The 112,910-nt window shown below is 66.4% G+C and carries 98 protein-coding genes, 4 tRNA genes, 2 rRNA genes and 1 riboswitch (2 of these 105 cut by a window edge); of the genes, 41 read left to right on the top strand and 63 right to left on the bottom strand.

Annotated elements, in window-relative coordinates; all coding sequences use genetic code 11:
• From CEW88_RS00905 to CEW88_RS00945, 9 genes are all read left to right on the top strand, one after another.
• Positions 1-37 (top strand) — tRNA-Ile (locus CEW88_RS00905) (it extends 40 nt beyond the left edge of the window).
• Between the two features lie 28 nt (positions 38-65).
• A tRNA-Ala gene (locus tag CEW88_RS00910) sits at positions 66-141 on the top strand.
• Between the two features lie 408 nt (positions 142-549).
• Positions 550-3,443, top strand: a 23S ribosomal RNA gene (locus tag CEW88_RS00915).
• 112 nt (positions 3,444-3,555) lie between these two features.
• Positions 3,556-3,670, top strand: a 5S ribosomal RNA gene (gene rrf, locus CEW88_RS00920).
• A gap of 46 nt (positions 3,671-3,716) precedes the next feature.
• Positions 3,717-3,793 (top strand) — tRNA-Met (locus CEW88_RS00925).
• A gap of 771 nt (positions 3,794-4,564) precedes the next feature.
• Positions 4,565-6,199, top strand: a complete 1,635-nt coding sequence (locus CEW88_RS00930) for a peptide ABC transporter substrate-binding protein (protein ID WP_108964274.1) — start codon at positions 4,565-4,567, stop codon at positions 6,197-6,199.
• A 68-nt stretch (positions 6,200-6,267) separates the two neighbouring features.
• A complete protein-coding gene (oppB, locus tag CEW88_RS00935) occupies positions 6,268-7,191 on the top strand; it encodes an oligopeptide ABC transporter permease OppB (RefSeq protein ID WP_108964275.1) in 924 nt (307 codons plus the stop codon).
• Positions 7,192-7,204: 13 nt separating this feature from the next.
• Positions 7,205-8,134: an ABC transporter permease subunit gene (locus CEW88_RS00940; RefSeq protein ID WP_108964276.1), complete on the top strand. Its 930-nt coding sequence runs from the start codon at positions 7,205-7,207 to the stop codon at positions 8,132-8,134.
• A 1-nt stretch (position 8,135) separates the two neighbouring features.
• Positions 8,136-9,941, top strand: a complete 1,806-nt coding sequence (locus CEW88_RS00945; protein WP_108964277.1) for an ABC transporter ATP-binding protein — start codon at positions 8,136-8,138, stop codon at positions 9,939-9,941.
• Positions 9,942-10,136: 195 nt separating this feature from the next.
• On the opposite strand, the gene CEW88_RS00950 is transcribed toward CEW88_RS00945, so the two are convergent.
• The 5 genes from CEW88_RS00950 to CEW88_RS00970 form a co-directional block, all read right to left on the bottom strand.
• Positions 10,137-10,213, bottom strand: a tRNA-Pro gene (locus CEW88_RS00950).
• 20 nt (positions 10,214-10,233) lie between these two features.
• On the bottom strand, positions 10,234-11,223 hold the full coding sequence (locus CEW88_RS00955) for a DMT family transporter (RefSeq protein ID WP_108964278.1): 990 nt from the start codon (positions 11,221-11,223) through the stop codon (positions 10,234-10,236).
• Between the two features lie 134 nt (positions 11,224-11,357).
• Complete coding sequence (gene leuB, locus CEW88_RS00960) at positions 11,358-12,464, bottom strand: 3-isopropylmalate dehydrogenase (RefSeq protein ID WP_108964279.1); 1,107 nt, start codon at positions 12,462-12,464, stop codon at positions 11,358-11,360.
• Positions 12,465-12,546: 82 nt separating this feature from the next.
• Positions 12,547-13,530 carry an endonuclease/exonuclease/phosphatase family protein gene (locus tag CEW88_RS00965; protein WP_193989069.1) on the bottom strand — a complete coding sequence of 328 codons (984 nt, stop codon included), beginning with the start codon at positions 13,528-13,530 and terminating at the stop codon, positions 12,547-12,549.
• 11 nt (positions 13,531-13,541) lie between these two features.
• Positions 13,542-14,378 carry a hypothetical protein gene (locus CEW88_RS00970; protein WP_108964280.1) on the bottom strand — a complete coding sequence of 279 codons (837 nt, stop codon included), beginning with the start codon at positions 14,376-14,378 and terminating at the stop codon, positions 13,542-13,544.
• A gap of 523 nt (positions 14,379-14,901) precedes the next feature.
• Here CEW88_RS00970 and CEW88_RS00975 point away from each other — a divergent pair.
• Together CEW88_RS00975 and CEW88_RS00980 are read left to right on the top strand one after the other, a co-directional pair.
• On the top strand, positions 14,902-15,555 hold the full coding sequence (locus tag CEW88_RS00975; RefSeq protein ID WP_108964281.1) for a CoA transferase subunit A: 654 nt from the start codon (positions 14,902-14,904) through the stop codon (positions 15,553-15,555).
• Between the two features lie 11 nt (positions 15,556-15,566).
• Positions 15,567-16,232 carry a 3-oxoacid CoA-transferase subunit B gene (locus tag CEW88_RS00980; protein WP_108967460.1) on the top strand — a complete coding sequence of 222 codons (666 nt, stop codon included), beginning with the start codon at positions 15,567-15,569 and terminating at the stop codon, positions 16,230-16,232.
• A 100-nt stretch (positions 16,233-16,332) separates the two neighbouring features.
• Here CEW88_RS00980 and leuD read toward each other — a convergent pair whose 3' ends face one another.
• Positions 16,333-16,938, bottom strand: coding sequence for a 3-isopropylmalate dehydratase small subunit (gene leuD / locus CEW88_RS00985; protein WP_108964282.1), 606 nt, complete (start codon positions 16,936-16,938; stop codon positions 16,333-16,335).
• A 138-nt stretch (positions 16,939-17,076) separates the two neighbouring features.
• Positions 17,077-18,498, bottom strand: coding sequence for a 3-isopropylmalate dehydratase large subunit (gene leuC, locus CEW88_RS00990; RefSeq protein ID WP_108964283.1), 1,422 nt, complete (start codon positions 18,496-18,498; stop codon positions 17,077-17,079).
• A 514-nt stretch (positions 18,499-19,012) separates the two neighbouring features.
• On the opposite strand from leuC, the gene CEW88_RS00995 reads away from it, so the two are divergent.
• Both CEW88_RS00995 and CEW88_RS01000 read left to right on the top strand, forming a co-directional pair.
• Positions 19,013-20,395, top strand: coding sequence for a mechanosensitive ion channel family protein (locus CEW88_RS00995; protein WP_108964284.1), 1,383 nt, complete (start codon positions 19,013-19,015; stop codon positions 20,393-20,395).
• Positions 20,396-20,459: 64 nt separating this feature from the next.
• Positions 20,460-21,650 carry an acetyl-CoA C-acyltransferase family protein gene (locus CEW88_RS01000; protein WP_108964285.1) on the top strand — a complete coding sequence of 397 codons (1,191 nt, stop codon included), beginning with the start codon at positions 20,460-20,462 and terminating at the stop codon, positions 21,648-21,650.
• Positions 21,651-21,753: 103 nt separating this feature from the next.
• Here CEW88_RS01000 and CEW88_RS01005 read toward each other — a convergent pair whose 3' ends face one another.
• Complete coding sequence (locus CEW88_RS01005; protein ID WP_108964286.1) at positions 21,754-22,308, bottom strand: putative glycolipid-binding domain-containing protein; 555 nt, start codon at positions 22,306-22,308, stop codon at positions 21,754-21,756.
• Positions 22,309-22,544: 236 nt separating this feature from the next.
• Here CEW88_RS01005 and CEW88_RS01010 point away from each other — a divergent pair, with 236 nt between their 5' ends.
• A complete protein-coding gene (locus CEW88_RS01010; protein WP_108964287.1) occupies positions 22,545-24,722 on the top strand; it encodes a hybrid sensor histidine kinase/response regulator in 2,178 nt (725 codons plus the stop codon).
• On the opposite strand, the gene yaaA is transcribed toward CEW88_RS01010, so the two are convergent.
• The 8 genes from yaaA to CEW88_RS01050 form a co-directional block, all read right to left on the bottom strand.
• Positions 24,704-25,480, bottom strand: coding sequence for a peroxide stress protein YaaA (gene yaaA / locus CEW88_RS01015; protein ID WP_108964288.1), 777 nt, complete (start codon positions 25,478-25,480; stop codon positions 24,704-24,706). The genes CEW88_RS01010 and yaaA overlap by 19 nt on opposite strands.
• 42 nt (positions 25,481-25,522) lie before the next feature.
• A complete protein-coding gene (gene recQ / locus CEW88_RS01020) occupies positions 25,523-27,580 on the bottom strand; it encodes a DNA helicase RecQ (protein WP_108964289.1) in 2,058 nt (685 codons plus the stop codon).
• 189 nt (positions 27,581-27,769) lie between these two features.
• Complete coding sequence (gene arfB, locus CEW88_RS01025; RefSeq protein WP_108964290.1) at positions 27,770-28,189, bottom strand: alternative ribosome rescue aminoacyl-tRNA hydrolase ArfB; 420 nt, start codon at positions 28,187-28,189, stop codon at positions 27,770-27,772.
• Between the two features lie 353 nt (positions 28,190-28,542).
• Entirely contained in the window at positions 28,543-29,184 is a 642-nt protein-coding gene (locus CEW88_RS01030; RefSeq protein WP_108964291.1) for a queuosine precursor transporter, read from the bottom strand.
• Between the two features lie 65 nt (positions 29,185-29,249).
• Positions 29,250-30,200 carry an esterase-like activity of phytase family protein gene (locus CEW88_RS01035; protein WP_108964292.1) on the bottom strand — a complete coding sequence of 317 codons (951 nt, stop codon included), beginning with the start codon at positions 30,198-30,200 and terminating at the stop codon, positions 29,250-29,252.
• Entirely contained in the window at positions 30,173-31,111 is a 939-nt protein-coding gene (gene mepA, locus CEW88_RS01040; protein WP_108964293.1) for a penicillin-insensitive murein endopeptidase, read from the bottom strand. Before mepA ends, CEW88_RS01035 begins: the two co-directional genes overlap by 28 nt.
• On the bottom strand, positions 31,108-32,457 hold the full coding sequence (locus CEW88_RS01045; RefSeq protein ID WP_108964294.1) for an MFS transporter: 1,350 nt from the start codon (positions 32,455-32,457) through the stop codon (positions 31,108-31,110). Before CEW88_RS01045 ends, mepA begins: the two co-directional genes overlap by 4 nt.
• A gap of 93 nt (positions 32,458-32,550) precedes the next feature.
• Positions 32,551-33,135: an acyl-CoA thioesterase gene (locus tag CEW88_RS01050; RefSeq protein ID WP_108964295.1), complete on the bottom strand. Its 585-nt coding sequence runs from the start codon at positions 33,133-33,135 to the stop codon at positions 32,551-32,553.
• 130 nt (positions 33,136-33,265) lie between these two features.
• Here CEW88_RS01050 and CEW88_RS01055 point away from each other — a divergent pair, with 130 nt between their 5' ends.
• Positions 33,266-33,559, top strand: coding sequence for a YggT family protein (locus CEW88_RS01055; RefSeq protein WP_095883109.1), 294 nt, complete (start codon positions 33,266-33,268; stop codon positions 33,557-33,559).
• A gap of 145 nt (positions 33,560-33,704) precedes the next feature.
• Here CEW88_RS01055 and CEW88_RS01060 read toward each other — a convergent pair whose 3' ends face one another.
• The 3 genes from CEW88_RS01060 to CEW88_RS01070 all read right to left on the bottom strand — a co-directional run bounded on the left by CEW88_RS01060 (position 33,705) and on the right by CEW88_RS01070 (position 36,903).
• Positions 33,705-34,634 (bottom strand): N-carbamoyl-D-amino-acid hydrolase, encoded by a 930-nt coding sequence (locus CEW88_RS01060; RefSeq protein ID WP_108964296.1) that lies wholly within the window; start codon positions 34,632-34,634, stop codon positions 33,705-33,707.
• Positions 34,631-35,878 carry a diaminopropionate ammonia-lyase gene (locus tag CEW88_RS01065; protein ID WP_108964297.1) on the bottom strand — a complete coding sequence of 416 codons (1,248 nt, stop codon included), beginning with the start codon at positions 35,876-35,878 and terminating at the stop codon, positions 34,631-34,633. The genes CEW88_RS01060 and CEW88_RS01065 overlap by 4 nt, the downstream gene beginning before the upstream one ends.
• A gap of 134 nt (positions 35,879-36,012) precedes the next feature.
• Positions 36,013-36,903, bottom strand: a complete 891-nt coding sequence (locus CEW88_RS01070) for a LysR substrate-binding domain-containing protein (RefSeq protein ID WP_108964298.1) — start codon at positions 36,901-36,903, stop codon at positions 36,013-36,015.
• Positions 36,904-37,031: 128 nt separating this feature from the next.
• Here CEW88_RS01070 and CEW88_RS01075 point away from each other — a divergent pair, with 128 nt between their 5' ends.
• Both CEW88_RS01075 and CEW88_RS01080 read left to right on the top strand, forming a co-directional pair.
• On the top strand, positions 37,032-38,252 hold the full coding sequence (locus tag CEW88_RS01075) for an acyl-CoA dehydrogenase (RefSeq protein WP_108964299.1): 1,221 nt from the start codon (positions 37,032-37,034) through the stop codon (positions 38,250-38,252).
• Complete coding sequence (locus tag CEW88_RS01080) at positions 38,252-39,370, top strand: CaiB/BaiF CoA transferase family protein (protein WP_108964300.1); 1,119 nt, start codon at positions 38,252-38,254, stop codon at positions 39,368-39,370. Before CEW88_RS01075 ends, CEW88_RS01080 begins: the two co-directional genes overlap by 1 nt.
• A 22-nt stretch (positions 39,371-39,392) precedes the next feature.
• On the opposite strand, the gene CEW88_RS01085 is transcribed toward CEW88_RS01080, so the two are convergent.
• The 6 genes from CEW88_RS01085 to argH all read right to left on the bottom strand — a co-directional run bounded on the left by CEW88_RS01085 (position 39,393) and on the right by argH (position 45,531).
• Positions 39,393-41,981: a TIGR02302 family protein gene (locus tag CEW88_RS01085; RefSeq protein ID WP_108964301.1), complete on the bottom strand. Its 2,589-nt coding sequence runs from the start codon at positions 41,979-41,981 to the stop codon at positions 39,393-39,395.
• 63 nt (positions 41,982-42,044) lie between these two features.
• Positions 42,045-43,310, bottom strand: coding sequence for a diaminopimelate decarboxylase (gene lysA, locus CEW88_RS01090; RefSeq protein ID WP_108964302.1), 1,266 nt, complete (start codon positions 43,308-43,310; stop codon positions 42,045-42,047).
• A gap of 88 nt (positions 43,311-43,398) precedes the next feature.
• Positions 43,399-43,710 (bottom strand): DUF2834 domain-containing protein, encoded by a 312-nt coding sequence (locus CEW88_RS01095; protein WP_108964303.1) that lies wholly within the window; start codon positions 43,708-43,710, stop codon positions 43,399-43,401.
• The gene (locus CEW88_RS01100) at positions 43,707-43,862 is read right to left on the bottom strand and encodes an argininosuccinate lyase (RefSeq protein ID WP_193989045.1); all 156 of its coding nucleotides are present in this window, start codon (positions 43,860-43,862) and stop codon (positions 43,707-43,709) included. Before CEW88_RS01100 ends, CEW88_RS01095 begins: the two co-directional genes overlap by 4 nt.
• 104 nt (positions 43,863-43,966) lie before the next feature.
• The gene (locus CEW88_RS24405) at positions 43,967-44,143 is read right to left on the bottom strand and encodes a hypothetical protein (RefSeq protein WP_159099527.1); all 177 of its coding nucleotides are present in this window, start codon (positions 44,141-44,143) and stop codon (positions 43,967-43,969) included.
• Positions 44,140-45,531 carry an argininosuccinate lyase gene (argH, locus tag CEW88_RS01105; protein WP_108964304.1) on the bottom strand — a complete coding sequence of 464 codons (1,392 nt, stop codon included), beginning with the start codon at positions 45,529-45,531 and terminating at the stop codon, positions 44,140-44,142. Before argH ends, CEW88_RS24405 begins: the two co-directional genes overlap by 4 nt.
• 22 nt (positions 45,532-45,553) lie before the next feature.
• Here argH and CEW88_RS01110 point away from each other — a divergent pair, with 22 nt between their 5' ends.
• Entirely contained in the window at positions 45,554-46,117 is a 564-nt protein-coding gene (locus CEW88_RS01110) for a TlpA family protein disulfide reductase (protein ID WP_108964305.1), read from the top strand.
• Between the two features lie 187 nt (positions 46,118-46,304).
• Here the strand turns inward: CEW88_RS01110 and CEW88_RS01115 are convergent, their stop codons facing one another.
• From CEW88_RS01115 to pncA, 6 genes are all read right to left on the bottom strand, one after another.
• The gene (locus tag CEW88_RS01115) at positions 46,305-46,847 is read right to left on the bottom strand and encodes a hypothetical protein (RefSeq protein WP_108964306.1); all 543 of its coding nucleotides are present in this window, start codon (positions 46,845-46,847) and stop codon (positions 46,305-46,307) included.
• Positions 46,848-47,075: 228 nt separating this feature from the next.
• Positions 47,076-47,984 carry an extensin-like domain-containing protein gene (locus tag CEW88_RS01120; RefSeq protein ID WP_108964307.1) on the bottom strand — a complete coding sequence of 303 codons (909 nt, stop codon included), beginning with the start codon at positions 47,982-47,984 and terminating at the stop codon, positions 47,076-47,078.
• Positions 47,981-48,904, bottom strand: a complete 924-nt coding sequence (locus CEW88_RS01125; RefSeq protein WP_108964308.1) for a prephenate/arogenate dehydrogenase family protein — start codon at positions 48,902-48,904, stop codon at positions 47,981-47,983. The genes CEW88_RS01120 and CEW88_RS01125 overlap by 4 nt, the downstream gene beginning before the upstream one ends.
• Positions 48,901-49,986: a histidinol-phosphate transaminase gene (gene hisC, locus CEW88_RS01130; protein ID WP_108964309.1), complete on the bottom strand. Its 1,086-nt coding sequence runs from the start codon at positions 49,984-49,986 to the stop codon at positions 48,901-48,903. The genes CEW88_RS01125 and hisC overlap by 4 nt, the downstream gene beginning before the upstream one ends.
• An 86-nt stretch (positions 49,987-50,072) precedes the next feature.
• Complete coding sequence (pncB, locus tag CEW88_RS01135; RefSeq protein WP_108964310.1) at positions 50,073-51,362, bottom strand: nicotinate phosphoribosyltransferase; 1,290 nt, start codon at positions 51,360-51,362, stop codon at positions 50,073-50,075.
• A gap of 117 nt (positions 51,363-51,479) precedes the next feature.
• Complete coding sequence (gene pncA / locus CEW88_RS01140; protein WP_108964311.1) at positions 51,480-52,082, bottom strand: bifunctional nicotinamidase/pyrazinamidase; 603 nt, start codon at positions 52,080-52,082, stop codon at positions 51,480-51,482.
• Between the two features lie 114 nt (positions 52,083-52,196).
• Here pncA and trhO point away from each other — a divergent pair, with 114 nt between their 5' ends.
• Entirely contained in the window at positions 52,197-53,120 is a 924-nt protein-coding gene (trhO, locus tag CEW88_RS01145; protein ID WP_108964312.1) for an oxygen-dependent tRNA uridine(34) hydroxylase TrhO, read from the top strand.
• Between the two features lie 150 nt (positions 53,121-53,270).
• Here the strand turns inward: trhO and fliP are convergent, their stop codons facing one another.
• From fliP to fliF, 4 genes are read right to left on the bottom strand one after another with little or no spacing between them, the layout of a single operon-like run.
• The gene (gene fliP / locus CEW88_RS01150) at positions 53,271-54,044 is read right to left on the bottom strand and encodes a flagellar type III secretion system pore protein FliP (RefSeq protein WP_108964313.1); all 774 of its coding nucleotides are present in this window, start codon (positions 54,042-54,044) and stop codon (positions 53,271-53,273) included.
• Between the two features lie 2 nt (positions 54,045-54,046).
• Positions 54,047-54,346 (bottom strand): FliM/FliN family flagellar motor switch protein, encoded by a 300-nt coding sequence (locus tag CEW88_RS01155; RefSeq protein WP_108964314.1) that lies wholly within the window; start codon positions 54,344-54,346, stop codon positions 54,047-54,049.
• Positions 54,339-54,944 (bottom strand): ABC transporter ATP-binding protein, encoded by a 606-nt coding sequence (locus tag CEW88_RS01160; protein ID WP_108964315.1) that lies wholly within the window; start codon positions 54,942-54,944, stop codon positions 54,339-54,341. Before CEW88_RS01160 ends, CEW88_RS01155 begins: the two co-directional genes overlap by 8 nt.
• On the bottom strand, positions 54,941-56,539 hold the full coding sequence (gene fliF, locus CEW88_RS01165) for a flagellar basal-body MS-ring/collar protein FliF (protein WP_108964316.1): 1,599 nt from the start codon (positions 56,537-56,539) through the stop codon (positions 54,941-54,943). Before fliF ends, CEW88_RS01160 begins: the two co-directional genes overlap by 4 nt.
• A gap of 164 nt (positions 56,540-56,703) precedes the next feature.
• On the opposite strand from fliF, the gene CEW88_RS01170 reads away from it, so the two are divergent.
• Genes CEW88_RS01170 through CEW88_RS01180 form a run of 3 tightly spaced genes read left to right on the top strand, consistent with a single transcriptional unit; the run spans position 56,704 to position 58,316 of the window.
• Positions 56,704-57,255 (top strand): flagellar basal body-associated FliL family protein, encoded by a 552-nt coding sequence (locus CEW88_RS01170; RefSeq protein WP_108964317.1) that lies wholly within the window; start codon positions 56,704-56,706, stop codon positions 57,253-57,255.
• A 9-nt stretch (positions 57,256-57,264) separates the two neighbouring features.
• Positions 57,265-57,678 carry a hypothetical protein gene (locus tag CEW88_RS01175; RefSeq protein WP_108964318.1) on the top strand — a complete coding sequence of 138 codons (414 nt, stop codon included), beginning with the start codon at positions 57,265-57,267 and terminating at the stop codon, positions 57,676-57,678.
• A 2-nt stretch (positions 57,679-57,680) separates the two neighbouring features.
• The gene (locus tag CEW88_RS01180; RefSeq protein ID WP_108964319.1) at positions 57,681-58,316 is read left to right on the top strand and encodes a MotE family protein; all 636 of its coding nucleotides are present in this window, start codon (positions 57,681-57,683) and stop codon (positions 58,314-58,316) included.
• Positions 58,317-58,340: 24 nt separating this feature from the next.
• Here the strand turns inward: CEW88_RS01180 and trxC are convergent, their stop codons facing one another.
• Complete coding sequence (gene trxC / locus CEW88_RS01185; protein WP_108964320.1) at positions 58,341-58,775, bottom strand: thioredoxin TrxC; 435 nt, start codon at positions 58,773-58,775, stop codon at positions 58,341-58,343.
• 139 nt (positions 58,776-58,914) lie between these two features.
• Here trxC and CEW88_RS01190 point away from each other — a divergent pair, with 139 nt between their 5' ends.
• Positions 58,915-59,475 (top strand): L,D-transpeptidase, encoded by a 561-nt coding sequence (locus tag CEW88_RS01190; RefSeq protein ID WP_108967464.1) that lies wholly within the window; start codon positions 58,915-58,917, stop codon positions 59,473-59,475.
• Between the two features lie 561 nt (positions 59,476-60,036).
• Here the strand turns inward: CEW88_RS01190 and CEW88_RS01200 are convergent.
• Positions 60,037-60,708 (bottom strand): arylesterase, encoded by a 672-nt coding sequence (locus CEW88_RS01200; protein WP_108964322.1) that lies wholly within the window; start codon positions 60,706-60,708, stop codon positions 60,037-60,039.
• Positions 60,709-60,728: 20 nt separating this feature from the next.
• Between CEW88_RS01200 and CEW88_RS01205 the strand changes: the two genes are divergently transcribed.
• The 3 genes from CEW88_RS01205 to CEW88_RS01215 all read left to right on the top strand — a co-directional run bounded on the left by CEW88_RS01205 (position 60,729) and on the right by CEW88_RS01215 (position 64,916).
• Complete coding sequence (locus CEW88_RS01205; RefSeq protein WP_108964323.1) at positions 60,729-61,427, top strand: ABC transporter ATP-binding protein; 699 nt, start codon at positions 60,729-60,731, stop codon at positions 61,425-61,427.
• 10 nt (positions 61,428-61,437) lie between these two features.
• Entirely contained in the window at positions 61,438-63,963 is a 2,526-nt protein-coding gene (locus CEW88_RS01210; protein WP_108967466.1) for an ABC transporter permease, read from the top strand.
• A gap of 71 nt (positions 63,964-64,034) precedes the next feature.
• Complete coding sequence (locus CEW88_RS01215) at positions 64,035-64,916, top strand: inositol monophosphatase family protein (protein ID WP_108964324.1); 882 nt, start codon at positions 64,035-64,037, stop codon at positions 64,914-64,916.
• Positions 64,917-65,079: 163 nt separating this feature from the next.
• Here the strand turns inward: CEW88_RS01215 and gcvP are convergent, their stop codons facing one another.
• The 4 genes from gcvP to CEW88_RS01235 all read right to left on the bottom strand — a co-directional run bounded on the left by gcvP (position 65,080) and on the right by CEW88_RS01235 (position 70,307).
• Positions 65,080-67,929 (bottom strand): aminomethyl-transferring glycine dehydrogenase, encoded by a 2,850-nt coding sequence (gene gcvP, locus CEW88_RS01220; protein WP_108964325.1) that lies wholly within the window; start codon positions 67,927-67,929, stop codon positions 65,080-65,082.
• 134 nt (positions 67,930-68,063) lie between these two features.
• Positions 68,064-68,423, bottom strand: coding sequence for a glycine cleavage system protein GcvH (gcvH, locus tag CEW88_RS01225; protein ID WP_108964326.1), 360 nt, complete (start codon positions 68,421-68,423; stop codon positions 68,064-68,066).
• A 19-nt stretch (positions 68,424-68,442) separates the two neighbouring features.
• On the bottom strand, positions 68,443-69,570 hold the full coding sequence (gene gcvT / locus CEW88_RS01230; protein WP_108964327.1) for a glycine cleavage system aminomethyltransferase GcvT: 1,128 nt from the start codon (positions 69,568-69,570) through the stop codon (positions 68,443-68,445).
• A gap of 153 nt (positions 69,571-69,723) precedes the next feature.
• Positions 69,724-69,808, bottom strand: a riboswitch (glycine riboswitch).
• Between the two features lie 10 nt (positions 69,809-69,818).
• Positions 69,819-70,307: an RrF2 family transcriptional regulator gene (locus CEW88_RS01235; RefSeq protein ID WP_193989046.1), complete on the bottom strand. Its 489-nt coding sequence runs from the start codon at positions 70,305-70,307 to the stop codon at positions 69,819-69,821.
• A gap of 98 nt (positions 70,308-70,405) precedes the next feature.
• Between CEW88_RS01235 and CEW88_RS01240 the strand changes: the two genes are divergently transcribed.
• Positions 70,406-70,972 (top strand): gamma-glutamylcyclotransferase family protein, encoded by a 567-nt coding sequence (locus CEW88_RS01240; protein ID WP_108964328.1) that lies wholly within the window; start codon positions 70,406-70,408, stop codon positions 70,970-70,972.
• Complete coding sequence (locus tag CEW88_RS01245; protein ID WP_108964329.1) at positions 70,969-72,198, top strand: DUF2254 domain-containing protein; 1,230 nt, start codon at positions 70,969-70,971, stop codon at positions 72,196-72,198. Before CEW88_RS01240 ends, CEW88_RS01245 begins: the two co-directional genes overlap by 4 nt.
• A 106-nt stretch (positions 72,199-72,304) precedes the next feature.
• Here CEW88_RS01245 and gltX read toward each other — a convergent pair whose 3' ends face one another.
• Positions 72,305-73,639 (bottom strand): glutamate--tRNA ligase, encoded by a 1,335-nt coding sequence (gene gltX / locus CEW88_RS01250; RefSeq protein ID WP_108964330.1) that lies wholly within the window; start codon positions 73,637-73,639, stop codon positions 72,305-72,307.
• A 99-nt stretch (positions 73,640-73,738) separates the two neighbouring features.
• Here gltX and CEW88_RS01255 point away from each other — a divergent pair, with 99 nt between their 5' ends.
• Positions 73,739-74,692 (top strand): 1-phosphofructokinase family hexose kinase, encoded by a 954-nt coding sequence (locus CEW88_RS01255; protein ID WP_108964331.1) that lies wholly within the window; start codon positions 73,739-73,741, stop codon positions 74,690-74,692.
• 168 nt (positions 74,693-74,860) lie between these two features.
• Positions 74,861-75,790 carry an MBL fold metallo-hydrolase gene (locus tag CEW88_RS01260; protein WP_108964332.1) on the top strand — a complete coding sequence of 310 codons (930 nt, stop codon included), beginning with the start codon at positions 74,861-74,863 and terminating at the stop codon, positions 75,788-75,790.
• Positions 75,791-75,835: 45 nt separating this feature from the next.
• On the opposite strand, the gene CEW88_RS01265 is transcribed toward CEW88_RS01260, so the two are convergent.
• Positions 75,836-76,387, bottom strand: coding sequence for a 2OG-Fe(II) oxygenase (locus CEW88_RS01265; RefSeq protein WP_108964333.1), 552 nt, complete (start codon positions 76,385-76,387; stop codon positions 75,836-75,838).
• A 182-nt stretch (positions 76,388-76,569) separates the two neighbouring features.
• Here CEW88_RS01265 and CEW88_RS01270 point away from each other — a divergent pair, with 182 nt between their 5' ends.
• Positions 76,570-76,959 (top strand): metallopeptidase family protein, encoded by a 390-nt coding sequence (locus tag CEW88_RS01270; protein WP_108967469.1) that lies wholly within the window; start codon positions 76,570-76,572, stop codon positions 76,957-76,959.
• Positions 76,960-76,971: 12 nt separating this feature from the next.
• On the opposite strand, the gene CEW88_RS01275 is transcribed toward CEW88_RS01270, so the two are convergent.
• Complete coding sequence (locus CEW88_RS01275) at positions 76,972-78,027, bottom strand: glycosyltransferase family 4 protein (protein WP_108964334.1); 1,056 nt, start codon at positions 78,025-78,027, stop codon at positions 76,972-76,974.
• A gap of 5 nt (positions 78,028-78,032) precedes the next feature.
• Complete coding sequence (locus CEW88_RS01280; RefSeq protein WP_108964335.1) at positions 78,033-79,691, bottom strand: NAD+ synthase; 1,659 nt, start codon at positions 79,689-79,691, stop codon at positions 78,033-78,035.
• 190 nt (positions 79,692-79,881) lie between these two features.
• On the opposite strand from CEW88_RS01280, the gene CEW88_RS01285 reads away from it, so the two are divergent.
• Positions 79,882-81,390 (top strand): MORN repeat-containing protein, encoded by a 1,509-nt coding sequence (locus CEW88_RS01285; RefSeq protein WP_108964336.1) that lies wholly within the window; start codon positions 79,882-79,884, stop codon positions 81,388-81,390.
• Positions 81,391-81,448: 58 nt separating this feature from the next.
• Complete coding sequence (locus CEW88_RS01290; protein WP_217626434.1) at positions 81,449-81,664, top strand: DUF2945 domain-containing protein; 216 nt, start codon at positions 81,449-81,451, stop codon at positions 81,662-81,664.
• Positions 81,665-81,680: 16 nt separating this feature from the next.
• On the opposite strand, the gene CEW88_RS01295 is transcribed toward CEW88_RS01290, so the two are convergent.
• Entirely contained in the window at positions 81,681-82,493 is an 813-nt protein-coding gene (locus CEW88_RS01295; RefSeq protein ID WP_254694420.1) for a GNAT family N-acetyltransferase, read from the bottom strand.
• Between the two features lie 11 nt (positions 82,494-82,504).
• Complete coding sequence (locus CEW88_RS01300) at positions 82,505-83,140, bottom strand: GntR family transcriptional regulator (RefSeq protein WP_254694457.1); 636 nt, start codon at positions 83,138-83,140, stop codon at positions 82,505-82,507.
• Positions 83,141-83,478: 338 nt separating this feature from the next.
• Here CEW88_RS01300 and CEW88_RS01305 point away from each other — a divergent pair, with 338 nt between their 5' ends.
• The 5 genes from CEW88_RS01305 (at position 83,479) to CEW88_RS01325 (ending at position 88,280) form a co-directional block, all read left to right on the top strand.
• Positions 83,479-84,462 (top strand): ABC transporter ATP-binding protein, encoded by a 984-nt coding sequence (locus tag CEW88_RS01305; RefSeq protein WP_108964339.1) that lies wholly within the window; start codon positions 83,479-83,481, stop codon positions 84,460-84,462.
• A 92-nt stretch (positions 84,463-84,554) separates the two neighbouring features.
• Positions 84,555-85,820, top strand: a complete 1,266-nt coding sequence (locus tag CEW88_RS01310) for an ABC transporter substrate-binding protein (protein WP_108964340.1) — start codon at positions 84,555-84,557, stop codon at positions 85,818-85,820.
• A gap of 115 nt (positions 85,821-85,935) precedes the next feature.
• A complete protein-coding gene (locus CEW88_RS01315) occupies positions 85,936-86,799 on the top strand; it encodes an ABC transporter permease (protein ID WP_108964341.1) in 864 nt (287 codons plus the stop codon).
• 3 nt (positions 86,800-86,802) lie between these two features.
• Positions 86,803-87,642 (top strand): ABC transporter permease, encoded by an 840-nt coding sequence (locus tag CEW88_RS01320; RefSeq protein WP_108964342.1) that lies wholly within the window; start codon positions 86,803-86,805, stop codon positions 87,640-87,642.
• Positions 87,642-88,280: an aspartate/glutamate racemase family protein gene (locus tag CEW88_RS01325; RefSeq protein ID WP_108964343.1), complete on the top strand. Its 639-nt coding sequence runs from the start codon at positions 87,642-87,644 to the stop codon at positions 88,278-88,280. Before CEW88_RS01320 ends, CEW88_RS01325 begins: the two co-directional genes overlap by 1 nt.
• Positions 88,281-88,308: 28 nt before the next feature.
• Here the strand turns inward: CEW88_RS01325 and cobA are convergent, their stop codons facing one another.
• The 14 genes from cobA to CEW88_RS01395 all read right to left on the bottom strand — a co-directional run bounded on the left by cobA (position 88,309) and on the right by CEW88_RS01395 (position 106,393).
• Positions 88,309-89,112 carry a uroporphyrinogen-III C-methyltransferase gene (gene cobA, locus CEW88_RS01330; RefSeq protein ID WP_108964344.1) on the bottom strand — a complete coding sequence of 268 codons (804 nt, stop codon included), beginning with the start codon at positions 89,110-89,112 and terminating at the stop codon, positions 88,309-88,311.
• Positions 89,113-89,122: 10 nt separating this feature from the next.
• Entirely contained in the window at positions 89,123-91,762 is a 2,640-nt protein-coding gene (locus tag CEW88_RS01335) for a nitrate reductase (RefSeq protein WP_108964345.1), read from the bottom strand.
• Positions 91,762-92,094: a nitrite reductase small subunit NirD gene (gene nirD, locus CEW88_RS01340; RefSeq protein WP_108964346.1), complete on the bottom strand. Its 333-nt coding sequence runs from the start codon at positions 92,092-92,094 to the stop codon at positions 91,762-91,764. The genes CEW88_RS01335 and nirD overlap by 1 nt, the downstream gene beginning before the upstream one ends.
• Positions 92,091-94,526, bottom strand: coding sequence for a nitrite reductase large subunit NirB (gene nirB / locus CEW88_RS01345; RefSeq protein WP_108964347.1), 2,436 nt, complete (start codon positions 94,524-94,526; stop codon positions 92,091-92,093). Before nirB ends, nirD begins: the two co-directional genes overlap by 4 nt.
• A gap of 5 nt (positions 94,527-94,531) precedes the next feature.
• On the bottom strand, positions 94,532-96,214 hold the full coding sequence (locus tag CEW88_RS01350) for an ABC transporter ATP-binding protein (protein ID WP_108964348.1): 1,683 nt from the start codon (positions 96,212-96,214) through the stop codon (positions 94,532-94,534).
• 5 nt (positions 96,215-96,219) lie between these two features.
• Positions 96,220-97,302: an ABC transporter permease gene (locus CEW88_RS01355; protein WP_108964349.1), complete on the bottom strand. Its 1,083-nt coding sequence runs from the start codon at positions 97,300-97,302 to the stop codon at positions 96,220-96,222.
• 112 nt (positions 97,303-97,414) lie between these two features.
• Positions 97,415-98,776: a CmpA/NrtA family ABC transporter substrate-binding protein gene (locus CEW88_RS01360; protein ID WP_108964350.1), complete on the bottom strand. Its 1,362-nt coding sequence runs from the start codon at positions 98,774-98,776 to the stop codon at positions 97,415-97,417.
• A 272-nt stretch (positions 98,777-99,048) separates the two neighbouring features.
• Positions 99,049-100,224, bottom strand: coding sequence for a CmpA/NrtA family ABC transporter substrate-binding protein (locus CEW88_RS01365; RefSeq protein ID WP_108964351.1), 1,176 nt, complete (start codon positions 100,222-100,224; stop codon positions 99,049-99,051).
• Positions 100,221-100,808 carry an ANTAR domain-containing response regulator gene (locus CEW88_RS01370; protein WP_108964352.1) on the bottom strand — a complete coding sequence of 196 codons (588 nt, stop codon included), beginning with the start codon at positions 100,806-100,808 and terminating at the stop codon, positions 100,221-100,223. Before CEW88_RS01370 ends, CEW88_RS01365 begins: the two co-directional genes overlap by 4 nt.
• A 194-nt stretch (positions 100,809-101,002) precedes the next feature.
• Positions 101,003-102,325: an NAD(P)/FAD-dependent oxidoreductase gene (locus tag CEW88_RS01375; protein WP_108964353.1), complete on the bottom strand. Its 1,323-nt coding sequence runs from the start codon at positions 102,323-102,325 to the stop codon at positions 101,003-101,005.
• 13 nt (positions 102,326-102,338) lie between these two features.
• On the bottom strand, positions 102,339-103,157 hold the full coding sequence (locus CEW88_RS01380; protein ID WP_108964354.1) for an ABC transporter permease: 819 nt from the start codon (positions 103,155-103,157) through the stop codon (positions 102,339-102,341).
• A 70-nt stretch (positions 103,158-103,227) separates the two neighbouring features.
• Positions 103,228-104,118, bottom strand: coding sequence for an ABC transporter permease subunit (locus CEW88_RS01385; protein ID WP_108964355.1), 891 nt, complete (start codon positions 104,116-104,118; stop codon positions 103,228-103,230).
• 3 nt (positions 104,119-104,121) lie between these two features.
• Positions 104,122-105,243, bottom strand: coding sequence for an ABC transporter ATP-binding protein (locus tag CEW88_RS01390; RefSeq protein WP_108964356.1), 1,122 nt, complete (start codon positions 105,241-105,243; stop codon positions 104,122-104,124).
• Between the two features lie 64 nt (positions 105,244-105,307).
• Positions 105,308-106,393, bottom strand: a complete 1,086-nt coding sequence (locus CEW88_RS01395) for a polyamine ABC transporter substrate-binding protein (protein ID WP_108967473.1) — start codon at positions 106,391-106,393, stop codon at positions 105,308-105,310.
• A gap of 153 nt (positions 106,394-106,546) precedes the next feature.
• On the opposite strand from CEW88_RS01395, the gene CEW88_RS01400 reads away from it, so the two are divergent.
• Both CEW88_RS01400 and CEW88_RS01405 read left to right on the top strand, forming a co-directional pair.
• Complete coding sequence (locus tag CEW88_RS01400; protein ID WP_108964357.1) at positions 106,547-107,200, top strand: GntR family transcriptional regulator; 654 nt, start codon at positions 106,547-106,549, stop codon at positions 107,198-107,200.
• A 105-nt stretch (positions 107,201-107,305) separates the two neighbouring features.
• Entirely contained in the window at positions 107,306-108,706 is a 1,401-nt protein-coding gene (locus CEW88_RS01405) for an aspartate aminotransferase family protein (protein WP_108964358.1), read from the top strand.
• A 270-nt stretch (positions 108,707-108,976) separates the two neighbouring features.
• Here CEW88_RS01405 and amt read toward each other — a convergent pair whose 3' ends face one another.
• Together amt and CEW88_RS01415 are read right to left on the bottom strand one after the other, a co-directional pair.
• Positions 108,977-110,314: an ammonium transporter gene (amt, locus tag CEW88_RS01410; RefSeq protein ID WP_108964359.1), complete on the bottom strand. Its 1,338-nt coding sequence runs from the start codon at positions 110,312-110,314 to the stop codon at positions 108,977-108,979.
• Between the two features lie 34 nt (positions 110,315-110,348).
• Positions 110,349-110,687: a P-II family nitrogen regulator gene (locus tag CEW88_RS01415; RefSeq protein WP_066103691.1), complete on the bottom strand. Its 339-nt coding sequence runs from the start codon at positions 110,685-110,687 to the stop codon at positions 110,349-110,351.
• A 274-nt stretch (positions 110,688-110,961) separates the two neighbouring features.
• On the opposite strand from CEW88_RS01415, the gene CEW88_RS01420 reads away from it, so the two are divergent.
• A protein-coding gene (locus CEW88_RS01420; RefSeq protein WP_108964360.1) for a transglycosylase domain-containing protein crosses the window boundary here: on the top strand, positions 110,962-112,910 show its 5' portion. 301 nt of this gene lie beyond the right edge of the window; 1,949 of the gene's 2,250 nt are visible here — the first part of the coding sequence; the start codon lies at positions 110,962-110,964; its stop codon lies off the right edge, out of view.

A 112,910-nucleotide genomic window follows, 5' to 3' on the forward strand; every position in this document is an offset into this window, starting at 1 on the left:
CGTGAGGTCGGAGGTTCAAGTCCTCCTCGACCCACCAATCCTTCGGGACCATCCCGGGGGTATCCGGGGCCTTAGCTCAGCTGGGAGAGCGCCTGATTTGCATTCAGGAGGTCAGGAGTTCGATCCTCCTAGGCTCCACCACTTCCCCGCGGGAAGAGCCCGACAGCTTCAAAGACAGCCTTTCGATTAGATCGATAAGCACCTTCGGGTGTTTATCCGTCCAATCGGACGCATTGACATCGTTTAGAGAGATACAAAATCAACACTGTTTGATTGCCGCGAGTGTGCGGTGATCTCTGGTTGGTTCCCCGCAAGGGGAAGGTTTTGCCGGCGGTTGTTTCCTCGACCAAGCGCAAGATATCCCGATCAGAAAAAGAACAGAGTTGTCCAAGTCAAGTACACTAACCCCTCATTCACTTTGCATAGGGTGAATGAGAATGTCCTCGCTGCACGCGAGGGCGGGAAAGTATGCTTCTGATCCGGAAAGAACGGCATCACACGAACCAGCGTGGTGTCTCGCAAAGCGTCAGCCTTGCTCTTTCTGGATCGGATCAAGCGCGAGAAGGGCGTTTGGTGGATGCCTTGGCAGTAAGAGGCGATGAAGGACGTGATACTCTGCGATAAGTCCTGGGGAGCTGAGAATAAGCTTTGATCCAGGAATTTCCGAATGGGGCAACCCACCTGAAAGTTCGTTATAATTGCCTTCGGGCAGCCTATAACGAGCTTAAACAGGTACTTTTAACCTGAACACATAGGGTTTTAAGAGCAAACCCGGGGAACTGAAACATCTAAGTACCCGGAGGAAAGGACATCAATAGAGACTCCCCTAGTAGCGGCGAGCGAACGGGGACCAGCCGAGTCCTGAGAGTGAACAGAATGGTCTGGAATGGCCAACCACAGCGGGTGACAGTCCCGTATGTGAAGCTCGATGGAACGTATTAAGTAGGGCGGGACACGTGAAATCCTGTTCGAAGATCGGAGGACCACCTCCGAAGGCTAAGTACTCCTTACTGACCGATAGCGAACCAGTACCGTGAGGGAAAGGTGAAAAGCACCCCGACGAGGGGAGTGAAACAGTACCTGAAACCGAACGCCTACAATCAGTCGGAGGCTCCTCGAGAGCTGACGGCGTACCTTTTGTATAATGGGTCATCGACTTGGTCTATCTAGCAAGCTTAAGCCGTTAGGTGTAGGCGCAGCGAAAGCGAGTCTTAATAGGGCGTCGAGTTAGATGGATCAGACCCGAAACCGAGTGATCTAGGCATGACCAGGATGAAGGTTAGGTAACACTAACTGGAGGTCCGAACCCACACCTGTTGAAAAAGGTCGGGATGAGTTGTGCCTAGGGGTGAAAGGCCAATCAAACTCGGAGATAGCTGGTTCTCCGCGAAATCTATTTAGGTAGAGCGTCATCCGAATACCCCTGGGGGTAGAGCACTGGATGGGTAATGGGGCCCCACAGGCTTACTGATCCTAACCAAACTCCGAATACCAGGGAGTACTAGATGGCAGACACACTGCGGGTGCTAACGCCCGTAGTGGAGAGGGAAACAACCCTGACCTCCGGCTAAGGCCCCCAATTCATGGCTAAGTGGGAAAGCAGGTGGGACGACCAAAACAACCAGGAGGTTGGCTTAGAAGCAGCCATCCTTTAAAGATAGCGTAACAGCTCACTGGTCTAATCAAGTTGTCCTGCGGCGAAGATGTAACGGGGCTCAAGCCATGAGCCGAAGCCGAGGATGCGCATAGCGCATGGTAGCGGAGCGTAGTGTGACATTAGACTACGTCTTATTCTGATCTTTTGTAATGCCTCCCAAGGCTTTCGAGTGTTCGCACTCAAGTAGCCGACAGGCGGTAGTGCAAAAAAGAGGTCAGAATAGACGAAGTCTATTCTGTGAAGCCGGGCTGTAAGGCATCCGGTGGAGAGATCACTAGCGAGAATGATGACATGAGTAGCGACAAAGAGTGTGAGAGACACTCTCGCCGAAAGTCCAAGGGTTCCTGCTTAAAGCTAATCTGAGCAGGGTAAGCCGGCCCCTAAGGCGAGGCCGAAAGGCGTAGTCGATGGGAACCAGGTCAATATTCCTGGGCCATGTGGTGGTGACGGATCGCAAAGGTCGTTCTTCCTTATCGGATTGGAAGGGCTGCTGAGCGGTTCCTGGAAATAGCCCCACTTTGAGACCGTACCCTAAACCGACACAGGTGGACTGGTAGAGAATACCAAGGCGCTTGAGAGAACGATGTTGAAGGAACTCGGCAAAATACCTCCGTAAGTTCGCGAGAAGGAGGCCCAGTTTCAACGCAAGTTTTGGCTGGGGGCACAAACCAGGGGGTGGCGACTGTTTACTAAAAACACAGGGCTCTGCGAAGTCGCAAGACGACGTATAGGGTCTGACGCCTGCCCGGTGCCTGAAGGTTAAAAGGAGGGGTGAGAGCTCTGAATTGAAGCCCAGGTAAACGGCGGCCGTAACTATAACGGTCCTAAGGTAGCGAAATTCCTTGTCGGGTAAGTTCCGACCTGCACGAATGGCGTAACGACTTCCCCGCTGTCTCCAACATCGACTCAGCGAAATTGAATTGCCTGTCAAGATGCAGGCTTCCCGCGGTTAGACGGAAAGACCCCGTGCACCTTTACTACAGCTTCACACTGGCATCAGGCCATGCATGTGCAGGATAGGTGGTAGGCTTCGAAGCAGACACGCCAGTGTCTGTGGAGCCTCCCTTGAGATACCACCCTTGCATTGCTTGATGTCTAACCGCGATCCCTTATCGGGTTCCGGGACCCTGTGTGGCGGGTAGTTTGACTGGGGCGGTCGCCTCCTAAAGCGTAACGGAGGCGCGCGAAGGTTGGCTCAGAGCGGTCGGAAATCGCTCGTTGAGTGCAATGGCAGAAGCCAGCCTGACTGCAAGACTGACAAGTCGAGCAGAGTCGAAAGACGGCCATAGTGATCCGGTGGTCCCAAGTGGGAGGGCCATCGCTCAACGGATAAAAGGTACGCCGGGGATAACAGGCTGATACTGCCCAAGAGTCCATATCGACGGCAGTGTTTGGCACCTCGATGTCGGCTCATCTCATCCTGGGGCTGGAGCAGGTCCCAAGGGTATGGCTGTTCGCCATTTAAAGAGGTACGTGAGCTGGGTTTAGAACGTCGTGAGACAGTTCGGTCCCTATCTGCCGTGGGTGTAGGATACTTGAGAGGAGTTGCCCCTAGTACGAGAGGACCGGGGTGAACGATCCACTGGTGGACCAGTTGTCGTGCCAACGGCAGTGCTGGGTAGCTATGATCGGACAGGATAACCGCTGAAGGCATCTAAGCGGGAAGCCCCCCTCAAAACAAGGTATCCCTGAGGGCCGTGGAAGACCACCACGTCGATAGGCCGGAGGTGTAAGCGCAGCAATGCGTTCAGCTGACCGGTACTAATGGCCCGATAGGCTTGATCCGATCCAGGAACAGCAAGGCTGTTCCAGATCAGACGAAGCATACAACCCCTACAAAATACTTGACTTGGTCCACGTCGCGCCCAAAACAGCGCGACAAAGTGGGTTTTTCTCGGTTTGGTGGTCATAGCGCAAGCAAAACACCCGGCTCCATTCCGAACCCGGCCGTTAAGTGCTGCCGCGCCAATGGTACTGCGTCTCAAGACGTGGGAGAGTAGGTCACCGCCAAACCTAGTAAAACCCACACACGTATCTCTCCTAAACGATCTCATCCTGTCGCGGGATGGAGCAGCCCGGTAGCTCGTCAGGCTCATAACCTGAAGGTCGCAGGTTCAAATCCTGCTCCCGCAACCAACACCACCAAAAAACACCACGCTCAGCGCCCCAAGGGGCGCTTTTTGCGTTCAAGCGTAATAGGTGGGGGAGATTTGTACTTCTTGCTTAAAGATTTGCCCAGGGCCCGTCGTTTCTAGGGATTAATTATTTAAAGAACATACCGCGACTGTTCTGTTGGGGGGGCATTCCCGAATAACCCCGCGCCAGATCGAAGAATAATAAGCGAGATCAAGAGTATTCTGATAAAATCTCGATCGATCTTTCGCACCTATAATATATACTTGGATTAGGGGATTATATTAATCCGATCCCGCTCATTTTGCATCCTTTCGTTTGTGCTATAATTACGTGGAAGAATTTCTTGGAGCATCGCAGAAAGCGTATTTGGTTACAATTATTTTAGGGTGTGCGTTTCTCGGCCGACGGCGGCGCAACGTCCGGCACGCTCGAACTAGAACACCGCGACAGCGCCGAAAACACGAGGGTTTCTAACGACGAACAGTGGCCGAATCACCCGGAGTTCTGCGCTTTCAACCCGAGGTTCCTGAGAATCAACCGAGTAGGATATTTCGTTTCCGAGGTCCGTATCGACCGAATTGACATTCGAATTTGCCGAAGATGGCATGAATAATTCTCTACGTAACGTCATCTCGTGCAAGTGCATTGCGGCACTGCCAAGGCTGGGTATTTTGCGCCAATTCGCAATCCCGGGTTTCCGGGGCCGCTTCTTGCCCAACGCACTAGGAGCGCGCAAACACCGAATAGCAGTCACCGCTACAGGGAGAGGATATGACCCGCATTTCGCGACTTACGATGACAGCCCTTCTGTCGAGCACCATGCTCGTTGCAGGGATCACCGCCGCCACCGCCGCCACCCACCCGGAAACCGGCGAGGAACTGGCCGCGGACCAGACCTTCACCTATCGCCTGCTTGACGACATCAGCTCGCTCGACCCGCAGATCGTCGAGGACGTGGATGGCTCCGCCGTATCGCGCGACCTGTTCGAGGGCCTGATGAACCAGGACGAGCAGGGCAACCTCGAGCCGGGCGTGGCCACCAGCTACGATGTGAGCGACGACAAGCTCACCTATACCTTCCATCTGCGTGACACCGCGGTCTGGTCGAACGGTGATCCGGTCACCGCCGGCGATTTCGTCTTCGCCTGGCGCCGGGCCGTCGATCCCGCGACTGCCTCGCCCTACCAGTGGTTCATGGAGCTGATGTCGATCAACAACGCGAAAGCGATCGTTGCCGGCGAGATGTCCCCCGAAGACCTGGGCGTGAAGGCCATCGACGATCACACCTTCGAGGTGACGCTCAGCCAGCCGCTGCCTTACTTCGTGCAGATGACCACGCATTCGACGACCTTCCCGGCACCGCAGAAGGTGATTGAGGAGTTCGGCGACGCTTGGACCAAGCCCGAGAACATCGTCTCGAACGGGGCCTATGTGCTGACCGAGTACCGCCCGGGTGAGCGGATCGTACGCGAGCGCAACGAGAAGTACTGGGACAACGAGAGCACCATCCTCGACAAGACCATCGCGCTGGTGATCACCGACGAGAACGTGGCGCTGACCCGCTACCTCGCCGGCGAGCTCGACCGCACCGACGTGCCCGCAGGCCAGTACCCGCGCCTGAAGAAGGAGCACCCGGAAGAGGCGATCAGCTTCCCGCGCCTGTGCAACTACTACTACACGTTCAACCTCAGCGACTCCGGCCCCGAGGCGTTCAAGGATCCCAAGGTCCGACAGGCGCTGTCGCTGGCCGTGGACCGCGACATCATCGCCAATAACGTGAAAGCGGGTGGCGAGCCGCCGGCGTACAGCTTCACGCCCGAGGCGGTTGCCGGCTTCACCCCGCCGCAGAGCGAGATGGCTTCGATGACCCAGGCCGAGCGCGACGCCAAGGCCAAGGAGCTTCTGGCCGAGGCGGGCTACGGCCCCGAGAACCCGCTCAGCTTCGAAGTCATGTACAACACCTCCGAGGCGCATGAGAAGATCGCCGTGGTGATGACGCAGATGTGGAAGCAGAAGCTCGGCGTTCAGGCGAACCTCGCGAACATGGAGTGGAAGGTCTTCCTCGACACCCGTGGCCGCCAGGCCTTCGACATGGCGCGCGGCGCATGGTGCGGTGACTACAACGAGGCCTCGACCTTCCTCGACTTGATCCAGAGCGACTCGGGCTACAACGACGGCAAGTATTCGAACCCCGAGTACGACAAGCTGCTCGCCGAGGCGAAGACCGCCGAGGACACCACCCCGCTCTACACCGCGGCCGAAGAGATCATCGCCACCGACATGCCGGTGATCCCAATCTACCACTACGCCGGCGTCTACATGATGGACAGCGACGTGGGGAACTGGCCGGTCGAGAACGTCGAGCAGAACTGGTATTCGCGCAATCTCTACAAGATCGCCGAATAACCACCTCCAACCCGCCGCCCCTGCGCCTCCGCGCTGCGGGGGCGGCGCCTTTTTCCGGATCCTCCAGAATGCTGACCTATGTCATTCGCCGCCTGCTGGTCGCGATCCCGACGATCTGTTTGCTGGTCGTCGCGTCCTTCCTGATGATGCATGTCGCGCCGGGCGGGCCTTTCACCTCGGAACGGCCGCTGCCGCCCGAAGTGCTGGCCAACATCAACGCGCAATACGGTCTCGACCAGCCGCTGTGGAAACAGCTCTGGGACTATTTCTACAACATCGTCGTCCACTTCGATTTCGGCCCGTCCTTCGTGCAGAAGGACCGCAGCGTGAACGACATCATCGCGCAGGGCTTCCCGATCTCGCTGACCTACGGCGCGCTGTCCTTCCTGGCCGCAACCGTGGTCGGTGTCGGGCTCGGTATCGCCGCCGCCATCCGTCACAACACCTGGGTCGACTACCTTGCGGTGTCGCTTGGCATTGCCGCACAGGCGCTGCCGAACTTCATCATGGGCCCGATCCTGATCCTGACCTTCACGCTCTGGCTCGGCCTGCTGCCGGGCGGCGGCTGGAACGGCGGGCAGTGGCAGCACCTCGTGATGCCGGTGATCGCGCTTTCCACGTCCTACATGGGCTCGATCGCGCGGATCACGCGCTCGTCCATGCTCGAGGTGCTGAACTCGAACTTCATCCGCACCGCGCGGGCCAAGGGGCTGAGCAACAGTGCCATCGTCTGGCGCCACGCATTGAAGCCGACGCTGCTGCCGGTGATCTCCTACCTCGGCCCGGTCTTCGTCTACGTGCTGACCGGTTCGGTCTTCGTCGATCTCTATTTCTCGACGGGCGGCCTCGGGCAGTCCTACGTGAGCTCGGCGCTGACCCGCGATTACGCGGTGCTCTTGGGGGTGACCATCCTCTACGGCGCGCTGACCGTCATCGTTAACCTTCTGACCGACCTCGCCTACGCGTGGTTCGATCCGAAAATCCGTTACTGAGGAGGCTGACCCCGTGTTCGGAAAATCCGAAAAGGCGGCGGCTCTGGCCGCCGACATCACCGACTTCAAGGCCGTCCGCGGACGCTCGCTCTTCCGCGATGCCATGGGCCGCTTCCTGCGCAACAAGGCTGCCATGGCCAGCGTCGTGGTTCTGGCGCTGATCGTGGCCTTCGTGATCATCGGGCCGCATTTCGCAGTCTGGGACAACGAGGAAATCGACTGGGCCCGCATGGGCGATATCCTCGCGCAGGGCGCGCCTTCGGTCGAGACCGGCCATTTCTTCGGGCTCGACGAGCTGGGGCGTGACCTTTATTCGCGCACCATCCAGGCGACCCAGACCTCGCTGCTGGTGGGCCTCATCGGCGCCGCCATGGCGCTGCTCGTGGGCACCGCCTGGGGCGTGATCGCGGGCTTCTACGGGGGCCGGCTCGACAGCATCATGATGCGCATCGTCGACATCCTGCTGGCGATTCCGCTGACGCTGATCCTGATCCTTATCCTCGTGGTGGCCGGGCGCAACTTCGTCACCCTGTTCATCGCGCTCGGCGCGGTCTCCTGGCTGACCATGGCGCGCATCGTGCGCGGCCAGACGCTGGCGTTGAAGACGCGCGAGTTCATCGAGGCGGCGCGTGCCGGAGGCGTGAGCGAAGGCGCGATCATCTTCCGCCACATCCTGCCCAACCTTATCGGCGTGGTCATCGTCTATGCCTCGCTGCTGGTGCCCGAGATGATCCTGGCGGAGAGCTTCATCTCCTTCCTCGGCCTCGGCATCTCGGAACCGATGACCTCGCTCGGGCGGCTGATCGCCGAGGGGGCAGGCACCATGGGCTATGGCACGCTGTGGCAGCTGCTGTTCCCGCTGTTCTTCTACGTCACCATCATCATCACGATGTTCTTCATCGGCGATGGCCTGCGTGACGCCCTCGACCCGAAGGATCGCTGACATGACCATTCTTTCCGTGAAAGACCTCAAGGTCGGTTTCGAAACCCAGGACGGGCCGGTGCAGGCGGTGAAGGGCGTGTCCTTCGACATCCGCGAGGGCGAATGCCTCGGCATCGTCGGCGAGTCGGGCTCGGGCAAGTCTCAGAGCTTCATGGCCGCCATGGGGCTGCTGCCGAAGAACGGCCGGGCAACGGGGTCGGTGAGCCTCCAGGGCTCGGAAATCCTCAACCTGCCGGTCGCGCAGCTCAACAAGGTGCGCGGCGACAAGGTCGGCATGATCTTCCAGGACCCGCTGACCGCCCTGACTCCGCATCTCAAGGTCGGCGAGCAGATGGCCGAGGTGCTGAAGGTGCACCGTGGCCTGTCCGGCCGCGAGGCCGAGAAGCACTGCCTCGATTGGCTCGAGCGGGTGCGCATCCCGGAAGCGAAGCGCCGCCTGAAGCAATATCCGCACGAGCTGTCGGGCGGGATGCGCCAGCGCGTGATGATCGCCCAGGCGATGCTCTGCGAGCCCAAGCTGCTGATCGCCGACGAGCCAACCACCGCGCTCGACGTGACCGTGCAGGCCGAGGTGCTCGATCTCATGGACCAGCTCAAGCGCGAGCTTGGGACGGCCATCGCGCTCATCACCCATGACATGGGCGTGGTGGCGCGCATGTGCGACCGCATCAAGGTCATGCGCCTTGGCGAGTTCGTCGAGGAGGGCGAGGTCAATGAGATCTTCTCGCAACCGCGCCATGACTACACCAGGCGCCTGCTCGACTCGATGCCGCGCATCGATAAGGGCGAGGCCGGCGGCAAGGTCGAGGGCAAGGAAATCCTGCGCGTCGACGACATGAAGGTTCATTTCCCGATCAAGGTGGAGGGCGGGCTCTTCGGCAAGACCGTGCCGCTGAAAGCGGTCAACGGCGTCAGCTTCGGCCTGCGCGCCGGCGAGACGCTGGGCATCGTTGGCGAGTCCGGCTGCGGCAAGTCCACGCTGGCCCGCGCCGTGCTGCGGCTGGTCGATCCCACCGGCGGCAACGTCAGCTGGCTGGGCAAGCCGCTGCACGCGATGGACAAGCAGGCGTTGAAGACCGAACGCAAGGATCTTCAGATCGTCTTCCAGGACCCGCTCGCCAGCCTCGACCCGCGGATGACCATCGCCGATTCGATCGCCGAGCCGCTGAAGACCTACCGCCCCGAGCTGACCAAGTCCGAGCGCCGCGAGGAAGTGCTCAGGATGATGACCCGCGTGGGTCTCGAGCCGGAGAAATACAACCGGTATCCGCACGAGCTTTCGGGCGGGCAGAACCAGCGCGTGGGCATTGCCCGGGCGATGATCAACCGGCCGAAGCTTATCATCTGCGACGAGGCGGTCTCGGCGCTCGACGTGTCGATTCAGGCGCAGATCGTGAAGCTGCTGAAGGAGCTGCAGGCCGAGTTCGGCATGTCGATGCTGTTCATCTCGCACGACCTGTCGGTGGTGCGCGAGATCTCGAACCGCATCATGGTGCTCTATCTCGGCCGCGTGGTCGAGATGGGCGATGCCGAGACCATCTGCGCGAAGCCCGCGCACCCCTACACGCAGTCGCTGATCTCGGCGGTGCCGATCCCCGATCCGGTGGCAGAGCGCGCCCGGACGCGCATCCGCTTGCCCGGCGAGCTGCCCTCGCCGCTCGACGCCAAGGCGGCGCTGCGCTTCCTGCCCTCGCGGCTGGCGGCGGGGGATGTCGACTACGTGCCGCAGCTCGACGAGATTGCACCGGGTCACTACGTGGCCGAGCACGATGACCTTGCGCGGATCATGCGCCACGACGCGGCCTGAGCGGGGCGCGGCGAGGAAGACCAGGCGGGCCTTCTGGCCCGCCTTTTTTGTGGCTGGCCGCAGCGTGATTTCAGCAGGCGGCGGAGCCCTGTCACTAGGGCCACTTGGCGAAAATGGGAACGGGGCAATGCGGCCACGCGCGTGTCTATGACCCCGGACACACAAAAGGCGCCCCGTGGGGCGCCTTTGCGTAAATGGTCGGAGTGAGAGGATTCGAACCTCCGGCCCCTGCCTCCCGAAGACAGTGCTCTACCAGGCTGAGCTACACTCCGACCGTGCCGCGCGGAGTACCCTAGGCCCCGCTCTTTGGCAAGGGCCTATTCGCCCCTTTTTCACGCCTTTTCATCATGCGCAGCACAGGTCCGATCCGCAGCGTGGTTCCGAACTCGATCCGGGTGCGCGTGCGCAGCACCGGGGTGTTCTCGGAGGACTTTGCACGGCCCTCGCGCAGCACGATATAGACGCCGCTGCCGATGATCAGCACCGCCCCGAGCAGGGTGACCGAATCGGGATACTCGTCAAAGAAGACCGCGCCGTAGAGCGTCGCCCACAGAAGCTGCGAATATTGCATCGGGGCGACGATCACCGCCTCGCCGGAACGGTAGGCGGTGATCAGCAGCGCGCCTCCGGCCAGTGCCAGAAGCGCCATCAGTGCCACGCTGCCAAGATGCTCGATCGGCATGGGGTGATAGACGAAAGGCAGCGCGCAGCCCATGATGATGAAGTTCGCGGTCATCGGGTAGAGCAGCAGCACGACCGAACGCTCCTCCTGGCCAATCTTGCGTACGATAATTGACGAGAGGCTGCCGAAGACCGCCGCCACCAGTGCCGCGGCATGGCCCAGTGTCAGCTCGGTCGCGCCGGGCCGCAGGACGACGATGACCCCCGCCAGACCCACGAGCACCGCCATCCAGCGGCGCAGGCGCACCTGCTCGCCCAGGATCGGGATCGCCAGCACGGTGATCAGCAGCGGCTGCGCAAAGATGATCGCATAGGTCTGTGCCAGCGGCAGCACCGAGAAGGCGTAGAAGGCGCAGAGCCCGGTGATGACCGCCGAGACGGTGCGCAGCGCGGTCCACCACGGGTGTATCGGACGCAGGTTGCCGGCGGTGGTGTCGCGGATCAGCATGAGGCTGACCAGCGGGAAGCTCAGCAGAACCGAGAAGAAGACGATCTGCACCGGGCTGTAGTCGGCGCCGAGGAATTTCACGATGACGTCGTGAGTCGAGTAAATGCCAAAGGTAATCAGCGCGATGAGCGCGCCTTTTGCGTTAGATCCCATGGTGCTGGTCCGTTCGTTCCGCCTCGGGACCAAGGGTTAGCGCCAAATGGTGGGAATTCAACGAAGGACCGTGCGGAATGTGAAAACGGGGCGGCCCATGGCCGCCCCGCTCAATCCTTCACCGCACGAGCGCCTCAGAGGCTCTCGTCGAGCGCCTCGAGGATCGCGCTGCCCATGTCCGAGGTCGAGACCGGCTGCTTGCCCTCCTCGCCAAGCAGGTCCGCTGTGCGGTAGCCCTTGGCAAGAACGGCTTCGATCGCCTGCTCGAGGCGAGTCGCCTCCTCGCCCTTGTCGAAGCTGTAGCGCAGCGCCATCGCGAAGCTGAGAATGCAGGCGATGGGGTTCGCCTTGCCCTGGCCCGCGATGTCTGGCGCCGAGCCGTGCACCGGCTCGTAGAGCGCCTTGGGACGGCCATTGGCCATCGGCGCCCCCAGCGAGGCCGAGGGCAGCATCCCGAGCGAGCCGGTGAGCATCGCGGCGAGGTCCGAAAGGAGGTCGCCGAAGAGGTTGTCGGTGACGATCACGTCGAACTGCTTGGGCCAGCGGGTGAGCTGCATGGCGCCGGCGTCGGCGTACATGTGGGTCAGTTCCACGTCCGGGTACTCGGCGTCGTGGATCTCCTGCACCACATCGCGCCACAGGATGCCCGATTCCATCACGTTGGCCTTCTCCATCGAGCAGACCTTGTTGCCCCGCTTGCGCGCCATCTCGAAGGCCGAGCGGGCAACTCGGGCGATCTCGCTCTCAGTATAGCGCTGGGTGTTGATGCCGACGCGCTCGTTGCCATCCTTGATGATGCCGCGGGGCTCGCCAAAGTAGACGCCCGAGGTCAGCTCGCGGATGATCATGATGTCGAGACCGGCAACCACGTCCTTCTTCAGCGACGAGAAGTCGGCCAGCGCGTCAAAGCACTGGGCGGGGCGAAGGTTGGCGTAGAGGTCCATTTCCTTGCGCAGGCGCAGCAGGCCGCGCTCGGGCTTCACCGAGAAGTCGAGCTTGTCGTATTTCGGGCCGCCCACGGCACCGAGCAGCACGGCGTCGACCTCCTGCGCCTTGGCCATGGTCTCGTCGGTCAGCGGCGTGCCATGCGCGTCATAGGCGCAGCCGCCCACGAGGTCTTCGCTGACATCGAAGTTCAGGCCGCGCTTGTCGCCGAACCAGTCGATGACGCGGCGAACCTCTGCCATGACCTCGGGGCCGATGCCGTCGCCCGGCAGGATGAGAAGCGAAGGGTTGCTCATGGAAAGTCTCTCCTCGGAATGTTGCGCAATCGCCTAGCGGAGAGGGGCGTAATGGTCAAGAAATCAGGGGCGTTTGGCAATTTCAAGGAAACGAAAGCGTGACTGTCACCAGCCGGTGTGCCTGGCCCTCCAGCGGCTCGCTGACTTCAGCCCGGGTCACCCTCAGCCCGGCCGAGGGCAGGATGTAGCTCACCCGCAGCGGCCCGGTGCTGGGCCATTCCGCAGTGGGCCGTTCGGGTAAAGGGTCTTGAAAACGCGGGTCCGCGAGCAGCCGTTGCATCTCTCCATGCAGGCCTTCGCCTTGCGCCGGGTCGAGATTGGCGTTTCCCATCAAGAGGTAAGGCGCGGCGGGCGGAGGCCCGAGCGCGCCGTCCATGTAGCGCGACCAGAGGGCGATCTCATCCGCGTTGCGTCGGCCGTTGCGATCTTCGGGCCCGTCGAAAACCGGCGGGGTGGCGGCAAAGCAGAAGAGCAGCAGCGGTCCGGTGTCGCTCTCCAGCCGCAGAACCCAGTGGCCGGTCGAGGACAACCGTTGCACATCCGCCGCAGGGTCCGTCGCCAGCATCCGGCTGCCCGGAAGGTCGCGCCAGAGCAGCGCCGAGAAATCCTCGATCAGCGCGAGCGGCACGCGCGACAGAAGCGCCATGCCGTGCTGACCGGAGAATTCGCCGTAGCCCTGCGCATCGCGCGGCCCTCCTAGCCGGCCGTCGCCGTCGAGATCGGCGCCGCTCGCCATGCCGGCATTGGGGGGCAGCGCGAAGGCGTGCGGGTAAGAGGCGCCGAGCTTCGAGAGTCGATCCTGCAGGTCGCGGAGCGCGGCGAGGCCGAGATCGAAATCCATGTCGGTGAGCAGCAGAAGATCCGCCCTTGCCGCGGCGATCTCGTCCAGCACGGCAGGCAGGGGCGGGCGCATCTCGGCAAGATCGCGTAGCAGCAGGCCGGGACCCTTGCGGCTGAGGTCGGCGTGCCATGTGGCCAGGGTGATCTCTTCGGCCTGGAGCGGCAGCGTGGAGCTGAGCAGCAGGCAGACAGATAGCAGGAGGGGCGGGAGGAACGCGTCAAGCACCCACAGCCGACTCAGGTGGTCTGCACCTCGGCCTCCGCCTGCGCGTATGCGCGGCGGCGCTTTTCCTCGATCAGGGCAGCGATGCGCGCCAGCGCCACGCCGCGCATGATCAGGCTTGCCGGAAGGAAGGCCCATGCGCTCATCGTCCAGATCAGGGTCTGCGGCTCGGTCAGCGACAGCAGATTGACCGTCTGCGACGCCAGCTTCATCACCGCCGGGATCAGGAATGGCAGAAGAACCCCTAAGGCCACGTTAACGTTGCCGTCGCGGTTGAGCCGGTAGAGCACGTCCTTGCCGACGGTCGGATCGAAAAGCGGCAGGTTGACCCAGAAATTAAAGGCGCCGTGGCGGATCGGCCAGTTCAGCAGCCGCACCACCAGCACGAAGCCGATGACACACAGCAGCGAGAGCGCATAGGCAATGCCGGCGTAGCTGCGAATGCGGTCGACGTCCTGCGGGCCCATTTCATTTGTGGCCAGCAGCACCATCAGCCGCACCGGCGAGAAGGGGAAGTCGAGCCAGTGCCCCGCCGCGGTCGCAACGCCGTCGAGCACCTGTGTCAGCGGCGTCGGCACGATCTCTCCGCGGCTGATCAGGGTGAGCATGAGCACCGTGGCGAGCAGCGCGAGAAAGCGCAGCCGGTTGAACGGAGGGGCATCGCGGAACTCGATGATCGAGGGGTAGTCGCCCACGTACTCGACAAAGGTCAGCAGCGCCCCAACCAGTGCCAGAAGCGCCGTGATCTGCGCCATGTCCGCGCCGCCGGGCAGCATGACCGCGGGCATCGCAATGACCAAGGCCACTGCGATGGCGCGTACAGCGGCTTTGACAAAGCGCGTGATCACCATCTCTGCCCTTTCGGTCGTGCCGGACCCGACGCTGTCCCGCGTCCCTGTCGTCCATTGAACGCTGATCTGCGCTCTTGCTGTTCACTGACCCCGCCGCGCCGGCGGATTGCCTCAATATTGCCCAATTTCTGCCTTCTTTCCGAGCGCGCGGCAAGTGTGCCCGAAGGGGATGCGTGAAATCTGGCGGTTTCATGGTCGAAAAGGTGCGAAATTGCATCAACCCCCAATGCGGATGCGGGGACCGAGCCGTGCGGGCACCCGGGTTCGGTGGCGCGAGGCACGGCGGGCCCCGGGATGGTTTCCTGTCTCTTTCCTTTTGTTTTAAAAGGGAAATCACTAGGAAAACCGACCCGCACCGGGTGTGCTCGAAGGCAGCTGGGCCGGGTCTCGCGCGGCGTGCGCAAGCTGCGCTGCGTCATAGTCATCTTCAGGATGAATTCCAAGATGTTTGACCTGTCGCAAGGCCGACCGCAGAGTTTCCATGGTCTGACCGATGCCAGAGCGACACTTGGAGGGAGCGCCAATGTATCAGGCACTGACAGTGGAAGAAGCGGTGGCACTGATCCCCGACGGCGCGCGCGTGATGCTCTCGGGCTTCATGGGGGTCGGCACGCCGGATCGGACGGTCGCGGCGCTTGCGGCCTCGGGGCGCAGGGACCTCACCGTGATCGTCAACGATGCGGCACGTCCCGACCGCGGCGTCGGCCCTCTGGTCAAGGCGCGCTGCCTGCGCAAGTTCATCGGCAGCCACATCGGGCTCAACCCCGATGTGCAGGCGCAGATGCGGGACGGTACCCTCGAAGTCGAACTGGTGCCGCAGGGCACGCTGGTCGAGCGCATCCGCGCCGCAGGCGTGGGCCTTGGCGGGGTGCTGACCCCGACCGGGCTGGGCACCAGGGTCGCCGAGGGCAAGCAGGTGATCGAAGTCGAGGGCAAACCCTACCTGCTCGAGCCGCCGCTCAGCGCCGACTTCGCACTGATCGCCGCGCGCAGCTGCGACTACGTGGGCAATCTGACCTACATGCTCACCGCAACGAACTTCAACCCAATCATGGCCTTGGCGGCAAAGGTGGTGATCGCCGAGCCCGAGGAGATCGTGCCGGTGGGGATGATCCCGCCCGACGCGGTGAAGACCCCCGGCGCGCTGGTCGATCACGTGATCCGGAGGGTGGCATGACCGACGCAGCGATGGATCCCAAGGAGCTTATCGCCCGCCGCTGCGCCGCCGAGGTCAGGCCGCACACGCTGGTCAACCTCGGGATCGGTATCCCGACGCTGGTCTCCGACCATCTCGACGAGGGCATGGGCGTCTTCTTCCAGGCCGAGAACGGCGTGGTGGGCATGGGGCGGCGCCCGCCCGAGGGCATGTCGGACCGCCATCTCACCGACGCCGGCGGCAGCTTCGTCTCGGCGGTGCCGGGCGCCTCGACCATCGACAGCGCCTTTTCCTTTGGGCTGATCCGCGGCGGGCACCTCGACCTGACGGTGTTGGGCGGGCTTCAGGTCGACGAGCGCGGCTACCTCGCCAACTGGATGATCCCGGGGGTCTACGTGCCTGGGATGGGCGGCGCGATGGATCTGGTGACAGGGGCGAAACGGGTGATCGTGGCGATGATCCACAGCGCCAAGGACGGCACACCGAAGATCGTGCCGGAATGCTCCCTGCCGCTGACCGCCGAGCGGCGGGTCGATCTCATCGTCACCGAATTGGCCGTAATCCGCCCCGAGGAGGACGGGCTGCATCTCATCGAAACCGCGCCTGGGGTGACCTTGGCCGAGGTGCGTGCGGCGACTGCGGCGCATCTCATCGTCTCGGGCGCGGTGCCAGAGATGGATTTGTCGCGGTCGTGCTGAGGCGGGAGGGGCGCGCGCTATCCAGCCGTGCGGCAGGGCGGACGAAAAAGGGCTGTCCCCGCGGGGACAGCCCTTCGTCATCGCGGGACGGGCCGGAGCCTCAGACCCAGGGACGGGACTGCGCGGCCTGTGCTTCGAAGCTGTCGATCGCGCCGGCCTTCTCCATGGTCAGGCCGATGTCGTCGAGTCCCTCGAGCAGGCAGTGCTTGCGGAAGGGGTCGACCTCGAAGGCGAACGCCTCGCCGTCGGAGGTGGTCACCACCTGATTTTCCAGATCCACGGTCATGCGGGCGTTGGCGCCCTTCTCGGCGTCTTTCATCAGCACGTCGACCGCCTCTTGCGGCATGACGATGGGCAGCATGCCGTTCTTGAAGCAGTTGTTGTAGAAGATGTCGGCGAAGGAGGTGGAGATCACCACCTTGATGCCGAAGTCGGCCAGCGCCCAAGGCGCGTGTTCGCGCGAGGAGCCGCAGCCGAAGTTGTCACCGGCGACGATCACCTGCGCGTCGCGATACTGCGGCTTGTTCAGCACGAACTCGGGGTTCTCCGAGCCATCGTCGAGGTAGCGCATCTCGTCGAAGGCGTGCACGCCGAGGCCGGAGCGCTTGATCGTCTTCAGGAACTGCTTGGGGATGATCATGTCGGTGTCGATGTTCACCAGCGGCATGGGCGCCGCGATCCCGGTCAGCTTCTCGAATTTTTCCATCTGTCCCTCCTTGGGGATGGGGCGGGGTCCGGCGCACATGGGATGCACAGCTGATGCACGGTCCGTGCGCTAGTGCATCTGGCCCGGCCGACCCCGCCGGAATTGGGGAAGGGGTCCCCGAGGGGACCCCGGGATCGCTTACGCCTCGGCCGGTGCGGCCATGAGGTCGCGCACGTCGGTCAGGTGGCCGGTGATTGCCGCCGCCGCCGCCATGGCCGGGGACATCAGGTGGGTGCGCCCGCCCTTGCCCTGACGGCCCTCGAAGTTGCGGTTCGAAGTGGCCGCGCAGCGCTCGCCCGGGGCGAGCTGGTCGGGGTTCATCGCAAGGCACATGGAGCAGCCGGCAAGCCGCCACTCGAAGCCAGCGTCGATGAAGATCTGCGCAAGGCCCTCTTCCTCGGCCTGGGCGCGGACGAGGCCCGACCCCGGCACAACCATGGCGCGCATGCCGTCCTTGACCTTCTTGCCCTTGAGGATCTCGGCTGCGGCGCGCAGGTCCTCGATCCGGCCATTGGTGCAGGAGCCGATGAAGACCGTGTCGATCTTGATGTCGGTCAGCTTCTGCCCGGCCTCGAGACCCATGTAGCTGAGCGCGCGCTTGGCCGCCTCGACCTTGCCGCCGGTGAAGCTCTCGGGGGCGGGCACCAGGTCGGTGATCGGCAGCACGTCCTCGGGCGAGGTGCCCCAGGTGACGACAGGGGCGATGTCTTCGCCCTTGATGGTCACGACCTTGTCCCAATGCGCGTCGTCATCGGAGTAGAGCGTCTTCCACCAGGTCAGCGCGGCCTCGAACTGCGCGCCCTTCGGCGCGTGCGGGCGGCCCTTCACATATTCGAAGGTGGTCTCGTCGGGCGCGATCAGACCGGCGCGGGCGCCGCCCTCGATGGCCATGTTGCACACGGTCATCCGGCCTTCCATCGAGAGCGACCGGATCGCCTCGCCGCAATACTCGATGACGTAGCCGGTACCGCCACCGGTGCCGGTGTGGCCGATGACCGAAAGCGTGATGTCCTTGGCGGTGACGCCCGGGCGGAGCTGGCCGGTGATCTCGACCTTCATGTTTTTCGACTTGGACTGGATCAGCGTCTGGGTGGCGAGCACGTGCTCGACCTCGGAGGTGCCGATACCATGGGCCAGCGCGCCGAAAGCGCCGTGGGTGGCGGTGTGCGAGTCGCCGCAGACCACGGTCATGCCCGGAAGCGTCCAGCCCTGCTCGGGGCCGACGATGTGCACGATGCCTTGGCGGACGTCGCTGACCGGGTAGTAGTTCACGCCGAAGTCGCGGGCGTTCTTGTCGAGCGCCTCGACCTGGATGCGGCTCTCCTCGTTCTCGATGCCGCTTTCACGATCGAGCGTCGTGGGCACGTTGTGGTCGGGCACGGCGATGGTGCGCTCGGGGGCGCGAACCTTGCGGCCGGACATGCGCAGGCCCTCGAAGGCCTGGGGCGAGGTGACCTCGTGCACGAGGTGGCGGTCGATGTAGAGCAGGCAGGTGCCATCTGCGTCCTGCTGGACGACGTGGGCATCCCAGATCTTGTCGTAGAGCGTCTTGCCGGACATGGGGGTCCTCTCGGGGTATATGTCTTGGAATTTGGCTTGGGCTTGGCGCAGGTCGGAAGCCCCCGCGCCGGGGCGGGCTTAAGACAGCCTTATAGGCGCGCCAGAACCGTGAAGGTTGCGCCGTGGAACCGTTCGCGCAGTCGCACGCGGTCGCCGAGGTCAAGAAGCCGAGTCATGCGGCCGGAATACTCCTTTGCCGCGCGCCGATCAACCCGTCGCGCGCGTGGCTGCAACGATTGGAACTTTCGCGGCGGCGGCGCGTAGTTTTGTTACCGCATTGGAGGAGAGACGATGTCCTTGATGAATGCCATGCACCTGATCCTGATTGCCACGCTTCTGTGGGGGCTGCTTTGGAGCCTGCCGCAGGCGGAGTCGCAGGAGATCACCCTGCATCTGCCGAAGCGCTGAGACGGGCAGCGGGTGCAGCGCAGGTGCTCTTGGCCAAGGGCCGTCAGGCCCTTGAGCCTAAACGATCGTGGTGCCACCCTGCCCAGGTGAGGAGACCCGCGAGCGCATGAACCCGGAAACCGACCTGCCGCAGACCGATCTGACGCCCTTCGAGGCGGTTCAGCAGACCGGGCTGACGCTGCTGGGGCAGATCGACACCTTCCTCGCAATCGTGCTGCGGCCCTGGATGTTCTATCAGGTCGGGATTGCGCTGGGGCTTTTCCTGCTAGCGCATCTGTTGCGGGCGCTGATCGGGCCTAGGATCTACGAGTGGATGCGGGCCCGCGAGGGCTGGCCGAAATGGCGCATCCGGCTGCTGGTCGTTCTGCACCGGCGGCTGCGGATGATCATCTTCGTCTCGCTCCTTTGGCTCGTGATCAGCGTGATGCAGCAGATCACCTGGCCGTCGCGCACCTATCTTCTGGAAATCATCGCCCAGCTGTCCAGCGCCTGGCTGGTGATCGCGCTGATCACGCGCCTCATCGGCAACCCGGCGCTGCGCTCGCTGATCCGCTACGGCGCCTGGGGCTACGTGACGATCTGGATCCTCGGGTTGACCGACGAGGCGCAGGCGCTGCTGGAGAGCGCGGCGATCAGCTTCGGGGACTCCAAGCTCTCGCTTTGGCTGATCCTGCAGGCGGTGGTGATCCTCGTCGCGCTGGTTTCGCTGGCGCGCTTCCTGACAACGGCGGGGGCGGCGAGCATCCGGCGCAACGAGGGGATCAGCCCCTCGATGCAGGTGCTGGCGGTGAAATTCCTGCAGGTGGCGCTTTACGGGGCGGCCTTCTTCTTTGCGCTGAAGCTGGCCGGTGTCGACTTGACCGGGCTGGCGGTGCTCTCGGGGGCCATCGGTGTCGGCCTTGGGTTCGGCTTGCAGAAGGTGGTCTCGAACCTCGTGTCGGGGATCATCATCCTGCTCGACAAGTCGATCAAGCCGGGTGACGTGATCTCGATCGGCGAGACCTTCGGCTGGATCAATGCGCTGGGCGCGCGCTACGTGTCGATCACAACGCGCGACGGCAAGGAATACCTCATCCCCAACGAGGACATGATCACCGGGCAGGTGGTCAACTGGTCGCATTCCAACGAGTTGGTGCGCGTGGACATCCATTTCGGCACCGCCTACGGCGACGATCCACACCTGGTGCGCAAGGTCGCGATCGAGGCGGCGGAAAGCGTGGACCGGGTGCTGACCAACCGACCGCCGGTGTGCCACATCATCGGCTTCGGTGACAGCTCGGTCGATTACATCCTGCGGTTCTGGATCATCGATCCGTCGCAGGGGCTGACCAACATCCGGGGCAACGTGTTCCTGGCACTCTGGGATGCGTTCAAGCAGAACGGCATCTCGATTCCCTTCCCGCAGCGCGAGGTGCGGATGCTGGGCGCGGACCCGGGGCCCGCGCGTGCGGAGGCACCCGATGACGAGGTGACGGAACGTCCCGGCTGACAGCCCTGCCGCGCTGCGGCATGGTCCGCGCGACTTGCAGACGCAGCGGAAAGGGAGAGCCGTCATGTCCTTCGAATTTTCTGACGACATCGTCATCCTTGGCGGGGCGCGCACCGCCATCGGCACTTTCGGCGGAGCGCTGAAATCCGTGCCGCCGATCGAGCTTGGCACCACGGCGGCCAAGGCGGCGCTGGAGCGGGCTGGCGTCGAGGGCGGCCAGATCGGCCATGTGGTCTTCGGACATGTGCTCAACACCGAACCACGCGACATGTACCTGTCGCGGGTCGCGGCGATGCAGGCGGGCATTCCCGACACCACGCCGGCGATGAACGTCAACCGGCTCTGCGGCTCGGGCGCGCAGGCCGTTGTCTCGGGCGTGCAGGCGCTGATGCTGGGCGACGCTGAGTTCGCGCTGGTCGGCGGCGCCGAGAGCATGAGCCGCGCACCCTATATCATCCCCGACCAGCGCTGGGGCCAGAAGATGGGCGACATCCGCACCGTCGACATGATGCTCGGCGCGCTCAACTGCCCCTTCGGCACCGGCCATATGGGCATCACCGCCGAGAACGTGGCCAAGGAGAACGACATCTCGCGCGAGGCGCAGGACGCCTTCGCGCTGGAGAGCCAGCAGCGGGCGGCCAAGGCCATCGAGGCGGGCCACTTCAAGGAGCAGATCGTGCCCGTGGAGATTGCCTCACGCCGCGAGACCGTGGTCTTCGACACCGATGAGCACCCCAAGGCGACCTCGTTGGAGAAGCTCTCGGGCCTGCGCCCTGCCTTTGACCGGGAGGGCTCGGTCACTGCGGGCAATGCCTCGGGGCTGAACGATGGCGCGGCGGCGCTGGTGCTGGCGCGCGGCGGGGCCGCCGCGACGGCAGGGCTGACACCCAAGGCGCGGGTGCTGGGCTATGCCCACGCCGGGGTGCGCCCCGAGGTTATGGGGATCGGCCCGGTCCCGGCGGTGGAAAACCTGCTGGCGCGCACCGGCCTGTCGCTCTCGGACTTCGACGTGATCGAGAGCAACGAGGCCTTTGCCGCGCAGGCGCTGGCGGTCAACAAGGGGCTCGGGCTCGACCCGGCGAAGGTGAACCCCAACGGCGGCGCCATCGCGCTCGGCCATCCGATCGGTGCCACGGGCGCGATCCTCACGGTCAAGGCGCTTTACGAGCTCGAGCGCATCGGCGGCCGCAAGGCGCTTATCACCATGTGCATCGGCGGCGGTCAGGGCATCGCGCTGGCGATCGAGCGGGTCTGAGACACCGGGGGGCAAAGGGGGCGCTGACCCCCGTCCGCTACGCGGACCCCCCGGGATACTTGGATTTGGAAGAAATTGGACCTGGAAGAAAGAGGGGTGGCGCTCAAAGATCGACGCGTTGCCACAGGCCCGGATAAAGCGTCGGAAAGCCCTGCGGGTCGACGGTGATCTGCGTGCTGTGCCCGGTCTGCGGAGATTCGTAGCCGACCAGCCCGCCGCGCTCGCGAATGTAGCTCTGGTCGAGCGGGTCGAGCCTCGGGCCGGGTAGGCGCAGCCAGGCGGCGCACACGCTCAGCCGTCCGACCTCGGGCAGTCGGCGCAGCGGCATCAGGTTGGTCGCCGGTGTGAAAGCGAAATCCACGTCCGTGCAGTCGGCGAGCTCCGGCTGCACGTCGCCATTTAGCAGCCAGGCGCCGTTCTGCCGGGTGAGCTGCGTGCGCACTTCCTGGCCGCCGACAGTCCCGGTGACATCGGCGCTGCGCGTCAGCCAGTCCGGCCCGCACCGCACCACATAGTCGAGCGCAGCCCAGCCAGTGCCATCGCGGAAGCGCGCGTGGCCGACCAGCATGTAGCCATCTTCGTGCCGGGCGAGGCGGCATTTGTCCTCGCCGTCGCGGTCTAGGGCGCGCCAGTGGATGGTGGCCAGCGTCTCGCTCATGCGGCTGCACCGAGGCAGGTGGCGGGGCTGGTTGCGCGACGGGCGTCGGCGCGACCGAGGGCACCCTGGATGAAATGGGGCATGTCCAACTCCTCTCAAAGTCGGCTTTACCATGGTGCCCCTGCCCATACGTAAAGGCAAGCGGGCGTTTTGCATCGTTTTTCTTAAGACGATCTTCACCTTGCCGCGCCCATTCTGTCCGGGGCGCAGAGGGCTTGGAGCATGGGGCCTGGAGCATGGATGTCGCGGCACGGCTGGCCGAGGAACGGCGCGCGCGGCTGGCGGCGGAACGGCTGCTGGAGCTGAAGCAGGCGGAACTTTTTGCCGCCAACCGCAAACTGAATTCCCACGCGCGCCAGCTCAGCCATGAGATCACCGAGACCCGGGCCGAGGTCGCCACCGTGCGCGACGAGAACCTGAGGGTGAAGACCCAGCTCGGCGCGGCGCACCAGAAGATCGAGATGGTCGAGGGCCAGCTCTGGACCGCGCTGGCCTGTATGCGCGACGGGCTGGCCAGCTTCAACGCCGAGCGGCGGATGGAGATTGCGAACCCCGCCTGGCTGGCGCTCTTCGACGGGCTCGACACGATCCGCCCCGGCGCGGGCTATGCGCATGTGCTCGACATGATGGTCGAGGAGGGGATCGTCGATCTGCAGGGCGAGCATGGCGACGACTGGCGCGCCCGCATGGCCGCCCGCTGGGACGCGGACCCGATCCCCACCGAAACCATCCGCATCTATACCGGTCAGTTCCTGCAGCTGCAGGACCGGCACCTGCCCGACGGCGGGGTGGTGACGCTCAGCTTCGACATCACCGAGCTGATGCGCATGTGGTCGGCGCTCGAGGAGCTGCCGGACGGCTTCGTCATCTACGACGCCGACGACCGTTTGCTGATGTGCAATGAGACCTACCGCGCCATCTACCGGCTGAGCTCCCCGGCAATTCACCCCGGCGCAAGCTTCGAGGACATCCTGCGCTACGGGCTCGAGCACGGCCAGTACCGCGAGGCGGCGGGCCGCGAGGAGGAGTGGCTGGCCGAACGGATCGCGGCGCATCGCAGCACCGGGCGCGAGCTCGAGCAGCAGCTCGGGGACGGGCGCTGGCTGCGGGTCTATGAGCGGCCGCTGTCGGACGGCGGGCGGGTCGGCCTGCGCATCGACATCACCGAGGCCAAGCGCATCCAGCAGGAGCTCGAGGAGGCCCGGCGCCGGGCCGAGATCGCCAGCCACGCGAAATCCACCTTCCTCGCCAACATGAGCCACGAGATCCGCACGCCGATGAACGGCGTCGTCGGCATGGCCGAGCTGCTGATGGAAGGCACGCTCGACGCCGAGCAGCGGCTCTATGCCGAGACCATCCGCAGCTCGGGGGAGGCGCTCTTGCTGATCATCAACGACATCCTCGACTATTCCAAGATCGAGGCCGCGCGCATGGTGATTGCCGCCGAGCCCTTCGACCTTGGCCACGCCATCGACGAAGTGGCGCGGTTGCTGATGCCCGCCGCGCAGGAGAAGGGCGTCGCTCTGCGGGTGGACTATCCGCCGGAGCTGCCGCGGCGTTTCATCGGCGATGCCGGGCGGATCCGGCAGATCCTTACCAACCTCGTCGGCAATGCAGTGAAGTTCACCGCCGAGGGGCATGTGGCGATCTTAGTCTCGGGGACGCTCGAGGGGGGCGTTGCGCAGCTCGACATTCGTGTCGAGGACACAGGCATCGGCATCGCCCCGGACAAGCTCGAGCACATCTTCGGCGAGTTCAACCAGGTCGAGGATGCGCGCAACCGCAGTTTCGAGGGCACGGGGCTCGGGCTCGCCATCACCCGGCGGCTTGTGGGGATGATGGGCGGTACGCTGCAGGTCTCCTCGGAACCGGGCACCGGGGCGGTCTTCGGGCTGAATCTGCCACTGCCGGTCGCCGGGGGCACTGCGGGGCCCGAGGTGCCGGAGACCGCGGTGTCTCCGACCGCTCCGCCGGGGCTCGACGTGCTCTTGGCCGAGGACAACCGCACCAACCAGCTTGTATTTCGCAAGATGGCCGAGGCGCTGGGGTGTGATCTCGCGCTGCGCTTCGCATGCGACGGCGCCGAGGCCGTGAGGGCCTTCGAGTGGCGGCGACCGGACCTGGTGTTCATGGACATCTCGATGCCCGGGATGGACGGCAAGGAGGCGACGCAGCGCATCCGCGCGCTGGAGGGAGACGGGCCCCGGGTGCCGATCATCGCGGTCACCGCCCATGCGATGAGCGGCGATCGCGAGGCGCTGCTCGCGGCGGGGCTCGACGACTATCTCACCAAGCCGTTGCGCAAGGCCGAGCTGGCCCGGCTGATCGCGCGTTGGGGGGCGTCGAGTGCGACCTCGCGGGCCGTACCGGACGCGGAGCCAGAGCTGCCGGCGGATCAGGCGGCGTTGGAATAGGGGCGGATGAACACCGGTTGGTCCTCGGTCGAGCGGTCCTCGTCATAGGCATAGCCGCCAAGGTCGAAATCGCGCAGCCCCTCGGGGTCGGTGATCCGGCGGGTGACGATGTAGCGCGCCATCGCGCCGCGGGCGCGCTTGGCGTAGAAGCTCACCACCTTGGGGGCGCCGTCCTTGTCCTCGAGAAACTGCGGCGTGATGACCCGCAGTTTCAGCGCCTTGGGATCGACCGCGCCGAAATACTCCTGGCTGGCGCAGTTCACCAGAACCTCGGCGCCGGTACTCTCGCCCTGCGCGTTCAGCGCTTTCGACAGCTGGTCTCCCCAGTAATCGTAGAGCGACTTGCCGCGGCTGGTTTTCAGCCGCGAGCCCATCTCCAGCCGGTAAGGCTGGATCGCGTCGCGCGGACGCAGCACGCCGTAGAGGCCCGAGAGGATCCGCAAGTGGTCCTGCGCGTAATCCATCTCTTCGGGATCGAGCGAGCTGGCGTCGAGCCCCTGGTAGGTGTCGCCGGCAAAGGCCAGCGCGGCGGGGCGCAGCGCCTCGATCTCGGGCTCTTCGGCATAGTCGCGGAAGCGCTCATGGTTGAGCTCGGCGAGCTTGTCGGACAGGTGCATCAGTTTCTTCAACTCAGCATGCGTCAGGCCCCGGGCGGTCTCCACCAGGCGCAGCGCATCCGCACCGAAATCCGGCTCCGTCATCTCGGTCTCACGGGGGGCCCAATCCAGCTTCTTCGCGGGCGAAATCACCACGAGCATTGCGCGGTCACTCCTTGAACAGATCCAGAACTTGGAATGGGTCTAACCAGCTTCGGCGAGAAGGTCCATAAAGGCCGCGCCAAAACGCTCGAACCGCCGGTCGCCGAGGATCCGCTCCAGATCCTCGGGTGCGGGATCGCGCAGCCCGGCGATCTTGGCGAGCAGCGAGGCGGAGCAGGAGAGAGGTTTTTCGGTGCCGTCGATCCCGCGCACCAGCTCGGCCTGGGCGCTCATCAGACGGTCGTAGAGATCGCCGGCGCCGCGCGCCGCGGCGCGCATCCGCAGCGGGTGGGTTTCCTCTGGCACGCCGCCGGTGATCACCGAGAGGAACTCGGCGCCGTAGCGCTCCAGCTTCTTGGCGCCGACACCGCTGATCGCGCCCATCTGGTCGAGCGTTTCGGGGCGCCGCTCGGCCATCTCGATCAGCGTGCGGTCGGGGAAGATCATGTAGGCCGGCAGCGAGGCCGCCTCGGCCAGCGCGCGGCGCTTGGCTTTCAGCGCCGACATCAGCGGCGCGTCTTCCTCCGACACCAGCGTCTTGACCTGCGGGCGGCGCTCGGCGGCCTTGTCGATCACGTCGCGGCGCAGCTCGATGCTCTGCTCGCCGCGCAGGATCGGGCGGGCGGCCTCGGTCATCACCAGCGCGCCGTGGCGCTCGGGATCGGGGCGCACCAGATCGCGCCCCATCATCTGCCGAAAGACGGCCTGCCATTGCCCCTTCTTGAGGTCCTTGCCCACTCCGAAGGTCGGCAAGCCATCGTGGCCGCGCTGGCGCACCTTGTCGGTCTCATTGCCCAGAAGAATGTCGATCAGGTGGCCCGCGCCGAAGTTCTCGCCGGTGCGCAGCGCGGCGGAAAGCGCCTTGCGCACCGCCTCGGTTCCGTCGAAGACCTCGGGTGGGCTGTCGCAGAGATCGCAGTTGCCGCAGGGCGCGGACTCTTCTCCGAAGTAGCGCAGCAGGGCCTGGCGGCGGCATCCCAGCGCCTCGGCCAGCCCCAGCAGCGCGTTGAGCCTTCCGTGGTCGGCCGTCCGGCGCTCGGGCGGCGCCATGCCTTCGTCGATCTGGGCGCGGCGAAGGCGGATGTCGTCGGCGCCGTAAAGGGTGAGCGTCTCGGCAGGCGCGCCGTCGCGCCCGGCGCGGCCGATCTCCTGGTAATAGGCCTCGATGCTTTTCGGCAGGTCGGCGTGGGCAACCCAGCGGATGTCAGGCTTGTCGACCCCCATGCCGAAGGCGACCGTGGCGCAGACGATCAGCCCGTCCTCGGTGGCGAAGCGCTCCTCGACGGCGCGGCGGGCCTCGGCCTCCATGCCGCCGTGGTAGAAGCAGGTCGGGTGCCCCTCGTCACCAAGCGCTTTCGACAGCGCTTCGGTCTTGGCGCGGGTGCCGCAATAGACGATCCCCGAGCGGCCGCGGCGGGCGGCGGCGAAGCGCAGGATCTGCGCGCGCGGGCTGTCCTTGGGGGCAAAGGCGAGGTGGATGTTGGGCCGGTCGAAGCCGCGCAGAAAGGTTTCGGGCTGCTGGCCATCGAACAGGCGCGTGACGATCTCGGCCTGGGTCTCCTGGTCGGCGGTGGCGGTGAAGGCGGCGATGGGCACGTTCAGCGCCCGGCGCAGCTCGCCGATACGCAGATAGTCGGGGCGGAAGTCATGCCCCCATTGGCTGACGCAATGCGCCTCATCGACCGCAATGAGCCCGACGCCCGCCTGCGCCAGCATTCGCTGCGTGCCGGTGGAGGCGAGCCGTTCCGGCGCGAGGTACAGCAGCCGCAGCGAGCCGTCCTCGAGCCCTTGCCAGACGGCATCGGTTTCGTCCTGGGTGTTGCCGGAGGTCAGTGCCCCGGCGGCCACCCCGGCCTCGCGCAGCCCGCGCACCTGGTCGCGCATCAGCGCGATCAGCGGCGAGATCACCACCGTCAGCCCGCCGCGCAGCAGCGCCGGCAGCTGGTAGCAGAGCGATTTGCCGCCCCCAGTGGGCATGATGGCCAGAACGTTGTGCCCCGCCGCCACGGCCCCGACGATCTCGCCCTGTCCCGGGCGGAAGGCGTCATAGCCGAAAATATCCTTCAGCAGCGCCTCGGCGGGCGCGGTGTCGCGTGGCATGGGCTGGGGCCTGATTATGTGTGACTGCTCTACAACGCAGACTCTCACACTAAGATTCGGTGAACAAGGCCCTGCGCCGCTTCCGCAGCGTGGTTCGCCGTGATGGGCGGCGGGTTTGCGTATTTGGAGAGAGAAGACACCGGGCGCCGTCTTGCCTTTGTTCCAGCGGCCGTGCCCCCTTGCCAGGCCTCAGTCCGGATCGACCTTGCCGCGCATCGCCTTGACCTCGCCGCGTTCCTTCTTGGCCTTGATCCTGCGGTTCTTGGACCCGAGCGTTGGTTTGGTGGCAATGCGGCGGCGCGGCTTTTCCAGCGCCTTGCGGATCAGCTCGGCGAGGCGTTCGCGGGCGATCTCGCGGTTGCGGGCCTGGCTTCGCGTGTCCTCGACCTGCAGCACCAGCGCGCCCTCCTTCGTCCAGCGTCGCCCGGAGAGACGTTTCAGCCGGGCTTTCACCGGGGCGGGCAGGTTCGGCGAGCGCTCAGCCTCGAAGCGCAGCTCGACGGCAGTGGAGACCTTGTTGACGTTTTGCCCGCCGGGGCCGGAGGACCGGATGAACTGCTCGGTCAGTTCCCAGTCCTCGATGTGTATGGTGTCGGTGATGCGCAACATGTGGCGGACATTAGCGCGGCGCCGGGGCCGCGCAAGCCGGTAGCTTCGTCGCCTGAGGCACAAACGGCCCGCGCCGGAGGGGCGCGGGCCGTTTGTGAAAGGTCGTTTCTGGATGGAAATGGGCCACGCGGCCTGTCGCGTGACCCATTCGAGACGTCAAGGAGGCGGGCCGGTTAGGTCGCGCCAATTCGGGTTCCTTCACGCCAGGGATTGCCCTAGCGCACTGCCCTCCGAACTGTTCCGACACCTTTCTCCAATGTGACTCTAGACACTGGATCACCTCCTTTCAGCTGTTTGAAAACGCAAGTTCAGCGTGCCACGGAAACGCGCATCCGCAAAGCGTTTTTACAGACTCAGGCAATTGCCCTGGAAGAAAGTGCCTTCGAAACGATCATCCGGAAGGGCACGAGGGCGAGGATCGCCAGCGACAGTTTCACCATCCAGTCGGCGAGCCCCAGCGAGACCCAGAGCGGGACAACGGGGCCAGCGCCGAGCAGCGGCAGCGCCTCGTTGGCCCAGGACACGTCGTTGCCCGGCTCGAGGAAGCTCAGCGATCCGGCGAAGGCCACCGAGAAGAAGATGGCCGTGTCGAGCGAGCTGCCGACCAGGGTCGACGCCAGCGGCGCGCGCCACCAGGCACCGCCCCGCAGCTTGTCGAAGATGCTCACGTCCACCAGCTGCGCCACGAGGAAGGCGGCGCCCGATCCGATGGCAACGCGCAGCGTCACGGCAGGATAGCTGTAGCCGTCGCCCTGCAGCATCACCTGCGTGCCGATCAGCGAACAGATCACCCCGGTGACAAAGCCCGCCAGCACCACCTTGCGCGCGGCCCTGACGCCGTAGAGGCGGTTCATCAGGTCGGTGACAAGAAAGGCGACGGGATAGGTGAAGGCGCCCCAGGTCAGCCATTGGCCGAAGAGGATCTGCACGAGGATGTTCGAGGCCAGCACGGTGGCGGCCATGGCAAGGATGCCGGGAAGGTAGGAGCGTGTCATGAGGGTGACCCGTTTTACAAGGTGGCGGGGAACTCGGCCCGCCAGCCCGGCGGACGGACGGGTCTTTACTGGCTCAGGTCCGCGCGATCAAGAGATTCCGGCAGGTCGTATTCGACGAACTGCGTCTTCTGGAAGAACTTGAAGTTGTCGTCCGAGATCATCGTCAGTCGGATCCGCCCCGGCGCCGGGCTCCAGACCGCGATACCCTCGAGGTTGTCGAACTGCAGCGGGGCGCTCTCGAAGAGGGTTTGCTCGTTGCGTACCTCGTCGCCCGCGATGTCGAAGCGGCGTACCCGGCTGCGGAAGGCATAGCCGGTGAACTCGCGCTCGAGCAGGTAGAAGCGCCCGTCCGGCCCGATGTCGGCCCCCACGGCGAGAAAGCCGCCACGGCGTGGCAGGTCGAAGACATGGCTCCAGGCGCCCTCCTCGAGCCGCCAGACCGGGAAGGGGCGGGTGAGCTGGCCGGAGCGCTCGGGCAGGGTCAGCAGCCGGCCCTGCGCGTCGATGGCCAGCGCCTCCATGCCCGAGTTCATCTGCAGCTGCCGGTAGAACGGCCCCTTCGGGAGCACGGTCGCCGGGCGGTCGTAGCGCTCGGAGGCGTGGACCCTCGGCGGGCCTTCGAAGGAGACGTAGAGGCGCCCGTCCGCCCCGATGGCCAGCCCCTCGGCATCGTCTATATCGGGGTGCATGCGCGTGCCGGTCTCGTCGAGCAGCTTCTCCACCGGTGTCGCCGCAAGCCCGGTGATCGCGCCGTCTGCCAGGCCTCCGGCGCGCTCGAAGCGTCCCATGACGATGCTGCCGCGGTCGCTGATCGCGGTGAACTGCCGGCCGTCATCGCTGACCTCGAGCCCCGAGAAACCGCCGAAGCGGTCATGGGAATTGTGCCAGGTGTGGGCGCCGACATAGCGCGCCCCGGGCGCGGTCTCTGGCGTCTCGGCGCAGGCCGAGACCGCCAGGATGCTTGTGAGCGCCGCGATGCGCGCAGCGCTCAGCGCGCTGCGAGGACAGAGGCGCATTGGGCCGGCAGGTCTCCCATCACCAGGTCGCGCTTGGGCTTGGGGGTCACCTTCGGCGCGTTGGGATCGGGTTTCGGGGGGTTGAGAATGTTGTTCACCCAGGCCTGCGCGTCAGCGCAGCCGTCGCCCGCGGGGGGCGGGGTCTGCTCGACGCAGCTGGCGTCGCCGCGCGGGCAGTTCAGGCGCACGTGGAAATGATAGTGATGCCCGTACCAGGGGCGGATCTTGCGCAGCCAGGCGCGGTCGCCCGTCTCGTCCTTGCACATCTGCACCTTGGCGCCGGGGAAGACGAAGATCCGCGCGACCCGCGGATCCTGCGCCGCGGCTTTCAGCAGCGCGTGGTGCTGCGGCGTCCACTTGTCGTTCACATAGGCGCCCGAGGCGCGCTGCATGGAGATCGACGACAGATCCTCGCGCTGCTGGCGGGTCAGTTGCAGGCTGTCGGTGGGGCGCATCCAGATATCGGCGTCGAGGCCCATCTGGTGGCTGGCGTGGCCCGAGGTCATCGGCCCGCCGCGCGGCTGGCTCATGTCGCCGACATAGAGCCCGTTCCAGCCGGGGAGCTGCGCGGCCTTGCGCGACAGGTCCTCGACGAAATCGATCAGCTCGGGGTGTCCCCAGTTGCGGTTGCGCGACAGGCGCATGGCCTGCCAGGTGGGCCCGGTCTCGGGCAGCTGCTGGGCACCGGCGACGCAGCCCTTGGAATAGGAGCCGTAGGCAGCCGGGGCAAGCCGTGCGGACACGTCCTGGGCGCCAAAGAGCTGCTTGGCGCTCTTTGATGAGATGACGCCGGTGACCTTGGGCAATTGGTCGGTGCTGGTTGCACGCGGGGCGGGTCTGTCATCGCTGCACGAGGCCAAGGCCAGGGCAAGCGTGGAGGCCAGGGTGAGGCGGGTCAGGGTGCGGATCATTCTGCTCGATCTCCGTCTGGTTTAACCCAGCGTAACAGACACAGACCCAGAACGAAAAGGACGATCAGCGGCGTGACGCCGATCCTCTGCGATCCGCTCAACGCGGTGACCGTTCCGATGAGCAGAGGCGCGAGGAAGGAGGTGGCCTTGCCCGAGAGCGCGTAGAGCCCGAAGGCCTCGGTCATGCGCGCCGGATCCGCCTGCCGCACCATCATGCTGCGCGAGGCCGATTGCAGCACGCCGCCACCGGCACCGATCAGCACGCCGAAAAGGTAGAAGGCGAGGTCGGGCAGCTTCGAGCCGTCGGCGACGGGCAGGCCGAAGACGCGGTCCCGATCGACCAGCACGATGGCGATGGCCACCAGCGTCAGCAGGACGATCATCCCGGTGATCACCGGTTTTGGTCCAAGCTTGGTGTCGGCCTTACCGCCGAGCCAGGCGAAGAGCGCGCCGGAAATGATCGCAAGGATGCCGAAGACCCCGGTGTCGACCACCGACCAGCCCAGCACCCCCGCGGCGTAGATGCCGCCAAAGGCATACATGCCGTTGAGCGCGTCGCGGTAGAACATCGACGAGGCGAGATAGGCGAAAAGCGAGGGGCGGCGAGGCAGCCGTGACAGCGTGTCCTTGAGTTGCGCCAAACCCCGACGCACGGCCCCTTTCCCGGGGATGGTTTTGGGCTCCTTCACCCAGAGGAAGAAGGGGATCATGAAGACCGCGTACCACAGCGCGGTGAGCGGGCCGACAGCGCGGGTGCCCTCGCGCTGGGCGGCGTCGAGGCCGAAGACCGGGTCGATCCCGAGTAAGGTCTTGCCGGTGGCGGCGCTCTCGGCGAAGAGCGCCAGCATCAACGCCAGTGCGATCAGCCCGCCGAGGTAGCCGAAGGCCCAGCCGTTGCCCGAGATCCGGCCGATCTCGTCGCGCGGGCCGAGGTCCGGCAGCATGGCGTTGGTGAAGATCGTGGCGAATTCCATGCCCACCAGGCCGAGCGCGAAGAAAAACAGCGTGACGCTGAGGTTGAAATCGCTTGGTGCGGCGAACCAGAGCATCCCGGAACCGACCATGTAGAGTGCCGAGAACAGCCAGATCCAGCGCAGCCGGTGGCCGCCGCTGTCGGCCACTGCCCCGAGCAGCGGCGCGAGCAGGGCGATGACGAGGCCCGCCGCGCCGATGCCGAAACCCCAGGCTGCCTGGGCCGCGCTGCCGTCGCCCATCAGCTCCTTCACGTAGGGGGCAAAGATGAAGGTGATCAGCAGCGTGTTGTAAGGCTGGCTGGCCCAGTCGAAGAAGAACCATCCCCAGATACGCCTGCGGAGCGCCTTTTGCGCTGTCCCGTCCGTCGTCATGCCCGTTTCGCCCCGATCTGCGCTGTCATTGCCCTCACGGCGATAGAACAGGCGGCGGGCGCGCAAGGCAAGGCACTCCCGGCGCGGCCGGGCTCAGGCGGCGTCTTCCCCGGTGGCGGCCAGCGGCAGCGGCGCGGGCACCGCCTCCTGCATCGGCGGCCAGGGGCGATGGTCCTCTGCCTCGATCCAGGAGGCGACCCAGAGCGGCAGCGGCGGCGAGGCGGTCTCGAGGCCCAGAAGCCCCATCACGCGCTCGGGCGCGATCATCCCGGCGCCCGAGGTCACTGCAGTGCGAAATACCGCGTGGCTGGCGCACTCGCCGTTGCGCTTCCACATGCCCTGCTCGATGTAGATGAACCGCGGGTCCCAGCCGATCACCCGGCTGCGCATTTCGATGCGGTCAAAGAGCTTGACCCGCCGGCGATAGCGCACCGTCGCGCCGGCGACGGCAAACCCCCAGCGCTCGCGCTTCAGCAGCGCCAGAAGGCCGCTGCGCTTCGCGATGGGCATCCGGCCGAGGTCATAGAGCGTCAGGACCCGGCCATTGTTGAGCTCGGCGAACATGTCGAGATCCCAGGGCCAGCAGATATGGCGGGTCACGCTGGTCTCTCCGGTGGCGAGCGGCGGGGCGTTCCGAACAAGGAACTGTTGCTTGGCGAGGCGCAGAAACGGGTACATGGGCGCTCCTTTCGGGGCAAAGGGGTCGCAGGGTGACGCCAGCGTCAACCACGACCTCGCGGCACTCTTGAGCTTTGCGCCCAGGCTGCCTAGGTCTGGGGTCGGTTTTACTCACAAAGGGCGCACCCGTATGCAATCGCTGTTCCAGATCCTGATGCTGATCCTCGACGTGATCTGGTTCATCATCATCGCGCACGTGATCATGAGCTGGCTCATCAACTTCCAGGTGCTGAACCTGCGCCAGCCGCTGGTCGCGCAGATCTGGGACGGGCTGAACCGGCTGCTCGAGCCGATCTACTCCACCATCCGCCGGGTGCTGCCGCCGATGGGCGGGCTCGACCTCGCGCCGCTGGTGACGCTGATCGGGATCTACGCGATCCGCATCATCCTCGCGAACAACGCCGGGTTCTTCTACGGCTACTGAGCCTCGCTCGCGCAGGCGAAGACCACGGGGGCTCCGCCCCCGAGGCGCCGGGCGCCTCTCCTTCGGAATACTTGGACCTTGAAGACGCGGGGGCGCGCGCGCCTTCCGCGTCTTCTCATTTCTAAAACGCCCCTTCGGAGCCGCGCTATTCCGCCGCGCGGCGGTCTGGTTTGGGCGCGGTGATCGGCAGGTAGTCCTGCGGTTCGCGGTGCTCTTCGAAGTTGAAGACATTGGCGCGGATCTCGGCGCAGCGGTCGAGGTCCACCTCTGCCGTGATCACCTCGTCGCCCGAGGTCGTGGCCCTGGCGACAATCTCGCCGGTGGGGGCAACGATGAGGCTGCCGCCGATCAGCACCGAGCCTTCCTCGAGCCCCGCCTTGGCCACCGCAACGCCCCAGGTGCCGTTCTGGTAGCAGCCCGCCTGGGCCGACAGCTCGTTGTGGAAATACTGCAGATGGTCATGCTCGGGTGCCGGAGCGAAATGGATCGGGGTGTTGTAGCCCAGGCAGACCAGCTCGGCGCCGCCGAGACCCAGAACGCGCCAGGTCTCGGGCCAGCGGCGGTCGTTGCAGATGCACATCCCAAGCTTGCCACCAAGCATGTCGAAGGTCGGCCAGCCGAGGTCGCCCTTTTCGAAGTACCGCTTTTCAAGGTGCTGGAAGGGGCGCCAGGGCTCGTTCTCCCGGTGGCCGGGGAGGTGGATCTTGCGATACTTCCCCAGGATTTCACCCCCGGGCGAAACGAGGATGGCCGTGTTGAAGCGGCGTCCCTCCGGGGTCAGCTCGGCGTAGCCGAGATGGAAGGCGATCTGCAATTCGCGGGCTAGCGCAAAGAGTGGTGCGGTGGCGGCACTCGGCATCTCGGTCTCGAACCACTGGTCTAGTTCGGCTCCGGACTCGATGTACCAGCGCGGAAAGAAGGTGGTGAGCGCAAGCTCGGGAAAGACCACGAGGCTGGCGCCCCGCGCCTTGGCCGCGCGCATCATCGCGCAGAGCCGGGCGACGGCCGAGCTGCGCGGCTCGTCCCGGGCGATGGGGCCGAGCTGGGCGGCGGCAACGGTGAACTTGCGGCTCATGGCGTGGTCCTTTGCTGGGCGCGGATCTGTGCGGCCGGGGCGCCGACGAGCTCGGCGTAGAGCTCGGGATCGGTGTCCCCCTCGGTGCCGAAGGTGAGAATGCGGGAGGCTTCGTCGAGACCCAGCAAAGCTCGGGCCTCGGGGTCGGTCATGGCGAGGCGGAGCCCGGCGACGCCGGCGACGGCCGACTCGCCCGCGACCAGCGCCGGATCACCCCCCTCGGGGAAGGCGAGGCGGCGCATGGCGTCGATGGCGGCGGCATCGGTGAGCACGATCACCGCATCGCCGTGATCCTGCAGGATCTCCCAGGCGAGGGCCGAGACCTCGCCGCAGGCAAGCCCGGCCATGAGCGTGTCCAGATCGCCGTGCACCGCAGTGCGCGCGCCGCTGCGGTAGGACGCGAGGAAACAGGCGGCCCGGTCGGGATCGCAGAGCACGATCTTCGGGCGGTCCGCGCCGTAGCGGCGCACAGCCTGGGCGGTGACCGCCGCGGCCATGCCGCCGACCCCTGTCTGCACGAAGACGTGGCTGGGCGGCGCGGGCAGGGCGTCGAACGCCTCGGCGGCCATGAGCTCGTAGCCTTGCATCACGTCGCGCGGCACGTCCATGTAGCCCGGATAAGAGGTGTCGGAGACCACGAACCATCCTTCCTCGCTCGCCACCTCCTGGGCCTCGCGCACGGAGTCGTCGTAGTTGCCCGGAGTGCGGCGGACCTCGGCGCCGAAGGATTCGATGGCGGCCTTGCGACCCTCGGAGACGGTTGCATGGATGAAGATCACGCAGCCACAGCCAAAGCTCTGCGCGCCCCAGGCGACCGAGCGGCCATGGTTGCCGTCGGTGGCGCAGCAGACGGTGATCCGCGCGGCCTCGGGGATCGCGCGGGCGATGATCTCCTCCATGGTCACCGCGCGGCCGAGCAGGGTCGAGAGCTCCTTCTGCAGCAGCCGCGCCACTGCGTAGGCGCCGCCGAGCGCCTTGAAGCTGCCGAGGCCGAAGCGGGGGCTCTCGTCCTTGTAGTGCAGAGTCGCGACGCCGATCTCCGCCGCCAGTGCCGGCAGCGTGACGAGGGGCGTCTCGGCATAGCCGGGCCAGGCGCGGATGGTGTTCGCGGCGTGGGCGAAGCCAGCGTCGCTGAGGATGGCGTTCTGGCCTTCGGTCCACAGCGAGCCGGGGACGGCCTGCGCGTTGAGGACAAGCGTGAAGGCCTCGTCTGTGTCTGCGTTGCGGGTGAGTTCCTGGGCCATGCTGTCTTTCTGGTGGTCTGCCTTGCTGAAGAAGGGGCACGGCCCGCGGGAACGCCCGGAGCCGCCCGGCGAGCCTGTGCCGAATGGCACCGCAGCTCAAGCGGCGGTTGCTCTTTGCCGCGCCTCGCCGCGCCTCACGCCGAGATTTCGCGCAGCAACCAGTTCCTGAAAGCCCGGACTTCGGCGCTGCCGGCGCTGCGCTCTGGCAGGATCAGCGCGTAGCTCTCGCCGGTGTCGAAGCGGCGCGGGGCGGCAAGGGCAAGCTGGCCGCTGGAAAGCGCGGGGCGGGCGATGATCTCGGGCACGATGCCGACGCCAAGCCCGGCGGTCGCCGCATCGAGGATCATGTCGAAATGGTCGAAGCGGGCGCCGCGCAGGATGCGCCGGGCGTCGGTGTCGCTGCCGCGGAACCAGTCGAGCCAGAGCGTCGGGCGGGTGGATTGCTGCAAGAGCGGCAGTTCGAGCAGTTCGGCGTCCGAGAGTTCCGTGCGGCCTGCGAGAAGCGCGGGGGCCGCGACCACCACCATTTCCTCGCGGACGACGGTCTCGGCGCTGGTGCCGGGGGTTTCATGCTGGCTGCGCATAAGCGCGAGGTCGAAGGGGTCGCGGGCGAACTCCACTGGCTGCAATCGCGCGCTGAGGTCGAGCGTGATGCCGGGGGCTTCGCGGGCAAAGCTGGAAAGGCGCGGGATCAGCCAGGTGCGGGCAAAGCTCGGCAGTACGGCAAGACGCAGCACGGTGGATTGCCCGCCAAAGGCCATGACCCCCATGGCGGCGCCGTCGAGCTCGCTCAGCACCTTCTCGGCCTGTAAGAGAAAGGCCTGACCCGCCGGGGAAAGCACCAGCCTTTGCCTCACGCGCAGGAACAGGGCGACGCCGAGCCGGTCCTCCAGAGCGGCGAGGGACCGCGAGATGGCGCTTTGGGTCAGGTTCAGGCTCTCGGCGGCCATGGTGGTGGTGCCGCGCCGGGCGCAGGCGACAAAGGCTTCCAGCTCGCCGACGCTGGGCATGTAGGGTTTGCGCATCGAGACCTCCTTGCATGCGCAGGTTATGAGTTTTGTTCATGACTTGAGCAAATCAAATCGTTTTCCAGAGGGACGCGGCGGCGCTACTCTGCGCGCCAAACGCATGATCCTTCCGGAGGAGCCTCCCGATGACCGACCTGTCCCACCTCAAGCCCAAGGAACAGCCCGCCCTTGCCTCGTTCAACTGGGAGGACCCGTTCCTGTTCAGCGAGCAGCTGACCGAGGAAGAGCGGATGATCAGCGACACCGCCCATGCCTTCGCGCAGGACAAGCTGCTGCCGCGCGTCGAGCATGCCTATCTCGACGAGCACACCGACCCCGAGATCTTCCGCGAGATGGGTGAGCTTGGCCTTCTCGGCTCGACCATCCCCGAGGCCTACGGCGGCATCGGCGCGGGCTACGTGGCCTATGGCCTCGTCGCGCGCGAGGTGGAGCGGGTCGACAGCGGCTATCGGTCGATGATGTCGGTGCAATCCTCGCTCGTCATGTATCCGATCTATGCCTATGGCTCGGAAGAGCAGCGCAACAAGTACTTGCCGAAGCTCGCCAGCGGCGAGTGGATCGGCTGCTTCGGCCTGACCGAACCTGATGCGGGCTCTGACCCGGCGGGCATGAAGACGCGGGCCGTCAAGACCGAGGGCGGCTACGTGCTCAAGGGCTCGAAGATGTGGATCTCGAACGCGCCGATCGCCGATGTCTTCGTGGTCTGGGCCAAGTCCGAGGCGCATGGCGGCAAGATCCGCGGCTTCGTGCTCGAGAAGGGCATGAAGGGTCTAAGCGCGCCGAAGATCGGCGGCAAGCTGAGCTTGCGCGCCAGCATCACCGGCGAGATCGTCATGGAGGACGTCGAGGTCGGCGAGGACGCTCTGCTGCCCAACGTCGAGGGTCTGAAGGGGCCGTTCGGCTGTCTCAACCGCGCGCGCTACGGCATTGCGTGGGGCGTCATGGGCGCCGCCGAGTTCTGCTGGCATCAGGCGCGCCAGTACGGGCTCGACCGCAAGCAGTTCGGCAAGCCGCTGGCGGGCACGCAGCTCTTCCAGAAGAAGCTCGCCGACATGCAGACCGAGATCGCGCTGGGGTTGCAGGTCTGCCTGCGCACCGGACGGCTGATGGACGAGGGCCGCGCCGCGCCCGAGATGGTCTCGCTGATCAAGCGCAACAACTGCGGCAAGGCGCTGGATATCGCGCGCATGGCCCGCGACATGCACGGCGGCAACGGCATCCAGATCGAATACGGCGTGATGCGCCATGCCGCCAACCTCGAGACGGTGAACACCTACGAGGGAACCCATGACGTGCACGCGCTGATCCTCGGGCGGGCGCAGACCGGCATTCAGGCGTTCTTCTGATGCAGGTTCCCCCGCTGCCGCCGATGCACGGGGTGCGCGTCATCGAACTGGCGCGCATCCTCGCCGGGCCCTGGGCCGGGCAGGTGCTGGCCGACCTCGGGGCCGAGGTGATCAAGGTCGAGGCGCCCGAGGGCGACGACACCCGGCGCTGGGGCCCGCCGTTCATCCAGCGTGACGGAGATCGGTCAGCCGCCTATTTCCACGCCACGAACCGCGGCAAACGCTCGGTGATCGCGGATTTCCGCACCGCCGAGGGGCAGGCGCTGGTGCGCGAACTGGTGGCGGAGGCCGATGTGGTCATCGAGAACTTTAAGCTCGGCGGCCTGCGCAAGTATGGGCTCGACTACGAGAGCCTGCGCGAGGTGAACCCCCGGCTGGTCTATTGCTCGATCACCGGTTTCGGGCAGGATGGGCCCTATGCCGAGCGGGCGGGCTATGACTTCCTCATCCAGGGCATGGCCGGCTGGATGGACCTGACCGGCAGCCCCGAGGGCGAGCCGCAGAAGGTCGGCGTGGCCTTTGCCGACATTTTCACCGGGCTCTACTCGGTGATCGGCATTCAAGCGGCGCTGGCGGCGCGGGAACGCACCGGGCAGGGGCAGCTTGTCGATATGGCGCTGCTCGACTGTGCCGTCGGCGTGCTGGCCAATCAGGGGATGAACTACCTTGCCACCGGCAAGGCGCCGCGGCGGCTTGGCAATGCGCATCCCAATATCGCGCCTTACGAGGTGCTGCCGACAGGCTCGGGCGATCTGATCCTCGCCGTGGGCAACGACGGGCAGTTTGCCCGGCTCTGCGACGTGCTGGGGCTGACGCTGGCCGAGGACGCGCGCTTTGCCACCAACGAGGCGCGGGTGGCGCATCGCGAGCTGCTGCGCCCGGCGCTGGTCGCGGCGCTGGCACGCTGGGACCGGGCTGAGCTGCTGGCCGCGCTGGAGAAGGCGACGGTGCCCGCCGGGCCGATCAATTCGGTCGACCAGGTCTTCGAGAACCCGCAGGTGATCGCGCGCGGGATGAAGGTGGAGGCCGATGGCGTGCCGGGCATCCGCACGCCCATCCGCCTGTCGGAGACCCCGCTGGCGTCGGCGCGGCCCTCGCCGAAGCTGGGGCAGGGCTGAGGCGGCGCGCCGCTGGAGCGGGTCAGAACCGCTCCAGCAGCCTTTCGAGATAATCGAGTTCTTCCTGCGGACGTTCGCCCTCGCCGGTGCGGCGGCGGATCTCGTCGAGCAGTTCGCGGGCGCGGCGGTAGACGTCTTCGCCCTGCAGCATGGTCTCGTCGGTGCCGAGCTGGCCGTTGCTGCCGGCGTTGCGGCCGAGCGGATCGCGCTGCTGGCCGGGATCGCCGCCCTGCGCCATACCCTGCTGGCCCTGACCCTGCTGTTGCTGCTGCGCCAGCGCCTCGCCAAGGTTGCGCATGCCTTCGCGCAGCGCCTCCATGGCCTGCGACTGCTGGTCCAGCGCCTCGGCAAAATCATCCTGCCGCAGCGCGTCCTCGGCGCCGTCCATGGCGTCGTCGGCGCGGCGCAGCGCATCGCGGGCGGCCTCCCCGGCCTCAGTGCCCGCGCCGGGCAGGTTCTGGCGCTGGCGGTTCAGCTCGTCGCGCAGCGCCTGCTGGCGATCAGCGAGGTTTTCCTCGAGCGTGCCGCCGTCGCCCTGCTGTCCGCCGCCCTGGGCCTGGCCTTGCGACTGCCCTTCTCCCTGACCGGGCTGCTCGCCGGGCTGGCCCGGCTGCCCCTGTTGCCCTTGCTGACCCTGTTGCCCTTGCTGGCCGGGGTTGAACTGGTCCTGAAGCTGGCGGAAGGCCTCGTCCGACAGGCCCTGCTGGTTGCGCAGCGTCTCGCCCAGCCCCTCCATGGCCTGCTCGCCCGGGGTCTGTCCCTGGCCGGGCTGGCCTTGGGTGACCTGCATGTTCTCCATCATCTGCTGCAGTTGGCGCAGGGCTTCCTGCGCCTCGGCCATGCGGCCCTGTTCCATCAGCTCCTGTATGCGGTCCATCATCCGCTGCAGGTCGTTCTGGCTCATCTCGATCGTGTTCTGATCCTGGGCCATCTGCTGATGGTTCTGGTCCGGGTTCTGCTGTGCCTGCCGCGAGAGCTGCCGCAGGTAGTCATCGGTGGCCTCGCGCAGTTCCTGCATCAGCTCGGCGATCTCCTGATCGCTGGCGCCGTTCTTCATCGCCTCGTTCAGCCGGTCCTGCGCGCGCTGCAACCGTTCCAGCGCGTCGGACAAGTCACCCTCTTCGAGCAGCAGCGCCAGATCCCAGAGCGCGCCCGCGATCTCGTCCTGCTGCTCGGGGCTCATGCCGTCGGTGGCAAAGGCGTCGAGCCGACGTTGGATGGTGCGCAGCCGCAGGTAGGGCACCGCCGAGCGGAAGATGTCGTCTGGCTTGTAGCTGACGGCGCGGAGAATCTGGCCCACGTCGCGGGCATTGTCGCGCGACCAGAGCAGCGCGCGGCGCTGCTCGATCAGCGCGGCGGCAAGCGGGTCGAAGAAGCGGCGCCCCGGCAGGGTGATGACCTGCGGTGCGGCACTGCCGGTCTGGCCCGCCTCGTCGGCGACCTCGAAGGAGATGCGCACCGGCAGGTTGGCCCAGGGGTGGGTCGAGAAGTTCTCGATCAGCGTCTCGGTGAACTCGGTGCGGCTGCCGGCGATGGGCATCGGCAGGGGCAGCTCGATTTGTGCGCGTTGCTCGGGCTCGACCGCAAGGCCATAGCGGCGGTCAACCTCGTCCAGCGCCAGCTCGATGCGGGCGGTGCCGGAGACCACGCCGTAGTCATCGGCGGCGACGAAGGGGATCTGCGCGTCGCCCTCGTAGCTCGACTCGATCTCGCCCTGCTGGGCAACGGATGGCTGGGTGTCGGGAATGACCGCAAGCTGCCACGACCGGCCGCCGGGGCCGTCGATGGCAAGCTCGCCTGATTGGATGACCTCGAAATCCTGCGCCGTTTCGGCGGGGGCCTCGGGGTCGGCTGCCGGATCGGCCTCGCGTCCCGAAACCGTCTCGATCACATCGAGTGCACCGACCTCGCCGTAGAGGCGCAGGGTGATGCGTGCGCCCTCGGGGACGTCCAGCGAGGCCGCGGTGATGTCATTGAGGTAGACCGACGGCAGGCGCGTGTAGGCGGGTGGCTCCATCCAGCCTTCCCAGGTCGGACCGGACGCGAGGCCGTTGCCCGAGGGGCCCATGGCGGTGACCGAGCGCATCTGCAGCAGCGACCCGAAGATCAGCGCGACGAAGAGCGCCAGCAGCGCCACGTAGCGCAGGGCGAAAGGGTCGGCGCGGGCGACGCGCAGGTCGGGCTGCACCGCGCGGGCCTCGAGCATGCGGGTGCGCATGCGCTCTTGGTGCGCCTTCCACAGAGCCTGCGAGCCGGGGTCCGTGGCGCCGATGGCGGGGGTGTCGAGGGCGGCGAGGATCGGGCTGCCGCGCAGGGTGCCGTCAAGCCGCAGCATCGCCTCTTCGCGGCGCGGCCAGCGCATCTGCCGAATCCCGCGCCAGAGCGCCCAGGCGGTGCCGCCCAGTGCCAGCACGCCGGCGGCCCAGACCCATTCCACGTCCACCAGATCCTGCAGGCCGAGCATCAGGGCGGCCAGAACGACGAAGACCACTGACCACAGCGGCCAGAAGGCGCGCACGACCCGTTCCGCCGCCATGCCCCAGAGGGTCAGGCGAATTTGCCATCTTACAGGCTTCAGGACGTCTTCGGGCGCGCGGTCCCTTGAGGCCATCGGTGTCTCCTGAGGTCTCTCCTGCGGTCCGGTGATCGCAGGGGGCCCGTCAGGAACGAGAGCTTACAACCACTCGGGGAGCGTATCGCGGTTTATGATTTCCTCAAAGCTCGGTCTCCGGCGAATGACAGCGAATTGATCGCCATTCACCAGCACCTCGGGGACCAGTGCCCGCGTATTGTACTCCGAGGACATGACCGCGCCGTAGGCACCCGCCGAGCGGAAGGCCACCAGCTCGCCGGGGGCGACGGGTGGCATGGTGCGGCCCTTGGCGAACGTGTCGCCGCTTTCGCAGACCGGGCCGACGATGTCATAGGTGCTTTGCTCGGTGGCGGGGGCGGGTTCGATCACCGGGACGATGTCGTGATGCGCGTCGTACATCGCCGGGCGGATCAGGTCGTTCATCGCCGCGTCGAGGATCAGGAAGTCGCGTCCCTCGCCCTGCTTGAGATAGATCACCTCCGACACGAGGATCCCGGCGTTGCCGGCGATGAGCCGGCCCGGCTCGATCTCGATCTCGCAGCCCAGATCGCCGAGTTCCTCGCGGATCATCTGGCCGTAGTCGGTGGGCAGCGGCGGGGCCTCGTTGCTGCGGGTGTAGGGGATGCCGAGGCCGCCGCCGAGGTCGAGCCGCTGGATGTCATGGCCATCCTCGCGCAGGGCGTGGGTCAGATCGGCCACCTTGCGATAGGCGAGGCGGAAAGGCTCGAGATCGGTCAGCTGCGAGCCGATGTGCACGTCGATGCCGACCACTTTCAGCCCCGGCAGCTCAGCGGCGCGGGCATAGACCTCGCGGGCGCGGGCGATTGGGATGCCGAACTTGTTCTCGGATTTGCCGGTGGCGATCTTGGCGTGGGTCTTGGCGTCGACGTCGGGGTTCACCCGGATGGTCACCGGGGCGGTCAGCCCAAGGGTGACGGCGACCTCCGAGATCACCTCCATCTCGGGCTCGCTCTCGATATTGAACTGGCGGATGCCGCCGGTCAGCGCGGTGCGGATTTCGGCGCGGGTCTTGCCGACGCCAGAGAAGACGATGCGCTCGCCCGGTACGCCGGCGGCTTTGGCGCGGGCGTATTCGCCGCCCGAGACCACGTCCATGCCCGCACCGGCCTTGGCCAGTGTCTTGAGGATCGCTTGGTTCGAGGCGGCCTTCATCGCGTAGCACACGAGGTGCGGCCCCCAGCTCAGCGCCTCGTCGAACAGCAGGAAGTGCCGCAGCAGGGTCGCGGTGGAGTAGACATAGACCGGGCTGCCCACTTGCGAGACTATCTCTGGGAGGGGCACGTCCTCGGCGTGGAGAATGCCGTTGCGATAGAGGAAATGGTCCATGTCGGTCCCCGGATAACTGTTGCCGCCCTAGGGCTTCAGCGCCGGGATAAAGGATAACCCGTGGGAAGGGAACAGGGGCCGTCCGGGCTCAGATCGGGCGCGAGCGGAACCATAGATAGAGCGGCAGCCCGCAGCTCACGCCAATGAGGAAAGTGGCGGGGATCGCCAGCAGCGCGGGCCAGTTGCGGCGCACGGCGACCTCGGCGAGGATCCAGAGCGTAAGCGTGACGGCGGCGATCACCAGATCCCAGCTCAGCCCGGTCACCGCGGCATTTGCCTGCCAGGCGGCGAAGAGGCCGTTCAGCGACCAGCCGTTCTGCGAGAGCCAGCTGAGCAGGTAGACCATCGGATGAACCGCGCCCCAGAGCGCGAGCGCAAGCCAGAGGTGGCGCAGCCTCATGGATAGGCGACGCCCATTTTCACGGTGCCATGGACGCTGACGCCCGATGCGGCGGGGCGCTCTTTGGGTTCGGGGCGGGTTGGCGGGCCGTCGGCACCGCAGGCGGCGAGCAGTGCGACGAGGCCGAGAGCCAAAACGCTGCGGGTGATCATGGTCGTCCTCTAGGTCGTTGCACGCCCCTGAGCAGCGGGCGCGTTCACCATCGCCCAGGATGCTGGGCGCGACAAGTCAGGCGAGAAGAGAAAGGCGCGGCGCCTCAGGTGCCGACGCCGACGCGGACAGGACCGCGCCCCGCCGAGACGCCCACCGAAGGGTGGACGCCGCCGGGGCCGATGGACACGCCGGTATGAACCCTCGGGCCGCGGTTCGGATCCTCGCAGGCAGCGAGAAGCATGGTCACGGCGATCAGGGACAGTCCGGCGAGTCGTCTCATCCGAGGATTTCCTTCCAACGGGCCACCTGCTCGCGCACGCGGGCCGGGGCGGTTCCACCATAGCTCATTCGACTTGCCACCGAATTATGCACGCCGAGGACGTCGAAGATACCCTCGGTGATGGTGCCGTTGACCGATTGCATCTCTTCAAGCGAAAGATCGCTCAGATCGCAGCCCTTCTTTTCGGCCATGGCCACAAGTGCGCCGGTGACGTGATGGGCCTCGCGGAACGGCAGGCCGGTCTCGCGCACCAGCCAGTCGGCCAGATCGGTGGCGGTGGAGAAGCCCGAGGCGGCCGCGGCCTCGAGGTTGGCGACATTGGCGGTCATGTCGCGGACCATGCCTTCCATCGCGGCCAGCGCCAGCATCAGGTTGTCGGCGGCGTCGAAGACCTGTTCCTTGTCTTCCTGCATGTCCTTGGAATAGGCCAGCGGCAGACCCTTCATCACCATCAGCAGCGCAACGTTGGCGCCGAAGATGCGGCCGATCTTGGCGCGGATCAGTTCGGCGGCGTCGGGGTTCTTCTTCTGCGGCATGATCGACGAGCCGGTCGAGAAGCGGTCCGACAGGGTCACGAAGCGGAACTGGGCCGAGGACCAGATCACCAGCTCTTCGGCGAAGCGCGACAGGTGCATGGCGCAGATCGAGCCGACGCTCAGGAATTCCAGCGCGAAATCGCGGTCAGAGACGGCGTCGAGCGAGTTGGCCATCGGCCGGTCGAAGCCGAGCGCCTCGGCGGTCATCTGGCGGTCGATCGGGAAGCCGGTGCCGGCCAGCGCAGCCGCGCCGAGCGGAGATTCGTTCATCCGCTTGCGGGCATCGCGCATGCGCGACAGATCGCGGGCGAACATCTCGACATAGGCCATCATGTGGTGGCCCCAAGTCACCGGCTGCGCGGTCTGCAGGTGCGTAAAGCCCGGCATGACCCAGTCGGCGCCCGCCTCGGCCTGACCCAGCAGCGCCTTCATCAGCGCGAGGATGCCGCCCTCGGCGGCGTCGCACTGGTCGCGCACCCACAGACGGAAGTCGGTCGCCACCTGATCGTTGCGCGAGCGCGCGGTGTGCAGGCGGCCTGCGGGCTCGCCGATGATCTCTTTCAGTCGGGCCTCGACGTTCATGTGGATGTCTTCGAGCGCAGTGGAAAACGCGAAGTCACCCCCTTCGATCTCTGACAAGACCGTGAGCAGACCTTCCCGGATGGCCTCGGCGTCGCTAGTCTCGACGATGCCTGTGGCGGCGAGCATGGCCGCATGGGCCCTCGAGCCGGCAATATCCTGCGCCGCCAACCGCTTGTCGAAGCCGATCGAGGCGTTGATCGCCTCCATGATGGCATCGGGTCCAGCGGCGAAACGGCCGCCCCACATCTGGTTCGAGGTCTTGTCCGACATGCTCTGCCTTTCCGGAGGGAAGATGAAAAAACTGGCCTTGGCGATCCTCTATACCGCCGGTGTTGCGCTTGCAAATCCGGCGCTGGCCGATACCGAGGCCGCAAGCGCCCTTAGGGAAGGCGAAATGAAGAAGCTGGTCTTCCATGCGGCGCCAAAGCCGGTAGGGAGCGCGGGCTTCACCGACTTCGACGGCGGGCCCATGGCTCTGGCGGACCTGCAGGGCAAATGGGCGCTGGTGAACTTCTGGGCCACATGGTGCGCCCCCTGCCGCGAGGAGATGCCGGCGCTTTCGGCGCTGCAGGCGGACATGGGCGGCGCGGACTTCGAGGTGGTGACCATCGCCACCGGCCGCAACCCGCCACCGGCGATGCAGACGTTCTTCGAGGAGATCGGCGTCGACAACCTTCCGCTCTACCGCGACCCGAAATCGGCGCTGGCGCGCCAGATGGCGGTGCTGGGCCTGCCGGTCACGGTGCTGATCAACCCCGAGGGGCAGGAAGTCGCACGCATCACCGGCGACGTCGATTGGTCTTCCGAAAACGCCCGGGCGGTGCTTGCCGCGGCGATTGGCGGCGAGGAAGGCTGAGCCTGCAAGAAAAACAGGGCGGGGTCTCCCCCGCCCTGCGTCACTGGTTACACATTCTCCGGGCTGACAGCAGGTGCGCGCCGCCAGACCGATCTCGCGCCAAACCCGTTACAACAAAGGCGCCTCCGGCCATTGAGCTCCGCGAGACCAGCGCGTCCTGCAAAACTCTCGAAAATTCGTTAAGTTTCTATTTCAATGCCAACGATATTCTGATGGCCCGTGAGCGATCGCCGCTGCGCAGGTCGCGGCGCCAGCTTTCGCGCGGCGCGCCGAGGTCGTCGAGCGTGGTGCCGCCGATGGCGACAGGCCCCTTGCGGTCCCATTCCGTCCACGCCAGCCCGTCCTCGGTTTCGCGGGTCTCGCGCTGGCGGGTTTCGCGCCGGCCGTCCGCGTGGACGATGTCGTATTCGCAGGCGCCGAGCGTGCGGGCGCAGCTATAGGGTTCAAAGCGCGTCACATTGCCCTGCGCGGTGACGCTCAGCAGCACTTCGCCGCGCGTGTCGGTGTAATAGCGCCCGGCGTAGAGCGCATCCCCCGTGGCCCCGTCGTAGAGATCGAAACGGTACAGCCCCTCCACTTCACCCCGGGCGAGATGGCTGACCACATGGCCCTGATCGTCCTGCATCACCAGCAGCGAGCCCGGTGCGAGCCGCGGGGTCTCCATCGCGATGTCGGCGTGCACTGGCGCGGCCCCCAGCGACGCCAGAACGGCATAGAAAAAAAGACGCATGGCAGTGCGCTCCTCCTAGGCGGTCCCCCGAGCAGCAGGGAACACCCATCAAGGGTGCGGTCGATACGGCGATTTATCAAATTTTTGTCGCAAAGTGGGCCTTATTTTGAGGTGATCCGGTGACAATGTGCGCGGAAGACGGAGGAGTGTTTCCGGACTCGTGCGGCTGCCTCCGAATCTCTCCCGCCGAAGCGAGGGTGCGCGCCCTGATTTCGCCGGATTTCCTTGTCAGCGGCAGTAGCTGCCGGAGCGGTAGCGGGCTGTGTCGAAATGCAGGTGGTCCTTGTGAAAAGGATCGGACTCGGGGCCGAGCACTGTGCCGAACGGACCGCAGGCGCCGCTGTGCAGCTTGCGCAGGATGCGCCCCTCGGTGCTCCGGCCCCAGTCCTTCAGCACGGAGATCTCGCTGCCATCGTTCAGGCGGATCGCGGCGATGTCGATGGCGCGGCCTCGGGCGTGCTCGCTGATCTTGGCACCGGGCTGGTTGTTGCGCGAGCGGCAGGCGTAGCTGCCAGCAATGCGCAGCCCTGAGACGCCGCCCCCGGTCGAACCCACCGCGGGTTTCAGCGCGCGCTCGACCCAGGTCTTCAGGGCGCGGGCGGTGGGGCAGTCGATGGTGGCGCGGGTGCTGAGCGCGACGCCCGAGACCGTGCGCAGCTTGATCGCCTCGTCGATGCCACACCCCGAGATGCGCCCGGGCACGGCCCCGATGATGCTGCCCTGCAGGTCGGGATCGCCGCAGACGGCGCCGCGGGCGCGCTCTCGGCGGACCGCCAGCGCCTGTTCGACGATGGCTGGGCTGCGCGGGCTGGGGCGGAGCGATCTGGGGATCGCCTGCGGCGAGCGCGCGGCGAACGCCGTGCGCAGGGCGATGTCGCGGGGGGCGGGCCCGTGACCGAGGGCCGGGGCACCTGCGGGAGGGTCGGGATCGCCGAGCGTTGTGCCGAGCGGTGCGGGCCTGGCTTTCGGCCGCTCGAGCGCGCCGGTGGCGGTGACGGTGACCGAGGCAGGTTGCGGCGCCTCAATGAGCGCGCGCGCGACCGGACGCAGCGAGGCACCGGGGGCGGTTTCGGGCGCGGCAGAAAGCGGAGATGCGAGGAACATCATTGCCGCCAGTGCCGCTGCCCGAGAGATCATTTTTCCACCTTCACCCGTCCGAAATCCGGCGCATCCGTGTCCTGACCGGCCTGAAGGATGCCACGACGAATTTCCCGCGTCCGGGTGAAGTAGTCAAAGAGCAATTGCCCGTCGCCGGTGCGGATGGCGCGTTGCAGCGCAAAGAGCTCTTCGGTGAAGCGCCCGAGGATCTCCAGCGTGGCCTGCTTGTTGGTCATGAAGACGTCGCGCCACATGGTCGGGTCCGAGGCCGCGATGCGGGTGAAATCGCGGAAACCCGCGGCCGAGAACTTGATCACCTCCTGGTCCGAGACCCGGCGCAGGTCGTCGGCGACGCCCACCATCGTGTAGGCGATGAGGTGCGGCACGTGGCTCACCACCGCGCAGACGAGGTCGTGGTGTTCGACCTCCATCTGCTCGGTCTTGGCGCCGAGCGCCTGCCAGAAGGCCTCGACCTTCGCCGTGGCCTCCTCGGAAGCACCGTCCGGCACGATCAGGCACCAGCGATTGTCATAAAGCGAGGCGAAGCCGGCGCCCGGGCCGGAATGCTCGGTGCCCGCCATCGGGTGGGTCGGCACGAAGTTCACCCCCTCGGGCAGGTGCGGGCGCACCGCCTCGATGATCTCCTTCTTCACCGAGCCCACGTCGCTGACGGTGCAGCCGGGCTTGAGATGCGGCGCGATGGCCTCGGCGATCGGGCCCATGGCACCGACCGGCACGGCAAGGATCACCAGATCGGCGTCTTTCACCGCCGCTTCGGCGCTGTCCACGACCTCGTGGCAGAGGCCAAGGCGCTTTGCGGTCTCGCGCGTCTCTGCCGAGCGCGCGTAGCCGGTGACATGGCTCTCCATGCCCGCCCGCTTCATCGCCCAGAAAATCGACGAGGCGATCAGGCCGAGGCCGATCAGCGCCACCTTTCCGTAGGTCTGCGTCTCGCTCATCGGGCGCCGGCCTTGAACTGCCCCACCAGATGCGCCACGCGGCGGCACGACGCCTCGTCGCCCACGGTGATACGCAGCGCCTGCGGCAGCCCGTAGCCGGTGGTGCGGCGCACCAGAACGCCCTGCGACTGCAGGTAGGCGTCGCAGGCCTCGGCCTCGGCCTGCGATCCGAAGCGTGCGAGGATGAAGTTCGCGGTGGACGCATCCGACGACACGCCGTGCTCGGCCAGCGCCTCGCTCAGCCAAGCGCGCATGCGAGCGTTTTCCGCGCGGCACTTCTCGACGTAGGCGGTGTCGCGGATCGAGGCCTCGGCAGCGGTCAGCGTCAGGGCGGCGACGTTGAACGGGCCGCGGATGCGGTTCAGAACGTCGATGATCGCCTGCGGGCCGTAACCCCAGCCGATGCGCATGCCGCCAAGCCCGTAGAGTTTCGAGAAGGTGCGGGTCATGAAGACGTTGGGCCGGTCGGTGGCGAGCTTGGCGCCGCCATCGTAGCCCTCGACGTATTCCGCATAGGCGCTGTCGATCACCAGCAGCGCGGTCTCGGGAATGCCGTTCGCCAGCCGTTCGAGCTCGGCGAGGCCGATCATCGTGCCGGTGGGGTTGGCGGGGTTGGCGACGAACACCAGCCGGGTGCGCTCGGTGCAGGCGGCGAGGATGTTGTCGACGTTGACCACGCGATCCTGCTCGGCCACCTCGACGGGGGTCGCGCCGGCGGCCATAGCCGAGATCTTGTGCATGGCAAAGCCGTGTTCGGTGTGGATCACCTCGGTGCCCGGCCCGGCATAGGCCTGGCAGAGGAAGGCGATGATCTCGTCCGAGCCGGCGCCGCAGATGATCCGCTGCGGGTCGAGGCCCCAGGTCTCGCCGATGGCCTCGCGCAGGGCGGTGTGGTCCGAGGAAGGATAGCGATGCATTTCGTGCACCACGCGCCGGACCGCCTCCTGCGCCGCCGGGGAGGGGCCGAAAGGGTTCTCGTTGGAGCTGAGCTTGATGACGTTCGAGACGCCCGCCACATGCGACGCACCACCCACGTAGAGCTCGATGTCCATGATGCCGGGTTGCGGTTCGATGCCAGCCATATGCGGTCTTCCCTGAGACTAAGAGTGCCGCGCCTGCATAGCGCGACGCCGCGGCACATGCCAGTCTCGGGAACGGGCAGGCGGCCCTAGACGACGACCTCGTGGCGCTCCTGCTCACCGACCTCGAAGACCCGTTTGTAGCGGGCGATCTCATCCGCCGGACCCATCGCCTTGTTGGGGTTGTCCGAGAGCTTCACCGTTGGCTTGCCGTTGGCGCTGATTGCCTTGCAGACGAGGCTGAAGGGCGCCAGCCGGTCGTCGGGCGTGAGGCCGCGGAAATCGTTGGTCAGCAGCGTGCCCCAGCCGAAGGAGACCCGCACCCGGCCCGCGAACTTGTGGTAGAGTTCGAGGATCTTTTCTTCGTCGAGTCCGTCCGAGAAGATCACCAGCTTCTCGCGCGGGTCTTCGCCGCGCTCCTGCCACCAGCGGATGGCGATCTCGGCGCCGGTCTCGGGATCGCCGCTGTCGATCCGGATGCCGGTCCAGCCAGCCAGCCAGTCCGGGGCATTCCTCAGGAAGCCTTCGGTGCCATAGGTGTCGGGCAGGATCATCCGGAGGTTGCCGTCGTGCTCGCGGTGCCAGTCGGCCAGAACATCATAGGGCGCGCGGGCCAGCGCCGCGTCATCCTCGGCGAGCGCGGCGTAGACCATGGGCAGCTCGTGGGCATTGGTGCCGATGGCCTCGAGATCGCGGTTCTTGGCGATCAGGCAGTTGGAGGTGCCGGTGAACCCGTCGCCCAGACCCTCGACCATCGCCTGCACGCACCAGTCCTGCCACAGGAAGCTGTGGCGGCGGCGGGTGCCGAAATCGGCTATCTTGAGGCCGGGCTGCTGCCGCAGCCGCTCGATCTTCTCCCAGAGCTTGGTGGCGGCGCGGGCATAGAGCACCTGCAACTCGAACTTGCCCATGTGGTTGAGCACGGCGCGGCCGCGCAACTCCATCAGCACGGCGAGCGCCGGGATCTCCCACAACATGACCTCGGGCCAGCTGCCCTCGAAGGTCAGCTCGTACTGGTCGCCGACGCGTTCGAGAAAATAGGGCGGCAGGCGCAGGGTCTCGAACCACTCCATGAAGTCGGAACGGAACATCTGCCGCTTGCCGTAGAAGGTGTTGCCGCGCAGCCAGGTGCTTTCCCCGCGTGACAGGCTGAGCGAGCGGATGTGGTCGAGCTGTTCGCGCAGCTCGCCCTCGTCGATCAGCTTGGCCAGCGGCACGTTGCTGGAGCGGTTGATCAGGCTGAAGGTGACTTGGGTGTCACGCCGGTTGTGAAAGACCGACTGGCACATCAGCAGCTTGTAGAAATCGGTATCGATCAGCGACCGGACGATCGGGTCGATCTTCCAGCGGTGGTTCCAGACTCGGGTCGCGATTTCCACGGCGCACACTCCTCACGGGCAGTCGGGGCCCCTGTTACGCGAATGTGACAGGGAGGGCCAAGCGCTTTCTGCCTTTCCGGCAACGGCTTGCGGGACCGATTGTTCCCGTCCGCCGGCTCAGGCGGCGCGCGAGAGCTTCACGCCGGCGCCGTTCATGCCCGCTCGGGCGGCCGAAAGCGAGCCGTCGAAGTCGATGGCACGGCAGAGATCCTCGCGCACGGTTACAGCGAAATCGAGTTTCGCCGCATCCAGAGCCGAGTAGGTCACGCAGAAATCCGTGGCGAGGCCGACGAGCGTCAGCCGCTCGACTCCCCGCGTCCGCAGGTAGCCCTCGAGCCCGGTGGGCGTGCGGCGGTCGTTCTCGAAAAAGGCCGAGTAGCTGTCGATCGCCGGGTTGTGGCCCTTGCGGATGATAAGATCGGCGCGGTCGGTGTTCAGCGCCGGGTGAAACGCCGCGCCGGGGCTGCCGATGACGCAATGGTCGGGCCAGAGCACCTGCGCGCCATAAGGCATCTCGGTCAGATCATAGGGCGCCTTGCCCGGGTGGGCGCTGGCAAAGGACGAATGCCCGGCCGGGTGCCAGTCCTGGGTCAGCACCACCGCGTCGGCCTCGTCCATCAGCGCGTTGATCGGGGCGACGATCTCGTCGCCGCCGGGCACGGCAAGCGCCCCACCGGGGCAGAAATCGGTCTGGACGTCGATGACGATGAGCGCGTGCATGTCTCTGGGCCTCCGGGCATTTTCCAAAGGCTTACGCGCCGCGCCGCGCGCGCGTCAATGCTGCGGCAATCCGGTCGCTTGCCCGACTCGACCCTTGAGCGTAAATGCGCCCGCATGTTCACAGTCTGCGCCCTCTACCACTTCATCCGCTTCGACGATCCCGCTGTCCTGCGCGGACCGCTTCTGGACCTGTGCCTCGCCAATTCGGTCACCGGCACGCTGTTGCTGGCCGGCGAGGGGATCAACGGCACCATCGCCGGCCCGCGCGCCGGGGTCGATGCGGTGCTCGCGCATATCCGCGCGCTGCCCGGCTGCGCCGATCTGGAATGGAAGGTCTCCGAGGCCGCCGAGCGCCCCTTCGCCCGCATGAAGGTGCGGCTGAAGAAGGAAATCGTCACCATGGGTCAGCCCGGTGTCGATCCGCGCGCCAGCGTCGGCCATTACGTGGCGCCGGCCGACTGGAATGATCTGATCCGCTCGCCCGACGTGGCGGTGATCGACACGCGCAACGATTACGAGATCGCCATCGGCACTTTCGAGGGGGCGGTCGATCCGCAGACCGCCACGTTCCGCGAGTTCCCCGAGTGGTGGGCGCAGAACAAGGACCGCTTCCACAACAAGCGCATCGCTATGTTCTGCACCGGCGGCATCCGCTGCGAGAAGTCGACGAACTACCTGCTGAGCCAGGGCGTCGAGGAGGTCTATCACCTCAAGGGCGGCATCCTGAAATACCTCGAGGAGGTGCCCGAGGAAGACAGCAGCTGGCAGGGCAGCTGCTTCGTCTTCGACGGCCGCGTCTCGGTCGGGCACGGGCTGCGCGAAGGCCCGCACGAGCTCTGCCATGCCTGCCGCCGGCCGATCCTGCCCGAGGACCGCGCCCGCCCCGACTACGAGGAAGGTGTCTCGTGCCACCAGTGCGTTGCCGAGACCTCGGACGAGGACAAGGCGCGCTTCCGCGAGCGGCAGAAGCAGATCGCCCTCGCCAAGGCGCGCGGTGAGCGCCACCTGCATGCGGATACGCCGGGCGAAGGGCTGTAATCTGCTCCGCCTTGCTGGCCTTCCGATCGGTCCCGCGGTGCCTGTTCGCGGGATTTTCTTTTTGGACCCGCGGTGTCGCTGCCGGGGTGGCGCGGGGGTGTGCGTCATCCTCTCGGCAGCCAGATCGCGCGGACCGCGCGCCGGGCGTCTTCAGAAATAGCTTCGCACCAAGGCGCCCGAGAGCAGCGACCAGCCGTCGGCGATGACGAAGAAGGCGAGCTTGAAGGGGAGTGAGACGATGGCCGGGGGGACCATCATCATGCCCATCGACATCAGCACCGCCGCCACCACAAGGTCGATGATCAGGAAGGGCAGGAAGATCAGGAAGCCCACCTGGAAGGCGCGGGCGATCTCCGAAAGCATGAAGCTCGGCACCAGCAGCGACAGCGGGGCGTCGGGTGCGAGCGACGTGTCCTCCGTTTCCGGTCGCAGCTCGGCCATGGTCTCGAAGGTCGCCGGATCGCAGCGCGCCGCCATGAAGCCCCGGAACGGCGCGAGTGTGCGCTCGGTCGCCTCGGCCAGTTCGATGCGCTCGTCGAGCAGCGGCTCGATTCCCTGCTCCCATGCAGTGGTGAAGGTGGGCTCCATGACGAAAAATGTGAGAAGCAGCGCGAGGCTGACGATCAGCATGTTCGGCGGCGACTGCTGCAGCCCCAGGGCCTGACGCAAGATCGCCAGCACGGTGACGATGAAGGGAAAACAGGTCACCATCACCGCGATTCCGGGCGCCAGGCTGAGCAGGGTGACCAGCGCGATCAGTTGCAGGCTGACCGCGGCGACCGAGCCACCCGCGCCGAAATCCACCGAGACCTGCTGCGCCGCCGCGGCGCCCGGCAGCAGGTTGAGCAACGCAAGACCCGCGCCGAGACCCGCTCGCCCAAGGCGGCGCGCGGCGAGACGGCAGACGTGGCGGCGGCTGCACATGGTCAGCCCGGGCTCTGGATGTCCATCACCTCGAGCAGGCGCACTGCGAGCTGCGCGGTTTCGCCCTCCCCGGTGACCTCCAGCGCGCCGGTGCCAATCAGCTTGTCGCCAACGTAGAGCTCGACCGGGTCCTCGAGCCGGCGATCGAGGGTCAGCACCGAGCCTTCGCCAAGCTTCAGAAGCTCGCGTACAAGCGGGCGGGCACGCCCGACCGAAACGGTGATCTCGATCGGCACAGAGGTGAAGGCGGTGCTGCGCGCGCCACCCCCGGCGGGGCTGCCATCTTCGGCTCTCTCATCCATGTGCTGCACTCCTCCGGGTGTCATGGGCGAATCCCTCGACCGCACGGGTCACTTCCTCGAGAAGGCCGGTCATGTCGATCTGTCGTTCGGTCTCGCCGAAGCGCAGGTCGGCCTGCCCTTCGGCCAAGGTCTCGTCCTCCTCGAGCCGCAGCGGAAAGCCGAAGTCCTGGTCGAGCAGGGGGGCGACCCGTGCCGAGGTGCCCGGGGCCACGGCGATCAGCACCTCGCGCCGCGCGATCTCCTGCGCCATGGCGCTCAGCTGTTCGCGCAGGTGCAGTCCGAGGGTCTCGTGCAGCAGCCGGGGCAGCAACGCCCGTAGCATTTCCTCGAGCAGCGGCGTCACCGCGTCGAGCATCTGCCGGTAGGCCTCGTTGTAGGTGAAGGAGAGATCCTGGAGGTTCTGCGAGAAATCGCTGGCGATCCGGCCGGATTCCTCGGATTGCGCCGTGATCGCGTCGTCCCAGCCTGCGCGGTAGCCGGAATCGAAGGCCTCCAGTTTCAGCGCGTCGACCTGCTCCGTGCCCGATTCGGCCGCTGTCACCTCGGGCCTCGGGGGGCGGCGCGAGAAATCTTCGAGAAAATTGCGCAGGTCGCTCACTTCGCCTCTTCCTTCTCATCGAGCCAGCTGCGCAGGATCTCTACCGTTTCGGTCTTGCGCTCTTCGATGAGGGCGCGCAGGCGGTCCACAGGATCCTCCTCGGCGGGAGAATCGAAATCGACCATGCCGAGCCCGCCGAAATCGGGTCCGCTGCCCAGCGAGGCGAGCGGGGCGAAGCCGTCGTCCTCCTCGATTTCGCCGCTCAGCGCTTCAGGTGCGGAGCCGGCGCCGGGAAGCGCAAGCGGCGCGGCAGCGCCCTTCCCGGCGAGAATCGGGCGCACTACGAAGAGCCCGAGGATGAGCGCGACGCCGGCGAGCACGCCGAGCTGGATCAACGTCATCGGGTCGAGCGGCATGGAGACCCAGCTCGGCTCTATGGGGCCGGTCCCCAGGCCCTCGGGTCGCTCGAAAGGCAAGGAACGCAAGGTGATCTCGTCGCCACGCGCCTCGTCGAAGCCGACGGCGGAGGCGACGAGATCGCGCAGCGCCGCGAGCTCCGCGTCGGGCAGGGGCACGAAGGTCTGCGTGCCGTCGGTGGCGGTCTCGAACCGGCCATTGACCAGCACCGCGACGGTCAAGCGGCGTACAGCGCCGGGCACGCGGGTGATTTCGCGGAGAGTTTCAGATACCTCGTAGTTCACCCGTTCGCGCGTCTCGCTGCTCTGGCTCGAGGAGGACTGGTTGCCTCCGGCCTCCCCGTCCGGGAGGTTCGAGGCGACGGTTACATTCGGGCTGCCGCTGTTCTGGTCGCTGTTGCTCTCTTCTTCGGTGTCGGTCGAGATCGCGACGCGGCCTTCGGGGTCGAAGCGCCGTTCTCGGATCGATTCGCTCTCGGTCACCGTATCGACGCTGACCTCGACCACGGCGTTCCCGCTGCCGACCCGCGCCTCCATCAGGCGCTGCACGCGGTCGCGCAGCGCCAGCGCACGGTCTTCGGCGCTGCGGCCGCTGCCGGGCTCGTCTTCGCTGCCGATGAGACCGGCGAGGCTGTCGATCACCGCCACCTCCTCGGGCACGAGCCCGGGAACGGCCGAGGCGACGAGATATTTCAGCGCGCGCGCCTGTGCCGGGGTGATCGCCGGCCCAGCGACGGTGACTGAGATCGAGGCGGAGGGCGTGACCTCCCGCTGGAAGGGATTCGCGCTGGAATTCGCGATGTGTACGCGGGCTGCGGCGATGAGCGGGCTGGCGACGATGGTGCGCGCCAGTTCCCCCTCCTTGGCGCGCCAGTAGGCGGCATCGAACATCTGCGAGGTGGTGCCGAACCCGGACAGGGTATCAAGCAGCTCGTAGCCTTGGGTGCTGTTCGCCGGCAGCCCCTCGCTGGCAAGGGTCATACGCAGCGCATCGCGCTGTGCGTCGGGCACGAAGATCGCGCCGCCGCGCACCTCGAAGGGGATGCCGCGCGATTCCAGCGCCTCGACCACCTCGCCAGCGGCGCCGTTCTCGAGCCCGGCGTAGAGCAGTGACATGGGCGGCGCACTGGCAACGCGGGCAAGCCCGAAAACCGCCAGTATCATCGCCAGCGTGGCCCCGAGGGCCACCGCGCGGCGGCGCGGGGTGAGCGTGTTCCAGACTGTCGCGAGCTGCTGCAAGTGGTCCTCCGTCTCGGCTCCGGCCGGTGCTGCGGTCGGAGGGCCGGGATGCCCCGGAGGTCAGCCCCGGGGAATGTCAGATGAATGCATGTTTGGCCGATCCGACTTAATAATCGGTTAGCCTCTGTGCGCCTATAAGCGGCCTGCCAGACACGAGGTGCCCCATGACCGACGCCACCGCCGACGCGGCCGGCGAGGATGACCCGCCGCCGAAGAAAGCAACGAAACTTCCGCTTCTGATCGGGCTTTTGCTTGCTCTGCTCGGGGCTGGTGGCGGCTTCTACGCGGCTTTCTCGGGGATGCTTCCGTTTGGCGGCGCTGCTGCGACCGGCGGAGCCGAGGGCCATGGGGCGGAGGCGGAAACGGGGCACGGGGCGACGGAGGCGCAAGGCGACGGACGGGGCGAGGCCGCCGGGGCCACGGCATTCATCGCGTTGCCGCAGATCGTCGCCTCGCTTGGGCCGGTGACCTCCTTGCACCACCTGCGCTTCACCGCGCAGCTCGAGGTGGCACCGGAGCAGCGCGCCGCGGTCGAAGCGCTCATGCCGCGGATCCTCGACGTGCTGAACACCTATCTGCGCGCGCTGGAGTCGGGCGACGTTGAGGCGCAGGGCGCGCTCATCCGTCTGCGTGCCCAGATGCTGCGCCGCATCCAGATGGTCGCGGGAGACGAGAAGGTCCGCGATCTGCTGGTGACAGAATTTGTGCTGAATTGAGAGGGCCTCATGGAGATGATTGCCGATATCCTGCTGGCGGCCGGAGCGTTTGGCGCCGGATTCTACTGTTTTGTCCTGTCGCGGAGGCTCACCCGTTTCACCGACCTGGAGAAGGGCGTCGGCGGGGCGGTGGCGGTGCTTTCGGCGCAGGTCGATGATCTCACCCGGACGCTGGAGGCGGCGCAGCAGGCGGCGGGAAAATCCGGCGAGACCCTGAGTGACCTGACCGAACGGGGTGAACAGGTGGCGCATCGGCTGGAGCTGCTGATCGCCTCGATGCATGACCTCCCGGAGGTGGCCGGAAATTCGGGCGGGGCTGCGGGCGCCGCTGCCTCGGGCAGGGTCAAATCCCCTGAGCCGGAGGCTGACTCGGGCTTCGCAGAGCCGGTGTTCCTGCGCCACTCGCGCAGCGGCGCCGCGTGACGATGGCCGCCGTCTTTCGCAAGTTGATCCCTGGTCGCGGGCGCGGTGCCCTGGGGATCATCAGCGCCTTGATGATCGTGTCGGCCATCTTGCGGCTTGGTGCCGGTGCGGCGCAGGCGCTGGACAACCTGCCGCAGGACGGGGCGGCGGAGCAGGAGATCATGGCTGGCAAGGGGGACAAGGCAGCGCCGGCAGACGGGGCCGACCCAATTGGAACCTGTATGGGCGAGGAAGACCTCGCCCCGGCGCTTGCGGCGCTTCGGGCGCGCGAAGCCGATGTTGCACAGCGCGAGACCGACCTGCGCAGCCGTCAGCAGGCGCTGCAGCTGGCCGAAAGCACAATCGATCAGAAGCTGGCCGCGATGGAAGAAACCGAGCAGCGCCTGCGCGCCACCCTGGCCATGGCAGAGACCGCTGCCGAGGATGACGTCGCCCAGCTCACGCAGGTCTATGCCAACATGAAGCCGCGCGAAGCGGCGGCGGTTTTTTCGCAGATGGAGCCTGACTTCGCCGCGGGGTTCCTCGGGCGGATGCGCCCGGATGCCGCGGCCGCGATCCTTTCCGGAATGGACCCGCAGGTGGCCTATACGATCAGTGTCATGCTGGCAGGACGAAACGCCAACGCGCCGAAGAACTAGCCGCGGCGCGCGGGGTCTTGACGCTCAGCGCCCTTCCGGAGAGCGCAGGGCAAAGGCCTCGATCTTCGCGGCGGGCAGCGCACCGGATTGCCGCGCGGCCTCGCGCCCCTTGCCGAAAGCGATGAGCGTGGGGATGCCGCGAATGCCGAATTGCGCCGCGGCCTTCTGGTGCTGCTCGGTATTCAACTTGACCAACCGGGCCTTGCCCTTCAGCGCGGCGGCCGCCTTGGAGAATTCCGGCGCCATCATCCGGCAGGGGCCGCACCAGGGCGCCCAGAAATCCACCACGAGCGGCGCTTCGTCGGTGCGGATCGCCTTGGCCAGCGTGTCGGCGTCGATCTCGTGCGCCTTTCCGTCCATCAGCGCGGCGCCGCACGTGCCGCATTTGGGGCCAGCGTCGAGACGCTCTTGCGGAGCCTGGTTGGTCTGACCACACTCAAGGCAGACAAGCTTGACCATTTCTCGATCTCCATACATTCATTTCAACTGATATGTGTTCTCCGCGCAATTGTGACAATCCCCCTGACCGTTTCCCATTGATTTTATGCGCAGCGGAAACAGAATCCTTATGCCTTACGACCAAACTGGAGAGGTGCCCATGATCACCCGTCGCAAATTCGTCGCCACGGCCAGCGCAGGGGCGCTTCTGGCCGCCGCAGGTCCGACGTCCGCCTTCACGCTCGATCCGAAATTCGCACCGCAGCCCGTGCGCATGCGCAGCGACATGCAGCCGGGGCAGATTCTGATCATGCCGCGCGCCCATTTCCTTTATTTCATCACCGCGCCAGGCGAGGCGCTGCGCTACGGCGTCGGCGTGGGCAAGGCGGGGCTGGAGTTCACCGGCGAGGCGGTCATCCAGGTCAAGAAGGAATGGCCGACATGGCGCCCGACCAACGAGATGATCGAGCGCGAGCCACAGACTTACGCCAAGTTCAAGGACAACGACTATGTAGAGCCCGGCGGCCCCGGCAACCCGCTGGGGGCGCGCGCGCTCTACCTGTTCCAGAACGGGCGCGATACGTTCTTCCGCATTCATGGCACGACGCAGCCCGGCACCATCGGCCGCTCGGTGTCGAACGGCTGCATCCGGATGATCAACGAGCACGTCATCGATCTCTACCAGCGGGTTCCCGTCGGCACGAAGGTGACGGTGATTTGAACGCTCGCCACGCGGCAGCGCGTGGCCCGAAACAGGAGGCGGTCCCGGCAGGGACCGTCACCCAAAGAATAGTCAGATACACTTTTAGCATATTGATTTGAACGGAAATTTTCGCGGTTTGACGCGCGGGATGCCATATTCAGGCCCGAATCCGCCAGCAAGATCAGACCATAATCAGCGGCCCGGACGTCCGGGACCCCTGCAATCAAAAGAATTCGAAGGGTAAGTCTATGGCGATTGTGGCTCTCTTGGCCGGCAGCACCCTGGGTGCCTTCTGCGGCCTTTTTGCATGGTTGTTCCTTGATACCTCTGCGCTGAGCGCATTGGGTCTCTACTTCTCTGTCAGCCTCGTTTCGGGGCTGCTTCCGATCCTCTGTGCGTCTCTGCGCGGCGGAGACGCCGGGTCGGACGAGGCGGTGATCGTCCGCTCTTGAGCCGCGCACTTGCTTGACGCCGTTGCGCGTGAACCGCGCGCGCTGCCTTCACCGGCACGGCTTGCGACGGCCGCAAGACAACTACCGCAAGGCACCTACCGAAAGACACGGGTGTCCGGCTGCAGGGCTATCTGTCCCCGGCTTCGGCGATCAGCGCCTCGACGCTCGGGCCAAGCGCCGCAACCACCCGTTTCACCCCTTCTGCATTCGGATGAATGCCGTCGGGCTGCATCACCGCGCCAAGGTTCGCCGGCGCCGCGCCGCCTTCGCGCAACCCGGAAAAGAAATCCGCGTAGAACAGCGCGTCATAGGTTTCGGCCAGTTCCGGGTAGATCGAATCGAACTGCGCCTTGTACTCTGGTCCGAAATTGCCGGGTGCGGTCATCCCCACCAGCAGCACCGGAAGATCGCGGGCCTGCGCCTCCTTTAGTATGCCATCGAGGTTGCTGCGCGAGGTGGCCGGATCGATCCCGCGCATCATGTCGTTGCCCCCCAGCGTCACGATCATCGCGTCGATTTCAGGGGTGAGCGACCAGGCGACGCGCGACAGCCCACCCGCCGTCGTGTCGCCGGACACGCCGCCGTTGACCACCGTCACCTCGTGGCCCCGCGCCTGCAGCCAGCTCTGAAGCTGCGGCACCAGCCCGTCGGACGCCGGCAGCCCGTAACCCTGGGTCAGGCTGTCGCCCAAGGCCAGGATCTCCATCGCCGAGGCGGGCAGGGGGGCGAGCAGAAAGGCAAGGCAGGCCGCAGCCTTGCTGAGCGGGGCAAAGCCCCCATATGTCAGTGAACGTGCCATTTTCCCGAAAGGCCCTTTCGATGCCCGATCCCGTCATTGCCCTTCATGATGTCACCCTCAGCCTCAGGGGCAATGCCGGACCGGTCGAAATCCTTCACGGAATCTCGATGGAGGTCGCACGGGGCGAGACATTGGGGCTGATCGGGCCGTCCGGCTCGGGGAAAAGCTCGCTGCTGATGATCATGGGAGGTCTGGAAAGCGCGACGACGGGGCGGGTGTCGGTGCTGGGGCAGGAGTTCACCGGCATGGACGAAGACCGCATGGCGCGGTTCCGGCGCGACCACATGGGCGTGGTGTTCCAATCGTTCAACCTCATCCCGACGATGACCGCGCTCGAGAATGTCGCGACCCCGCTCGAGCTGGCCGGACACAAGGATGCCTTTGCCCGCGCCGAGGCCGAGCTGGAGCGGGTCAACCTCGGGCATCGCGCCGGGCATTACCCCTCGCAGATGTCGGGGGGCGAGCAGCAGCGCGTGGCGCTGGCCCGCGCCTCGGCGCCAAGGCCGCAGATCCTCCTCGCGGATGAGCCGACCGGAAACCTCGACGGCAGCACCGGGCAGGCGATCATGGACCTGCTCTTCGGGCTGCGCGACGATCATGGCGCGACGCTGGTGCTTGTCACCCACTCGAACCGGCTGGCCGAGCGCTGCGACCGCGTGGTCCGGCTCACCGATGGCCGGATCGACCCCGCAGCCGCGCGCGCCCGGGCCGCCGAATGAGGGCGGCGCGATGAGTCTGGCCACCGCTGCCCGTTTCGCCCGCCGCGAGCTGCGCGGCGGCGTGCATGGCTTCCGCATCTTCATCGCCTGCCTCGCGCTCGGTGTCGCCGCCATTGCCGGGGTCGGCTCGGTGCGCACCGCCATCGAGGCGGGGCTCGCCGATCAGGGCGCGGTGCTGCTTGGCGGCGATGCGCAGGCCGAGTTCACCTATCGCTTCGCCAGCGACGAGGAACTGAGCTGGCTTGAGGGCATCTCGACCGACATCTCGGTCGTCACCGATTTCCGGTCCATGGCCACGGTCACACGGGATGGCGAGACCGAGCGGGGCCTGACGCAGGTCAAATCCGTGGACGACGCCTACCCGCTTCTGGGCGAGATGGTGCTCGACCCGCCGATGCCGCTCTCGCAGGCGCTGGACGGAGGCGCGCTGCCGGGGGCCGTCATGGCGCCGGTGCTGGCCGACCGGCTGGGGCTTGCGCCGGGCGACAGTTTCAAGCTGGGCACGCAGGCCTTCACCCTCTCGGCGGTGATCCTGCGAGAGCCTGACGACGCAGGGGACGGCTTCGGGCTCGGCCCGCGCACGCTGGTGCGCACGGGCGATCTGGAGGGAAGCGGACTCCTCGCCCCTGGCTCGCTCTACGAAAGCCAATACCGGCTGCGGCTGCCGCCCGGCAGCGATCTCGAGGCGCTGAAGACCGAGGCGGCGGAGCGCTACCGTGAAGGTGGTATCCGCTGGCGCGACTCGCGCAACGGGGCGCCGGGCATCGCGCGCTTTGTCGAGCGGCTCGGGCGCTTCCTCGTGCTGGTCGGCCTGTCGGGGTTGGCGGTTGGCGGTATCGGCGTCTCGGCGGCGGTGCGCGCCTATCTCGCCCGCAAGACCTCGGTGATCGCGACGCTGCGCACGTTGGGGGCCTCGCGCAACACCATATTCCTCACCTACTTCCTGCAGATCGGGGCGCTGTCGTTGGTGGGCATCGCGCTGGGGCTGGTCCTCGGGGCCGGGATCCCGCTGCTCTTCGGCCCGCTCATCGCCAGCGCGCTGCCGGTGCCGGTGCTCTTCACCATCTATCCGGGCCCGCTGGCCGAGGCCGCGCTCTACGGCGTGCTGACAGCGCTGCTCTTCACCCTCTGGCCGCTGGCCCGGACCGAGGAGGTGCGCGCCGCAACGCTCTTTCGCGACGCGCTCGACAGCGCCCGGGGGCTGCCCGCAACGCGCTACGTGATCGCCACGCTGGTACTGCTGGCTCTGCTGGTCGGCGCCGCGACGCTCTTCTCGGGGGACCGCAAGATCACCCTATGGACCGCGGCCGGCCTGATGGCGGCACTGGTCATCCTGGCGCTTGCCGCCAGTGGCATCCGCTGGCTGGCGCATCGCGCCGCACCGCTGTCCCGCGGCCGCCCGGCGCTGCGGTGGGCGCTCTCGGCCATCGGCGGCCCGCGCGAGACAGCTGCCTCGGTGGTGCTTTCGCTGGGGCTCGGGCTGACGGTGCTGGCCGCCATAGGCCAGATCGACGGCAACCTGCGCGCCTCGATCTCGCGCGACCTGCCCGCGGTCGCACCTTCGTACTTCTTCGTCGACATCCAGCCCGATCAGATCGACGGCTTCACGGAGCGGCTCGCGGACGACCCCGCCGTCAGCCGCGTTGACACGGCGCCGATGCTGCGCGGAGTGCTCACCCAGATCAACGGGCGCGACGCGCGCGAGGTGGCGGGCGGCCACTGGGTCGTGCGTGGAGACCGGGGCCTTACCTACGCCGCACAGCCGGACGAGCGCACCAAGGTGACGGCGGGCGCATGGTGGCCCGAGGATTACGCCGGCCCGCCGCAGGTGAGCTTCGCCGCCGAGGAGGCCGAGGAGATTGGCCTCAAGCTCGGCGACCAGATCACCCTCAACATCCTCGGCCGCGACATCACCGCCACGATCACCAGCTTCCGGGAGGTGGATTTCTCGACCGCCGGGATCGGCTTTGTCATGTCACTCAACCCCTCGGCGGTGGCCGGCGCGCCGCACACCTGGATCTCGACGGTCTACGCCGAGCCGCAGGCTGAGGCGGCAATTCTGCGCGACCTGGCAGATGCCTATCCCAATATCACCGCGATCCGGGTGCGCGACGCCATCGACCGGGTCTCGGAGCTGCTCGAAGGCGTGGCAGGGGCGATCCGCTGGGGCGCGGCGGCGACGCTGCTGACGGGCTTCCTGGTGCTCATCGGCGCGGCCTCGGCCGGCGAGGCGGCGCGCAGCTACGAGGCGGCCGTGCTGAAGACGCTCGGCGCCTCACGCGCGCGCATCCTGCAGAGCTTCGCCCTACGCTCGGCGCTGCTCGGGGCGGCGGCGGGCGGTGTCGCATTGGTCGCCGGTATTCTCGGAGGCTGGGCGGTGAGTCACTTCTTGATGGAGACCGAGTTCAGCATCATGTGGGGCTCGGCCATCGCGATCATCCTCGGTGGCGCGCTGGCGACATTGCTGGCCGGCCTCGCCTTCGCCTGGCGACCGCTGTCGGCAAGACCTGCGCGGGTTCTGCGCGCGCGCGAGTAAGCGGCTTGAACCTCGGGGCAGGGGCTGGCAGGTCAGTGCCGACCCTTGGCTGAAACGAACGGACTTGCCCCATGACCGATTCCCTGCCTATGCCGATCTCGGCTCCGATCACCCCGGCGCAAAGGACCAGCATCCTCAACCTGCTGCGCCGCGCAGCGCGGGCCGAGATCCTGCCGCGCTTCCGGGCGCTCGACCCGTCGGAAATCTCGGAAAAGACCGGTCGGCAGGACCTGGTGACCGCCGCCGACAAGGGTGCCGAGGCAATGATCGCGCGAGGCCTGCAGCGCATGTATCCGCACGCGCTCATCGTCGGTGAGGAGGCCGTGGCCGAGCACCCCGAGATCCGCGACCGCATCGGCGATGCGGAGCTGGCCTTTACCATCGACCCGGTGGATGGCACCTGGAACTACGCGCATGGGTTGGCGACCTTCGGGATCATCCTCTCGGCGACACGCTTCGGCGTGCCGGTTTTCGGGATGATCTACGATCCGATCATGGACGACGTGGTGATCGCCGAGACCGGAGGCCCGGCGGAGATGTTCCTGCCAAAGCGCCGCCTGACGCGCCGCCTTGGCGTTTCGCCGGGCGGGCAGCTGTCGGACCTTCAGGGCTTCATTCCCTTCTACCTGATGCCCGAGGACAAGCGGCCCGAGGTCGGCGCCGCGCTGCCGCTCTTCGAGCGCAGCCATACGCTACGCTGCTCGGCGCATGAGTTCCGCCTTTTCGCGCAAGGTTCGGTGGATTTCCACTTTTCGGCCCGGCTCACCCCTTGGGACCACGCCGCGGGCGCGCTGATCGCGCGGTGCGCGGGCGGTCATGTCGCGATGCTGGACGGCTCCGAGTACAACGCCAAGCTGCGCGATGGGGTCCTGCTCTGTGCCTCCAACAAGGAGACCTGGGAGCGCATCCGCGACGCCTTTGCCTTCCTGCTCGAGGCGCCCTCCGCAAGCTGAGGCCGCGCGGCGACACAAGAAAGGGCGGGACCGAGGTCCCGCCCTTTTGCGTTGCAGCCTTCGGCTTGGCTCCGGTGCGAAAACCCCCCGCTGCGCGCGAGGGTCGTGACGTGCGCCGCAATCGGTCCGAGCCCGATGGACGGCGCCCCTCGCTTTTTCCGGCTTACTCTGCTGCCTCGGCGTAGTCGCTCATCGGCGGGCAGGTGCAGGTCAGGTTGCGGTCGCCCCAGGCGTTGTCGACCCGGTTGACCGGCGGCCAGTACTTGTCCACCCGGAAGGCGCCCGGCGGGAAACAGCCCTGTTCGCGGCTGTAGGGCCGGTCCCAGTCGCGCACGAGGTCTTCCATGGTGTGCGGCGCGTGTTTCAGCGGGTTGTTCTCGGGATCGGCCTCACCCTCTTCCACCGCTCGGATCTCCTCGCGGATCGCCAGCATGGCGTCGCAGAAACGGTCGAGCTCGGCCTTGGTCTCCGACTCCGTCGGCTCGATCATAAGTGTGCCCGCGACCGGGAAGCTCATGGTCGGCGCGTGGAAACCGCAGTCGATCAGCCGCTTGGCCACATCGTCCACGGTGATGCCGCAGCTGTCGGCGAAGGGGCGGATGTCGATGATGCACTCATGCGCCACGCGGCCCTCGTGACCGGTGTAGAGCACCTCGTAGGCCCCGGCGAGGCGGGTCGCGATGTAGTTGGCATTGAGGATCGCCACGCGCGTCGCCTGCGTCAGCCCCTCGCCGCCCATCATCTGGATATAGCCCCAGGAGATCGGCAGCAGCGAGGGCGAACCGTAGGGCGCGGCCGAGACCGGCCCGGCGATGCCATCCTCGAGCGGGTGCGCAGGAAAGTGCGGCACCAGGTGCTCCTTGACGCCGATCGGCCCCATGCCGGGTCCGCCGCCGCCATGCGGGATGCAGAAGGTCTTGTGCAGGTTCAGGTGGCTGACGTCGCCGCCCAGATCGCCGGGGCGCGACAGGCCCACCATGGCGTTCATGTTGGCGCCGTCGATGTAGACCTGCCCGCCATGCTCGTGGGTGATCGCGCAGACGTCGCGCACCGTCTCCTCGAAGACACCGTGGGTCGAGGGATAGGTGATCATGCAGGCCGCCAGCGTATCAGAGTACTGCTCGGCCTTGGCGCGGAAGTCCGCGAGGTCGATCGAGCCCTTCTCGTCGCATTTGACCGGCACCACCTTCCAGCCGACCATCTGCGCCGAGGCGGGGTTGGTCCCATGGGCGTTGACCGGGATCAGGCAGACATTGCGCTGGCCCTCGCCGCGTTCACGCTGCCACGAGGCGATGGTCAGCAGCCCGGCATATTCGCCCTGCGCGCCGGAGTTCGGCTGCATGGTGAAGGCGTCATAGCCGGTGACCTTGCAGAGCTTGTCCGACAGATCGTCGATCATCTGCTTGTAGCCGAGCGCCTGGTCCTGCGGCACGTAGGGGTGCAGACCGGCGAACTCGGGCCAGCTCACCGGCATCATCTCGGCGGCTGCATTGAGCTTCATGGTGCACGATCCGAGCGGGATCATCGCCCGGTCGAGCGCCAGGTCGCGGTCCGCGAGGCGGCGCATGTAGCGCATCATCTCGGTTTCGGCCCGGTTCATGTGGAAGACCTCATGCGTGAGGTAGCTGCTCGTGCGGATCGACGCCTCGGGCAGGCGGTAGCGCGGTGCGAAATCCTCGTCCTTGCGCAGCAGGCCGAAGGCGCGCCAGACCGCTTCGATGGTGGCCGGGCGGGTGGTCTCGTCGAGGGTGATGCCGACGCGGGTCTCGCCGACCTTGCGCAGGTTGACGCCCTCCTTGACGGCGGCGCGCAGCACGCCCTGCTGCAGCAGGCCGACATCCACGGTGATCGTGTCAAAGAAGGTTTCGGGCTCGACCTTGAAACCGGCCTCTTCCAGACCGCGCGCCAGCCGCTCGGTCTTGCGGTGGATGCGCTGCGCGATGGCCTTCAGACCCTCGGGGCCGTGGAACACGGCGTAGAAGCCCGCCATCACCGCCAGCAGCGCCTGCGCGGTGCAGACGTTAGAGGTGGCCTTTTCGCGGCGGATGTGCTGCTCGCGGGTCTGCAGCGCGAGCCGGTAGGCGCGGTTGCCGTGGCTGTCGATCGAGACGCCGACGATGCGCCCGGGCATGGAGCGTTTGTAGGCATCGCGGGTGGCCATGTAGGCGGCGTGCGGGCCGCCGTAGCCGAGCGGCACGCCGAAGCGCTGCGTGGAGCCCACGGCGATATCGGCGCCCATCGCGCCGGGCTCTTTCAGCAGGCAGAGCGCCATAGGATCGGCGGCAACGATGCCGATCGCCTTGGCTGCGTGCAGCGCCTCCATCTCGGCGGAGAGGTCACGGACGTGGCCGTGGGTGCCGGGGTACTGGAAGATCGCGCCGAAAACCTTTTCGGCCTCGAGCGCGTCCGGGCTGGCGACGATGATCTCGATGCCGAGCGGCGCGGCGCGGGTCTTCATCACCGCGATGTTCTGCGGGTGGCAATTCTCGTCGACGAAGAAGGCGGTGGCCTTCGACTTCGCCACGCGCTGCGCCATGGTCATCGCTTCGGCGCAGGCGGTGGCCTCGTCGAGCAAGGATGCGTTGGCGATCTCGAGCCCGGTCAGATCCGACACCATGGTCTGGTAGTTCAGCAGCGCCTCGAGGCGGCCTTGGCTGATCTCGGGCTGGTAAGGTGTGTAGGCGGTGTACCAGGCCGGGTTCTCGAAAATATTTCGCTGGATCGCCGGAGGGGTCACCGTGCCGTGGTAGCCTTGGCCGATCAGCGAGGTCAGAACCTTGTTCTTCGATGCAACCTCGCGCATGTGCCAGAGCATCTCGCGCTCGGACATGGGCTTGCCAAGCTCCAGCGCCTCGGCCTGGCGGATGCCGGCGGGGACGGTCTGCTTGATCAGTGCGTCGAGGTCCTTGACCCCAAGCACCTCGAACATCTGCGCCATCTCCTTGGGCGAGGGCCCTATGTGGCGACGGTTGGCGAAATCATACGGCAGGTAGTCTGTGGGCGTGAAGGCCATGAGGTTCTGTCCCAAAACAGCAGATTCAGCAGGGCTTGGGGGCAAGGTAAGGCCCTGCCCCTTTCATCTTTCTTTAGGTGCGCGCCGCCCCTGCAGCACCGCCGCGCGACGCGGCGGGGCAGGGCGCGGGGACATCAGCCGATGAACTTTTTATAGGCGGCTTCGTCCATGTAGTCGTCGAGCGCCGAGAGGTCCTCGATCTTCATCTTGAAGAACCAGGCCTCGCCCTCGGGGTCGTCGTTGACCTTCGACGGCTCGTCGGCGAGCGGGCTGTTCACCTCGACGATCTCGCCGTCGAGCGGGGCGAGAATGTCGGAGGCGGCCTTGACCGACTCGATCACCACCACCTCGTCGTCCTTGCTGACCGTGGTGCCCTCTTCCGGCAGTTCCACGAAGACGACGTCCCCGAGTTGCTCGGCGGCGTGGGTGGTGATGCCGACGACGACCAGATCGCCCTCGACGCGGAGCCATTCGTGCTCTTCGGTAAATTTCATCGTGCTGTCCCTGTCTGTGTCAGCGTTTGTAGGTCTGGGTGACGAAGGGCATCTCGGCCACTTCGACGGCGAGGCGCTTGCCGCGGACCTCGCCGAAAAGCTGGGTGCCTTGGGCGGCGTGGTCAATATCGACATAGCCCATGGCGATCGGAGCGCCGGTGGTTGGCCCGAATCCGCCCGAGGTGACGCGGCCGATCGGCGCGCCGCCTTCTTCTTGTGCAAAGATCTCCACGCCTTCGCGCATCGGGGCCCGGCCCTCGGGGCGCAGACCAACGCGGGCGCGGCGGGCGCCGCCGTCGAACTCGGCGAGGATCTTCTCGGCACCGGGGAAGCCGCCCTCGCGGGCTCCGCCGCTGCGGCGGACCTTCTGGATCGCCCATGTCAGCGCCGCCTCGACGGGGGTGGTGGTGCTGTCGATGTCGTGGCCATAGAGACAGAGCCCGGCTTCGAGCCGCAGCGAGTCGCGTGCCCCAAGGCCGATGGGCTCCACATCCTCATGCGCCAGCAGGGCGCGGGCGAGCTCGACCGCCTTGTTCTCGGGCACCGAGATCTCGAAGCCGTCCTCGCCGGTGTAGCCCGAGCGCGAGATCCAGCAGTCGGCGCCGACCAGGTCGACCGTCGCGACATCCATGAAACGCATCTCGCGCACCGCGGGGTTGAGCGTGGCCAGCACGTCCTCGGCCGCCGGGCCCTGCAGCGCCAGCAGCGCGCGGTCGCCGAGGAGCCGGGGCGTCACGCCCTTCGGCTCGAGCCCGGCCCGCATCAGCGCCATGTCCTGTGTCTTGCAGGCGGCGTTGACCACGACGAACAGGTGATCGCCACGGTTGGCGATCATCAGGTCGTCCTCGATCCCGCCTGCCTCATTGGTGAAGAAGCCGTAGCGCTGGCGGTTCTCGGCCAGCCCGGCGATGTTCACCGGCACCAGCGATTCCAGCGCCAGCGCGATGCTCTCCACGCTCTCGCCGGGCAGGATGACCTGCCCCATGTGGCTGACGTCGAACAGCCCGGCCTTCTCGCGCGTGTGAAGATGTTCCTTGAGCACCCCGAGCTTGTACTGCACCGGCATCTCGTAACCGGCAAAGGGCACCATCTTGGCGCCCAGCTCGACGTGCAAATCGTGTAAAGGCGTGCGTTTCAGCTCGTCCATGCGCTCCCCGATCCTCTCGGCCCGGAATGGCGCAGAGCCCCCGGACATTCCCCGCACGGATCCCGCCCGTGCCCGAAATGCCCCCTCTGTCCTTTCGCCTGAGATCGTTATCCCTTCGGCGGGCGCTTCCCGCGCCTCTCTCCAGAGTTTTCAAGTGCCGCGAAGGTCCTGTGGCCTGAGAGTTTCCGGGGCGGTTGCTCCTTCGGCACCGGCAAGCCGGTTCTCCCATCGCGATGGGCCGGAAACTATTATACTTGCGCAGCCGCCGCAAGCGTGGCGGTGCCGCGTGGGATCGAGCAGGCCCTGCCCGGCACGAGGATGTCGATCAACGGGGCGTTGTCGCAGACAAGCGCGTCGAGCGTGATCGGATCGAGCGTGGCGTAGAAGGCATTCGCCGCCTCGGACAGCGCGAGACGCAACCGACAGGCCTCGGTAAGCGGGCAGGTGTTGTCGGCATCGGCGAAGCATTCGGCCAGTGGCACCGGGGATTCGAGCGTCCGGAACACTTCGCCGATCTGAATCTGGCTGGCTGGGCGCGCAAGCTCCAGCCCGCCGTTCCGGCCGCGGTGTGTGCTGAGATACCCAAGCTGTGCCAATTGGTTGATGACCTGTGCCAGATGGTTTTCAGAGGCATTGCAGCATCTGGCGATCTCGGATTTGGTTACCAGACGCCCGGTGTTGGCCGCGCAGTGCATCAGGACACGGATCGCGATATTCGTTCTCTTCGTCACACGCACGGGAAATATCCTCGCTTTGAATGATAGGCGGGTTAAGTACAGGGTTCGGGCAAAGGTTGAATTGACACATATCAATTGGGTCTGAGAAAAAGCGCGGAATGAGCACATCTTATTTCTTTGGGTATGGGTCTCTCGTCAATCGCCGCACGCATGGGTTCGACCCGGCGCACCGGGCCACGGCCTCGGGCTGGCGCAGGGTCTGGGCGCAGGTGCCGGGACGGCCGGTGTCGCTGCTGACTGTGCTGCGCGATCCCTCCTGCGAGATCGAGGGTCTGATCGCCCCCGTCGATGACGCGGGCTGGGCCGCGCTTGACCTGCGCGAGGCCTGTTACGACCGGACCGATGCATTGCAGGATGTGCGCCACCCCGCCGAGCGGGTGGAGGAACTGGCGATTTACGTCGTTCCCGAGCGCGACCGCCTGCCCCCCGATGCCGCGCACCCGGTCCTGCTGAGCTACCTCGACGTGGTGGTGCAGGGCTATCTCGCTGAGTTCGGTGCGGCGGGCGCCGAGCTCTTCCTTGCCACCACCGCCAATTGGGACGCGCCTATCCTCAATGACCGCGCCGCGCCGCAATACCCGCGGGCGCAAAGCCTGACGGACGATGAGCGCGCCTTTGTCGATGCGGCGCTCTCGGGGCTCGGCGCGCGGGTGCTCGCCAGATGACCCCACGCTGGCTGCTGCTGCTTTACCGTATCTCGAAGCGGCTCGGGGTGCGGGTGCTGCTCGGCGCCCTGATGGCGCTGCTCGCTGTGGCGGTGGCCCCGCTGTTCCAGCCGTTGATCCCGGACTGGATGAAGGACCGTTTCGGCGCGGACGCGGTGACGCCGATCCTGTCGATCCTTGCCACGACAATGCTGACGGTCACCACCTTCTCGCTCTCGGTCATGGTGCAGGCCTTCCAGTCGGCGGCGAGCCAGGCGACACCGCGCGCCTACCGGCTGCATCTGCAGGACACCACCGCGCAGACCGCGCTGGCCGCCTTCACCGGCACCTTTCTTTTCTCTCTGACCGCGCTCGTGCTGTTCAACGCCGGGCTCTATTCGGAAGAATCGGCGGTGGTGATCTTCTTCCTGACCATTGCCTGCATCGTCGCTGTGATCCTCGCCATGCTGCGCTGGATCGGCCACCTGAGCGTCATGGGCAGCATGGACCACACGCTCGAGCGGGTCGTGGAAAGCGCGCTGCCCCCGCTTGAGCGGGCGATGGCCCGCCCTTCGCTGGGCGCCGCCCGTCCCGAGCATGCGCTGCCGTCGGACGCAATCGAGGTGCCGGCGAAAGCCGCCGGCTACGTGCAATACATCAACCTCGAGGCGCTGGAGGAGAAGCTGGCGGCCTCCGAAGCAATGTTCCGCGTGATCGCCCATCCGGGGGCCCATCTGGTGCCAGGCATGCCGCTGGGACTGGTCGCGGGCGGCCATGTGGCCCCTGAGGAGATCGCCGAGTGTTTCACTGTCGGCGCGGCGCGTACCATGGAGCAGGACGCGCGCTACGGGGTGATGGTGATGAACGAGATCGCCATCCGCGCCCTCTCGCCCGCGGTGAACGATCCGGGCACGGCGATCGACGTGGTGCAGCGGCTGGAGCGAATGCTGATGAAGCTTGGCCGCCCGGAGCATGCGCCGCCGGACTTTCCGCATGTACAGATGGCGCCGCTTAACCCCGCGCACCTGCTGGAGGACGGCTTCTACCCGCTGATCCGCGACGGCGCGGCGCGGCCCGAGGTGATCGCCAGCGTACTCGCGGCGATGAAGGTGCTGGGCCGCGCGGAGTGGCCCGCGCTGGCCGTGGCGGCCGAGATCACCCGCGACTACACCTTTGCCCATGCCGAGGCGGCGCTGACAGTCGAGGCAGACCGGCGCTGGCTGGAGGCGAAGCGGCAGGAAGTCTGAGGCGGCTTCTACGCGTGCAGCGCGAGAGGGGCGGGCTTGCGCGACGAAGCAAACATGAAAAAGGCGAGCCCGGGGGTCCGCCTTTCGCATCTCGATAGCCCGGCGCTTACTTCGCCAGGTCTCTTGCCGGTATCTTCTCGAGCAGCGGCAGCACGTCCGCCATCTCCGGCCCGCGCTCTAGACCGGTCAGCGCCTTGCGCAGCGGCATGAACAGGCCCTTGCCCTTGCGGCCCGTGGCTTCCTTCACCGCCTTGGTCCATTCGCCCCAGGTCTCGGTGGTGTAGGGGCCTTCGGGCAGCAGGCCCATCGCCTCGGCAATGAAGTCGCGATCCTCGTCGGCGATCAGCGGCTCTGCGCCGTCGCGGAACAGCTCCCACCAGCCGGCGATCTCCTTGCGGGTCACGATGTTCTCGCGCGCCACGTTCCAGAAGGCCGCCTGCTTGCCCTCGGGCACGCCGATCTCGGTGAGCTGCGGTGCAACCGCCTCGAGCGGCAGCTGGTGCAGCTTGCGGGCGGTCAGCGGGTAGAGATCCTGCTCGTCGAACTTGGTCGGGGCGGCGCCGAACTGGCTCAGTTCGAAGCCCTCGGCGATCTCGTCCAGCGACAGGCGCAGTTCGACCGGCTGGCTCGAGCCCAGACGCGCCATCAGCGACAGCAGCGCCTCGGGCTCGACGCCCGCCTCGCGCAGGTCGCGGATCGACAGCACGCCGAGGCGCTTGGACAGCGACTCGCCCTGCGGGCCGGTGAGCAGCGAGTGGTGCGCGAAGCCGGGGGGCGTGCCGCCGAGCGCCTCGATGATCTGAATCTGCGTCGCGGTGTTGGTGACGTGGTCCGAGCCGCGCACGATGTTGGTGACGCCCATGTCCATGTCGTCGACCACCGAGGCCAGCGTGTAGAGGATCTGCCCATCGCCGCGGATCAGCACCGGGTCCGACACCGAGGCGGCGTCGATCGAGATGTCGCCGAGGATGCCGTCGGTCCAGTCGATGCGCTGCTGGTCCAGCTTGAAGCGCCACACGCCGTTGCCGCGCTCGGCACGCAGCGCGTCCTTCTCGGCGTCCGAAAGGGACAGCGCGGCGCGGTCGTAGACCGGCGGCTTGCCCATGTTGAGCTGCTTCTTGCGCTTCAGGTCCAGCTCGGTCGGCGTCTCGAAGGCCTCGTAGAAACGGCCCAGGGCGCGCAGCTCGTCGGCGGCGGCATGGTAGCGGTCCAGCCGCGCGCTCTGTCGCTCCGTCTTGTCCCAGTGCAGACCGAGCCATTCGAGGTCGCGCTTGATGCCGTCGACGTATTCTTCCTTGCTGCGCTCGGCATCGGTGTCGTCGATGCGCAGGATGAAGGTGCCGCCGGCCTTGCGCGCGATCAGGTAGTTGAACAGCGCGGTGCGGAGGTTGCCCACATGGATGTGACCGGTGGGCGACGGTGCGAAACGGGTGGTGGTCATGCTAGCCTCCTGCATACGCGGCTGGCAATTTCACAAGCGCGGCGGTTTGTCCAGTTCGCGGCCCTTGGCGCGGTGTCCAAGCCGTGTATTCTCCGCCCTATGAGAGACATTCTGACGGTCACGCTCAATCCCGCGCTCGATCTGTCGACCACCACGGATCGCGTGGTGGCCGGGCCGAAGCTGCGCTGTGACACGCCAAGCGCCGATCCCGGCGGCGGCGGCATCAACGTCGCGCGGGTGGCCGCCGAGCTTGGTGGCCCGGCACGGGCCTTTCTGGCGCTCGGCGGGCCGACGGGGATGCGGCTCGAGGCGGCGCTGGAAGAGCTCGGGTTGCCGCTGGTGCGGATGCGGGCGCCGGGCGAGACCCGCGAGAGCCTTGCCGTGCACGACCGGCACAACGGCGAACAATATCGCTTTGTCATGCCCGGGCCGGTCTGGAGCGAGGGGGACGTGCACGACGCGCTTTCGTCGGTTGCCAGCACCGTGCACGAGGGCGGCATCGTGGTGCTCAGCGGCAGCCAGCCGCCGGGGGTGCCGAGTGATTTCCCGATCGAGCTTGCCCGCGCGCTGCGTGCGCGCGGCGCCTATCTGATCGTCGACACCTCGGGGCCGGTGCTCGAGCTTCTGGCCAAGGGCACCGATCCGGCGCCGGCGGTGCTGCGGATGGACAGTCTCGAAGCCGAGGACCTGGCGGGTCGGCCGCTGATGACCCGGGCCGACTCCGCCCGGTTCGCTGCCGAGCTCGTGGCTCGGGGCGCGGCCGAGCGGGTGATCCTTGCGCGCGGCGCGGATGGTTCGGTCATGGCGGGGCCGGACGGGCTCTGGCAGGTGAGCGCGGCCAAGGTCACGGTGCTCTCGGCGGTGGGGGCGGGGGACAGTTTCGTCGGAGCCTATGCCTTCGGGATTTCCTCTGGCCTGAGCGCACCGGAGTCTCTGGCGCTCGGCGCGGCCGCGGCCAGCGCGACGGTGACGACTCCGGGCACGACGCTCTGCACGCGGGCCATGGTGCGCGGGCTGCTCGCGCAATGCGGCGCGCGCGAAATACGGGCCTGACAGCACTGCAGCCGGGAAGCGGCGCAGCCTACGAAGAGTTCGGTCAATCCCGCAAAAATACAAGGATGTGATGATGCGCCAGCCCGTGCCCTGTGGCCGAATGCCGCGGGGGCGCTATCCTTTCGCGCAGGAAGACCGCCTGCAGGGCAACAAGAGAGGAAGACGACAATGGACAAGGACAAGATCACCCGCCGCACGGCGCTGACCTGCGCTGCCGCGTTGCCGCTTGGCGCCACTCTTGGCGGTGCCACGAGAGCCCGGGCGCAGAACTCGCAGGGTCCGCTGGTGCCGCGGACCTACCGCGTGCCGCTGGGCGATTTCGAAGTCACCGCGATGATGACCGGCACCCGCACCGTGCCCGATCCGCAGGGCACCTTCGGGATGAACGCCAGCGCCGAGGAATTCGCCGAGGTGTCCGAGGCCGCCAACATCCCGACGGACAAGGCGCAGTTCTTCTTCACGCCGACGCTGGTCAACACCGGCAACGCACTGATCCTCTTCGACACCGGGCTCGACCCGGCGGGTATCGTCGCCGCGGTCGAGGCGGCGGGCTACGCAGCGGATGACGTGAGCCACGTGGTGATCACCCACATGCATGGCGACCACATCGGCGGGCTCTCGGACAATGGCACGCCAACCTTCGCCAATGCCGCGCTGCTCACCGGGCAGGAGGAATGGGATCACTGGTCCTCCGCCGGCAACGAGACCTTCGACGGCAAGGTGCGCCCACTGGAGGGAAGCTTCAGCTTCCTTGGCAACGGCGCCGAGGTGGCGCCGGGGATCACTGCCGTTCTGGCGCCCGGGCATACGCCGGGCCATATGTGCTTCATGCTCGAAAGTGGTGGCAAGAAGCTGATGCTGACCGCCGATCTGGCCAACCACTATGTCTGGTCGGTGGGCAAGCCCGACTGGGAAGTGCGCTTCGACATGGACAAGGAGCTCGCCGCCTCGTCGCGCCGCAAGATCTTCGGCACCCTGGCCGAGGACAGGACGCCCTTCATTGGCTATCACATGCCCTTCCCGGCGATCGGCTACGTCGAGGCCGAGGACGACGGCTTCCGCTACGTGCCGCACAGCTACCAGCTGCTGCTGAGCTGAGCGGGCCCGAAAGGGTCTGGCTTGCGCGCCTGAGGCGCGCGGGCCTCAGCGGAAGGCCGGCCCGTGCGCCCAGATGGTCAGCGAGTGACGCTCGCCGCTGCTCACCGGGGTCACGCGGTGCAGCATGTACGACGGGAAGAGCGTGGCGGTGCCGCGCTCTTTTCCTGCCGTGACGATGTGGTTCGACGGCATGACTTCCAGCGCGCCGCCCTCGTAGTCGTCCTCGTCCGAGAGTTGCACAACCATGGTCAGCTTGCGACGCGCGGCGAGGCGGCCTTCCCCGATGTCCGAATGCCAGTCGAAATGCCCTTCGCGCTCGGCACCATAGCGGGCGATCTGGGCACTCTCGTCAAAGGCGTCGAGCGCGAAGTCATAGGCGCTGCGATTTGCGTCGCGCACCAGTTCGATAATCCGGTCCATGACCCACTCCGCGCCCGCGACATCGTCGAGCCATACCAGATCGGCCCGGCGCAGGTTGTGTGCGCGCTGCTGCCCCACCAGCCGCGCGTCCGAGGCCTCTGCGGTGCGTGCGATCTCGATGAGACGGGCGCAGTCGGTCTCGGAGAAGGCCTCGGGGATGCTGTGGACGGTGATCATGCGACTCTCCTGCAAACGGAGCGCGCAGCTAAGAGCGGGGGCGGGGAAAATCTGTACCGTTTGCGACATGGATTCCCAAAAGCGACCTGTCTTTGCGTCATTGTGGGAACTCCGCCATGCCGGGCCGCCGCGCGCCGCGGTTCCCTCTTTTCCCGCACCCTCCGGCACGCCATATCCGCTGCATGAACACTCCGGATCTCGCCGCCTTCGAGACCATGGCCCGTGCCGCGGTCGATGCCCTGCCTGCGCCCTTCCGCGCCGCCGCCGCCGAGGTCGTGCTGCGCGTCGAGGATTGGCCGCCGGAGGAGATTCTCGACGAGATGGAGATCGACGACCCGCTCGAGCTGACCGGTCTCTACGAGGGGATCCCGATGACCGAGAAATCCTCGAGCTGGCCCTCACCCTATCCCGACACGGTCTGGCTGTTCCGCGAGCCGATCCTGCAGGAGTGGCGCGAGCGGGATGACGTGACGCTGGAAGAGCTGGTCACCCACGTGACGGTGCACGAGTTCGCGCATCATTTCGGCTGGTCCGACGACGACATTGCGCGCATTGACCGCTGGTGGGAGTGAGCAGGCGCAAGCTCAGACGGTGACGCCGCTCTCCTGCAGCAGCGCGCGCATCCGGGTGACGAAGCGCTCGGCGCCGAGGTCTCCCTGCGCGGTTGCGAGCGCGGCGGCGCCGAGGCGATGCCGGAGCGCGGCGTCGTCGAGGAGCGAGGCCAGCACATCTTCCACTGCGCCGGGGCGGGTTACGTCGACGTGCAGCCCATTCTCGCCGTGCCGCACGTAGCCCGCCGAGCCGGCATCGGTCGAGATCACCGGCACGCAGCCATAGGCCATGGATTCCACCGGGGCGAAGCCGAGCGGCTCGCGCACCGAAGGCAGGATGCAGATGTCTGCCCGCCGGTAGAGCTCGGGCATCTGCTTGAAGGGCACATTGGCGTGCAGCTCGAGCCAGGGCTCGGCCGAGGCCACCTCTTGCAGCGCGGCAACCTGCGCGGCGTGTTGCACCGGATCGCCGATGGTGCCCGCCAGCAGCAGCCGCACCTTGCCCGCACGGCCCTGCGCCCGCAGCGCGTCGATCACCATGCCGTGGTTCTTGCGCGGGTTGTGAAGCTTGGCGACGCAGAGCACCGTGACTTCTCGGCCGTTCCGGGTGTCGGCGTCGCAGGGCGCGGCGTCCGGCGCCGCCATCACCGGCCAGGGGATGTAGCGGGCGTCGCGGCTCGGCGGGATGGTCGCGTCGAGCCCCAGCACGGGCGTCACCCGGCGCAGCGGCAGGCCCTGGAAGCGGCGCGTCAGCCGGCGCTTCAGTGGCTCGCGCCAGTGGTAGGGATTGAGGTCGTAGAACCACATCGGTGTGCCGCTGGCACGCGCCAGCCGGGCCACCGCCCGGCGGTGCCGCGCGACGTTGCGCAGGATCACCAGGTCCGGCTTCAGCGCGTCCCAGGCGGCACGGAATGCGCCGGGGTCGGCATCTTGCGGAAAGAGCCGCGGCGCGACGACGCTGTGGTCCTCGGTCTTGCCGCTGCCACTGCCCCAGACCGCCACGTCGATCTCCGCTGCGTTCAGCGCGCGCGTCGCCTCCCAGAGGTTCGTGTGGAACCGCTCGACGACGAAGAGGATCCGGGGCCGCACCGCGCTCACCCGTTGTCGCGCCAGCGGTTGGCGATCGGGTAGCGCCGGTCAAGCCAGAAGGCCTTTTGCGACAGCCGCGCGCCGGGGGCGGACTGGAAGCGCTTGTATTCGGAGATGTAGAGCAGATGCTCGACCTTCTTGGCGTCGGCGCGGTCGTAGCCGGCGGCGACGCAATCGGCGATCGAGCCGTCGCGGTCCACGAGGATCTCGAGGATGCCGTCGAGCACCGGGTAGTCGGGCAGGCTGTCGCTGTCCTTCTGGTCCTCGCGCAGCTCGGCCGAGGGGGGCTTGGTGATGATCCGCTCGGGAATCACCTCGCCCTCGGGGCCCTTCATCCAGGGGCGCGCGTTCTCATTGCGCCAGCGGCAGATTGCGAAGACCCGGGTCTTGTAAAGATCCTTGATCGGATTGTAGCCGCCTGCCATGTCGCCATAGATCGTGGCGTATCCCACCGCGACCTCGGACTTGTTGCCGGTGGTCAGCAGCATCTCGCCAAGCTTGTTGCTGAGCGCCATCAACAGCAGCCCGCGCAGGCGCGACTGGATGTTCTCCTCGGTCAGGTCGGCGGGCCGACCCTCAAAGAGCGACGACAGCGTATTGGTGATCGCACCACGCGCCTCGGCGATCGGCACGAAGTCGTAGTGGCAGCCGAGGTTCTTGGCGCAGGCCTTGGCATCCTCGAGCGAGTGCTCGGAGGTGTATTCCGACGGCAGCATCACGCAGCGCACGTTCTCGGCGCCAAGCGCGTCGGTTGCGATGGTGGCAACCAGCGCCGAGTCGATCCCGCCGGACATGCCCAGCAGCACCTTTCCGAAGCCGGTCTTGCGGCAATAGTCGCGCAGGGCCAGCACCATGGCGTGGTAGTCTTGTTCCATCTCGCTCGGGTGCTGCACGAAACGCCCGGCCTCGGCGCGCCACCCTTCGGGGGTGCGCACCAGATCGACCTGCGCGATCTCCTCCTCGAAAACCGGCAGTTGCAGCGCCGCCTGGCCGCCGGGGTTCAGCACGAAGGAGCCGCCGTCGAAGATCTGGTCGTCCTGTCCGCCCACCATGTTGAGGTAGATGAGCGGCAGGCCGGTCTCGATGACCCGCGCCACCATCTTGTTGAGCCGGGTGTCGTGTTTGTTGCGGCGGTAGGGCGAGCCATTGGGCACCAGCAGGAATTCGGCGCCGGTCTCGGCGAGGGTCTCGGCCACGTCCTCGTACCAGGCGTCCTCGCAGATCGGCGAGCCGATGCGCACATTGCCCACCGCGTAAGGTCCGCCGATGGCGCCGCTGTCGAAGACCCGGACCTCGTCGAAGACGCCGTAGTTCGGGAGGTGGTGCTTGAAGACCTGGGTGACGATCCGCCCGCCTCGGCAGATGAGATAGGCGTTGTAGAGCTCGGTGCCCTCGATCCAGGGGCAGCCAATGGCCAGCGCCGGGCCGTCGGCGCAATCCTCGGCCAGCTTGCGTGCAACCTCCATGCAGTCCAGCGTGAAGGCGTGCTTCATCGGCAGGTCCTGCGGGTTGTAGCCGGCGATGAAGAGCTCGGGCAGGGCGACGAGCTGGGCCCCCGCTTCGCGGCCCTTCTCCCAGGCGTCTTTCGCCTTGGCAGCGTTGCCGGCAAGATCGCCCACGGTCGGGTTGAGCTGCGCGAGGGTCAGGCGGAAACGGTCACCCATGAGCCACGTCCTTTTGGTCACATCCGCGTGCCCACATAGCAGAACCACGCCGGAGGGGAAGAAGCTGGGGGCAAAAGAGATTGTCAGCCAAGGGGGTGTTGTTTAGTTTCGCGGCGGCAGAAGGCCCGTTTTCAGGTCGATTTTCGGGGCAGACCAACAGGCATCCGGCAAGGTCCGGCAAGGAAAGCGCATGAAGCTCTCAGGCAGAACCATCCTTACGGCAGTGGCGATCGCGGCGCTGACCTATCCCGCGCTGGCGCAGGTCGAGGGCGGCGAGGTCCAGACCAAGCAATACGACGATGGCGGGGTCTACGAGGGCACCTTCCAGAACGGGCTGCAGCATGGCACCGGCACCTACCGGCTGCCGAATGGCTACGAATACACCGGCGAATGGGCCGAGGGCGAGATCCGCGGCGAGGGCGTCGCGCGCTTCCCGAATGGCTCGGTCTACGAGGGCCAGTTCGCCAAGGGCAAGCCCGAGGGCATCGGCCGCATCGTCTTTGCCGACGGCGGGACCTACGAGGGGTCGTGGCTCGACGGCAAGATCACCGGCAAGGGCGTCATGCAATACGCCAACGGCATGCGCTACGAAGGCGCCTTCCGCAACGCGCTGCACCACGGACGCGGCGTGATGACCGGCCCCAACGGCTACCGCTACGAGGGCGACTGGGTGAACGGCGTCAAGCAGGGCAATGCCGAGATCGCCTATCCCGACGGATCGGTCTTCGAGGGCCGCGTTGCCAACGGGCTGCGCGATGGCCAGGGAAAGCTGACCATGCCGGACGGTCTGATCTACGAAGGCACATGGCGCGAAGGGCAGATCGACGGGATCGGCAAGCTGACTCAGCCAAACGGCGATGTCTACGAGGGAGAACTGGTCGACGGCCGCCGCGAGGGGCAGGGCAAGGTCACCTACGCCAATGGCGATGTCTACGAGGGCCAGTTTGACAACGACCAGCGGCAGGGCAAGGGCGCCTTCATCGGCGAGGACGGCTACCGCTACGAGGGCGACTGGGTTTCGGGGCAGATCGAGGGGCAGGGCAAGGTTATCTATCCCGACGGGTCCGTCTACGAGGGTGCCTTCCTTGGCGATCTCGCCAATGGGTCCGGCAAGATCACCTATCCCGATGGCTCCACCTACGAGGGCGATTGGGTCGACGGTGTGATCGAGGGGCAGGGCGTGGCCCGCTACGCCAACGGCTTGGTCTACGAGGGGACGTTCAAAAACGCCCGCAACGACGGGCAGGGGGTGATGACCTACCCCGACGGCTACCGTTACGAGGGCGACTGGAAGGATGGTCAGCGCCACGGCGAGGGCACCGCCACCTATCCTGATGGCACGGTCTATACAGGCGCCTTCCGCGACGGGCAGCGCCACGGGCAGGGCACGATCACCATGCCCGACGGCTTCCGCTACGAGGGTGGCTGGGTCAACGGCGAGATCGAGGGCGAGGGCGTGGCGACCTATGCCAACGGCGATGTCTACGAGGGCAACTTCAAGGACGGCAAGCGCCAGGGCGAGGGCACCATGCGCTATGCCACTGGCGAGCAGAGCACCGGCACATGGGTGAACGGCGTTCTGACCACCGACACGCCCGTGCAGGACAGCGAGACCCCTGCGGAGGCGCCGGACCAAGGGGCCGATCCGACCGAGGGAGAGGCGCTTCCGGCGGAGCCGGGCGCCGCGACCTCCGAATAACGCAGGAACCACCAAGCTCGAATGCGTGTTTCCTCAAGATAATCCAGGGAGGCACATGATGAGCAAGTTTCAAGTCGGCGAAATCGTAGAGTGGAATTGGGGCGATGGCAGAGCCAAGGGCAAGATCGCAGATCGCTTCGAGCGCAGGGTGACGCGCCAGATCAAGGGCCAGGAGATCACCCGCAATGGCTCTTCGGACACACCTGCCTTCCTCATTGAGCAGGAAGACGGCGGCCGGGTGCTGAAACTCGAGAGTGAGCTCTCGAAAGTCTGAGCCAGCGAGCCCGGCCTCAGCCGAGCTCCAGCGTCGCCACCGCGTGCAGGCCGGGTCCGGGCAGCGGTGCGGGGCCGCGATACATGCGGGCGGTGTGGAACATCTGCTCGAGCCCCATCTCGAGGCAATGCGCGGCCAGCGGCGCCGACCCCTGCGGCAGGTCGATCATCACCGGCTCGTCCTCGGTGTGCTGGGCCGCAGCCTCTAGCAGCGTGCTTGCCACCTGCAGATTCGGCGCGCAGAGCGGGCCGATCTTCCAGCCTTCGCGGCATCGCCGCACGGTGAGGAACCCATCCGGCGCGCCATTGCTCCGGTGTACCAGCGTGTAGCGGCTTTGCGCCGGTTCAAGCCAGGCGGCGCAGAAGGCGGGCTTGGCATAGCCGCAGGCGCGGCGCTCCAGCTCCATCAGCAGCGGGTGGTCCGCCGCCGAGGCCGAGGTCACCCCCTTGCCGTGCCCAGCGAGCAACCTCCCGGCGTAGCGCCTGGTCTGTCCGGCCAGCACGAAGCCCGATTTTCGATAGTTCTCCTGCTGCGCCGGTACGCCGTCGAGCCCGACCGTGCGGTCGCCGGCGTGTCTCAACGCGTGCAGCCAGAGCGCATGGGCGATGCCCTGGCCGCGGTACGCCGGTGCGCAGAGATAGAGCCCCAGGAAGGCAAGCGTGGGAGAATGGTTCACCACCGAGATCGCCGCCGCCATCTTGCCGCCAAGCTCGGCACAGAAGAAGCCGCTCGGGTCGGTTGCATGAAAGACCTCGAGATCCTCGAGCCCCGGGTTCCAGCCCTCCTCGGCGGCCCAGTCCAGCGCCCGGCCAAGGTCGGCCCGGGTCATGGTTCGCAGCATCATGGCCGCAGGGCGTCGCGCAAGCTCTGCGGCGGAGGCGGGGCCTCGCGCAGATCGAGCGACGACAGCAGATCGAGCAGGTGGCCCTTCATCATCTCCTCCGCCGTGGCGCCGTCGCCCCGTTCAAGGGCGGACAGCAGCGCCTCATGCGCATGAGTTTCGCACATTGCCTCGGGTCTGCGCCAGTAAAGAGCGATGACCAGAGAAGATCTTGCGATGAGCTGGGTGATGAATTCGGCGATGGTGGACTGGTCGGCAATGCGCGCGATCTCGATGTGGAACTCGCCGGAGAGTCGCAGCGCGGTGCCGTAGTCGCCGCGGTCGAGCGCCGCGTGCTCGGCCCTGTTGTGGGCGCGCAGCCGGGCGGCGCCCTCTGCTGTGATGCGTTCGGCGGCCGAGCGGGCCGTGCGCGGCTCGAGCAGGGCGCGGGCCTCGAAGACCTCGCGAGCCTCGCGGATCGACGGCTCTGCGACAAAGGCGCCGCGGTTGGGCTCGATCGTGACGAGTTGATCATGCGCCAGCATCTGGAGCGCCGAGCGCACGATGGTGCGCCCGACGCCGAAGATCTCACCGACCTCGTCCTCGTTCAGCTTGAGGCCCGGCGCCAGCCGGTGCTCGTGCACCGCCAAGGTCAGCGCATCGGCGACGGCCCGGGCCCTGGAACCCTTGGCGCGTTCTGCGGTTCTTCCGGGGTTTTCCGCTCCTGAACTCACGCGTGTCTCCTTTGTCTTCACTGTTCCCGAGAGACTCTGTGCGCACAAGTGGTGTGGGTATCGCACGGGATGATTCCAAAAATCGTGTACAATATGAAATCAAAAAGCGCACAGAGGTCATGAACATTGGTGAAAATTTAAGCGGACACCAGTTTCTGGCCTTCCCCATCTTCGCCCGCGCTTCGTTTTTCGCACGCCCCGGGGACAGGATCTGGAGGCAGCCGCTGCGGCGGAGCTGAGGCCGGAACAACGGGGGACACATGCGCCAAGGACTCGATCTCGAACTCGTCGGCCTGACCAAGCGCTACGGCGACACTGTCGCGGTGGACGCGATCAACCACCATTTCGGCTCGGGCGTCTATGCCTGCCTGCTCGGCCCATCAGGCTGCGGCAAGTCCTCGACTCTGCGGATGATCGCGGGGCACGAGACGGTGAGCGAGGGCTCGATCGTTCTGGGCGGGTCGGACATCTCCTACCTGCCGCCCGCGAAGCGCGGCACGGCGATGATGTTCCAGAGCTACGCGCTCTTTCCGCACCTGTCGGTGGCCGACAACGTCGCCTTCTCCCTGAAGATGAAGGGCGTCGACGCCGCCACCCGCCGCAACTCGGCGATGGAGATGCTCTCGCTCGTCGACATGACGCCCTATGCAGAGCGCCTGCCCTCGCAGCTCTCGGGCGGTCAGCAGCAGCGCGTGGCGCTGGCCCGAGCGCTGATCACCGAGCCACAGATCCTGTTGCTCGACGAGCCGCTCTCGGCGCTGGACCCGTTCCTGCGCATCCGCATGCGGTCCGAGCTGAAGCGCCTGCAGCGCGAGCTTGGCATCACCTTCGTGCATGTCACCCACGGCCAGGACGAGGCCCTGGCGCTGGCCGACGAGATCGTCGTGATGAACAACGCCGTGATCGAGCAGGCGGGCAGCGCGCGCGACGTGTTCAATGCGCCGAAGACAGAGTTCGTCGCCCGCTTCATGGGCGGGCACAACGTGCTGGCGCTGCCGCAGGGCCGTTTCGCCATCCGCAACGACCTGACGCGCATCGCCCCCGAGGCCGGCGCGCCGCTGGGCGGGCGGGTCACCTCGGTGGAGTTCCAGGGCGCGCATGTGGCGGTGACCGTCCTCGCCGCCGGCGATCAGGACGTCACGGCTTGGGTGCCGGAAGCGCAGTTCTTCTCCGATCCGAAATCCCCCGGCGACGGGGTTGGCCTCAGCTGGGACGACCGGGCGCTGCATCCGCTTTCGGCCTGACCGCGCCGCGCGCGGCCCTGCCCCTTCTTCTCTTTCCAAATACGCATTTCCGAAGACCGCAAACCAGAAAAACAACAGATAGGGAGACCACAATGACCAAACAGACCCTCAGCCGGCGGACGCTTCTGAAGGGCGCCGCCGCCGCAGGTGCGGCCAGCGCCTTCCCGGCGCCGATGATCTGGGCGCAGAACATCAAGGATGTCACTCTGCGCCAGTTCGGCACCGGCGTGTCGAACCTCAACGAGGTGGGCCAGAAGGTGAAAGAAGACCTTGGCTTTACGCTCGAGATGACCGCGCTGGATTCCGACGCCGTGACCCAGCGGGCCGCCACCCAGCCCGGCAGCTTCGACATCGCCGACATCGAGTACTGGATCTGCAAGAAGGTCTGGCCGACCGGCAACCTGCAAGCCATGGATGTCAGCAAGATCAAGAACTACGACAAGATCGTCGGTATCTTCAAGGACGGCAAGCTGACGCCCGAGTCGACCATCGCGCAGGGCACCGCGCCGCATACCGTGGGCTTTACCGACGGTCCCGACGGCACCACCTTCGCCTCGGAACAGACCAACTGGATGACCCTCATCCCGACGATCTACAACGCCGACACGCTGGGCATCCGCCCTGACCTCATCGGCCGCCCGATCGACACCTGGGCCGAGCTTCTGAACCCCGAGTTCAAGGGCAAGGCCTCGATCCTCGACATCAGCTCGATCGGCATCATGGACGCCGCCATGGTCTGCGAAGCGATGGGCGAGATCGCCTATGGCGACAAGGGCAACATGACCCGCGAAGAGATCGACAAGACCATGGCGATCTTCACCGAGGCTAAGAAGGCCGGCCAGTTCCGCGCCTTCTGGAAGACCTTCGACGAGAGCGTCAACCTGATGGCCTCGGGCGAGGTGGTGATCCAGTCGATGTGGTCGCCGGCGATCACGGCCGTCAAGTCGCGTGGCATCGACTGCGTCTACCAACCGCTGAAGGAGGGCTATCGCTCGTGGGGCGGCGGCATCGGCCTGTCGAAGAACCTCTCGGGGCTCGAGCTGGATGCGGCCTACGAGTACATCAACTGGTACCTCGACGGCTGGGTCGGCGGCTTCCTGATGCGCCAGGGCTATTACTCGGCGGTCCCGGAAACCTCGAAGGATTACATGACCGAGAACGAGTGGGGCTACTGGTTCGAGGGCAAGGAAGCCACCGACACCATCACCAACCCCTTCGGCGACGCCATGGCAAAGGCCGGCGAGGTGCGCGACGGCGGCTCCTTCGAGGAGCGCATGGGCTCCGTCGCCTGCTGGAACGCGGTCATGGACGAGAACCAGTACATGGTCCGCAAGTGGAACGAGTTCATCGCGGCCTGATCCCTCGGGTCTGACCGTCACACCTTGGTCCTGACCGAGACCGCCGCGCCCCGGATTTGCCCGGGGCGCGGCCCCTGATGCGGCGCTGCCGCAGGACACAACGACCGGAGGCCCCATGCGCGCTGGCGAAACGAACCGACACCTGACCGGCTGGTTGCTGGCCTCGCCGCTGACGCTGGTGCTGATCTTCTTTCTGGTGCTGCCGATCGCGATGATCGTCGTCGTCAGCTTCTGGCAGGCAACGGAATTCTCGATCATCCCGGCCTTCAGCTGGGAGAACTACGACTTCCTCTTCGGCTCGCCGGTGACCTACCGGGTGTTCGGAAACACCATCAAATATGCGCTGATCGTCTGGGTCTTCACGCTGGGGATCGGCTTCACGGTGGCCTACTTCCTTGCCTTCCACGTGCGCACTCAAACTTGGCAGATCGCGCTCTTCCTGCTCTGCACCATCCCGTTCTGGACCTCGAACATCATCCGGATGATCTCGTGGATCCCCTTTCTCGGGCGCAACGGGCTGGCCAACTCGGCGCTGATCTCGGCGGGCATCACCGACGAGCCGCTGGACTGGCTGCTCTACTCGGATTTCTCGGTGATCCTCGCCTTCGTGCATCTCTACACGCTGTTCATGGTGGTGCCGATCTTCAACACCATGATGCGCATCGACAAATCGCTGATCGAGGCGGCCTATGACGGCGGCGCCAGCGGGTTCCAGACGCTGACCAACGTGATCATCCCGCTGTGCAAGCCGGGCATCATGATCGGCACGATCTTCGTTGTCACATTGGTGATGGGCGACTTCGTTACGGTCCGATTCATGTCTGGCTCGCAATCGGCCAACGTCGGCCGGCTCATCCAGAACGACATCGCGCTGCTGCAGTACCCCTCGGCCTCGGCCACGGCGGTGGTGCTGCTGGTTACCGTGCTGATGGTCATCGGCATCCTTCTGCGCTTCGTCGACATCCGCAAGGAGCTCTGATCCATGGAAACCCGCCCCCGCTCCTTCTACGTGCTCGGCGCTTTTTTCGTGCTGTTCCTGCTGTTCCTCTACGGGCCGACCTTCACCATCGCGATCCTCAGCTTTCAGGGGCCACAGGGGGGCCTCACCTTCCCGATGCGCGGCGCGTCGCTGCACTGGTTCTTCGACCTCTTCCAGCAGCAGGCAGTGGGCGACATCTGGGGCAGCTTCCGCCGCAGCTTCGTGCTGGGGCTGATGGTCATGGTCACCACCGTCATCGTCTCGGTGATGGGCGGGCTGGCCTTCCGCAAGCGCTTCGCCGGCAACGTGGTGCTGTTCTACCTGGTGATCACCGCGCTGGTGATCCCCTCGATCCTGGTCTCGCTTGGGGTCGGGCTAATCTTCAGCCAGGCCGGTTTGCCGATCCACTGGGCCAGCTCCGGCTTCGGCTCGCAGCTGACATGGACGCTGCCCTTCGGCTTGCTGATCATGTTCGCGGTGTTCAACCGCTTCGACAAATCCTACGAGGAGGCGGCCCGCGATCAGGGTGCGAGCAACTGGCAGGCGTTGCGCCACGTGGTGCTGCCGATCATCGCGCCCTCGCTGATCGGCGTCGCGCTCTTCGGGTTCACGCTCAGCTACGACGAGTTCGCCCGCACCCTGCTGACCGCGGGCAGCTACAACACGCTGCCGCTCGAGATCTACGGCATGACCACCAATGTCACCACGCCGGTGATCTTTGCGCTCGGCACGCTGACCACGGCGTTTTCGCTGGTGATTATCGGGGTCTTCCTGCTCACCGTCTGGTCGATGAACAAGCGGCGGGCGAAGCAGGGGTCGGATGCCGGCAAGGGAATGGTCTGATGGCCTACCTCATCATCAACCCCAACAGCACCGCCGCGATGACCGAGGCCATGCTGGAGGTCGCCCGCGCCTCGGTGCCGGGGCTGACCCTCGAGGGCTGGACGAATGCTGACGGCCCGCCCGCCATCCAGGGTCACGCCGACGGGCTGAAGGCTGCGCCGCCGCTGCTGGGGCTGATCGACAAGGCCAATGCCGAGGGCTTCGAGGGCATCATCATCGCCTGTTTCGACGACACCGCGCTGGCCGAGGCGCAGGCCCGCTCGAAGGTGCCGGTGATCGGCATCGGGCAGGCGGCCTATCACGCCGCCGCCCTGCGCGGCTGGAGCTTCTCGGTGGTGACCACGCTGGCGGTATCGGTGCCCATCCTCGAGGAGAACATCATCCGCTACGGCTTCGAGGACCTGCTGGGCAAGGTGCGGGCCTCCGACGTGCCGGTGCTGGCCCTCGAGGAGGATCCCGAGGCGGCGACCGAGGCGGTGGCCGCCGAGACCGCCCGTGCCATGGCCGGCGACGCTGTGGATTGCGTGATCCTCGGCTGCGCCGGGATGGCGAAGCTGACGGCGCACCTGCGGGCGCGGTTCGACAAGCCGGTGATCGACGGCGTGGAAAGCGCGGCGCGGCTGATCTCGGTGCTCTGATCCGCCGAGCTATCGTCAAGAGGATGGCTCAGGCAAGCGCCTTGCCTGTCGCTCCCTCGCACACCCCGGCTTTCGCCATCTTCGGCCAGCTCGCGAGGATCGCCGCACAGCCCGTCACCCCGTGCTGGACGAGCAGCGCCGGAAGGTCCACGAGCCGCCCGGTGATGATCCGCTCGCCCGGCTTCGAGACCTCGACCGCGATGGTCAGCGGCGCATCCTCGGGCATCCCCGTCTCCAGCAGCGACCGGGTGATCCGCTCGGCCTGGCTCACCGCCATGTAAAGCGCCAGCGCGACGCCGGGCCGGGCGTGGCGGGCGCAGTCGGGCAGGGGATCGCCTGCGCGGGCGTGGCCAGTGGCCAGCACCAGCGCATCGGTCTCGCCGCGCGTCGTCAGCGGGATGCCGGCGCGGGCAGCGGCGGCCATGGCAGCGGTCACCCCGGGGACGATCTCGGTCTCGATGCCGTGCATCCGCGCGGCCTCGAGTTCCTCGGCGGCGCGTCCGAAGATGCCGGGATCGCCGGACTTGAGACGCACGACATTGCGCCCCCGCAGGGCGGCGGCAACGATGACGGCGTTGATCTGCTCCTGCGGCCAGGCGTGGGCGCCGACCTCCTTGCCGACGAAGACCAGCTCGGCGCGCGGCCCGGCCAGCGCCAGCACATCGGGATCGACGAGCCGGTCATAGAAGATCACATCGGCTGCCTGCAGACGCGCCACCGCCCGCAGGGTCAGCAGATCAGCCGCGCCCGGCCCGGCTCCGACGAGGGCGATGGTTCCTTTGGCCGGCATCTCGTCGGGGGCTGCGATGGGAAAGCTGGGAAGAACGCTCATCTTGGGTTCCTCATTCTGCCGCTTCGGGGGTCGGGGTCTTGGCGCGGGACAGCAGGGCCGCGAGCTCGGGACGGCAGGAGCCGCAGTTGCTTCCCGCCTGCAGCGCCGCGCCGATGGCGTCGACACTCATCAGCCCCTGCGTCTCGATGCCGTCCAGGATGGTGTTCACCCCGACGTTGAAGCAGGCGCAGACCACCGGGCCAGGATCGGGCTGGTCGGCGGGCGCGCGGCCGGTGAGCACATGCGGCGCTTCTTCACCGGGCAGCGTGGCGACATGGCTGCGCATCACCCCCACCGGCTCGGGAGAGACGAAGAGCGCGGCGCGTAGTCGGCCCTCGGCGTGAAAGGCGATGCGGACAGACCCGCGGCGCGGATCGGTGATCGCCTGCATCTCGGCGCGCGGCAGGTCGAAGAGGCGGCGCGCCTCGACCTCCCAGTCTTCGGGGGACTCGCTCCCGGCCATCTCGAGCCGCCAGCCGCTCTCGGTTCGGGCGACCGCCCAATAGTCGCTTTCGGGCGCCATCTCGGTGCAGGAAACGGCAAAGCCGTACCACTTGGCCGCGAAGGGCGCGAGCGCGACCACCGCGCCCTTGCTCTCGGGCTGGCCGGAGATCGGGTCGGTGATGGGGGGCACGAGCGCGTCGATGCGGGCGGCGGGCGCTGTCTCGCCGGTCCAGTGTATGGGGGCAAAGACCTCGCCGCGTTGCACCTTGTCGGTGATGAGGGCCCGCAGGAGGGCCGTTCCGTGAGTGGAGGTGACCCGCACGAGGCTGGCGGGCGCGATCGCCAGCGCCGCCGCGTCCTCGGGATGGATCTCGACGAAGGGCTCAGCGAGATGCGCCGACAGCCGCGGCGAGCGCGCCGTGCGGGTCATCGTGTGCCATTGGTCGCGGATACGCCCGGTGTTGAAGCGGAAGGGGAAGCGCCTTGCGGTCTTCTGGGCGAAGTCCTTCCACTTCACCGGCACCATGCGCGCCCTGCCGCTTTCGGTGTAGAAGGCGCCGTCGCCGAAGAACCGCCCGCCCTTGCGCGCCCCGGCAAGGGGCCAGCGGAAGGGCGCAAGTGCAGCATATTCGCCATCGGTGAGACCCGCGTGGCCGGAGATGTCGAAATCCTTGCCGAAGCCGCCCGCGATGCCCGAAAGCGCGGCGTATTCGCGGAAGATCTCGGCGGGGGAGGCGTAGTCGAAAGCCGACGGCCAGCCCATGCGCCTTCCCACTTCCGAGAGCATTTCCCAGTCGGGCCTCGCCGCGCCGGGTGCGGGCAGGGCGGCGCGCTGGCGCGAGATGGTGCGGTCGGAATTGGTGACGGTGCCCTCCTTTTCTCCCCAGGCGGTGGCGGGCAGCAGCACATGCGCCAGCCGGGCGGTGTCGGTGGCGGCGGTGATGTCGCTGACCACCACGAAGGGGCAGTCCTTGATCGCGTCACGCACCCGGTCGGCATCGGGCATGGTGACGGCGGGGTTGGTGTGGATCACCCAGAGCGCCTTGATCCGGCCCTCGCCCACGGCCTGGAAAAGGTCCACCGCCTTCAGCCCGGGCGAGTCGGGGATGGTGGGCGCGGACCAGAATTCGCGCACGGCGGAGCGGTGGGAAACATTCTCGATATCGAGATGGCAGGCCAGCATGTTCGCCAGCCCGCCGACCTCGCGCCCGCCCATGGCGTTGGGCTGGCCGGTCACCGAGAGCGGCCCCATGCCCGGCTTGCCGATGCGCCCGGTGGCAAGGTGGCAGTTGAGGATCGCGTTGACCTTGTCGGTGCCCGAGGAGGATTGGTTCACGCCCTGGCTGAAGACGGTGACGACTTTCTTGGTGCGCACGAAGAGATCGTAGAACCGCTGCAGCGTGGCGGTGTCGAGCCCGGTGCGGGCAGGATCATCGTCCGAGGCCGATCCCAACGCGGCTTCGAAACCCTCGACATGGGTGATGAAATCTGCGTCCACCGCGCCCTGCGCGGCGATCTCGGTCAGCAGTCCGTTGAACAGCGCCACATCCGTTCCGGCCTTCAGTGGCAGGTGCAGGTCGGCGGCGTCGCAGGTGGCGGTGCGGCGCGGATCGACCACGACGACCTTCATGCCCGGGCGCGCCTTCTTCGCAGCGACGACGCGCTGGAACAGCACCGGGTGGCACCACGCAAGGTTGCTGCCCACCAGCACCACCAGATCGGCCTCTTCGAGATCCTCGTAGGTGCCGGGCACGGTGTCGGTGCCGAAGGCGCGCTTGTGGCCCGCCACGGTCGCGGCCATGCAGAGCCGCGAGTTAGTATCGATGTTGGCGGAGCCGATGAAGCCCTTCATCAGCTTGTTGGCGACGTAGTAATCCTCGGTCAGCATCTGGCCGGAGACGTAGAAGGCGACGCTGTCCGGCCCGTGCTCGGCGATGGTCTCGCGGAAGCGCAGGGCGACGAGGTCGAGCGCGGTGTCCCACTCGCTGTCGAGCCCGTTGACCCGCGGCTTCAGCAACCGGCCCTCGAGCCCCACCGTCTCTCCCAATTGCGAGCCCTTGGAGCAGAGGCGCCCCTTGTTGGCCGGGTGCGCGGGGTCGCCGCGCACATCGAGCCCGCCCGCCCCGTCGGGGCGCAGCAGCACGCCGCAGCCGACGCCGCAATAGGCGCAGGTCGAGCGGATTTCAGGCAGGCCCGAGCCGTCCATCACGCGGCGCTCCGCTTTCCGACGGCATGGCAGTCGAGCAGGATACGCTCCCCCTCGAGCCGCACCGGGTAGGTGGCGATGCGACCCTCGTCGGCGCCCTGCGCCTCACCGGTGTGGAGGTCGAACACCCAGTTGTGCAGCGGGCAGGTAACCTTCTGGCCATGCACGATGCCCTCCGAGAGCGGCCCCGCCTTGTGCGGGCAGGTGTTGGAGGCGGCGAAAACCTCCGCCTCGTCGGTGCGGAAGATCGCCACGCAGCCCACGGGGGTCTTTACCAGCCGCGCCCCGCGCAGGGGGATGTCGTCGATATGTCCGATGTCGATCCAGCTCATTCCGCAGCCTCCAGCGTGAGATCGGCGAGCGGGTGGAAGCGGCGTGCCACCTCCGGCTTGGCCCGCTCGGCCCAGGGGTCCTTTTGGTAGACGGATTGGGAGATGTCGAAACGCTCGACCAGCGCCTGCCGCTCGGCGGCATCGGCGAGGGTTTCCTTCACCCAGTCGAGCCCCACCTTGGCCACCCATTTGTAGGGCCGGTCGAGATACTTGGCGTGCTCGCGGTAGAGCTGGATGAAGGCGACGGTCCACTCCATCGCCTCTTCCTCGGTGCGCACGTCCACCAGACGCTCGGTCTCTTTCACGTCCATGCCCGCGGCCCCGGCGACGCCGATCTGGAAGCCAGAGTCGACGCAGACGATGCCCACGTCCTTGCAGGTGGCCTCGGCGCAGTTGCGCGGGCAGCCCGAGACGCCGAGCTTGACCTTATGCGGCGTCCACGAGCCCCAGAGCCGCCGCTCGAGCGCGATGCCGAGTCCGGTGCTGTCCTGCGTGCCGAAGCGGCACCAGTCGCTGCCCACGCAAGTCTTCACCGTGCGCAGACCCTTGGTGTAGGCGTGGCCCGAGACCATGCCGGCCTGATTGAGGTCATGCCAGATGGCGGGCAGATCTTCCTTTTTCACCCCCAGAAGGTCGATGCGCTGGCCGCCGGTGACCTTGACCGTGGCGCCGTATTTCTCGGCCGCTTGCGCGATGGCCATCAATTCCTGCGGGGTGGTCATGCCGCCCCACATGCGGGGCATCACCGAATAGGTGCCGTCCTTCTGGATGTTGGCGTGGTTGCGCTCGTTGACGAAGCGGCTCTGCGGGTCGTCCACGTAGTCGAGCGGCCAGTCGGCGAGCAGGTAGAAGTTCACCGCCGGGCGGCAGACATGGCAGCCGTTGCGCGTGGTCCAGCCGAGTTCCTGCCAAACAGCGTCCTGCGATTTCAGCTCCTGCGACTTGATCAGGCGGCGCACGTCCTCATGGCTGAGATTGGTGCAGCCGCAGACCGATCGCGCGGCGGGGATGACGAAGTCATCGCCCAGCGTTGCGCCGAGCAGTTGCTCGACCAGCCGGGTGCAGGTGCCGCAGGACGCGCTGGCCTTGGTGGTGGCGCGCACCGCGCCGAGGTCCCCGGCGCCGGCGTGGATGGCATCTTCGATCTGTCCCTTGCAGACGCCGTTGCAGCCGCAGATCTCCGCGTCACGCGGTAAGGCTGCAACGGCCGCCATAGGGTCCGCAGCGGCCAACCCCTGGTAGGCCGGTCCGAAGATCAGCGTCTCGCGCATCTGCTCGACATCGGTGGCGTCCTTGATGAGGCCGTGGAACCACGCGCCGTCGGCGGTGTCGCCATACATGACCGCGCCGATCAGGCGATTGCCCTCGAGGATCAGCCGCTTGTAGACGCCGCGGGCCGGGTCGCGGAAAACAATGTCCTCGCGACCGTCACCTTCGGCGAAATCGCCGGCCGAGAAGAGATCGCAGCCGGTGACCTTGAGCTTGGTGGCGACCTCCTTCTGAACGAAGCTCGCCTCCTGCCCGAGCAGGGTCTTGGCCAGAACCTTGGCCTGATCGTAAAGCGGCGCGACAAGGCCGAAGACCGCCCCGGCGTGCTCGACGCATTCGCCAAGCGCCAGAACGTCGGGGTCCGAGGTGACCATCTGGTCGTTCACCACGATGCCGCGGTTCACCTCGAGCCCCGCCGCCTTGCCGAGCGCGGTGCTCGGGCGGATGCCGACGGCCATGACCAGCAGGTCGCAGGGCAGCTCGGTGCCGTCATCCAGTTGCAGCGCGCGGACATGGCCGAGGTCGTCCGCGAGGATCTGCTTGGAGTTGGCCTTGCAGTGGATGCGGATGCCCTTCTCGCCCAGCGACTTGCGCAATAGGTAGCCCGCCGCCTCGTCGAGCTGGCGCTCCATCAGGTGGCCCATGATGTGCACCACGTCGACCTCGGTGCCGCGCGCGGCCATGCCGGCGGCGGCTTCCAGCCCCAGAAGGCCGCCGCCGATGACCACCGCCCGCTTGCCCGCGCCAAGCGCCATCATCGCCTCGGTGTCCTCGAGATCGCGGTAAGGGATGACGCCCTCCAGATCATGTCCCGGAAGCGGGATGATGAAGGGGTTCGACCCGGTGGCGATGACCAGCTTGTCGTAGGGCAGTGTGCCGTTCTCGCCGGTAACCACCTTTGCAGCGGTGTCGATCGCCACGACCTTCTCGCCGAAGCGGCAGGTCACGCCCCGCTCTTCGTACCAAGCGGCGTCATGGGTGACGATGTCCTCGTAGGTCTTCTCGCCAGACAGCACCGGCGAGAGCATCAGCCGGTTGTAGTTGCCGCGCGGCTCGGCGTTGAAGAGCGTGATGTCATAGGCGCCGGGCGCCTCGTCGATCAGATGTTCCAGCATTCGGCCAGAGGCCATGCCGGCGCCGATCACGATGAGTTTTTTCGCCATCTTTGTCACTCCGCTGCGATGGCCTTGGCGGCCGGTTGGGGTTTGGGCTTGGCGCCGTGTTCATATTCTTCGAGGAAATCGAGCACTTCCTGGCGGTAGGCGTAGTAGTCGGGGTGCTCGAGCAGCGCCTTGCGGGTGCGCGGGCGGGGCAGGTTCACATCGGTGATCTTGCCGATGGTGGCCTGCGGGCCGTTGGTCATCATCACCACGCGGTCAGCCAGCAGGATCGCCTCGTCGACGTCATGGGTCACGCAGATCGCGGTGACCTTGGTGCGGCTCCAGACCTCCATCAGAACCTCCTGCAGCTCCCAGCGGGTGAGGCTGTCGAGCATGCCGAAGGGCTCGTCGAGCAGCAGCAGCTTGGGCGAGAGCGCGAAGGCGCGGGCGATGCCGACGCGTTGCTTCATGCCGTTCGACATATCGGCGGCACCGCGGTCCATGGCATCGGCCAGCCCGACCCGCTCGAGGTAGTATTCCACAACGTCCTGACGCTCGGCTTGGCTGGCCTTGGGATAGACCTTGTCGACGCCGATGGCGCAGTTCTCGCGGGCGGTGAGCCAGGGGAAGAGGTTCGGTGACTGGAACACCACGGCGCGTTCGGGATCGGCGCCTTCGACGTGGCGGCCATCGAGCTTGATGGCGCCCTTCGAGATGTCGTTGAGACCCGCCGCCATGGTCAGCACGGTGGACTTGCCGCAGCCCGAATGGCCGATCAGCGAGATGAACTCGCCGCGGTTGATCTTGAGGTTGAAGTCCTCAACCACCGTCAGCGGGCCCTTGGGGGTGGGGTAGATTTTGTGCAGCTGGCTGAAGTCGAGGAAACGCTCGTCGATCATTCCTTCCTGCGCCTTCTGCACCGCAGCGGGCACGGCGTGGATCGGGGTGACGTTTGGCAGGATGCGCGAGCCCTCGACCTTTGCCTTAATGCCGACGTCCATCAGGTAGCCGGTGACCTCGGCGCGCAGCTTCTTGAACCCCTCGTGGTGGTTCATCTCGCTCCGCTCGCGCGGGCGGGGAATGTCGACGCGGAATTCGGCTCCGAGCGTGCCATCGGGGTTCAGCGCGATGATCCGGTCGGCGAGGGTGATCGCCTCGTCGACGTCGTTGGTAATCAGCACGCAGGTCTTCTTGTCCTGCTCCCAGATCGCCTCGATCTCGTCGGCGAGGTTGGCGCGGGTCAGCGCGTCCAGCGCCGACAGAGGTTCATCAAGCAGCAGCATCTCGGGCGACATGGCCAGTGCTCGGGCGACGTTGACCCGCTGGCGCATCCCGCCCGAGAGTTCGGCGGGGCGGCGGTGCGTGGCGTGGCTGAGGCCGACCATCTTGATGTAATGGGCGGTCTTCTTGGACTTCTCGGTCTTGCTCATCTCGGGGAAGACCGCGTCGAGCGCGAGGCGCACGTTGCCCTCCACCGTGAGCCAGGGCATCAGCGAGTAGTTCTGGAAGACCACGCCGCGCTCGGGGCCGGGGCCCTCGATGTCGTAGCCCTTGAAGGTGACGCGGCCTTTGCTCGGCGCCTCGAGCCCGGCCATCAGATTGATCAGCGTGGTCTTGCCGGTGCCGGAGAAGCCGAGGATGACGAGGAACTCGCCGTCCTCGACGGTCAGGTTGATGTCCTTCAGCACGTGGGTCGCCTGGGTGCCCTCGCCGAAGCTTTTCGAGACGTTCTGGAACTCAAGGATGGCCATTGCGCTCACCGGTTGTTCGAGAAGGTGAAGAGGGACTGCAGGGCATACATCACGCGGTCCAGCAGGAAGCCGATGATGCCGATGGTGAAGACCGCGACCATGATCTTGGCCAGCGACGATGACGAGCCGTTCTGGAACTCGTCCCAGACGAACTTGCCGAGGCCGGGGTTCTGGGCGAGCATCTCGGCGGCAATCAGCACCATCCAGCCCACGCCGAGCGACAGGCGCAGGCCGGTGAAGATCAGCGGCAGGGCCGAGGGCAGCACCAGCTTGGTGATCTTGGTGTAGGTGTTCATCTTGAGCACCTTCGAGACGTTCACCAGATCCTTGTCGATCGAGGCCACGCCAAGTGCGGTGTTGATCAGCGTCGGCCAGAGCGAGCAGAGCGTCACAGTGATCGCCGAGATCAGGAAGGATTTGGAGAACATGCCGTCGTTGGTGGCATAGGCAGCCGAGACCACCATGGTCACGATCGGCAGCCATGCCAGCGGCGAGACCGGCTTGAAGATCTGCACCAGAGGGTTGATCGCGGCACTGGCGGTGGGCGAAAGCCCCGCGCAGATGCCCAGCGGAATGGCGACGGCGCTGGCGATCAGGAAGCCGAAGAAGACGGTTTTGATCGAGGTCCAGATCTGCTGGTAGTAGCTCGGCGCGCCGGTATAGGCGACGGCCTTGACCTGATCGGGCTTGCCCGCGGCGATCAGCTTTTCGTTGCGCTGCGCCACCATGGTTTCGAACTTGGCCTGCTTGGCGGCCTTGGCCTGCGCATCATGGTGCAGGTTCACCGCCTCGGACCAGACCTGCGCCGGGCCGGGCACCGCGCCGAGCGAGGTCTGCACCTGCGGCGCTAGCGTGCCCCAGAGCAGGAGGAAGGCGGCGATGGCGACAAGCGGCACGCCCAGCAGGCGCCAGACATCCTTCATCTGGGCGCGGGGCTGGTCTCCGGCGGCGGCCTTGAGCAGCGGGGTGATCCAAGCAAGGCCGAGCACCTTGAACCAGGCATCCGCCTTGTTGATGCGGGTGAAGAGACGCGCCCGGCGAGCCTCGCGCTCGGCGTCTCGGGCGAAATCGGGGTCGACGGTGGTCATATGTCCGGTCCTTGGTCTGGATGGCGCGGGAGGGAGCGGCGCGCATCGGGATGAGGAAGAAGGGAGGGGGGGGCGGACGCCCGGCGCCCGGCCCCGAGGGGGTCAGGCGGGGTCAGCCCTGGACTTCGTTGCCGATGACCTTCTGGTCGCCCTTCAGGCCGATCGGCAGGCTGTCGAGGTAGGCATTGGGCGCCTTGCCGTCGTAGGCGATGCCGTCGATGATGTCCTCGGACGGGGTCGGCGCCTTGTAGCCGTCGCTGGTCCAGTCGAAGTCGGCCTCTTTGGCCAGCCCCTCGTCGACCAGCGCGCGGGCGGCCGCGAGGTAGATTTCCGGCTTGTAGACCGACTTCGCCACCTCGTCGTACCAGCTATCGGGCTTGGCTTCGGCGATCTGGCCCCACCGGCGCATCTGCGTGAGGTACCAGACGGCATCCGAGTAGTAGGGGTAGGTGGCGTTGTGCCGGAAGAAGACGTTGAAGTCCGGCACCTCGCGCACGTCGCCCTTTTCATACTCGAAGGTGCCGGTCATCGAATTGGCGATCACCTCGGCGTCGGCGCCCACGTATTCCGGCTTCGACAGCATCTCGACCGCTTCCATGCGGTTGGCATTGTCATTCTCGTCGAGCCACATGGCAGCACGGATCAGCGCCTTGACCACGGCCTTGGTGGTGTTGGGGTTTTCCTCGGCGAATTCGGCGGTGATGCCGAAGACCTTCTCTGGGTTGTTCTTCCACAGCTCGTAGTCGGTGATCACCGGCACGCCGATGCCCTTGAACACCGCCTGCTGGTTCCAAGGCTCACCCACGCAGTAGCCCGAGATGGTGCCCGCCTCGAGCGTGGCGGGCATCTGCGGCGGCGGGGTGACCGAGAGCATCACGTCGGCGCCGATCTGGCCCGAGATGTTTTCCGGCGAGTAGAAGCCCGGGTTCAGCCCGCCGGCGGCGAGCCAGTAGCGCAGCTCGTAATTGTGGGTCGAGACGGGGAACACCATGCCCATATTGAAGGGCTTGCCCTCGGAGTTGAACTTCTCGACCACCGGCACCAGCGCCTCGGCGCTGATCGGGTGCTGCGGCAGACCGGCGTCGGTTTCCGGGATGTTCGGCTTCATCATCTCCCAGACCTCGTTCGACACGGTGATGCCGTTGCCGTTCAGGTCCATCGAGAAGGGCGTGATGATATGCGCCTCGGTTCCATAGCCGATAGTGGCGGCGAGCGGCTGGCCAGCCAGCATGTGGGCGCCGTCGAGGGTGCCGCCGATCACGCCGTCGAGAAGCACCTTCCAGTTGGCCTGCGCCTCAAGCGTGACAAAGAGCCCTTCGTCGAGGAAGTAACCCTGCTCGTAGGCGACCGCGAGCGGCGCCATGTCGGTCAGCTTGATGAATCCGAAGGTCAGCTCGTCCTTTTCCAGCACCTGGGCCATGGCCGGGGAGATCAGCGCGGTGGAGGTGGCGAGAGCGATGAGAAGTTTCTTCATGTTCGTTCCGTCCCTTGTTGGAAGGTCCGGAATGGGATGCGCCCGGACCAAGACAAAAAGCCGCTGACTCACCGTGACGGATGTCACGGGGTCGAGCGGCTTTGCTCATGGATCCCAGGCATTGGGACAAATCTTCGGGTCGGGCGCCATTGCCTGACCGTGAGACTCTGTGTGCCTCAGTGGAGACCGTGGATCAAAGGGAAATCCCTATTCCTGCGCTGGAGTCAGGGTATTTTGCGCAGCCTCCATGCTGCATGCGCAAAATCGCGGCATCAGCCTTCGCGCGGCTCAAAAATGCGGCCATCGAAAAATCCGTCAGGGCCGAGAAACAGCCGGCCTGATTCCGAGGCGACGGGGAGCCGTGTGGTCAGGCTGCCCTCGAGCTTCGACGAGGCGCCGGGCAGATCGGCGCTGGTTCCGGCCAGCGCGGCGCGGTGCAGGTCCGAGCGGAAGGTGGCGCGGGCGGCCCCAGCCGCGGCCACGGGGTCGAGCCGCGCGCGGGCGGCAAGCTGGCGGCCGATCCATTCGGCCTGGCTGCGCCAGGGGAACGTGGCGGCGCCGTCGTGGAATTCGAGCATCCGCGGGACCTGCCGTTCCTCGCCCTGCGCCGAGATGACCATCCGCCCGGTGAGCGCCCGGTCGAGCACTTCGGCGGGCACCCCGAGGTAGTCGGGCCGACTGAGGATCTCGGAGGCGAGCGAGCGCGAGGCGGGCTCCGCGAGCCAGCGGCCGGCGCGCCAGGTGGCGCGGATCAGCCGGCTCAGCAAGGACTGCTCGGTCTCGGCCCAGTCGCTGCGGACTGCCAGTACCTTTTCCGGGGCGAAGGACCAGATCGCGGTGCCCGGCAGCAAGAGCGCGCCGACACCGTTTTCCACCGCGATGCTGCCCCATGGCTCGCCGACGCAGAAAGCGTCGATCTCGCCCGCCTCCAGGGCATCGGCCATGAGCGGCGGCGGCACGGTGCGCACCTGCAGCGCCTCGGGCACCGACAGGCCAAGCGCCGAGAGCCAGTAGTAGAGCAGCTCGGCGTGCATCGAAAAGGGGAAGGGAACGCCAATGCGCAATGTCTCGTCGGTGGCGGCGATCAGCGCCTCGCCCGCGGCGCGGGCGTCGTCGAAGCCGAAGTCGTGGCCCTGCGTCCGCAGCTTCTCGGCCAGTGCGTTGCTGACGCCGATGACATTGCCATTGACCGAGAGCACCGAAACCGCCGAGAGCGGCACACCGGCGCCGCCAAGACCCAGCGCGCTCGCCACCGGCACCGGCGAGAGCATGTGGGCGGCATCCACCCGCCCGAAACTGAGCATGTCGCGCAGGCTCGACCACGAGGGCGCGCGCTTGAGCTCGAGGGCGATGCCTTCCTCGGCGGCATAGCCCATCTCCTGCGCGATGATCAGCGGCGCGGAATCGGTGAGCGGGATGAACCCGACAGGCAGCGTGGTGGTCTTCATCCCAGCAGCCCCGCCGCAGTCACCAGCGCCTGCGCCACGTCGGCGACACGCTTGCCCTGGTCCATCGCGGCCTTGCGCAAGAGCGCATAGGCCTCGTCCTCGCCGACGCCTCTGGCCTTCATCAGCATGCCCTTGGCGCGGTCGATCACCTTGCGCTCTTCGAGCGCGCGCTTGGTCTCGGCCAGTTCGGTGCGCATGCGCTGGAACATGCGGAAGCGGGCGATGGCGGCGTCGAGCACCGGCTTCACCCGCTGCGGCGTCAGCCCGTCGACCACATAGGCCGAAACCCCCGCCTCGATCGCCGCGTCGGTAAGCCCGTCGCCGGAGCGGTCGACGAACATCGCGACCGGGCGCTCGAGCGGGCCGGAGGCGAGCGCCAGCTCCTCGAGCATATCGCGCGAGGGGCTTTCCAGATCGATCAGCACCACGTCGGGGCTGAGCTGCTGGATGCGCCGGGCAAGGCCGGGGATTTCCGAGACGACGTGGATGTCGAACTCGCCGGCTTCGCGCAGGCTCTGCTGGATCAGCAGGGCGCGTTCCCGGTCGGTTTCCACGATGGCGATGGAGAGTGAGGCGGAGGACATGGCTCCTATCGGCCACGCCGGCGCGGGGGTTGTAAAGCTGGCGCACGCGCGGAAGGTGCTACGAAATGAGCAGCCGATGAAATATTGGGCGGTTGGGCGCCGCGGGTCTGTCAGGGAGGGGGCCGCGAGGGCACTGCCCGCGTCGCGCACGGCGCCCACCCCTGGGTACAGCGCCGCCTGGAAGACGCAGCGATTCAGAGATCGAAGAGCGCGGCGCCGAGATAGGCGGGGGCGAGCAGGGCGCGGCGGAAGCGGCCAAGCGGGAAGCGGCTCGGCGGCGTCTGCAGCGCGACGGGATAGGGGGTGCGGGGGGATTTGCCCTGCACGAGATCGGCCAGCATCAGGCCGGCGTGGCTGCCCATGGCGACGCCGTTGCCGTGAAAACCCATGCCGGCGAAAAGCCCGGGGTGATCGGGGACCGCACCGACGAAAGGGGTGAGCCGTGCCATGAGGCAGACGAGGCCGGCCCATTCGTGGCTGATCGTCACGTCTCTCCAGGCGGGGAACATGGCGTGGAACTCGCGGCGGATCCTCGCGCTGATCGCCCTTTGCGCACGGGGCGTGGCGGTGAGCCCGCCGCGCATGCCAAAGAGGAAGCGGTTGTCGGGCAGCAGGCGGAAATAGTGCAGCAGCTGACGGGTGTCATAGGCCATCTGGCGCGAGGTCCAGCCTGCGGCGGCACGCTGCATCTCGGTGAGCGGCTCGGTGACGATGACGCTCGACTGCACCGGCATGTAGCGCCCACGCAGCCAGTCGGGAAGGTCCTCGGACGAGTAGCCATTTGTGGCGAGGATCACGCGGTCCGCCGTGAGCGTCGCCTGCGGCGTGCTGAGGTTCCATTTGCCGCCCTCTCGGCGCAGCGCGGTGACCGGGCTGTGGCCGTGCAGCGTGGCGCCCTTTGTCTGGGCGGCGCGGGCGAGGCCGACGTGGTACTTGCGCGGGTTCAGCGCGAAGCCGAGCGGTGTGGTCATGGCGCCGTAGAAGGGCCCGCCGAGCCCCTCGGCGGCCAAGCCCTCCTGCGGGGTGAGCCGGGGTGTGACGGCGTAGAGCGCGGGCGTCGTCTCGGCGTCGGTCTTTAAGGACGCCCATGCGCGGGGCGTATGGGCGAGCAGCGTCTCGCCTTCGGAATGGGTGTCTGCCTCGATGCCATGCGCGGAGATGAGGCCCGCCGCGGTGTCGATGGCGGCGCGCTCGGTCTGGCACCAGGCGCGCAGGCCCTCGTCGCCGAACCGCTTTCGCAGCAGCGCATGGGGCGCCTTGGCGCCACCGAGACAGCAGAAGCCGCCGTTGCGCCCGGAAGCGCCGAAACCCGGGTGGTCGGCCTCGAGCACCGCCACTTCGACGCCGTCCTGCGCGAGATGCAGCGCGGCGGAAAGCCCGGTGAAGCCGCCGCCGATCACCGCCACTTCGACGTGGCGCGGAGCGCTCGGCGCGGCCCAGTCCATCGGCGGCACGGTGTCGGCCCAGAAGCAGGCGCCCTGCGGCCCGTAGGCCGCAGCTTCGTATATGCGTTGCATGGCTGTCTTTCGGTTACTCGGCGCGGATGGCCGCCTGTTCGTCACGCTTTTGCGCCACCGCCGCCCGCTTGGTCAGGATCGAGGCGGTGATGACCCCGATGGTCACGATGGCAATCATGATCGTCGAGAGCGCGTTGATCTGCGGGCTGACGCCGAGGCGCACCGCCGAGAAGATCTTGATCGGCAGGGTCGTGGCCGAGGGGCCGGTGGTGAAGCTGGCGATCACCAGATCGTCGAGCGACAGGGTGAAGGCCAGCAGCCAGCCCGAGATCACCGCGGGCGCGATGATCGGCAGGGTGACCAACCGGAAGGCCTCGAAGGACGAGCAGCCGAGATCCAGCGCCGCCTCTTCCAGCGAGCGGTCGAAGGTGGTCAGCCGCGAGGAGACCACCACCGAGACGTAACACATGGAGAAGGTGGTATGCGCCAGCACGATGGTGAAGACGCCGCGGTCGAGGTTGATGCCGATGAAGAGCAGCAGCAGCGCGAGGCCGGTGATCACCTCGGGCATAACCAGCGGCGCATAGATCATCCCCGAGAACAGCGTGCGCCCGTGGAAGCGCCCGGCACGGACCAGAACGTAGGCGGCCATGGTGCCGAGGATCGTCGCCAGCGTCGAGGAGAAGACCGCCACCTTCAGCGTCACCCATGCGGCGTCGAGGAAGGCCTGATCGCGCAGGAGCTCGCCGTACCATTTGGTCGAGAAACCCGCCCAGACGGTGACGAGACGGCTTTCGTTGAAGCTGTAGAAAACCAGCAGCACCATCGGCAGGTAGAGGAAGGCGAAGCCGAGGGTCAGCGAGACCGTGTTGAACCAGCTGAAGCGTCTCATGCCCGGCCTCCCTTGGTGCGGCCGGCGGTGCGGCGGGTGCGTATTTGGAAAGAGAAGAGGGGGGCGGCGCTCATCCTTCGGCCTCCCGCTGCTTCTGTTCGTTGCGCTGGAAGAGGATGATCGGGATGATCAGGATCAACAGCAGCACCACGGCCACGGCGCTCGCCACCGGCCAGTCGCGGTTCGAGAAGAATTCTTCCCAAAGCACCTTGCCGATCATCAGCGTGTCGGACCCGCCAAGCAGCGAGGGGATGACGAATTCGCCGATGGTAGGGATGAACACCAGGAAACAGCCGGCGATGATGCCGTTGCGCGACAGCGGCCAGGTGACCAGCCAGAAGGCCGCGAAGCGCGAGCAGCCGAGATCCTCGGCTGCCTCGAGCAGCGAGCCGTCGAGCTTTTCCAGCGCCGAGTAGATCGGCAGGATCATGAAGGGCAGGTAGGTGTAGACCACGCCGATGTAGACGGCGGTGGTGGTGTTCATGATCTGCAGCGGCGTGTCGATGATCCCGAGCCACAGCAGCAGCTGATTGAGGACACCCTCGTTCGAGAGGATTCCCATCCACGAGTAGACGCGGATCAGGAAGGAGGTCCAGAACGGCAGGATCACCAGCATCAGCAGAGTCGGGCGCCATTCCTCGGGGGCGCGGGCCATGGCGTAGGCCACCGGGTAGCCGACCAGCAGCGTCAGAAAGGTCGAGATGGCGGCGATCTTCAGCGAGCTGAGATAGGCCTTCCAGTAGAGATCGTCGGTGGTCAGGAAAGTGAAATTCTCGAAGTCGAGCTCGGAGAAGAAGGTCTTCAGCCCTTCCCAGCCGGCGGCGAAATCGAGCTGCGGCGTGTAGGGCGGTCGGGCCAGCGCGATGTCAGAGAGCGAGATCTTCAGGACGATCAGGAAGGGCACCAGGAACAGCGCCAAGAGCCACAGGTAGGGGATCGCGATGAGGGTGAGGCGGCGCATGGCTTACTCCTCGAGCACGACACCGGCGGTGTCGGTGAAGCCGACCCAGACCTCGTCTTCCCAGGTGATCGGGCGGTTGGCGAGTCGGCGGGCATTGACCATCTGCGCCTTGATCATCTGACCGCCGGCGAGTTCGACGTGGTAGGTCGAGATGTTGCCGAGATAGGCGATGTCGATGACCTTGCCGCGGAAGGTGTTGGGGCGGTCGGGCTTGTCGACGTCGATGGTGACCTTCTCGGGGCGGATGGCGAAATGCACGCTCTGTCCGGCCTCGACGCTTTTCGCGGGCGTGGCGAGGATCGGCGGCTGACCCTCGGCCCAGGCGATGCCGGTCTTGGTGCCGGGCTGGGTGGCGCGCCCCTCGATGATGTTCACGTCGCCGATGAAGTCGGCCACGTAGACCGAGTTCGGTGCCTCGTAGATCTCGGCCGGGGTGGCGACCTGCACGAGGTTGCCCTCGTCCATCACCGCGATGCGCGAGGCGACGGTCATCGCCTCTTCCTGGTCGTGGGTGACGATGACGAAGGTTGTGCCGGTCTTTTCCTGGATGTCCATCAGCTCGAACTGGGTCTGCTCGCGCAGTTTCCTGTCGAGCGCGCCGAGCGGCTCATCGAGCAGCAGCAGCTTCGGCGCCTTGGCGAGCGAGCGGGCCAGCGCGACGCGCTGGCGCTGGCCGCCGGAAATCTGGTGCGGCTTGCGCCTGGCGAACTTGGTGAGGCGGGTGAGGCGCAGCATCTCCTCGACGCGGTCGCCGATGAAGGCCTTGTCCTTGCTCTCGCGGCGCAGGCCGAAGGCGATGTTGTCCCAGACCGACAGATGCGGGAAGAGCGCGTAGCTCTGGAACATCATGTTCACCGGGCGCTGGTTCGGCGGCACGTGGCCGATGTCCTTGCCCGACAGGAAGATGTGTCCGGAGGTGGCCGTCTCGAAGCCCGCGAGCATCCGCATCATCGTGGTCTTGCCGCAGCCCGACGGGCCAAGAAGGGCGAAGAACTCGCGTTCGTAGATGTTCAGCGATAGATCGTGGATCGCGGTGAAGTCGCCGAACTTCTTGGTGACGTTGCGAAACTCGATGATCGGTTTCTGGTCCGGGTCGGTCCAGGGTTCGAAGGCGGTCTGAGCCATGCGGAGGGATCCTGTCATGAAAATGGCCCGCCCCTCGGGGAGAGGCGGGCCGGATGTGTCAGGCTCAGGAGCCGGACTTGATCTTGGTCCAGAGGCGGGTGACCACGCGCTGCACCTTCGGCTCATAGGGCGTCGTGGTGAAGAGGTTGTTCAGCGCCTCTTCCGACGGGTAGATCGCCGGGTCGCCGATCACGTCCTCGGCCAGGAACTCCTGCGAGGCCTTGTTGCCGTTGGCGTAGTAGACGTAGTTCGACGCCGCCGCCATGTTCTCGGGATCCATGATGAAGTTCAGGAACTTGTGAGCGCCGTCCGGGTTCGGTGCGTCAACCGGGATGGCCATCTCGTCGAACCACATCTGCGCGCCTTCCTTGGGCGCGTTATAGGCCACCTCGACGCCGTTCTCGGCCTCGGCAGCACGGTCGCGCGCCTGCAGGATGTCACCCGACCAGCCCACGGCCACGCAGATCTCGCCGTTGGCCAGTGCGTTGATGTACTCGGAGGAGTGGAACTTGCGGATGTAGGGGCGGATGGCCATGTAGACCGGCTCGGCCTTGGCGATCACGTCAGGATCGTGGCTATCCGGTTCCTCGCCGATGTACTTCAGCGCGGCCGGGATCATCTCGGAGGGCGCGTCGAGGAAGTAGACGCCGCAGTCTGCCAGCTTTTCCATGTTCTCCGGCTTGAATACCAGATCCCAGCTGTCGATCGGGGCGTCTTCGCCGAGGATTTCCTGCACCTTGGGCACGTTCACGCCAAGGCCGGTGGTGCCCCACATGTAGTTGATCGCGTAGTCGTTGCCGGGGTCGTATTTGGAGGTCCGCTCGGAGATCACGTCCCACATGTTCTCGAGGTTCGGCAGCTTCGACTTGTCGAGCTTCTGGAACGAGCCCGCCGCAATCTGCCGCTGCAGGAAGGTGCCGGTGGGGACGACCACGTCATAGCCCGACCCGCCAGCGAGCATTTTGGTCTCGAGGACCTCGTTGCTGTCGAAAACGTCGTAGATCAGGTCGATGCCGGTCTCCTGCTCGAATTTCTCGAGCAGCGATTCGTCGATGTAGTCGGACCAGTTGTAGACGCGGACTTCTTCGGCCTGGGCCGAGGCGGCCGCAAGCGCAAGGCCCGCGGTGAAAGTGAGAAGAGATGTCTTCATCATGTGCTCCCGTTGGTTGCGGGGTCTTCGACGCCCCGGTTCCCCGAATTTGATCAAATGTTGCATCTCTTGGCAACATCTCGGATGTTTCCACGAGCCGCAACAGCGTGCAAGATAACGTGGCGGCAGAAGTGATCAAATGAAAGGCAACCGATGAATGTTCGGGCAGAAGGCGCGGGCCCCCCGGTCCATGAACAGGTTTACCGGCGTCTGCGCGAGATGGTGCTCTTCGGCGAGCTGGAGCCGGGGCAGGCGGTGACCATCCAGGGGCTCGTCGAACAGCTCGGCGCGGGGATGACCCCGGTGCGCGAAGCGCTGCGCCGGATGATCTCGGAAGGGGCGCTGGCCTTTCGCGGCAACCGCCGGATCATGGTGCCGGTGCTTGACGCGGAGGCGGTGGAGCAACTCCTGCTGGCCCGTGTTGCGCTTGAACCGCAGCTCGCGCGTCGCGCCGCCGAGCGCTGTTCCCCCGAGGATATCGCCCGGCTGCGCGACACCGATGCGCGGCTCGACCACGCCATCGCGCGCGGCGACGTGCGCGGCTATCTCGAAGAGAATCACCGCTTCCACGCCGAGCTCAACGCCATTGCGGATGCGCCGATTCTCACCGAGCTGGTCGAGGGGCTCTGGCTGCGCTTCGGACCTTCGCTGCGGGTGGTCTGCGGCATGTTCGGCACGCGCAACCTGCCGGACCGTCACAAGGACCTTCTCGAGGCGCTGCAGCAGGGCGATGCCAAGGCGGCGGCTGACGCAATGGAAGGCGACGTGGTTCAGGGCATGACCCAGATCCGCGAGGGGCTGGCCTGATTCGAGGGGCGGATCGCGCGAGGGCGATTGACGCGGAATAATTTGATCATATTATCGGCGGCAGCTTTCCGAACAGTCGACCCGAACAATCGAAAGGTGTCCGCCATGACGCTCATCTCCGTGAACTCGCCGACCTCCGAGCTGCAGGCTCTGGATGCGGCGCATCACATGCACCCCTTCACCACGGGCTCGGATCTCGCGCGCCGCGGCGCACGGGTCATCACTCGCGCCGAGGGGTGCTGGCTGACCGACAGCGAAGGCGAACGCATCCTCGACGGCATGGCTGGCCTGTGGTGCGTGAACGCCGGCTACGGGCGCAAGGAACTGGCGCAGGCCGCCGCCCGCCAGATGGAAGAGCTGCCCTATTACAACACCTTCTTCATGACGACCCATGTGCCGGTGATCCAACTCTCGGCAAAGATCGCCGAGCTGGCGCCGGGCGATCTGAACACAGTGTTCTACGCATCGTCGGGCTCCGAGGCGAATGACACCAACATCCGCCTCGTGCGCACCTATTGGGCCGAGAAAGGCGAGCCCGAGCGCGACGTGATCATCAGCCGCTGGAACGGCTACCACGGCTCCTCGGTGGGCTCGGGATCGCTTGGCGGGATGAAGGGCATGCACGCGCAGGGTGGCCTGCCCATCCCCGGTATCCATCACATCGACCAGCCACATTGGTACGCCGAGGGCGGGGACATGACCCCCGAGGAGTTCGGCCTCGAGCGCGCCCGCCAGCTGGAAGCGGCGATCGAGGAGATCGGCCCGCACCGCGTCGGCGCCTTCATCGCGGAACCCATCCAGGGCGCTGGCGGCGTCATCATCCCGCCCGAGACCTACTGGCCGGAAATCACCCGCATCGTGAAGAAATACGGCATCCTGCTGATCGCCGACGAGGTGATCTGCGGCTTCGGGCGCACCGGCAACTGGTTCGGCTCGCAGACCATGGGCATCGAGCCCGACATCATGACCATCGCCAAGGGCCTCAGCTCCGGCTACCAGCCGATCGGCGGTTCGATCCTCTCGGACGAGGTCGCGAGCGTGATCGCCAAGACCGAGTTCAACCACGGCTATACCTACTCGGGCCACCCGGTGGCCTGCGCCGTGGCGCTGGAGAACCTGCGCATCCTCGAGGAGGAGAAGATCGTCGAGCGGGTGCGCGAGGAGACCGGCCCCTACCTCAAGGCGAAGTTCGAGAGCCTGACCGACCACCCGCTGGTCGGCGAGGCGAAGATCGCAGGCATGATGGGCTCGATCGCGCTGACCCCGGACAAATCGGCGCGCGCGCCCTTCGCCGCCGAGGCGGGCACCGCCGGCTACATCACCCGCGAGCGCTGCTTTGCCAACAACCTGATCATGCGCCACGTCTACGACCGGATGATCATCTCGCCGCCGCTGGTGATCTCGAAGGAAGAGATCGACGTGATGATCTCGCGCGCCTGGAAGGCGCTGGACGAGGCGCATGCCGAGCTCAAGGCGCAGGGCCTGATGAAGGCCGGCACCCGCTGAGCACAGAAGAGGGGGCGCTGCGTCCTCGCCCTCCGGGCTGAGCCCCGGGACACTTGATGCCGTAGGAAAGGCCGGGTGCGCGCATGCTCCCGGCCTTTTTCGTTTTTCTATGCGGACATACACATGGGGGGCCGCGCGTCCAACTGGGCGGAGCGGTGCGCCGGTCTGGGCTGGCGGAACGCCGCGGCAGCTCGGCCTGCCCCGGGGCATGAAAAAACCCGGGCGCAAGCGCCCGGGCCAGTTGGTCAAAAGCTGATAGGAAGGAGGAAATCAGCCCTTGGAGAACTCCGGGTATGCCTCCATGCCCAGTTCGGCCATGTCGAGCCCGTTGATCTCGTCTTCTTCCGATACGCGGATGCCGAAGATCATCTTGAGGAGGAACCACAGGACCAGCGACACCACGAAGGTGAAGATGCCGACCACGACGATGCCGTAGATCTGGGTGCCCAAGGAAGCATCGGGGTTGGTGAAGACCACCGCGATGGTCCCCCAGATGCCGCAGATCAGGTGCACCGGGATGGCGCCGACCACGTCGTCGATCTTGATCTTGTCGAGGAACGGAACCGCGAAGACCACGAGGATACCGCCGATTGCGCCGATGATCGTGGCCCCGCCAAGCGTCGGGGTCAGCGGCTCTGCGGTGATCGACACGAGACCAGCCAGCGCGCCGTTCAGCACCATGGTGAGGTCGGGCTTCTTGTACAGAAGCTGGGTCAGGATCATCGCGGCCACGGCACCGCCTGCGGCTGCGGCGTTGGTGTTTGCGAAGATGCGGCTAATGTCGGCGACGTCACCCACAGTGCCCATGGCCAGCTGCGATGCGCCGTTGAAGCCGAACCAGCCGAGCCAGAGGATGAACGTGCCGAGGGTCGCGAGCGCCAGATTCGAGCCCGGGAACGGCGTCACGCGGCCATCCCTGTACTTGCCGATCCGCGGCCCGAGCAGCAGCGCGCCGGCCAGAGCGGCCCAGCCACCCACGGAGTGCACGACGGTCGAGCCTGCGAAGTCGAGGAAGCCTGCGGCATCGAGGAAACCGCCGCCCCATTTCCAGGACGCCTGGAGCGGGTAGATGATCGCGGTCAGCACAACGATGAAGACCATGAACGGCCAGAGCTTGATGCGCTCCGCCAGGGTGCCCGAAACGATGGAGGCGGTGGTGGCGCAGAACATCAGCTGGAAGAAGAAGTCAGAGCCGGTCGAGGCGTAGCCGTAGTCGTCGGCGGCGTCGGCGGTCACGCCCACTGCTTCGAGAACCGCGGTGCCCCAGACGCCCGACAGAACGCCGTCAATCGACCAGGTACCGAGCGGGTACATCAGGTTGTAGCCGATCAGGTAGTAGAAGATCGCGGCGAAGGAGAAGAGCGCCACGTTTTTCATCAGCTGCATGGTGACGTTCTTGGAGCGCACGAGGCCGGCCTCCAGCATCGCAAAGCCCGCGGCCATCCAGAACACCAGGAAACCGCCGATGAGGAACAGCAGCGAGTTGAAGATGAACACCGAGTCGGTCGAGGCATTCACCCCGGCCACAGGACCTTCGTCCTGGGCGAGGCCGAGGCTCGGCAGCGCAATCAGCGCGGCGACCGGAGCCAGCGTCTTGAGAAGTTTCATGTCTTTCTTGTCCCTATCTGTCGTTCCGCAGCTCTCAGAGCGCGTCCGCGTTGGTCTCGCCCGTCCGCACGCGAACGGCTTGCTGCACGTCGAGCACGAAAATCTTGCCGTCACCGATCTTGCCGGTCTGAGCGGTGCTGGTGATCGTCTCGACCACTTGGTCGGCCATGGAGCCGGCGACCACGATCTCGAGTTTGATCTTCGGAACGAAGTTCACCGCGTATTCGGCGCCGCGATAGATTTCCGTGTGACCGGACTGCGAGCCGAAGCCCTTGATTTCCGTGACCATCATGCCGCGCACGCCGATTGCGGTGAGCGCCTCGCGCACCTCCTCGAGCTTGAACGGCTTGATCGTTGCAATGATCAGTTTCACCTTGGTCCCTTTCGGTTCGTGCGGCTCGCAGCTGCGCACCGCATCTCCTGGTTTGTGCATGGGCAGAAAGCCGCTGCCCGCGCGACATGGGAAGGGAAAGCCCCTTGTGCCCCTCCGGATGCCCTCCTATGGAGGTCACAAATCAGGCAGAAAAACGCTAATTGATTAAAAATTAGGCCATCCAAAAAGACAAATATGTGACCGTTTCTCGGTCAACATCAGGCCGCAAAGCCGTTATCCTCCCCCAAAACGCAGATAGGCCGGGCAGGGCAAAATGAGTGATTCAGGGCGCGGCAAAGGCCGTCTGGTGGCCGATCGCCGCTATCCCAATGGTGGCCCAACGGGCAATCGAAAACCGACGGGCAAGGGACAGGGCAAACCCGCCTCCGGAGGAGGAAGCGGCTCGGGAAACGGCAGGGGTCATGGCGGCAAACATGGAAGCGCACAGGGGCGCCGTCGCAGCGCGCCGCGCAAACCCGCGCACCGACCGGCGAAGAAGCGGAACTTTCTCGTCGCCTTCGTGTTGGGCGTCGTGTCTTTCGTGCTGAGCATCGTCTGGCGCATCACGTGGCGGGTGACCGCCGTGGTGGCGCTGCTTCTCGCCCTCGGGGTGGGCTATTTCTATACCAAGCTGCCCCCGGTCGCTGAACTGCTGGACGGACGCGCGCGCGGCTCGGTCACGCTGATCGACCGGAATGGTGCCATCTTTGCCTGGCGTGGCGACCAATTTGGCGGTGCGGTCACCGCGACCAGCGTGTCGAAGCACCTCAAGAACGCGGTGATTGCCACCGAGGACAAGCGCTTCTACCACCATTTCGGCGTCTCGCCGCGCGGCGTGGCCAGCGCCGTCCGCATCAACCTTGCCGAGGGCCGGGGGCCGCTCTCGGGCCATGGCGGCTCGACGATCACCCAGCAGACCGCCAAGCTGCTCTGCATCGGCGTCGAGTATGACCCCAAGGTCTGGAAGTCCGAGGCCGACTACGTGGCCGACTGCCGCGAGTCCTCGCTGGCGCGCAAGGGCAAGGAAGCGCTCTACGCCATGGCGATGGAGCTGAAATACACCAAGGACGAGATCCTCTCGATCTACCTCAACCGCGCCTACATGGGCGGCGGTGCCTACGGTGCAGAGGCCGCGGCAGAGCGCTATTTCGGCAAGCATTCGGCCACGCTCAGCCCGCAGGAGTCGGCGATGCTGGCCGGGCTGTTGACCGCGCCCTCGACCCTGGCGCCCACTAGCGATCTCGAGCGCTCGCAAAACCGCGCCGCGACCGTGCTGCGGCTGATGCGCGACCAAGGCTACCTCAGCGCCGCAGAAGAGCAGCAGGCGCAGGCGCATCCCGCGACCCTCTCGGAGGAGGCACAAAGCAAGACCGGCGGGTATTTCGCCGACTGGGTGATGTCGACCGGCCCGGAATATTTCACCCGCGACACGATGGAAGACGTTGTGATCCGCACCACGCTTGATCCGAAGCTGCAGAAGGCGGCCGAGGACGCGATGAACGAGGTCTACGCCAACAAGGTCAAGGAAGGCTCGAAGGCGCAGGCGGCGATCGTCGTGATGTCTGCGGATGGTGCTGTCCGCGCCATGGTCGGCGGGCGCAAGACCGGCGTGTCGGGGGTGTTCAACCGCGCGACACAGGCCAAGCGCCAGACCGGATCGGCGTTCAAGCCTTTCATCTACGCCACGGCACTCGAGCTGGGCCATTCGCCCTACGATACCGTTGTGGACGAGCCCTTCTGCATGAACGTGCCGGGATCGGGACAATGGTGCCCGCAGAACTACTCCAGGAACTACAAGGGCAAGGTCACGCTGACCGATGCCCTGGCGCATTCGCTGAACATCCCGGCGGTGAAGATCTCGGAATCCGTCGGGCGCGACCTCGTTGCCAAGGTGGCCACGGGCTTCGGCATCAAATCCGAAGTGAACAGCTCTCCGGCCATGGCGCTTGGCACCTCCGAGGCGTCGCTGCTCGAGATGACCGGGGCCTATGCGGGCATCCTCAACGGGGGCTCGGCGGTGACCCCCTACGGGCTGGTCGACTTGCGCCTGAAGGGCGACGACGAGGTGCTCATGGGGACAGGCGGCGGCATCCGCGAGCGGGTGATCCAGCCCGAGGCGGCCGGCCAGTTGATCTGGATGATGGAGGATGTGGTCAATGGCGGCACCGGCGGGCGGGCAAAACTGCCTGACCGCGAGGTCGCGGGAAAGACCGGCACCTCGAA

The organism is Alloyangia pacifica (genome assembly GCF_003111685.1).
Classification (GTDB): Bacteria; Pseudomonadota; Alphaproteobacteria; order Rhodobacterales; family Rhodobacteraceae; genus Salipiger; species Salipiger pacificus_A.

Bases quoted from the DNA above. Each gene is read 5' to 3' on its own strand.
- CEW88_RS00930 (WP_108964274.1), top strand. From the start codon at position 4,565: ATGACCCGCATTTCGCGACTTACGATGACAGCCCTTCTGTCGAGCACC.
- oppB (WP_108964275.1), top strand. From the start codon at position 6,268: ATGCTGACCTATGTCATTCGCCGCCTGCTGGTCGCGATCCCGACGATC.
- CEW88_RS00945 (WP_108964277.1), top strand. From the start codon at position 8,136: ATGACCATTCTTTCCGTGAAAGACCTCAAGGTCGGTTTCGAAACCCAG.
- CEW88_RS00955 (WP_108964278.1), bottom strand. From the start codon at position 11,223: ATGGGATCTAACGCAAAAGGCGCGCTCATCGCGCTGATTACCTTTGGC.
- leuB (WP_108964279.1), bottom strand. From the start codon at position 12,464: ATGAGCAACCCTTCGCTTCTCATCCTGCCGGGCGACGGCATCGGCCCC.
- CEW88_RS00970 (WP_108964280.1), bottom strand. From the start codon at position 14,378: ATGGTGATCACGCGCTTTGTCAAAGCCGCTGTACGCGCCATCGCAGTG.
- CEW88_RS00975 (WP_108964281.1), top strand. From the start codon at position 14,902: ATGTATCAGGCACTGACAGTGGAAGAAGCGGTGGCACTGATCCCCGAC.
- CEW88_RS00980 (WP_108967460.1), top strand. From the start codon at position 15,567: ATGGATCCCAAGGAGCTTATCGCCCGCCGCTGCGCCGCCGAGGTCAGG.
- leuD (WP_108964282.1), bottom strand. From the start codon at position 16,938: ATGGAAAAATTCGAGAAGCTGACCGGGATCGCGGCGCCCATGCCGCTG.
- leuC (WP_108964283.1), bottom strand. From the start codon at position 18,498: ATGTCCGGCAAGACGCTCTACGACAAGATCTGGGATGCCCACGTCGTC.
- CEW88_RS00995 (WP_108964284.1), top strand. From the start codon at position 19,013: ATGAACCCGGAAACCGACCTGCCGCAGACCGATCTGACGCCCTTCGAG.
- CEW88_RS01000 (WP_108964285.1), top strand. From the start codon at position 20,460: ATGTCCTTCGAATTTTCTGACGACATCGTCATCCTTGGCGGGGCGCGC.
- CEW88_RS01005 (WP_108964286.1), bottom strand. From the start codon at position 22,308: ATGAGCGAGACGCTGGCCACCATCCACTGGCGCGCCCTAGACCGCGAC.
- CEW88_RS01010 (WP_108964287.1), top strand. From the start codon at position 22,545: ATGGATGTCGCGGCACGGCTGGCCGAGGAACGGCGCGCGCGGCTGGCG.
- yaaA (WP_108964288.1), bottom strand. From the start codon at position 25,480: ATGCTCGTGGTGATTTCGCCCGCGAAGAAGCTGGATTGGGCCCCCCGT.
- recQ (WP_108964289.1), bottom strand. From the start codon at position 27,580: ATGCCACGCGACACCGCGCCCGCCGAGGCGCTGCTGAAGGATATTTTC.
- arfB (WP_108964290.1), bottom strand. From the start codon at position 28,189: ATGTTGCGCATCACCGACACCATACACATCGAGGACTGGGAACTGACC.
- CEW88_RS01030 (WP_108964291.1), bottom strand. From the start codon at position 29,184: ATGACACGCTCCTACCTTCCCGGCATCCTTGCCATGGCCGCCACCGTG.
- CEW88_RS01035 (WP_108964292.1), bottom strand. From the start codon at position 30,200: ATGCGCCTCTGTCCTCGCAGCGCGCTGAGCGCTGCGCGCATCGCGGCG.
- mepA (WP_108964293.1), bottom strand. From the start codon at position 31,111: ATGATCCGCACCCTGACCCGCCTCACCCTGGCCTCCACGCTTGCCCTG.
- CEW88_RS01045 (WP_108964294.1), bottom strand. From the start codon at position 32,457: ATGACGACGGACGGGACAGCGCAAAAGGCGCTCCGCAGGCGTATCTGG.
- CEW88_RS01050 (WP_108964295.1), bottom strand. From the start codon at position 33,135: ATGTACCCGTTTCTGCGCCTCGCCAAGCAACAGTTCCTTGTTCGGAAC.
- CEW88_RS01055 (WP_095883109.1), top strand. From the start codon at position 33,266: ATGCAATCGCTGTTCCAGATCCTGATGCTGATCCTCGACGTGATCTGG.
- CEW88_RS01060 (WP_108964296.1), bottom strand. From the start codon at position 34,634: ATGAGCCGCAAGTTCACCGTTGCCGCCGCCCAGCTCGGCCCCATCGCC.
- CEW88_RS01065 (WP_108964297.1), bottom strand. From the start codon at position 35,878: ATGGCCCAGGAACTCACCCGCAACGCAGACACAGACGAGGCCTTCACG.
- CEW88_RS01070 (WP_108964298.1), bottom strand. From the start codon at position 36,903: ATGCGCAAACCCTACATGCCCAGCGTCGGCGAGCTGGAAGCCTTTGTC.
- CEW88_RS01075 (WP_108964299.1), top strand. From the start codon at position 37,032: ATGACCGACCTGTCCCACCTCAAGCCCAAGGAACAGCCCGCCCTTGCC.
- CEW88_RS01080 (WP_108964300.1), top strand. From the start codon at position 38,252: ATGCAGGTTCCCCCGCTGCCGCCGATGCACGGGGTGCGCGTCATCGAA.
- CEW88_RS01085 (WP_108964301.1), bottom strand. From the start codon at position 41,981: ATGGCCTCAAGGGACCGCGCGCCCGAAGACGTCCTGAAGCCTGTAAGA.
- lysA (WP_108964302.1), bottom strand. From the start codon at position 43,310: ATGGACCATTTCCTCTATCGCAACGGCATTCTCCACGCCGAGGACGTG.
- CEW88_RS01095 (WP_108964303.1), bottom strand. From the start codon at position 43,710: ATGAGGCTGCGCCACCTCTGGCTTGCGCTCGCGCTCTGGGGCGCGGTT.
- CEW88_RS01100 (WP_193989045.1), bottom strand. From the start codon at position 43,862: ATGATCACCCGCAGCGTTTTGGCTCTCGGCCTCGTCGCACTGCTCGCC.
- CEW88_RS24405 (WP_159099527.1), bottom strand. From the start codon at position 44,143: ATGAGACGACTCGCCGGACTGTCCCTGATCGCCGTGACCATGCTTCTC.
- argH (WP_108964304.1), bottom strand. From the start codon at position 45,531: ATGTCGGACAAGACCTCGAACCAGATGTGGGGCGGCCGTTTCGCCGCT.
- CEW88_RS01110 (WP_108964305.1), top strand. From the start codon at position 45,554: ATGAAAAAACTGGCCTTGGCGATCCTCTATACCGCCGGTGTTGCGCTT.
- CEW88_RS01115 (WP_108964306.1), bottom strand. From the start codon at position 46,847: ATGCGTCTTTTTTTCTATGCCGTTCTGGCGTCGCTGGGGGCCGCGCCA.
- CEW88_RS01120 (WP_108964307.1), bottom strand. From the start codon at position 47,984: ATGATCTCTCGGGCAGCGGCACTGGCGGCAATGATGTTCCTCGCATCT.
- CEW88_RS01125 (WP_108964308.1), bottom strand. From the start codon at position 48,904: ATGAGCGAGACGCAGACCTACGGAAAGGTGGCGCTGATCGGCCTCGGC.
- hisC (WP_108964309.1), bottom strand. From the start codon at position 49,986: ATGGCTGGCATCGAACCGCAACCCGGCATCATGGACATCGAGCTCTAC.
- pncA (WP_108964311.1), bottom strand. From the start codon at position 52,082: ATGCACGCGCTCATCGTCATCGACGTCCAGACCGATTTCTGCCCCGGT.
- trhO (WP_108964312.1), top strand. From the start codon at position 52,197: ATGTTCACAGTCTGCGCCCTCTACCACTTCATCCGCTTCGACGATCCC.
- fliP (WP_108964313.1), bottom strand. From the start codon at position 54,044: ATGTGCAGCCGCCGCCACGTCTGCCGTCTCGCCGCGCGCCGCCTTGGG.
- CEW88_RS01155 (WP_108964314.1), bottom strand. From the start codon at position 54,346: ATGGATGAGAGAGCCGAAGATGGCAGCCCCGCCGGGGGTGGCGCGCGC.
- CEW88_RS01170 (WP_108964317.1), top strand. From the start codon at position 56,704: ATGACCGACGCCACCGCCGACGCGGCCGGCGAGGATGACCCGCCGCCG.
- CEW88_RS01175 (WP_108964318.1), top strand. From the start codon at position 57,265: ATGGAGATGATTGCCGATATCCTGCTGGCGGCCGGAGCGTTTGGCGCC.
- CEW88_RS01180 (WP_108964319.1), top strand. From the start codon at position 57,681: ATGGCCGCCGTCTTTCGCAAGTTGATCCCTGGTCGCGGGCGCGGTGCC.
- trxC (WP_108964320.1), bottom strand. From the start codon at position 58,775: ATGGTCAAGCTTGTCTGCCTTGAGTGTGGTCAGACCAACCAGGCTCCG.
- CEW88_RS01190 (WP_108967464.1), top strand. From the start codon at position 58,915: ATGATCACCCGTCGCAAATTCGTCGCCACGGCCAGCGCAGGGGCGCTT.
- CEW88_RS01200 (WP_108964322.1), bottom strand. From the start codon at position 60,708: ATGGCACGTTCACTGACATATGGGGGCTTTGCCCCGCTCAGCAAGGCT.
- CEW88_RS01205 (WP_108964323.1), top strand. From the start codon at position 60,729: ATGCCCGATCCCGTCATTGCCCTTCATGATGTCACCCTCAGCCTCAGG.
- CEW88_RS01210 (WP_108967466.1), top strand. From the start codon at position 61,438: ATGAGTCTGGCCACCGCTGCCCGTTTCGCCCGCCGCGAGCTGCGCGGC.
- CEW88_RS01215 (WP_108964324.1), top strand. From the start codon at position 64,035: ATGACCGATTCCCTGCCTATGCCGATCTCGGCTCCGATCACCCCGGCG.
- gcvP (WP_108964325.1), bottom strand. From the start codon at position 67,929: ATGGCCTTCACGCCCACAGACTACCTGCCGTATGATTTCGCCAACCGT.
- gcvH (WP_108964326.1), bottom strand. From the start codon at position 68,423: ATGAAATTTACCGAAGAGCACGAATGGCTCCGCGTCGAGGGCGATCTG.
- gcvT (WP_108964327.1), bottom strand. From the start codon at position 69,570: ATGGACGAGCTGAAACGCACGCCTTTACACGATTTGCACGTCGAGCTG.
- CEW88_RS01240 (WP_108964328.1), top strand. From the start codon at position 70,406: ATGAGCACATCTTATTTCTTTGGGTATGGGTCTCTCGTCAATCGCCGC.
- CEW88_RS01245 (WP_108964329.1), top strand. From the start codon at position 70,969: ATGACCCCACGCTGGCTGCTGCTGCTTTACCGTATCTCGAAGCGGCTC.
- gltX (WP_108964330.1), bottom strand. From the start codon at position 73,639: ATGACCACCACCCGTTTCGCACCGTCGCCCACCGGTCACATCCATGTG.
- CEW88_RS01255 (WP_108964331.1), top strand. From the start codon at position 73,739: ATGAGAGACATTCTGACGGTCACGCTCAATCCCGCGCTCGATCTGTCG.
- CEW88_RS01260 (WP_108964332.1), top strand. From the start codon at position 74,861: ATGGACAAGGACAAGATCACCCGCCGCACGGCGCTGACCTGCGCTGCC.
- CEW88_RS01265 (WP_108964333.1), bottom strand. From the start codon at position 76,387: ATGATCACCGTCCACAGCATCCCCGAGGCCTTCTCCGAGACCGACTGC.
- CEW88_RS01270 (WP_108967469.1), top strand. From the start codon at position 76,570: ATGAACACTCCGGATCTCGCCGCCTTCGAGACCATGGCCCGTGCCGCG.
- CEW88_RS01280 (WP_108964335.1), bottom strand. From the start codon at position 79,691: ATGGGTGACCGTTTCCGCCTGACCCTCGCGCAGCTCAACCCGACCGTG.
- CEW88_RS01285 (WP_108964336.1), top strand. From the start codon at position 79,882: ATGAAGCTCTCAGGCAGAACCATCCTTACGGCAGTGGCGATCGCGGCG.
- CEW88_RS01290 (WP_217626434.1), top strand. From the start codon at position 81,449: ATGAGCAAGTTTCAAGTCGGCGAAATCGTAGAGTGGAATTGGGGCGAT.
- CEW88_RS01295 (WP_254694420.1), bottom strand. From the start codon at position 82,493: ATGACCCGGGCCGACCTTGGCCGGGCGCTGGACTGGGCCGCCGAGGAG.
- CEW88_RS01305 (WP_108964339.1), top strand. From the start codon at position 83,479: ATGCGCCAAGGACTCGATCTCGAACTCGTCGGCCTGACCAAGCGCTAC.
- CEW88_RS01310 (WP_108964340.1), top strand. From the start codon at position 84,555: ATGACCAAACAGACCCTCAGCCGGCGGACGCTTCTGAAGGGCGCCGCC.
- CEW88_RS01315 (WP_108964341.1), top strand. From the start codon at position 85,936: ATGCGCGCTGGCGAAACGAACCGACACCTGACCGGCTGGTTGCTGGCC.
- CEW88_RS01320 (WP_108964342.1), top strand. From the start codon at position 86,803: ATGGAAACCCGCCCCCGCTCCTTCTACGTGCTCGGCGCTTTTTTCGTG.
- CEW88_RS01325 (WP_108964343.1), top strand. From the start codon at position 87,642: ATGGCCTACCTCATCATCAACCCCAACAGCACCGCCGCGATGACCGAG.
- cobA (WP_108964344.1), bottom strand. From the start codon at position 89,112: ATGAGCGTTCTTCCCAGCTTTCCCATCGCAGCCCCCGACGAGATGCCG.
- CEW88_RS01335 (WP_108964345.1), bottom strand. From the start codon at position 91,762: ATGGACGGCTCGGGCCTGCCTGAAATCCGCTCGACCTGCGCCTATTGC.
- nirD (WP_108964346.1), bottom strand. From the start codon at position 92,094: ATGAGCTGGATCGACATCGGACATATCGACGACATCCCCCTGCGCGGG.
- nirB (WP_108964347.1), bottom strand. From the start codon at position 94,526: ATGGCGAAAAAACTCATCGTGATCGGCGCCGGCATGGCCTCTGGCCGA.
- CEW88_RS01350 (WP_108964348.1), bottom strand. From the start codon at position 96,214: ATGGCCATCCTTGAGTTCCAGAACGTCTCGAAAAGCTTCGGCGAGGGC.
- CEW88_RS01355 (WP_108964349.1), bottom strand. From the start codon at position 97,302: ATGACCACCGTCGACCCCGATTTCGCCCGAGACGCCGAGCGCGAGGCT.
- CEW88_RS01360 (WP_108964350.1), bottom strand. From the start codon at position 98,776: ATGAAGAAACTTCTCATCGCTCTCGCCACCTCCACCGCGCTGATCTCC.
- CEW88_RS01365 (WP_108964351.1), bottom strand. From the start codon at position 100,224: ATGAAGACCACCACGCTGCCTGTCGGGTTCATCCCGCTCACCGATTCC.
- CEW88_RS01370 (WP_108964352.1), bottom strand. From the start codon at position 100,808: ATGTCCTCCGCCTCACTCTCCATCGCCATCGTGGAAACCGACCGGGAA.
- CEW88_RS01375 (WP_108964353.1), bottom strand. From the start codon at position 102,325: ATGCAACGCATATACGAAGCTGCGGCCTACGGGCCGCAGGGCGCCTGC.
- CEW88_RS01380 (WP_108964354.1), bottom strand. From the start codon at position 103,157: ATGAGACGCTTCAGCTGGTTCAACACGGTCTCGCTGACCCTCGGCTTC.
- CEW88_RS01385 (WP_108964355.1), bottom strand. From the start codon at position 104,118: ATGCGCCGCCTCACCCTCATCGCGATCCCCTACCTGTGGCTCTTGGCG.
- CEW88_RS01390 (WP_108964356.1), bottom strand. From the start codon at position 105,243: ATGGCTCAGACCGCCTTCGAACCCTGGACCGACCCGGACCAGAAACCG.
- CEW88_RS01395 (WP_108967473.1), bottom strand. From the start codon at position 106,393: ATGAAGACATCTCTTCTCACTTTCACCGCGGGCCTTGCGCTTGCGGCC.
- CEW88_RS01400 (WP_108964357.1), top strand. From the start codon at position 106,547: ATGAATGTTCGGGCAGAAGGCGCGGGCCCCCCGGTCCATGAACAGGTT.
- CEW88_RS01405 (WP_108964358.1), top strand. From the start codon at position 107,306: ATGACGCTCATCTCCGTGAACTCGCCGACCTCCGAGCTGCAGGCTCTG.
- amt (WP_108964359.1), bottom strand. From the start codon at position 110,314: ATGAAACTTCTCAAGACGCTGGCTCCGGTCGCCGCGCTGATTGCGCTG.